We start from the raw sequence: 112263 nt of genomic DNA, 5'->3' as shown, positions 1-112263 counted from the left end.
GTGATCTCGGTGACGGTGCTCGGCGACCTGGACGGCCGCGCCCCGGTGCTGCGGTCCGGGGCGAGGGCGGGCTCGGTGATCGCGGTCGCCGGCGAGCTGGGCCGCTCGGCCGCCGGCCTTTCATTGTTGGGCAAGGGGATCGAAGGCTTCGACACCCTGCGCCGCCGGCATCTGGTCCCGCAGCCGCCCTACGGCCAGGGCGTCGCGGCGGCGGCCGGGGGAGCGCAGGCGATGATCGACGTGTCCGACGGCCTGGTCGCCGACCTGCGGCACGTCGCCGAGGCGTCGGGTGTGGCGATGGATCTGTCGACGGCGGCGCTGGGCGCGGACCACGACGCACTGACGGCCGCCGCCGCCGCCGTGCGCGCCGATCCGTGGGCGTGGGTGCTGGGCGGCGGAGAGGATCATGCCCTGGTGGCGTGCTTCGCAGGGCCCGCGCCCGCCGGATGGCGAATCATCGGACGGGTTCTCGAGGGGAAGGCCGGAGTGCTTGTCGACGGGCAGGAGTGGACCGGCTACGCGGGCTGGCAGTCATATGACGACATATGACGACATATGACGACTAAGGTGATCGATGCCATGGGAGGAGCCCGATGACGGCGAGGCCGTTGACCGAACTCGTCGAACCGGGCTGGGCTGCCGCGCTGCAGCCGGTGGCCGAGCGGATCGCCGAGATGGGCCAGTTCCTGCGGGCCGAGATCGCGGCCGGGCGCAGGTACCTGCCGGCCGGCCCGAACGTGTTGCGCGCCTTCACCTTTCCATTCGACAACGTTCGGGTGCTGATCGTCGGCCAAGACCCGTACCCGACACCGGGACACGCGGTGGGACTGAGCTTTTCGGTGGCCCCCGACGTGCGTCCACTGCCGCGCAGCCTGGCCAACATCTTCGACGAATACGCCGCCGACCTCGGTCATCCGCTGCCCTCGTGCGGCGACCTGACGCCGTGGGCCGGTCGCGGGGTGATGCTGCTGAACAGGGTGCTCACCGTGCGCCCCAGTAATCCGGCGTCACACCGGGGCAAGGGCTGGGAGGTAGTGACCGAGTGCGCGATCCGCGCGCTGGCCGCGCGTTCGCAGCCGATGGTGGCGATCCTGTGGGGACGCGACGCGTCGACACTCAAACCGATTCTGGCCGAAGGCAATTGCGTGGCGATCGAGTCGCCGCACCCGTCGCCGCTGTCGGCTTCTCGGGGGTTCTTCGGGTCGCGTCCGTTCAGCCGCGCCAACGAACTCTTGACGGGCATGGGCGCCGACCCGATCGATTGGCGGCTGCCATGACCGAGATGACGGCGTTGCGGGCGCACCACAGGGGCGGCCCGGAGCAGCTGGTCGTCGAGCGGGCGCCCGTGCCGGCCCCGGCCGCGGGCGAGGTCCTGGTGGCCGTGTATGCGGCCGCCATCACGTTCGACGAGTTGACGTGGGAGGAGACTTGGACCCGGGACGGTGTCAGCCGGACGCCGGTGATCCCCTCGCACGAGTTATCGGGTGTCGTCGCCGAAACAGGGGCGGGCGTGGCGGATTTCACGGCCGGCGACGAGGTGTACGGGCTGATCCCGTTCGACCGCGACGGCGCCGCGGCCGAATTCGTCAGCGTCCCCGCGGCGGACCTGGCCGCCAAGCCGTCATCGGCCTCGCACCCCGTTGCGGCCGCGCTGCCACTGGCCGGCCTGACCGCGTGGCAAGCCCTGGTCGACCACGCCGGCGTGCAACCGGGCGAGTCGGTGTTGGTGCACGGCGGCGCGGGCGGCGTGGGCGGTTTGACGGTTCAGCTGGCCGCCATGCTGGGGGCGCTCGTCACCGCGACCGTGCGCAGCGATGCCGGCGACCTGGTCCGCGGATACGGGGCCGCCCGGGTCATCGATGTCCGCACCGAGGCGTTCGACGACGCGGTCTACGACGTCGTGATCGACACCGTCGGCGGGGCGACGCTGGACCGGTCGTTCCCGGTGGTCCGGCGCGGTGGGCGGCTGGTCACCCTGTCGGCCCCGCCGCCGGCGGGCCGGGCCGACGAATACGGCATCACGGCAACGTTTTTCATCGTCACGCCGAACCGGGGGCAGTTGATGGAGCTCGCTGCGCTGGTTGACGGCGGTCGGTTGCGGGTCGACATCGCCGAGATCTTCCCGCTGGAGAAGGGCCGCGAGGCATTCGAAAGCGGTGGGCGCCCCGGCCATCGCCCCGGCAAGACGGTCATCGTCGTCCGCGACTAGGCCGGTTCCTGTCTCCAGAGTCGCGGCCGCTCTGTAATCCCTTGTGTCACGTAATCCCTTGTGCCACTTTCGTTTCACTGGTCACAACGCGGACGTTTTTGTCGGTGGGGGTTTCTAGGGTTTGGGGTATGGGTGCGAGCAGTCGTGACGAGATCGTCGAGGTTATCGACGCGCTCGACGACGACGCGGACCGCCTGTGCGGCTTGTCTTTTGATGTCCTCACCACCCCGGAGCGGCTGCGCGCCTTGGAGCGGGTCGAACGCGTGGCCCGCATGCTGCGCGCCCCGCAACATGCGTTGATCAACCAGCTCGACGCCCAGGCCGGCCCCGAAGAGTTGGGCGGTTCGCTGCGCATTGGGCTGGCCGACCGGTTGCGGATCACCAAGGCCGAGGCCGCCCGCCGCATCGAGGAAGCCGCCGACCTGGGCGAGCGCCGGGCGCTGACCGGTGAGCCGCTGGCACCGCAGTTGAGTGCGACCGCGGCCGGTCAACGCGCGGGTCTGATCGGTGATGGGCACGTCAAGGTGATCCGCGGCTTCCTGGCTCATCTGCCGGTTGAGGTCGACGCGTTCACCCGCCAAGCCGCCGAAGCCGACCTGGCCGGCAAGGCCGCCGGGTATCGCCCCGACGAATTGGCCACCTACGCAAAGCGGCTCATGGATTGGCTGCACCCCGACGGGGACTTCAGCGACGCCGAGCGGGCCCGCAAGCGTGGAATCGTCCTTGGCCAGCAGGAATTCGACGGCATGTCGCGCCTGAGTGGCTTGGTGACCCCCGAACTACGGGCCGCGATCGAGGCCATGATGGCCAAGCTGGCCGCGCCCGGGGTGTGCAACCCCGACGACGAAACGCCGGTGGTCGATGAGACACCGGATGAGGACGCGGTGCGCCGTGACACCCGCAGCACCGCCCAGCGCAATCACGACGCCTTCCTGGCCGGACTGCGCGGCCTGCTCGCCTCCGAAAAACTGGGTTCACACAACGGCCTGCCGGTCTCGATCGTGGTCACCACCACGTTGCAGGACTTGGAGGCCGCGGCCGGTAAGGCGTTGACCGCCGGCGGCACGCTGGTGCCGATGTCGGACGTGATCCGCTGGGCGGGCCACGCTCACCATTACTTGGCGATCTTCGACAGGGGCAGGTCGCTGGCGCTGCATCACACCAAACGGTTCGCCTCGCCCGCCCAGCGAATCATGTTGTACGCCAAGGACCGCGGCTGCACGAAACCCGGCTGCGACGCCCCGGCCTACCACAGCCAGGTCCACCACGTCCGCGGATGGCAAGCCACCCGCCGCACCGACATCGACGACCTCACCCTGGCGTGCGGCCCCGACAACCGACTCGCCGAACAGGGCTGGACCACCCGCACCAACGCCCGCGGCGAAACCGAATGGCTGCCGCCACCGCACCTGGACCGCGGACAACCCCGCACCAACAGCTACCACCACCCCGAACGATTCCTCCGCGACACCGACGACGACGAACCCGTTTGACGTAACGACCCATTTCGCCCGGCCTACGCCGCGCTCGCGATCGCCGCTGGGGCAGATGGGGGCGACCCGCCTCGCCCGGCTTCGCCGCGCTCGCGATCGCCGCTGGGGCAGATGGGGGCGACCGCCTCGCCCGGCTTCGCCGCGCTCGCGATCGCCCCCAGCGGCCCTGACAACATGGAGCCATGTACGACCTCGAAGACACCATCCGCCAGCGGCATTCGACACGGCTCTTTCTGCCTGACCCGGTGCCGCGCCACCTGGTGGAGGAATCGCTGGAACTGGCCATGCGCGCGCCGTCGAATTCCAACGTGCAGCCATGGCACGTGGTGTTCGTCTCGGGTGCGGCGCGCGACCGGTTGGTCGCCGCCATGCTGGAAAGGGCGCGCTCCGAGCCACCCAAGGTGCCGCAGCTGCCCGTCGAGTTCGCCCATTTCCGCAGCGATACCGGCGCACACGTCTACGGTGCGATGGGCATTGCCCGCCACGACACCGAGGCGCGGCGCATCGCCGTGCTGCGCAACTGGGAGTTCTTCCGCGCACCGCTGGGCGGCATCGTGTGCATGAACCGAGACCTCGGCTACGCCGACAGTATGGGCGTCGGCATGTTCCTGCAGACGCTGGTGCTGGCCCTGACCGCGCGGGGATTGGGCACCTGCGTGCAGGTGGCGATCGCCGGCTATCCCGACGTCGTGCGCGAGCAGCTGAACATCCCGCCGGAGCTGAACATCCTGTGCGGCCTGGCGATCGGCTACTCCGATCCCGATTTCCCCGCCAACAACCTGCACATCGGGCGCGACCCGGTGGGCCGGCACGCCGTCTTCCTCGACGAGTGAACTGACGAGTGAACTTACGCACCCTCGAAATTGACGTCCTTGGTGACGGACTTCCATTCCTCGATCGACGACGAGAGCGCGGCGAGCTTGTCGCGCATGGCCTTCAGCACGTCGCGGCCCAGCAGCAGCCGCAGCGGTGGCTCCTCGAGCGTGGTCACCATCAGTACCGCGGCGGCGACCTTCTTCGGATCGCCGGGGAGGTGATCGGCGAACTGCTTGATCAAATCCTTGCGCGCCGCCACGTCGACGTAATCGGCTATCGGCGTGCCGGTTTCTTTCATCGACCGTGTCGCCCAGTCGGTGCGGAAGGCGCCCGGTTCGATGGCGGTCACCTTGATGCCCAACGGCCGCACCTCGGCGGCGAGCGCCTCGGTGATCGCCTCCAGCGCGAACTTCGTCGACGAGTAATATGCGTTGGGCGGATTGGCGACCAGGCCGGTCATCGATGACATGTTGATGATGTGCCCGGAGCCGCGGGCACGCATGGCCGGCAACACCGCCTTGATCATGTTGACAGCGCCAAAGTAGTTGACCTCGAACAGCTTCCGAACCTCGGCGTCCTCGCCCTCCTCCACGGCGGACAGGTAGCCGTGACCGGCGTTGTTGACCAGGACGTCGACGCCGCCGAACGCCGCCTCGGCCGCCGACACCGCCGCCGCGATCTGCTCGGGGTCCGTCACGTCGAGCGCGACGGCCACGGCGCGATCGCCGAACTCGTCGACGACGTCGCGCACCGCTTCGGCCCGCCGCGCGGTCACCACCGCGTCGTGGCCCGCTTCCAGTGCCGCACGGGCGATTTCGCGACCAAAGCCCGTGGAGCATCCGGTGATCAGCCAGCGCGCCACCTCAGGCCGCCCCCTCCGGCAGGCGCCGCAGATACGCGGCCCGGCGCTCGGCGAGTTCGGCTGCCCTCTGCTGCCGACCCACCGGCGGCAGGTGCGGCACCTCGGCGTCGAGCCGGTCCAGCTTGACCACCCGCCCGTGCGCGCCCAGATCTTCGCGGGGACCCGCCTCGCCGAATTCCGCCATCCGCAGCGTCAGGATGCCCTCGCGTAGCCCATCGGAGTCGATCCAGTTGGCCACGCCCGGATCGGTAGGGGAGATCACATAGGTGTAGCCGCCGTCCTCGTTGGCCACCGATTGCGCCTTGTTCAGGCTGCCGGTGCGGTCGAGGATGTCCAGCGTGGTGCCCCAGGTGTTGCTCAGTGGCACCGTGAAGTACTCGGCGCCACCGTCGTTGAGGTCCACCACGAACGCCTCGTCGGGGGCGAGATCGAAGCGGCCCATGACGTAAACCTGGTTGCGCATCGCGCCGGCCTTGTCGGCCGACCAGGCCAGGTCGAAGTGGTTGGCCGGCATCTTGTACACGCCGTGGCTGAGCTTGCCGGTGAAGTTGGCGAAGTAATCCATCATCGCCGCGGTGGCCTCGGCCTGTTCGTCGAGCGTGCGCGCGGGGGTCACCAGCGGGCCGCCGAGCCGTTGCACCTCAAGGTGATTGGGGTCGTCGCGGGCCCAGTCCAGCAGTACGTCGCGGATGTAGAACTCGTGCGCCGCGGGGGAGGTCTGCACGTGGTTGGGCCGTCCGCCGGCGGGGTCGGCGTCCACCGTGATGGTGAAGCAGCCGTCGGAGTCGACCCGCATGGTGCGGCCGTTGAGCACGCCGACGGTGCCCATGTGGGCATCCCACAACGTGAAGTAGTTCTCCGTCATCCGGTGCTCGCCCACCCGGCCGTGGATCTCGTAGCGCTCGTCGCCGGAGATCGGGATCACCCGGTACACGCTGTCGGGATTGTCGATGCCCCACCGTGATCCGGGGATGCGCCGGCCCTCGACGCGGTGCGCCAGCCGGGTGATGCAGCTGACCTTCGGCCGCAGCTTGTCCTGGTTGGACGACCACACCGCCGCCGAGAACATCACCTCGGCGAACGCCTCCTCGAACCGCTCCCGCATCGCCTTCGACGCCTTGGCCCGGCCCAGCCAGGTCTCGCCCACCCTCTGATAGGCGGCCTTGACGGTGGGATGCTCGATCAGGTCGAGTGCGGCCAGCTCCTGTTCGTGCTGGGATTTGGTCGCGACGGGGTGATCAGGCATGCGCTGCTCCTCGGCCACGCGCTCAGAACTTCAAATGCCGGCTGACGTCGCCGACCTGGTCGACGAACATGGTGCGGCTGTCGAATCGCCAGACGCCGTCCACCCGCGCAAAGGTGTCCTTGTAGTGCCCGGTCACGATCACCTGCAGCGGAAGGTCGGGGGTGGCCTGGGTGACGCAATAGTAGGACGTGCTGCGGGCGGTCCCGTCGGCCTCGTCGATGTACAGCTGCACGTTGGTCGTGTTGTGTTTGGTCTTCGGGGTGCCGTCGGAGTAGATGCGCGTCGCCATCTCGTACATCTCGCGCACCCGGGCGGACCCGGCGAACACCGTCTCCGGTGGACCGTTCTCCACCCCGCAGATGCGCCCGTGTTCGAAGAGCCGGGCCACGCCGTCCAGGTCGCCTCCATCGAGAAGCTCGGCGTAGGTGTAGATCAGGTTGGTGATTTCTCGCGCGCTGTCACTCATGTGGAACCACCTGTCGAGCCGTCTCCTCCGCGTCCGCGAACAATGGTGGCAGAACCGGCCCAATTTACATAGAACCGACCATTACTCTTGATCGCCGTGACGTTACCTTGGACCCCGAGCCGGCTCGGCGACCTGACCGGCAAACGAATCATTGTGACCGGAGCGACCAACGGCGTCGGGCTGGGCACCGCCCGCGCCCTGACGAAAGCCGGTGCGCACGTGATCCTGGCGGTGCGCAACACCGAGTTGGGCGAGCAACGCGCGGCCGAAATGGGCGGATCGACCGAAGTGGCCCGGGTCGACCTCGCCGACCAGTCCTCGGTGCGGGCGTTCGCCTCGTCGATCGACGGCGACATCGACATCCTGATCAACAACGCCGGCGCGCTGACCGAGCGCCGCACCGACACGGTGGACGGATTCGAGAAGACACTGGGCACCAACCTGCTCGGGCCGTTCGCGCTGACCAATCTGCTGCTGCCCAAAGTGCGGACCCAGATCATCAACGTCGGCTCCGACGCGCACCGCTCGGCGCAGCTGCGCCTCGACGACCTGCACCTGCGCCGGCACAAGTGGACGCGGCTGGGCGCCTACGCGCAATCGAAGCTCGCGGTCATGCTCTGGGGCCTGGAGCTGGACCGCAGGTTGCGTGCCGCCGGATCCGCGGTCGACACCCAACTCACCCACCCGGGCTGGGTGGCCTCGAACCTGTCGCAGCTCGGCGACTCGCCGATGATGTCGGTGGCCCACAAAGTGGTCAAGGTGGTGGCCGACCGGTTGGCCAACGACATCGACGAAGGCGCGGCGCCCACGCTGTACTGCATCAGCGAACCGCTGCCCCCGGGCAGCTACGTCGGGGTCACCGGCAGGTTCGGCCTGCGCGGCGGACCGGTGCTGATCGGCCGATCGCCGGTTGCCTGCGACTACGACACGGCCGCCCGCCTGGTGGCCTTCGCCGAGCAAGAGACCGGCACGAAGCTGGAGGTGTAGTCATGGGTGAACTCGACAACAAGGTCGCCGTCATCACCGGTGCGGCGCGCGGCCAGGGCCGCAGTCACGCGGTGGCCTTCGCCGAACAGGGCGCCGACATCATCGCGGTGGACATCTGCGCCGATATCGACGCGATCCCTTACCCGCTGGGCAGCAAATCGGATCTCGACGAGACCGCGCGGCTGGTCGAAGCCACGGGCCGCAAGGTGGCGCCCGTCGTCGCCGACGTTCGCGACCTGGCGCAACTGGAGGCCGCGGTGCAAAGCGGGATCGACGACCTCGGGGAGGTGGACATCGTCGTCGCCAACGCGGGGGTGGTGGCGATCGGTGACCCGGAAGCCCATTCCGAGCCCGTGTTCAACACGATCGTCGATACCAACCTCAAGGGCGTGTGGCACACGTTGCTGGCGACGGTGCCCTCGATCATTCGCAAGGGCCGAGGCGGGTCGATCGTGCTGGTCAGCTCCTCGCAGGGGCTGACGGGCCGGGGCGGCGACGGCAGTGCGGCGATGTTCGCCTACGCCGCGTCCAAGCACGGGGTGGTGGGGTTGATGCGGTCAGCGGCCAATGCCTATGCGCCACACAAGATCCGGGTCAACTCGGTGCACCCCAGCGGCGTCATGACGCCGATGATCCTCAACGACTTCGTCGTCAACCGGATGCTGGAGAACCCCAACCCGGCCGTCTCGCAGATGCTGCTGCCCGACGTGCCGCTGGTCGAAGCGCAAGACGTGACGGAAGCGGTGCTGTGGCTGGTCGGTCCGCGCGCCCGCTACGTGACGGGCGTGTCGATACCCGTCGACGCCGGGCACATCGTGATGTAAGCCGTGATGTAGCCGGTGATGTAGCCGCGATGTAGCTGCGGACTAGGCCCGGACTAGCCCCTGGCGACCTTGCCGGCCTTGATGCAGGAGGTGCAGGCGTTGAGGCGCTGCTTGTTGCCGCCCGGGCGGGTGACAACGTGCACGGTTTGGACGTTGGGGTCCCACCGGCGGCTGGTGCGGCGGTGGGAGTGCGACACCGACTTGCCGAAGCCGGGGCCTTTCCCGCAGATGTCGCACACAGCGGCCATTGTTCAAGCTCCTCAAATCTCGGGGGTCCGGCTCGGCGGTCTCACACGTGGCCGGGACATCCCGGGTTGACCCGGGCCCAACCAGGATACCGATTGTCGTGGCAACCACCAAAACGATCAGCACCTTTGTCGTCGCGCCTGGCTAGGCTCAATGGGCCGGGCGGCCCCGCGAGCGGGTGGTGGTCACGGGCAGTCGTCCGCCGAGTCGCCGAGCTACGCTGGCGCCCACCGGGGGCTGGGCACCGGCAGGCACCGGAGGAGGTGGATCACACTGGGACCGTCGGAGCGTCGACTGGACGCGACCACCTTGCGGGACTGGGCGCACACCGCCGTCAGCGACCTCATCACCCACATCGACGAGATCAACCGGCTCAACGTCTTCCCGGTTGCCGATTCCGACACCGGGGCCAACATGCTGTTCACCATGCGTTCGGCGCTGGCCGAGGCCAGCGCCGGCCTCGGTTCCGAGGGCGGTTCGGCCTGCGTCGCCAAGGCCGCCGCAGCCATGTCCGCGGGCGCCCTGAACGGCGCCCGCGGCAACTCCGGCGTGATCTTGTCGCAGATCCTGCGCGGCATCGCCGACACCACCGCCGTCGCGGCCGCCGATTCCGGCGGCGAGCTGTCCCACATCGACGCGGCCCTGCTCGGGGCGTCGCTGCGTCGCGGTGTTGACCTGGTCATCACGTCGATGGGCGGGGAGGAGATCCCCGGGACCATCGTCTCGGTGCTGCGCGCCGCCGCCGACGCCGTCGCGGAGTGCGCCCAGGCCGGGGACGACCTCCCCTCGGCGATCGTCGCCGCCGGTGACGCGGCGGTCGTGGCGCTGGAGAAGACGCCCGAACAGCTCGACGTGCTGGCCGACGCCGGGGCCGTGGACGCGGGCGGGCGCGGCCTGCTGGTGCTGCTGGACGCCCTGCGCACCGCCGTCATCGGACAGGCGCCCGCCCGAACCGTGTACGAGCTGTCGCCGCGCGCGCCGCAGCCGCAGGGCGCCGCGGAACGCCCCGCGCCGCAATTCGAAGTGATGTACCGGCTGGAGGGCTGCGATCCGGCCGCCGCCGACGCGCTGCGTGACCGGCTCGGCGAGCTGGGCGACTCCGTGGGTATCGCCGCCGCCACCTCGTCGGCGCAGCGCGCGTACTCGGTGCACGTGCACACCGACGACGCCGGCGCCGCGGTCGAGGCGGGGCTGGCCGCGGGACGGCTGAGCCGCATCGTGATTTCGGCGTTGAGCTCCGGCGCCACCGGGCTGCCGGCGGGCGGCTGGACGCGGGAACGCGCGGTGCTCGCCGTCGTCGACGGGGAGGGTGCCGCCGAGCTGTTCGGCGGGGAAGGCGCCTGCGTGCTGCAGTGCGATCCGGCCGCGGGCGACCCGGTCACCAACATCAGCGCCCACCAGCTGATGCGGGCGGTGGTCGACACCGGTGCCGCGCAGGTGATGGTCCTGCCCAACGGGTACGTGCCGGCCGAGGAACTGGTGGCCGGGTGCACGGCGGCCATCGGCTGGGGCATCGATGTGGTCCCGATCCCGACGGGATCGATGGTGCAGGGGCTGGCCGCGCTGGCCGTGCACGAAAACGACCGGCAGGCGGTGGACGACGGCTACACCATGGCGCGCGCCGCGGGCGCGGCCCGGCACGGCTCGGTGCGCGTCGCGACTGAGAGCGCGCTGACCTGGGCGGGCCGCTGCCAGCCGGGCGACGGCCTGGGCATCGCGGGGGATGAGGTGCTGATCGTCGCCGCCGACGCGACCGCGGCGGCGATCGGTCTGCTCGACCTGCTGCTGGCCTCCGGCGGCGACCTGGTGACGGTGCTGGTGGGCGCGGGCATCGAAACCGACGATGCGGCCGCGGCCCTGGGCGACACCCTGGAAGAACACATGCACGATCACCACCCGGGGACCGAGCTGGTCACCTACCGGACCGGCCACCGCGGTGACGCGCTGTTGATCGGGGTCGAGTAGCCGTGGCGTCGCTGCGCGACCGGCTGGACTTCGTGGTGGGCGCGAAGGCCGCCGACCAGCTCGACGAGGAGCTGGGCATCCGTACCGTCGACGATCTGCTGCGCCACTATCCGCGCAGCTACACCGAGGGCGCGACCCGCTGGGACGCCGACCACCAGCGCCCGCCGGCCGGCGAGCACATCACCATCGTCGACACGATCGCCGAGACCAAGACCTGGCCGATGAAGAAGACCCCGAAGAAGGATTGCCACCGCATCACCCTCGGCTCCGGCCGCAACAAGGTGACCGCGACCTTCTTCAACGCCAATTACCTGAAGAAGGACCTGACCAAGGGCACCAAGGTGATGCTTTCCGGGGAGGTCGGGTTCTTCAAGGACGTCATGCAGCTGACCCATCCGGCGTTCCTCATCCTCGACTCCCCGGACGGCAAGAACCGGGGCACCAGTTCGCTGAAGAACATCGCCATCGCCTCGCAGGCCACCACCGGCGAACTGCAGATGGCGGCGTTCGAGCGGGCGTTCTTCCCGATCTATCCGGCCACCACCAAGGTGCAGAGCTGGGACATCTTCCGGTGCGTGCGCCAGGTGCTCGACGTCCTGGATCCGGTGGATGACCCGTTGCCCGCCGATCTGCGCGACCGGCACCACCTGGTCTCCGAGGATCGCGCGTTGCGCGACATTCATCTGGCCGAGGACGAGTCGGCGCGCACGCGGGCCCGGGAGCGCCTGACCTTCGACGAGGCCGTCGGGTTGCAGTGGGCGCTGGTCGCCCGGCGGCACAGCGAGCTGTCGGAATCGGGGCCGCCGGCGCCGCCGCGCTCCGACGGTCTGTCCGCGGAACTGCTGGGGCGGTTGCCGTTCGAACTGACCGCGGGACAACGCGAAGTGCTCGACGTGTTCGCCAGGGAGCTGTCGGCGACCCGGCCGATGAACCGCTTGCTGCAGGGCGAGGTCGGGTCCGGGAAGACCATCATCGCGGTGCTGGCAATGCTGCAGCTGGTCGACGCCGGTTACCAGTGCGCGCTGCTGGCGCCCACCGAAGTCCTTGCCGCCCAACATCTTCGGTCGATCACCGACGTGCTGGGCCCGTTGGCGATGGCGGGTCAGCTGGGTGGTGCGGACAGTGAAGGCGGGGTGGCCACCCGGGTCGCGCTGCTCACCGGTTCGATGACCGCGGCGCAGAAGAAGCAGGTCCGTGACGAGGTGGCGAGCGGTCAGGCCGGGATCGTCGTCGGCACCCATGCGCTGTTGCAGGACGCGGTGGAGTTCCACAACCTGGGCATGGTGGTGGTCGACGAGCAACACCGGTTCGGCGTCGAACAGCGAGATCAGTTGCGGGCCAAGGCCCGTCCCGGTGTCACGCCGCACCTGCTGGTGATGACGGCCACGCCGATACCGCGCACGGTCGCGCTGACCGTCTACGGCGATCTGGAAACCTCGACGCTGCGCGAGCTTCCGCGCGGACGCCAGCCCATCACCAGCAACGTCATCTTTGTCAAGGACAAGCCGGCCTGGCTCGAGCGGGCCTGGCGGCGCATCACCGAAGAGGTCGCCGCCGGCCGCCAGGCCTACGTGGTGGCGCCCCGGATCGACGAGACGGACGACCCGGACAAGCAGGAGCAGAACGCCAAACCGTCGGAAACCGCCGTGGGACTCTACGAACGGTTGCGGTCGGGCGAGTTGTCCGGCCTGCGGCTTGGGCTGATGCACGGTCGGTTGTCCGCCGACGCGAAGGACGCGGCGATGGCGGCGTTTCGGGCCGGTGAGATCGATGTGCTGGTGTGCACCACCGTCATCGAGGTGGGCGTGGACGTCCCCAATGCCACCGTGATGCTGGTGATGGACGCCGACCGCTTCGGCATCAGCCAACTCCATCAGCTGCGGGGCCGCATCGGCCGCGGCCAACATCCCAGCCTGTGCCTGCTCGCCAGCTGGGTCTCACCGCAGTCGCCGGCGGGCAAGCGGCTCTCCGCCGTCGCCTCGACCTTGGACGGGTTCGCGCTCGCCGACCTGGACCTCAAGGAGCGCCGCGAGGGAGACGTCCTGGGCCGCAACCAGTCCGGTCGCGCCATCAATCTGCGGCTGCTGTCGTTGGCCGATCACCGCGACGTCATCGAGGCGGCGCGCGACTTCTGCGTCCGAACGTACGCCGACAACCCGACAAGCCCCGAATTGGCTTTGCTGGCAGCACCTTTCGTCAACACCGACCGGATCGAATACCTGGACAAGTCATGAACCGCAAGGTGTTGCTGTGGTTGTGCGCGGTCGCGGCCCTGGCGCTGGTGGTGGCCTACCAGACGGTCGGATCCTCGGCGGCCAGGCACGCGGACGAATACGCGGCGCGCGCCGACGTCCCGACGGTGCAGCCGGGCACCGATGTGCTCGCGGGTATCGCGGTGCTGCCGCTGCGGGCGCACCGGTATGACTACCGCAGGGCCGCGTTCGGCGACGCGTGGACCGACGACAACGACGCCCCGATGGGGCACAACGGTTGCGACACCCGCGACGACATCCTCAACCGCGACCTCGTCGACAAGACGTTCGTGTCGACCAAGCGATGCCCGGACGCGGTGGCCACCGGCACCCTGCACGATCCGTACACCAACAAGACCATCGCCTTTGCGCGCGGCGCCAAGGTCGGCGAGGCGGTGCAGATCGACCACATCGTCCCGCTCGCCTACGCCTGGGACATGGGCGCCTACACCTGGCCCGCCGACGAGCGGCTGCGGTTCGCCAACGATCCGGCCAACCTGCTGGCCGTCGACGGGCAGGCCAATCAGGACAAGGGCGACGCGGCGCCCGCGCAATGGATGCCGCCGAACGCCGCGTTCGCCTGTCAATACGCCATGCAGTTCATCGCGGTGCTGCGCGGTTACGCGCTACCGGTGGACCAGCCGTCGACGGGGGTTTTGCGTCAGGCGGCGGCCACCTGCCCGGCGGGCTGACTCAGGCGCCCTCGAAGGTGTTGGGGTCCGGGCGCAACCTGGTGCCGTCGTTGAGCCCGTTGATCGCGTCCATGTGCTCGGCGGCCAACTCGAAGTCGAACACGTCGAGATTCCCGGCGATGTGCTCGGGCTTGGCCGACCGGAAGACCACCGCGTTGCCCAGCTGCAGGTTCCACCGCAGCAGCACCTGTGCGGGAGTCTTGCCGTACTCGCCGGCGACCGAGGTCAGCGTCGGGTTGTCCATCAGCTTCCCCAGCGCCAACGGCGTGTAGGCCTGGGTGACGACGTTGTGCTCGGCGTCGGCTTTGCGGATCTCGGCCTGATTGAGCAGCGGGTGCAGTTCGACCTGGTTGACCGCCGGCGTGACGAAGGTCAGGTCGATGATGTCGGTGACATGCACTTCGGTGAAGTTCGAGACGCCGATCGAACGGGCCAGCCCGTCCCCGCGGCACTGGATCAGCCCGCCGAACGAATTCACGTACTCACCCCGTGACGGCACGGGCCAGTGAATCAGGTACAGGTCGAGGTAATCCAGGCCGAGGCGCTCCAGGCTCTCCTTGCACGCCTCGATGGATCGCAGGAATCCGTGGTCGGCGCTGGCCAGTTTGGTGGTGACGAACAGTTCCGCGCGGGGAATTCCGGAGGCCGCGATGGCGCGGCCGACAGCCGCTTCGTTGCCGTAGGCGGCGGCGGTGTCGATCAGCCGGCAGCCCATCTCCAGCGCAGCCGAGACCGCGCGTTCGGTCTCGTCCTCCGATAAGTCCGCGACACCGAGGCCAAGCACCGGCATCGTGTTTTCGTCATTAAGCGCTACAGAGGGCACGGCAGCGCCCGACTCGCCAGCCAATGTCATTCACCTGCCTGTGAAATTGAAGGGTCGTGGGGCCAACCTGATGCCGTCATCGAGCGAGGAGATCGACATTGCATCGGCGCCGAGTTGAAGGCGCTGAGTTCGAAAATCGAACACGTCGAAGCTGCTCGCAATCCGTTAGGCGGTTCGGCTAGGGGATCACGATATTACCGGCCTGGAAAATACCACCTCATCTACGGCGCGGCGGGGCGCGGTGATATCCGCCCCTGGTCCGCATTTCACAAATTCCGCACCACGTAGAGTTGGTCACACGGCGCACCGGAACCGGTAATCGGCCTGCCGGTAGGCGCGCAGCCCAGGCACGAGCCGCGCCCGCTCGGTGGCCGCCGGGGCCGAAGACGTTCAACCGAGGGAGTGTCCATGACCAAGAGCGTGCCCGCGCCCGACCTTCACCTCGGTGTGAAACACCCGCCCATGCGCCTGGCCAGTCGCATGCAGGGCGCCGTATCCACGATCGGTGTCAAGGTCATTCCGTGGATCCCGACACCCGCCAAGCGCGCGCTGTTCGGGGGCCGCTCGGTGACCATCGACGGCAACACGCTGGATCCGACGCTTCAGCTGATGCTCTCCGGTCTGCGGGCCGTCGGAATCGACGGCCTGGTCGTCGACGACGACCCGGCTGCATCGCGCGCTCAGATGCGCCAGCTGTCGCTCGAACTTCCCGGCCCGCAGATCCACGTCGACGTCGATGACCTGTCGTTGCCCGGGCAGGCCGGTGACATCCCCGCGCGCCATTACCGTCCCGCCAACGGGGCGTCGGCGCCGCTGCTGGTCTTCTATCACGGCGGCGGATGGTCGATCGGCGACTTGGACTCCTACGACGCGCTGTGCCGGTTGACGTGCCGCGATGCAGGCATCCACGTGCTGTCGATCGACTACCGCCTGGCCCCCGAGCATCCGGCCCCGGCCGCGGTCGAGGACGCGTACGCCGCCTTCCGGTGGGCGCACGACCACGCCGAGGAGCTCGGCGCCGCGCCCGGCCGGGTCGCCGTCGGCGGCGACAGCGCGGGCGGCAACCTGGCCGCCGTCGTCTGCCAGCTGGCACGCGACGAGGGCGCGCCCGCCCCCGTGCTGCAGTGGCTGATCTACCCACGCACCGACTTCACCACGCAGACCCGCTCGCTGAGCCTGTTCGCCCGCGGGTTCTTGCTGACCAAGCGCGACATCGATTGGTTCGAGTCGCAATACCTGCGCCGTTCGAGCATCGACCGGGCGGATCCACGGGTATCGCCGCTGCTGGCCGAGTCGTTGGCCGGGCTCGCCCCGGCGCTGATCGCGGTCGCGGGTTTCGATCCGCTGCGCGACGAAGGCGAGAGCTATGCGGCGGGCCTGCAGGCCGCCGGAACCCCGGTCGATCTGCGGTGCATGGGTTCGTTGACGCACGGCTTCGCCAACCTGTTCCAGCTCGGCGGCGGCAGCGCCGCCGCGACCACCGAGCTGATTTCGGCTCTGCGTGCCCACCTGAGCCGAGTCTGACCTGTCGCGCGGTCGGCGCCGGTAACCTAGAGGCGCCCACGAACGAGTGACGCCCACCGACGAATGACAACCCGAGTACCGAAGGATCACGCAGACTGTGGCCGACAAATCCAAACGCCCCCCGCGCTTTGACATGAAGGCCGCCGACGGTAAATCGGGCCGACTCTTTCAAATCGGCGGGACCGCCGTCGTCGTCATCTTCCTGGTCGCGCTGGTCTCCTACATCGTGGTCACCCACCACAAGAAGACGGCCGCCATCGGCGGGGGCGACACGGTTCGCGTGACGTCGAGCAAACTGGTCACCCAGCCCGGTACCAGCAACCCCAAGGCCGTGGTCACGTTCTACGAGGACTTTCTGTGCCCGGCCTGCGGCAACTTCGAGCGCACGTTCGGTCCGACGGTGTCCAGGCTCATCGACGTCGGCGCCATTGCGGCGGACTACTCCATGGTGGCCATCCTCGACAACGCCAGGAACCAGAACTACCCCTCGCGGGCGGGCGCCGCGGCGCTCTGCGTGGCCGACGAGTCCCTCGACGCGTTCCGGCGGTTCCACACCGCGCTGTACACCACCGACCTGCAGCCCAGCGAACGCGGCACCAGCTTCCCGGACAACGCCCGGTTGATCGAGCTGGCCCGGGAGGCCGGCGTCGTCGGCAAGGTGCCCGACTGCATCAACAGCGGAAAGTACATCGCGAAGGTCACCGCTGAGGCGTCCGCCGCCAAGATCAACGCCACGCCGACCATCAAGATCAACGGCGACGACTACGACCCGTCGACACCCGACGCCCTGGTGGCCAAGATCAAGAGCATCGTGGGCGACGTGCCGGGCATCGACGGCGCCGTGGCCCCCGCGGCCGCGTGACCACACCGGTGTCAGCCGAAACCGGCGACCTGACACCGCAATCGCGTCCCGAAGCAGGCGTACCGGCGCCCAGCGCGTGGTGGGTGCTGATCGCCGGCGTGATCGGCCTGGCTGCCTCCGCGACGCTGACGGTGGAGAAGATCGACCTCCTGCTCAACCCGGCGTATGTGCCGTCGTGCAACTTCAACCCGATCCTGTCGTGCGGCTCGGTGATGGTCACCCCGCAGGCGTCGGTGCTGGGATTCCCCAACCCGCTGCTGGGCCTGGTGGCGTTCACCGTGGTGGTCGTGACCGGGCTGCTCGCCGTGACGAAAGTCCGTTTGCCGCAATGGTATTGGATAGGACAGACGATCGGCCTGGTGATCGGCGCGGTGTTCGTGCACTGGTTGATTTACCAGAGCCTGTACAAGATCGGCGCGTTGTGCCCGTACTGCATGGTCGTCTGGGCGGCCACCATCACGCTGCTGGTGGTCGTCGCGTCGATCGCCTGCCGTCCCGCGCTGCAACGCCGGGACCACGGTGTGGCGGCGGTGCTGTACCAATGGCGCTGGTCCGTCACCGCGCTGTGGTTCACTGCCGTGTTCCTGCTGATCATGGCGCGGTTCTGGGACTATTGGTCGACGCTGCTGTAAGTGTTGGCAGGTGACCCGGATCATCGGCGGCGCGGCGGGGGGCCGGCGGATCACCGTGCCGCCGCGGGGAACCAGACCCACCACCGATCGGGTGCGCGAGTCGCTCTTCAACATCCTGACCGCGCGCCATGACCTGACCGGCGCCGCGGTGCTGGACCTCTATGCCGGTTCGGGCGCACTGGGATTGGAGGCGTTGTCACGCGGTGCCGCCTCGGCGTTGTTCGTGGAATCGGATCAGCGCAGCGCGTCGGTCATCGCACGCAACATCGACGCCCTGGGCTTGGCAGGTGCGGCGGTGCGCCGCGGCGCGGTCGCAACCGTTTTGGCGGCCGGGACCGCGAGGCCGGTCGACCTCGTCCTGGCCGACCCGCCCTACGACGTCGAGTCCGCCGAGGTCGAAGCCATGCTGGCCGCCTTGGTCACGCATGGTTGGGTGGCTGCCGGAACCGTGGCGGTGGTGGAGCGCGCGGCGACCGGCGCGCCGTTGACCTGGCCGGCAGGCTGGTCCGTGTCGCCGCCCCGGGTGTACGGCGACACCCGGCTGGAGATGGCCGAACGACTCTGAGGCGGGCGTGTACCGTCTTTCGTCATGAGTGGCGCGGTATGCCCGGGGTCGTTCGATCCAGTGACGTTGGGCCACATCGACGTCTTCGAGCGGGCGTCGGCCCAGTTCGACGAGGTGGTGGTGGCGATCCTGACCAATCCCGCGAAGAAGGGCATGTTCGACCTCGACGAGCGGATCGCGATGATCACCGAGTCGACGACGCATCTGCCCAACCTTCGCGTCGAGGCCGGCCAGGGCCTGGTGGTCGACTTCGTCAGGTCGCAAGGCATGACCGCCATCGTCAAGGGGCTGCGCACCGGCACCGACTTTGAGTACGAGCTGCAGATGGCGCAGATGAACAAGCACATCGCCGGTGTCGACACGTTTTTCGTCGCGACGACACCGCGGTACTCGTTCGTGTCGTCGTCGTTGGCCAAAGAGGTTGCCATACTTGGCGGCGACGTCTCGGAGTTACTGCCCGAGCCGGTCAACCGCCGGCTGCGCGAGAAGCTCGCCCGCTCCTAAAGCTTTGTGCCACAACTGATGCCAGCGGCTACGGCTCGTCATCGTCGTCGTCGTCTCGTAGGAGTTTTCCTCCGGTGGTGTAGGGGCTCGGACCCCTCTGTGGTTGCGACCCTTGACCGGGTGGCGCCGCGCTAAATGTCTGGTGTGTCTCCAGCGTGGCTTGCAATTTGTTGGCACGGCCGAAGAACGCGTGACAGAGCAGCCATGACGGCGGGAGCGTGAACCTGAGCAAGAAAAGCGGATCGACGCTTGTGTTCGCCGAGTCGTCGCTGGGGACGGATGCGCGCCGGGCGTGCCGCAAATGGCAACCTGTTCACCATTCATTGTCGCTAGCGTGAACGGCGTGCCCAGACTGTGAGGCCGCTGTAAACGCCTGAGTAGCTTTCGTTTCCGCACCCGCTGCCCGCGCCGCCGCGTACTATTTCCGCGCATGAACATCAGTGCTGACGGTTGGGCACCCGGTGAGTTTTATGTCATCAGCTAGACGACGCGGCAGTTCGAGCGATGACGGCGCCGTGATCGCCTTCTTGGTCGGGGTCGCGGTGGTCATGCTGGCAATCGCATGGCCGTGGTTTCTCGGAACATATCTGGCCGTTAAGTTCGGAGCCGCTGACCCGTCACCAGCGCGCACAATCACCGGTTGGGTGTTTGAGGCGGCATATCTCGCGTTCTTGGCGTCTATTCCCTTCTATCTTTCGGCCAAGCGGTCAGCAGCCCAGAAGCTTGCTTTAGCCCAAGCAGCTGAACAGGAGAGGATCGCTGCGAAAACCCGGGCAGAAGCTGCCGAACGCGCTGCTGCACAGGCCCAGCTCGCCGCGAAAGCCCGTGCAGAAGCTGCCGAACGGGAGGCATTGGCTGCAAAGGCCTGGCAACGCGAGCGGTGGGCCGACGACGTCAACCTAACCGGTGACGATCTTGTGCGCGTACTAGCCGTCGATGGCATTACGGCACAAGTGGAGGTCGAAAATGCGCACATTGAGGCTCAGGTTCGTGCCCTCAGTAACCTTCTGGCAGGCGGACTAAAGAACTTGCCGTCGATAGCCGGCGGGATAGACGTACCAGCCGGCTATCGCGAAGGTGATCCAAACGGCGTCACCGTTTGGATCAAATCCATCCTGACGACAATGCAACCCCAGCTGCCAGAAGGATTCGACACGAACGCCAAACTCGCATACTCACCTGAATCGCGTCAGCTGGTCGTCGAGTACGAATTTCCGACAGCGAAAGTAGTGCCGACAGCCAAAGCCTACCGGTACGTACGAAGCACCGATCGGCTACGGCCGACGGTCCGACCGGCCGCGCAAGTGAAGTCTCTCTACTCGGGCGCGATAGCACAACTAACCCTGCTGTGCCTAGCCAACATTTTTGCGTGCGATACCAAGCAGCACATCGACGTCGTAGCCTTCAATGGCGTTGTGGAAACGATAGATCCGCGCACAGGAAAACCGACTCGGCCGTGCTTGATCACGGTCCGGACGACCAGAGACACCTTCGTTGAGATCGATCTCGACCGGGTTGACCCCGTGGCCTGCCTGAAGTACCTAAACGCCGGAATCTCCAGGAGCCCCACAGAGTTGGCGCCCGTACGTCCCGTGCTTGAGTTCTCAATGGTGGACCCGCGATTCATCGCCGAAATCGACACTCTCGGCGAGCTAGACGACCGTCCCAATCTTATGGAACTCACGCCGCAACAGTTCGAGTCGCTCATCCAAAACCTGTTCGAAAAGATCGGCTTGGACACCAGGCAGACGCGACCCTCCCGCGACGGCGGCGTCGACTGCGTTGCCTACAACACCGACCCTATCTTGGGTGGCAAAGTCGTGATCCAAGCAAAGCGTTACAAACACACCGTCGGTGTCTCGGCCGTCCGCGACCTCTTTGGCACACTCCAGAACGAGGGCGCCTCCAAGGGAATACTCATCACGACAAGTGGATACGGAAAAGCATCCTTCGATTTCGCTCAGGGCAAGCCGATCGAGTTGTTCGACGGAACCCACCTCCTGTACCTACTTGAAACCCATGCGGGCATTAAAGCTCGGATCGAGCCGCCAGACGACTGGCAAGATCCGGTACCGGACTCGGGCGAGTCGGCGGACTGGCATTAGTCGATGTTGGCGTGGTAGTCGCCGCGACACTGGGGCGACGACGGGATGGATTAGCCCGCAATTCCCCCAAAAGCATCAAGCATCTTCACGATTCGTGGCAGTCATATGCGCCGTCGTTGATGTGCTGGTTGGCAAGTCGATCAGAGCGTGAGGCTGCCTCAGTTGCCTAATGGCACTCGTGCGTGTGCTCATGTCCCCCGTCGGGGGAGTCGGGGGAGCCGCCCATCATCCGCGCCATCGGGATTCCGCCCGTCGTGACGAACCGGACGACCAAAATGGCGGCGACGACGAGGAAGGCGATATTGAGCCAGGTGGTGTAGTTCCACGAAATCGTCGCCTCCATGACGGTGGCGTTGCGCTGATTCGGAATGAGATTCGTTGCGCCGAAGATCAATTCGACTAGATAGCCCGCGGCGACCATCGCGGCGTAGAACGTGCCCAGCAGCGTCAGCATCATCTTGGTGCCGTAGTACTTGCGGTAGATGTTCAGGATCGGCACGATCAGCAGGTCGGCGTAGATGAACGCGATGACCCCGCCGAAACTGATGCCCCCGTTCCACAGCACCGCGGCGAGCGGAACGTTGCCGATCGAGCAGACGAACGACACGATGGCCACGATCGGTCCCACCAGGGGCCCCCAGATCGCCGACCAGCCGGGGTGGTCGGCCAAAAAGAAGACCTGCCAGAACTTTTCGGGCACCCACGCCGCGATGGCCCCCGCGATCAACAAGCCCAGCACGAGGTCGCGCAGGATCGCCAACCACTCCATTGCGAACACGTGGGAGACGGAGGTGAAACCCTCCGCGGAAAACAGCCGGCGAGCGAACGAGCCCTGTGTCTTGATGGACATGTCCATGGCGGCATGGCCTTCCATGGAGCCGGCGATCCCGCGGTCGGCCTGCTCGCGGGCGGCGTCGATGAGGCGCGAGCGCACGAACAGCCGGAACAAGACGGCGAGCACCACGATCATCAGCGGTCCGCCGACGAACTCCGCGGCGGTGAACTGCCAACCCATCAGCAGGGCCAAGATGATGCCCAGTTCCACCACCAGGTTGGTGGAACCGATCTCGAACGCCATGGCGGCGACGAAGCTGGCGCCCTTGCGAAAGAGCGACCGGGCCAACGCCACGGCGGCGTACGAACACGACGACGATGCCGCGCCGAGTCCGGCGGCCAGTGCCAGGGTGCGTGGCCGGTCGTCGCCGAGCAGGGCCACGATGGTCGAGCGTCGCACCACCGCCTGCACCACCGCCGACAGGGCAAATCCCAAGATCAGCGCCCACAGGATTTCCCACGTCATCGATCCCGCCACCGCCAAGGCGTGTCCGACCGCTGCTAGCACGAGTGCTCGACCCCTTTCGGTTGGCTCGGGCTCCCAACATATACCCCACAGGGGTATCTGACAAACCGGGCAAAGCGTTCTGGCCAGGGCGGAGAGCCGCCCTGATCCCTAGAATGGCCGCAACAGGCGCAACCAGTGAAATGTCCGACACACCGGCCTCGCCACCGCTGTCACAGAGGCAACACCAGGCACACTGGTAACAACACGTTTGCTGAAGCCAGGAGGATATGGCCGTGTACCGGGTCTTTGAAGCGCTCGACGAGCTGAGCGCCATCGTTGAAGAAGCACGCGGCGTTCCGATGACGGCCGGCTGCGTGGTGCCACGGGGCGACGTACTGGAACTGATCGACGACATCAAGGATGCGATCCCCGGCGAGCTGGACGACGCCCAGGACGTGCTCGACGCGCGTGACTCGATGTTGCAGGACGCCAAGTCGCACGCCGAATCGATGGTTTCCTCGGCGACCACCGAATCGGACTCCATGCTCAACCACGCCCGCGCGGAGGCGGACCGGCTCCTGTCCGACGCAAAAGCGCAGGCCGACCGCATGGTCAGCGAGGCGCGCCAGCACAGCGAGCGGATGGTCGGCGAGGCGCGCGAGGAGGCGATGCGCATCGCCACGGCCGCGAAGCGGGACTACGAGGCCAGTGTCAGCCGCGCCCAGGCCGAGGCCGACCGGCTGCTCGAGAACGGCAACATCTCCTACGAGAAGGCCGTGCAAGAGGGCATCAAGGAACAGCAGCGCCTGGTGTCGCAGAACAGCGTGGTGGAGGCGGCGAACGCCGAGGCCACCCGTCTGATCGACTCGGCGCACGCCGAGGCGGACCGGCTGCGCGGCGAATGCGACATCTACGTCGACAACAAGCTGGCCGAGTTCGAGGAATTCCTCAACGGCACGCTGCGCTCGGTCGGCCGCGGTCGTCACCAGCTCCGGACGGCGGCCGGCACGCACGACTACGCGGTGCGCTAAGCCTCAGCCGGGCGGCCGCGCCCTGGAATTATGCGGCTCGCACCGTAGGATTTGTGCTATGACGCGGCAGCACAGCACCACCTCGCAACGCCGTCTGAGCTCGCCGTTGACGGTTGACATCACCCGGCTCGGGCGTCGCCCCGGGGCGATGGTCACCCTGCGGAAGACCGTGCCGAGCCCGTCGCGCATCGGGCTGGACATGATCGCGATCGAGGCCGGCGCCCCGTTGGAGCTGGACCTGCAAGTTCAGTCGGTCTCCGAGGGCGTGCTGGTGACGGGCACGGTTGACGCGCCCAGCGTCGGCGAGTGCTCGCGTTGCCTGACCCCGGTCAAGGGTCACGTGCAGGTCCAGCTGACCGAACTGTTCGCCTACCCCGACAGCACGACGGAGGCGACCACCGAGGAAGACGAGGTCGGACACATCGTCGACGACGCTTTCGACCTCGAGCAGTCGATCGTCGACGCCGTCGGGCTCGAGCTACCGTTCTCGCCCGTGTGCACCCCCGACTGCCCGGGTCTGTGCCCCGAATGCGGCGTTGCCCTCGCCGCCGAGCCCGGACACCACCACGACCGCATCGACCCGCGGTGGACGAAACTGGCCGGCATGTTTCCCGAGCCCGACCCGCCGCGGGGTGAGCAGTGACCTCGCGGCAGGACCTGCTCGACGCGCTGGGCGTCGGGCTGCCCGAGGAGTTGCTCTCGCTGGCGTTGACGCATCGCAGCTACGCCTACGAGAACGGCGGGCTGCCGACCAACGAACGTCTGGAATTCCTCGGCGACGCCGTGCTGGGCCTGACCATCACCGACGAGCTCTACCACCGCCACCCCGACCGCTCCGAGGGGGATCTGGCCAAGCTGCGGGCCAGCGTCGTCAACACCCAGGCGCTGGCCGACGTCGCGCGCAAGCTGTGCCCGGACGGCCTGGGCGTGCACCTGTTTCTCGGGCGCGGAGAGGCCAACACCGGCGGCGCCGACAAGTCGAGCATCCTGGCCGACGGGATGGAATCGCTGCTGGGCGCCATTTATCTGCACCACGGGATCGACACCGCGCGCGAGGTGATCCTGCGGTTGTTCGGCGCGCTCCTCGACGCCGCGCCGACGCTGGGGGCCGGGCTCGACTGGAAGACCAGCCTGCAGGAGCTGACCGCGGCGCGGGGCATGGGCGCGCCCTCCTACGTCGTCACCTCCACCGGTCCCGACCACGACAAGGAGTTCACCGCCGTCGTGGTCGTGATGGACACCGAATACGGGTCCGGTGTGGGCCGCTCCAAGAAGGAAGCCGAGCAGAAAGCCGCGGCGGCAACCTGGAAAACGCTGGAAGCGCTCGACACGGCGGGGAAAACGTCCGTCTAGATGCGCGAATAGGTCGATGGCGATGACCCGCCGCGCCCGGCTTCGCCGCGCTTGCGATCATCGCTAGATGCCCGAGCTACCCGAAGTCGAGGTGGTCCGCCGTGGGCTGCAGGCCCGCGTCGTGGGCAAGACGATCAAGGCCGTGCGGGTGCACCACCCGCGAGCCGTGCGACGGCACGAGGCCGGGCCCGCCGACCTCACCGCCCGGCTGCTCGATGCCCGGATCACCGGCACCGACCGGCGCGGGAAGTACCTGTGGCTGCTGCTCGACGGTGCGGACGACCCTGACACGGCACTGGTCGTGCACCTCGGCATGAGCGGCCAGATGCTGGTGGGGGAGGTGCCGCGCACCGACCACGTGCGCATCTCCGCGCTGCTCGACGACGGGACCGTGCTGAGCTTCGCCGATCAGCGCACCTTCGGCGGGTGGATGCTCGCCGATCTGGTGAGCGTGGACGGCAGCGTGGTGCCCGCGCCAGTCGCGCACCTCGCGCGCGACCCGCTGGACCCGCTCTTCGACCGCGAAGCCGTCGTGAACGTCCTGCGGCGCAAGCATTCCGAGATCAAGCGGCAGTTGCTCGACCAGACCGTGGTTTCGGGCATCGGCAACATCTACGCCGACGAGGCGCTGTGGCGGGCCAAGGTCAATGGCGCCCGGATCGCCGCGACGCTGGGCCGCGGCCGGCTGGGCGCCATCCTGGATGCCGCGGCAGACGTGATGCGCGACGCGCTGGCGCAGGGCGGGACCTCGTTCGACTCGCTGTACATCAACGTCAACGGCGAATCGGGCTACTTCGACCGGTCGCTGGACGCCTACGGCCGCGAAGGCGAGAACTGCCGGCGCTGCGGGGCGGTGATGCGCAGGGAGAAGTTCATGAACCGGTCGTCGTTCTACTGCCCGAAATGTCAGCCGCGCCCGCGACTTTGACCGTGCGATCGGGGCTTTTGCGCGTGCGTCGACGGTCGCGACACGCCGGGCGGTGTCGCCGGGGAAGCACGCTCGACGCGGCACACGGGAGGTCGCGAACGTTTCGGAGAAAGGTGAGGTTATCCTCACCTAGCATCGTTATCCTGGGTGCATGGTGAACCTTCGGCGTCGGGGCTACTAATGCGGGATTCAGTTCGGGTGTCGGATTCTCCGACGGTGCTCGCCCAGCTCACGCCGGGCCAGCGGGCAACGATCGTGGGTGTGGCGCCGGCGGCGCCGCCCGTGGTGGCGGGCCGGCTGCGGCAACTGGGATTCCGGCCGGCATCCCACGTCGAGGTGATTCGACGCGCCCCCATGGGCGACCCGACCATCTACCGCGTTCAAGACACCGAGCTGTGCTTGCGCCGGCGCGAAGCGTGCCTGATCGAAGTCGACGCGGGAAGCGGCTCATGACGTCCTGCCACGAGGAGGGCGGCACCGCGCTCGCGGTCGTGGGCGTGGCGCGCGTGGCGCTGGTGGGCAGCCCCAACGCGGGCAAGACCTCCGTCTTCAACCACCTCACCGGCCTGCGCGCCAAGACCGGCAACTACCCGGGCGTCACCGTCGGGCGCAGGGTGGGCATCACCAAGGTCGACGACGTCGAGATCGCCGTCGAGGATCTGCCGGGCACCTACAGCCTGCAGCCGATCAGCCCGGACGAACAAGTCGTAGCCGACCTGCTGGCCGGCAAGATCGCCGACGCCGATCGACCCGACGCGATCGTGTTGGTGGCCGACGCCACCACGCTGCACCGCTCGATCACCCTCGTCGCACAGGTGCTGCGGCTTGACGTGCCGTGCCTGTTGGCACTGACCATGACCGACGAATTGACCGCGCGCGGGGGCACCGTCGCCGTCGAAGCCTTGTCGACGGCGTTGGGGATTCCGGTGGTCCCCGTGATCGCGCACCGCGGCGCGGGGATCGACACCCTGCGCGCCCGGCTGGCGTCCTTCGACCGGTGGCAACGGCCCCCGATCCTGCCCCCATCTCACGACGATGCCATCGACGCCTGGGGTAAATCGGTGCTCGCCGCGGCCGGATACGTTGCGCCACAACCGGATCGGCGCACCCGGGGAATCGATGCGATCGTGCTCCATCCCCTGTGGGGCACCATCATCTTCTTCGCGGTGATGTTCTGCTTCTTTCAAGTCGTCTTCACCGTCGCCGCGCCACTGCAGGACCGGGTGAGTCAGGGGCTGGGCTGGCTCGGCGTACTGGTGAGCGACCACGTCGGCAACTACGTGGTGCGCGGACTGCTCGGCCAGGGACTCATCGGCGGCGTGGGAACGGTATTGCAGTTCATCCCGCAGATTGTGTTGCTGTTCTTGTTGATCGCGTTGCTGGAGAACGTCGGTTACATGGCGCGGGCCGCGTTCTTGATGGATCGGGTGATGGCCGCGACGGGATTGGAGGGTCGTGCGTTCGTCGCGATGCTCTCCTCTTTCGCGTGCGCGATCCCGGGGATCATGGCCACCCGGACGCTGCCGTCGTCGCGCGACCGGATCGCGACCATCATCACGGCGCCGCTGATGACGTGCTCGGCGCGGCTCCCGGTGTTCACCTTGCTGGTGGGGCTTTTGGTTTCACCGCAGACCCAGTGGTGGGGGCTGAGCGCGCAGGGCATCGCGATGTTCTTGCTGTATCTGTGCGGCGGCACCTCGGCCCTGATCGCCGCGTCGCTGTTCAAGTCGACAATTCTGCGCAGCGACCTGCTGCCCTTCACGATGGAGCTTCCGCCGTACCGCTTCCCCTCGCCCAGGACCGTGCTCATCACGATGTGGGATTCGGCCAAAGTGTTCTTGCGCAAGGCCGGAACCATCATCCTGGGCACGTCCGTGGTGCTGTGGGTGCTGCTCAATCTGCCCGCGCGGCAAGCCGAAACCGCACACATGTCGCCGACGGAGACCACCGCCTACGTGATGGACCACAGCTACGCCGCCGACGTCGGGAAGGCGATCGGACCGGTATTCAAGCCGCTGGGGTTCGATTGGCACATCAACGTCGCGCTGCTCGGGTCCTTCTCGGCGCGTGAGGTTTTCGTGTCGACCCTAGGGCAGGTCTCGGCGGCGACGAACCCCGAGGATCCGCACGAGGCCCTGGTCGCCATGACAGACGACGACGGCCACAAGGTGTTCACCTCGTCGACCATCATCGCGCTGATGGCGTACTTCATCTTCGCGCTGCAATGCATGTCCACCGTCGCGGTGATGCGCCGCGAGACCAACTCGTGGCGGTGGCCCGCCTTCGCCTGGTCCTACATGTTCGTCCTGGCCTGGACGATGGCCTTTGCCGCGCGATCGATCGCGATAGCGGTGGGCGCATGATCCCGATCCACGCCACGGCCACCGCGGACCCTCAGCAGCTGCGCTGGGTGGTGCCGCCCGACCGGTTGCCGGCGCGCGGCACCGTTCGGCAGGCCCCGGGCGGGCTGGGCGCCCTGCTGGACAGCGGGACGATCGCAGAGATTCTGGTGGATTCCGGCGGCATCCTGATCACGGCCGGCGCGGGTGGCAGCTGGCGCGAGTTGGGAGACGACGTTCGCGAGGCGCTCTGCGAAGCGCTGGTGGCCCCGCAGGACTGGGTGGTCGACGAATCGTCCGCCCCCGGCCTGGAAAGCCCAGAAAGCCCAGAAAGCCTGGAAAGCATTGCCGCGGAACTGCTCGCGGGCCCCGTCGGCGCGCTCGCTGCCTCGCACGGCGGGTCGATCGAGCTTGTCTCGGTGGCCGGCCGCACCGTGACCGTGCGAATGATGGGTGCCTGCGACGGGTGTCCGGCCGCGTCGTCCACGTTGCGCGACGTCTTCGAGCGCGAACTGCGGCGGCGGTCCGGTGATGACGTGGTGGTGTCGTGCGAAAGCGATTCGTCCGCAATCTCATTGGGTAAGAAGCTGCTGTCGCTGATAGTCCGTTGAGGGCGCGGCGGGCGCATCGGTCATCGAGTGTGCGCTCAGGGCTTCGGGTGTGCGTTCGGGGCGGCGACACGCCGGGCGGCGCCACCCAGGACGCACGCTCGATTCGGGCTTACGGGGCAGTCAATCGAAGATGTCCCGCCGCGAAATCCCCGCGGGTAAGGCGGGGGCGACGAACCATTCGCGGGGAAAGAGCAGGCCGAACGCCTGGGGCGGTAGCCGGAGCAGGGGTGCGTACATGCGCGCGCCCACGCTGGATTCGCCGATCTGCGAGCGGTGGGCGGCGAACGCGTCACGCTTCTGGCGGGCGAATCCGAAGACGTCGATGCGGTGGGTGATGCTCGCCCGGGGCGCGTACGCGGTGCGGGCGACGTCCGGCTCGTACGGCGCCGGGAGCCGCAACATGCGGGCGAGATGGCCGACGCGGACCAGTAATTCGCGCGGCATGGTCGCCTCCAGCACCCGCGGTGTCCCCGCGAGTTCGGCGCCCCGCTTGCCGACGTGGTGCACCTGGACGTGATCGCGGTGGCCGTACCCGCCGTTGGGCTGGTAGCTGAGCAGCAGGTCGGCGCCTTCCTCGCCGAGTATCGCCGCGAGTTGCTGCGCGGCCTCCTCGACGTTCGCCCGCCCGAAACGGACCCGCCCCGGCGGGTCCGGGTAGAACAGCGGGCCGTAGCCGCTGTCGGCGTAGCCGAGACATTCGACCCGATCGACTCCCAAAATGTCTGCGCTCGAATGCAATTCGCCCAGCCGGAAGTCGCGTTCGTCGTTGTGCACCCGTCCGTCGGTCGCGGTGACGACGACGACGCGATGCCCGCCCGCCGCCGCACGTGCGAGCGTGCCGCCGGTGAGGATCACCTCGTCGTCCGGGTGGGCGTGGAATGCGACCACGGTGGCCATGAAACGCAGTATGCCCGCGGCGTGGGGCACGCGCCGCCCGGTAAAAAGTAGGGCATGACCGAACTATGGGTGGAGCGCACGGGGTCGCGCCGGTACACCGGACACAGCTCGCGCGGTGCGCAGGTGCTCGTCGGCTCGGAGGACGCCGAGGGTGTGTTCACCCCCGGCGAGCTGCTCAAGATCGCGCTCGCTGCGTGCAGCGGGATGTCCAGCGATCAGCCGCTCGCCCGCAGGCTCGGCGACGACTACAAGGCCGTGGTGAGGGTGTCCGGGGACGCCGACCGCGAAAACGAGGTCTATCCGCTGCTGGAAGAGACGCTCGAGCTCGACCTGTCCGCCCTGTCCGCGGAGGACAAAGAGCGGCTGCTGGTGGTCGTCGGCCGGGCGATCGACCTGGTCTGCACCGTCGGGCGCACGCTCAAAGGCGGCACGCAGATCGATTTCAAGGTCGCCGATGTCGGATCCTGACGTCAGGCTTACCGCCTGGGTGCGCGGGGAGGTCCAGGGCGTCGGCTTTCGCTGGTGGACGCGATCCCGGGCGCTCGAGCTAGGGCTTACCGGATACGCGGCCAACCAGGCCGACGGCCGCGTGCTGGTGGTCGCCCAGGGGCCGCGCGCGGCCGGCGAGAAGCTGCTGACCCTGCTCAAGGGGGGCGAGTTCTGGCCGCCGCGGCCGGGCCGCGTCGACAACGTGATCGCGGACTGGTCAGCGCCGCAGGAGCGGTTCGACGGCTTCGTCGAGCGCTGACGCGGCCCCACACCCCATCCCCCCGTGACTGATGTGGCCACTGTGACCAGTGCGCCGCAGCGTGTTCGGCGTGGACATTTCGGCCCGGGCGACACCCCGCGGTGAGGCTGGCACGGGCGATTTGAGCGGTAGTCTGGCTCGCCGTGTACCTCAAGAGTCTGACGCTGAAGGGCTTCAAGTCCTTCGCATCGCCGACGACTCTGCGTTTCGAGCCGGGCATCACCGCCGTCGTCGGGCCCAACGGCTCGGGAAAATCCAACGTCGTCGACGCCCTCGCGTGGGTCATGGGGGAGCAGGGAGCAAAGACCCTGCGTGGCGGCAAGATGGAAGACGTCATCTTCGCCGGCACCTCCTCGCGGGCCCCGCTCGGTCGCGCCGAGGTCACCGTCACCATCGACAACTCCGACAACGCGCTGCCCATCGAATACTCCGAGGTCTCGATCACCCGCCGCATGTTCCGCGACGGCGCCAGCGAGTACGAGATCAACGGCGCCAGTTGCCGATTGATGGACGTGCAAGAGCTGCTGAGCGACTCCGGGATCGGCCGCGAGATGCACGTCATCGTCGGGCAGGGCAAGCTCGACGAGATCCTGCAGTCGCGCCCCGAGGACCGTCGCGCCTTCATCGAAGAGGCCGCCGGCGTGCTCAAGCACCGCAAGCGCAAGGAGAAGGCCCTCCGCAAACTCGACGCGATGTCGGCGAACCTCGCCCGGCTGACCGACCTGACCACCGAGCTGCGCCGCCAGCTCAAGCCGCTGGGCCGCCAGGCCGAGGTGGCCCGCCGCGCCCAGACCATCCAGGCCGACCTGCGCGACGCCCGGCTGCGGCTGGCCGCCGACGACCTGGTCAACCGGCAGGTCGAACGGGACGCCATCTTCGAAGCCGAGGCCGCCATCCGCCGCGAGCACGACGAGGCCGCCACCCGGCTGGCCGTGGCGTCGGAGGAGCTCACCGCGCACGAGGCGGCCGTGGCCGAACTCACCGCCCGCGCCGAATCGGTCCAGCACACCTGGTTTGGGCTGTCCGCGCTGGCCGAACGGGTGGCCGCCACGGTGCGCATCGCCAGCGAACGCGCCCAGCACCTCGACACGGACCCGGCGCCGCCCAGCGACCCCGCCCCCGAGGCGCTGGAGGCCGAGGCCGAGCGGGTCGCGGTTGCCGAGCAGCAATTGCTGGCCGAGCTGGCCGAGGCGCGCACCCGCCTGGAAGCCGCCCGCGCCGAACTCGGCGAGCGCGAGCGCGAGGCCGCCGAGGCGGACCGGGCCCACCTGGCCGCGGTGCGGGCCGAGGCGGACCGGCGCGAGGGCCTGGCGCGGCTGGCCGGTCAGGTGGAGACCATGCGGGCACGCGTCGAATCGATCGACGACAGTGTCGCGCGGCTGTCCGAACGCATCGAACAGGCCGCCGCCCGGGCGCAGCAGTCCAAAGCCGAATTCGAAACCGTGCAGGGCCGCGTCGGTGAGCTCGACCAGGGCGAGGTGGGGCTCGACGAGCACCACGAACGGACCGTGGCCGCGCTGCGGTCAGCCGACGAACGCGTCGCCGAACTGCAGGCCGCCGAACGCGACGCCGAGCGCCGGGTGGCGTCGCTGCGGGCCCGCATCGACGCGCTCTCGGTCGGGCTGGAACGCAAGGATGGTGCGGCCTGGCTCACCGAAAACCATGCTGGCGCAGGGCTTTTCGGCCCGGTCGCCAAGCTGGTCAAGGTCCGCTCCGGTTACGAGGCGGCGCTGGCCGCGGTGCTGGGTTCGGCGGCCGACGCGCTGGCTGCCGAGAGCCTCGGCGCGGCCCGGTCCGCGGTCGCCGCGCTCAAACAGGCCGACGGCGGGCGCGCGGCGCTGGTGCTCGGCGACTGGCCCGCCGACGACCCCGCGTCGCGTGACGCGCTGCCCGGCTCCGCGCTGTGGGCGCTGGACCTGATCGAGGTGCCCGCGCGCCTGCGCGGCGCCATCACGGCGATGCTCTCCGGCGTCGCGGTGGTCGACGACCTGGACCAGGCGCTCGAACTGGTGGCGGGCCGCCCGCGGTTGCGCGCGGTCACCCGTGACGGCGACCTGGTGGGCGCCGGCTGGGTCAGCGGAGGCTCCGACCGCAAGCTGTCCACGCTGGAGGTGACGTCGGAAATCGACAAGGCGGGCAACGAGCTGGCCGCCGCGGAATCGCAGGTCGCCCAGCTGACCGCGGCGCTCTCCGGGGCGCTGACCGAACAGGCTGCCCGCCAGGACTCCGCCGAGCAGGCGCTGGCCGCGCTCAACGAATCCGACACCGCGATCTCGGCGATGTACGAGCAGCTCGGCCGGCTCGGGCAGGAAGCCCGCACCGCCGACGACGAGTGGAACAGGTTGCTGCGGCAGCGCGAGGAGCTCGAAGCGGGCCGCACGCAGACGGTCGAGGAAGTCACGCAGCTGGAAACCCGGCTGCGCAACGCGCAAGAGACCCAGCACGTGCATGCCGAAGAGCCCAACCACGCGGAGGTCCGGCAGCGGATCGCCGCCGCCGCCGAAGGCGCCCGCAGTGCCGAGGTGGAGGCCCGGCTGGCGGTGCGCACCGCCGAGGAGCGGGCCAACGCCGTACGCGGGCGCGCGGATTCCCTGCGCCGCGCCGCGGCCGCGGAGCGCGAGGCGCGGCTGCGGGCCCAGCAGGCGCGTGAGGCGCGGCTGCGCGCGGCCGCCGTCGCCGCGGCGGTTGCCGACGCCGGACGGCTGCTGGCCCAGCGGCTCGACGGGGTGGTGCGGGCGGCGTCGAAGATCCGCGACACCCTGGCGGCCGAACGCCAGCAGCGCACGACGGCGATGGCGGCGGTGCGCGACGAGGTCAACGCGTTGAGCGCACGGGTGTCCACCCTCACCGACTCGCTGCACCGCGACGAGGTGGCCAACGCGCAGGCGGCGATGCGCATCGAGCAGCTCGAACAGATGGTGCTGGAGCAGTTCGGCATGGCCCCCGCCGACCTGATCGCCGAGTACGGGCCCGACGTGGCCCTGCCGCCCACCGAACTCGAGATGGCCGAATTCGAGCAGGCCCGCGAACGCGGTGAGCAGGTCGTCGCGCCCGCCCCGATGCCGTACGACCGCGCCACCCAGGAGCGGCGGGCCAAACGCGCCGAGCGGGAGCTCGCCGAGCTGGGCCGGGTCAACCCGCTGGCGCTGGAGGAGTTCGCCGCGCTGGAGGAGCGCTACAACTTCCTGTCCACCCAGCTCGAGGACGTCAAGGCGGCGCGCAAGGACCTGCTGGACGTCGTCGCCGACGTCGACGCCCGCATCCTGCAGGTGTTCAGCGACGCCTTCGTCGACGTCGAACGCGAATTCCGGGAAGTCTTCACCGTGCTGTTCCCCGGCGGCGAGGGCCGGCTGCGGCTGACGAATCCGGACGACATGCTCACCACCGGCATCGAGGTCGAGGCGCGGCCGCCGGGCAAGAAGGTCACTCGGCTGTCCTTGCTGTCCGGCGGTGAGAAGGCGCTGACGGCGGTGGCGATGCTGGTGGCGATCTTCCGGGCGCGCCCGTCGCCCTTCTACATCATGGACGAGGTCGAGGCGGCGCTCGACGACACCAACCTGCGCCGCCTGATCAGCCTCTTCGAGCTGCTGCGGGCCCGCTCGCAGCTGCTTATCATCACGCACCAGAAACCGACGATGGAGGTCGCCGACGCGCTGTATGGCGTGACCATGCAGGGCGACGGCATCACCGCGGTCATCTCACAGCGGATGCGCGGACAGCAGGTGGAGCAGCTCGTCTCGCAGTCGTAACACCCGCGCCGGGGGGCCGGCATCCCGCGGCTGAAACAATGTCAGCGTGTCGCAAGGTCTTTGGATCGCCATCGCGGTCATAGCCGTCCTGGTTGTCGTCGCCGCGCTGGTCTTGGGCCTGGTGCGATACCGCCGCCGGCGGATCAGCTTCGCCACCAAGCCCGAGCCCGGCGCGATCGACCGGTCGGGCGGCTACACCGCGTCGTCGGGCATCACGTTCAGTCAGACCGCGAGAGCCGATCTGGGGGCCGACCGGCTCGACACCACCGGGCTGCCCGCGGTGGGCGACGACGCCACCATCCCGCGTGACGCGCCGCGGCGCACCATCTCCGAGGTCGAACTCCCCGAACCGGAGACCCCGGAAACTGTGACCCCGCCGCCACCGGTCGCGCCCCCCGAGCCGCCGGCGGCCCCAGAAGCCGCCGCGGTCCCGGAAGCTCCGACGGTTCCCGAGGCCCCGGAGATCGAGGCCATCGCGCCGCCCGAAGGCCGGTTGGAGCGGCTGCGCGGCCGGCTGGCCAGGTCGCAGAACGCGCTGGGACGCAGCGTGCTGGGCCTCATCGGCGGCGGCGACCTCGACGAGGATGCCTGGCAGGACGTCGAGGACACCCTGCTGGTCGCCGACCTGGGCCCGGTCGTCACCGAGTCGGTGATGTCGGCGCTGCGCAGCCGCCTGGCCGGCAGCGCCGTGCGCACCGAGGCCGACGCGAAGGCCGTCCTGCGCGACGTGCTGATCCGCGAGCTGCACCCCGAGATGGACCGCTCGATTCGCGCCCTGCCGCACGCCGATCACCCGTCGGTGCTGCTGGTGGTCGGGGTCAACGGCACCGGAAAGACGACCACGGTCGGCAAACTGGCGCGGGTGCTGGTGGCCGACGGGCGTCGCGTCGTGCTCGGCGCCGCCGACACCTTCCGCGCCGCCGCCGCCGATCAGCTGCAGACCTGGGCGTCGCGGGTGGGCGCGGAGGTGGTGCGCGGACCCGAGGGCGCCGACCCGGCGTCGGTGGCGTTCGACGCCGTCGACAAGGGCATCGCCTCGGGCGCCGACGTGGTGCTCATCGACACCGCCGGGCGGCTGCACACCAAGGTCGGGCTGATGGACGAGCTCGACAAGGTTAAGCGCGTGGTAACACGCCGCGCCGCGGTCGACGAGGTGCTGCTGGTGCTCGACGCCACCATCGGACAGAACGGGCTGGCCCAGGCGCGGGTGTTCGCCGAGGTCGTCGAGATCACCGGCGCCGTGCTGACCAAGTTGGACGGTACGGCCAAGGGCGGCATCGTATTCCGCGTTCAACAGGAACTCGGCGTGCCGGTGAAACTGGTCGGGCTCGGGGAAGGTCCCGACGACCTGGCGCCGTTCGAGCCGGCCGCCTTCGTCGACGCCCTGCTCGGCTGAAAGCTCTTACACGGCGAGCGCGACGTTAATCCGGGCGAAACACGCCCGCTCCACCGCCGAAACAACCATTGCGCAAGGTTCTGGATCAGGTCACAGGCGTCGCCTGACGGCCATTCATGTCCGACCGGAGGTGAGCGAGTGGCATTCCCGCAATTGGGCCAACCCGATACCGGCGATACCGCCTGGATGTTGGCGAGTTCCGCGCTAGTGCTGTTGATGACGCCGGGTCTTGCGTTCTTCTACGGCGGCATGGTGCGCACCAGAAGCGTGCTCAACATGATCATGATGAGCATCAGCGCGATGGGCGTGGTCACCGTGCTGTGGGTGCTCTACGGCTACTCGATGTCGTTCGGCGACGACCGGGGCGGCGTCGTGGGCAATCCGACCGACTACTGGGGCCTGGCGAAGCTGATCGGCGGCAACGCCGTCAAGGCCGACCCGAGCAAGGGCGTCACGCAGGTCGACATCCCGCTGGCCGGCACCATGCCCGCCACCGTGTTCGTGGCCTTCCAGCTGATGTTCGCGATCATCACCGTCGCGCTGATCTCGGGCGCGGTCGCCGACCGGCTCAAGTTCACCGCGTGGCTGGTGTTCGCCGGGCTGTGGGCGACGCTGGTCTACTTCCCGGTCGCGCACTGGGTGTTCGCCGCCGACGGCTTCGCATCCGAGCACGGCGGGTGGATCAACAACAAGCTGCACGCCATCGACTTCGCCGGTGGGACAGCGGTCCATATCAACTCCGGTGTGGCGGGCCTGGCCCTGGCGATCGTCCTCGGCAAGCGCCGCGGCTGGCCCACGACGCTGTTCCGCCCGCACAACCTGCCGTTCGTGATGCTCGGCGCCGGTCTGCTGTGGTTCGGCTGGTTCGGGTTCAACGCCGGTTCGGCGACCAGCTCCAACGGTTCGGCCGGTACCACGTTCATGACCACCACCATCGCGACCGCCACGGCCATGCTGGCCTGGCTGCTCACCGAGCGCATCCGCGACGGCAAGCCCACGACGCTGGGAGCGGCGTCGGGCATCGTCGCCGGACTGGTGGCGATCACCCCGTCCTGCTCGTCGGTCAACGTGCTGGGCGCCCTGGTGGTCGGCGCGGTGGCCGGGGTGGTGTGCGCGCTGGCCGTCGGACTGAAGTTCAAGTTCGGCTACGACGACTCGCTCGACGTGGTCGGGGTGCACATGATCGGTGGTCTGACGGGCACCCTGCTCGTGGGTCTGCTCGCCGCACCCGAGTCGCCGGCGATCAACGGCGTGGTCGGGGTGTCGAAGGGATTGTTCTACGGCGGCGGCTGGGCCCAGCTGGAACGGCAGGCCGTCGGCGCCTTCGCGGTACTGTTCTACTCCGGCATCGTCACGCTGATCTTGGCCTTGATCCTGAAGTACACGATCGGCTTGCGCGTCCCCGCCGAGGAGGAATCAACCGGCATCGACGAGTCCGAGCACGCGGAGAGCGCGTACGATTTCGGGACGATCGGTGGGCAAGGGTCCGTTCTCCCGGCGGCGCGGATTCCGTTGGATGAGCGCAACGGCCTGGAGGAGGACCGAGTGGGCGACAAGGTGGAGGCAGAGCAGGCATGAAGCTAGTCACCGCAATAGTGAAGCCGTTCACCCTCGATGACGTGAAGACCAGCCTCGAGGACGCGGGCGTCCTCGGGATGACGGTCAGCGAAATCCAGGGATACGGGCGGCAGAAGGGCCACACCGAGGTGTACCGGGGCGCTGAGTACTCGGTGGATTTCGTGCCGAAGGTGCGAATCGAGGTCGTGGTCGACGATTCCATCGTGGACAAGGTCGTGGACAGCATCGTCCGGGCGGCGCGCACCGGCAAGATCGGTGACGGCAAGGTCTGGGTCACCCCCGTGGAAACCATTGTGCGGGTGCGCACGGGTGAACGCGGAACAGATGCCCTCTGAGGCCACCCGCGCATTGACGAACCGGGCCGGACGGGCCGGGAGGGTATGACAAACCCACCCGGCCCGTCCGGGTCATCTGAAGCAGAAGCTCAAAGCGCCGGCGGCGCAAGCGATCTGGCTGCCGCCCGACGCCAGCTGCTGTCAGACGGCCGCGAGCTCGGCGCGGCGGAACTGCGCAAAGCGTGGCTGGATCTGCACGAATCCTGGCTGGTGGCCAAGGCCGGCGAGATCGGCATCACCGATGACAGCGGTTTCGCGATCGTCGGCGTGGGCGGTCTGGGCCGCCGCGAGCTGCTGCCGTACTCCGATCTTGACCTGATGTTGTTGCACGACAACAAGTCTGACGACGTGCTGCAGCGGGTCGCCGACGGGCTGTGGTACCCGCTGTGGGACGCCAACGTCCGGCTCGACCACAGCGTGCGCACGGTGTCGGGGGCCCTCGGCGTCGCCAACAGCGACATGGTGGCCGCGCTGGGCATGCTGGATGCCCGGCACATCGCCGGGGACCAGCGGCTGTCGGCCGAACTCATCGACGGGGCGCGACGCCAGTGGCGCAGCGCGATCCGATCCCGCATGGACGAGCTCGTCGCGATGACCTATGAACGCTGGCAACGGTGTTGGCGCATCGCGCAACGGGCCGAGCCGGACCTGAAGTCGGGGCGTGGCGGCCTGCGCGACGTCCAGCTGCTCGACGCGCTGGGCGTCGCGCAGCTCATCGACCGCCACGGGATGGGCCATCCCGACGCGCCGGGCGGCTCGCTGGATGCCGCGTACCTCACGCTGCTCGACGTCCGCACCGAACTGCACCGGGTGTCCAAACGCGGACTCGACCAACTGCTGGCGCAGTTCGCCGACGAGGTCAGCGCCGCGCTGGGCGTCGGGGACCGATTCGCTCTGTCCCGCATGCTGTCCAGCGTCAGCCGCACCATCGCCTACCACGCCGAGACCGGCTTGCGGACCGCGCAGAACGCGCTGCCCCGGCGCGGCCTCACCGCCCTGGTGCGGCGCCCGAGACGCCGGCCACTGGACGAGGGAGTGGTCGAGTACGACGGCGAGGTGGTCCTCGCCCGCGATGCCCAACCCCAGACCGATGCCGGGTTGGTGCTGCGCGTGGCCGCCGCGTCGGCCGACACGGGCCTGCCGATCGGCGCCGGGACCCTCAAACGGCTGGCCGACAGCGTCCCCGACCTGCCGTCGCCGTGGCCGCGGGAGGCGCTGGACGACCTGCTGGTGGTGCTCCTGGCGGGTCCCACGACGGTGAACACGATCGAGTCGCTGGACCGCACCGGGCTGTGGGGCCGCCTCTTCCCCGAATGGGACGCGGTCCGCGACCTGCCGCCGCGCGACGTCTCGCACAAGTGGACCGTCGACCGTCACATCGTCGAAACCGCCGTCAACGCGGCCCCTCTCACCACGCGCGTGGCGCGCTCGGACCTGCTCGCGCTCGGCGCGCTGCTGCACGACATCGGCAAGGGGCGCGGCACGGACCACTGTGTGCTGGGCGCGGAATTGGTGGTCCCGATCGCGAACAGGCTGGGGTTGTCGGCGCAGGACACCGACACGCTCGCGGGCATGGTCCGCCACCACCTGCTGCTGCCGATCACCGCCACCCGAAGCGACCTCAACGACCCGAAGACCATCGAGTCCGTCGCCGCGGCCCTGCACGGCGACCCGCACCTGCTCGAGCTGCTGCACGCCCTGGCAGAGGCGGACTCGAAGGCGACCGGGCCGGGGGTGTGGAGCGACTGGAAGGCCTCGTTGATCGAGGACCTGGTCCGCCGCTGCCGGCTGGTGATGGCCGGAGAGCCGCTTCCGGAGGCCGAACCCATTGCGCCGCATTATGTTTCGTTGGCCGCCGACCGCGGGGTGCACGTGGAGATCAAACCCGGCGACCGCGAGCGCCTGACCGCGGTGATGCTCGCGCCGGACCAGCGGGGGCTGGTGTCGAAAGCCGCCGCGGTGCTGGCGTTGAACTCGCTGCGCATCCATTCGGCGTTGGCCAACATCCACGAGGGCGTCGCGATCGTCGAGTTCGTCGTGTCGCCGGTGTTCGGCTCCCCGCCCGAATCCGGCCTGCTGCGTCAGCAATTCAACGGCGCCCTGGCCGGCGACCTCGACGTCCTGGGCACGCTGGAGAGGCGCGACAACGACGCCGTCAGCGCCGCAACCGCGCGGGCCGGCGAGATCCAGGCCGGGGTGCCCGTCACCCGCTCGACCGCTCCGCCGCGCATCCTGTGGCTGGACGCGGCGACCGCGGGCCAGTTGATCTTCGAGGTCCGCGCCATGGATCGCCTGGGCCTGCTCGCGCTGCTGACGAATGCGCTGGAACGTGCGGACGCGGACATCGCGTGGGCCAAGGTCAACACGTTCGGCTCCACGGCGGCCGACGTCTTCTGCGTGACGGTGCCGGCGAACGCCGAGCACCGGGCGCGGGCCGCGATCGAGCAGAACCTCCTGGCCGTGCTGGGCGGCCCCGCGGTCGAAGTGCTCGAGGAGCCCGTCGGCGACTAGTTCTATAACCAGTCGGCTTCTACAACTAGTCGGCTCAGGAGTGCTCGACGTTGAGCTGCCGCAACGCTTCGATGCGGGCCTGGATCTGCTCGCGGGTGGCGGCGGCGATCGGCGGTCCCCCGCAGCGGCGGCGAAGTTCGCTGTGGATCCAGCCGTGCGGCTTGCCGGTGCGGTGGTGGGTGGCCGACACGAGGGTGTTGAGCTCGCGGCGCAGCTCGCGCAGCTGGCCGTGCATCGACGGCGCCGCCGACACCGGGGCCGGCACCCCCTGCGCGGCCCGTCGCTGCAGCTGCTCGTCTTGGCGGCGGTGCAGCAGCGCTCGCATCTGCTCGGCATCGAGCAGGCCCGGGATGCCGAGGTAGTCGGCCTCCTCGTCGCTTCCGGCGGGGGCCGCGGTGCCGAACGACGACCCGTCGAAGATGACCTGATCCAGCTCCGCGTCGGCGCCCAGCGAGGTGAAGCCGTTGTCGACCTCGGTCTTCTCGGTTTGCGTCCGGACGGCGGGGTCACCGTCGAGGGGATCCTCGTCCGGGCGGTGCGGCTCCCCGAGCACGTGGTTGCGCTGGGCCTCCAGCTCGCTGGCGAGCTGCAGCAGGTTGGGCACCGAGGGCAGGAAGATGCTCGCGGTCTCGCCGGGCCGGCGGGACCGCACGAACCGGCCGATGGCCTGCGCGAAGAACAGGGGAGTCGAGGCGCTGGTGGCGTAGATGCCGACGGCGAGCCGGGGCACGTCGACGCCTTCGGAGACCATGCGCACCGCGACCAGCCACCGGCTGGTGCTCGCGGCGAATTCACTGATGCGCTCGGACGATCCGGGATCGTCGGACAGCACCACCGTCGGCGCCTCGCCGGTCAGCGTGGTCAACAGGGCCGCGTAGGCGCGGGCCGCGGTGCGGTCGGAGGCGATGATCATGCCGCCGGCGTCCGGCACGTGCTCGCGCTTCTGGCGCAGCCGCTGGTCGGCGGCCGCAATCACCGCGGGCATCCATTCGCCGGCGGGGTCGAGCGCGGTGCGCCAGGCTCGCGCCGTCTGCTCGCTGGTCAGCGGCTCGCCCAGCCGCGCGGCGTGTTCCTCGCCGGCGCTGTCTCGCCAGCGCGCCTCCCCGGAGTAGGCCAGGAACACCACCGGCCGGACCACCCCGTCGGCGAGGGCCTCGGCGTAGCCGTAGGTGTGGTCGGCCCGCGACCGGCGCACCCCGTCCGCGCCCGCCTCGTAGTCCACGAACGGGATGGGGCTGTCGTCGCTGCGGAACGGCGTGCCCGTCAGGGCGAGCCGGCGGGTGGCGTCGCCGAAGGCCTCGCGGATGGCGTCGCCCCAGGTCTTGGCGTCGCCGCCGTGGTGGATCTCGTCGAACACCACCAGGGTCTTGCGCTGCTCGGTGCGCACCCGGTGCAGAGTCGGGTGCGCCGCGACCTGCGCGTAGGTGACCATCACGCCGTGGTACTCGCCCGACGTGCGGGCGCTGGTGTTGGAGAACCTCGGGTCCAGGGCGATGCCGTGCCGCGCCGCGGCCTGGGCCCACTGCACCTTGAGGTGCTCGGTGGGCACCACGACCGTGATCTGCTCGACGGCGCGCTGGCTCAGCAGTTCGGCGGCGACCCGTAGGGCGAACGTCGTCTTCCCCGATCCGGGGGTGGCCACCGCCAGGAAATCGCGCGGCTGGCCGGCCAGGTATTTGACCAACGCCCGGCGCTGCCAGCCGCGCAGCGCCCTGCCGCCGCCGTCGACGGAGGTCTCCGTGCGATCGGCCGGTTGCACGGACATTTCCCCCCGTAGTTGCAGTTGTCGACGCGGACGGCCCGGTTAAGTGGCGGACGTGAAATCTAGCACGCCAACGCTTTTCGGCGCAGTAACGACTCGAGCGTGGTTAGCGCGGTTCGGCCGCCAGGTCATGGGTCTCCAGCCACGCATGGATGCGTTCGGCGACGTCAGCCCAAGCCGGCTCGAGCATCATGTTGTGGCCCATCGAGAAGAATTCCGGTTCGGTGCGGTAGGCGCGCGCGGTGGCGCGCACGTCGCCGACGCTGACGAAGCCGTCGTACTCGGCGCCCAGCACCATGATCGGCGTGCTCACCCGTCGGGTTCTCACGCGGCGGACCATCGGGTCGGTCATGGCGGCACGCACGCTTTCGGCCCCGGCGCGCCGCATGCAGGATTCGACGACGGCCTCGGGCGTGTCGGCGCAGAAGAGGTACTCGCGGGTGAGCGCCGGGGTGGCGAGGAACCTCAGCAGCGTGCGGTCGCTCCAGGCTTCCAACGTCATCGACGGCCGGCGGCGCCACACGCGCACCGCCAACCTCAGCACGCCCTGCGGCGGCACGGATCCCACCAGCACCGCCGCCGGGGCGCGGCGCTCTTCGAGGTAGCGCTGGATCACGAAGCCGCCCAGGGAATGGCCTATGAGGACAGGGTGGCGCGCCGGCGCGCCGCCCAGCCCGTCGGCCACCGAGCGGACGTCCTCGATGTAGTCGGCGATGGAGACCTTGTGCAGCGGCTTCGCCGTCGGGCTGGCGCCGTGGCCGCGCAGGCTCACCGCGACCGCGCGGTACCCGGCGTCGGCGAAGAAGTCCAGGAAGTGCTCCCAACACCACGCCCCGTGCCAGCCGCCGTGCACGAAGAGCAGCGGGACGGGATGGTCCCGGCTGCAGGACCCCTTGTCGATCACCTCGAGCATGGGCTGGCCCCTTCGGCGGCGTCTTGGTTCGCTCGACCATTCAAACTCGCTCGCCGTCTCGCCGAGACTGAAACCACGCACACGTTTGCCGGCGTGTCGTCTGCGTAGTTGCAATGTCGCGGTCGATGGGCGGCGCCGAGCCGGCCAAGGCGGTGGGCCACTAGGCCTGATGGGTGGTACCTGCCGCGCCCGGCTTCGCCGCGCTTGCAGTACCACTAGGCCTGATGGGTGGTACCTGCCGCGCCCGGCTTCGCCGCGCTTGCAGTACCACTAGGCTGGCGGGGTGTTTGAATCGCTGTCCGACCGGTTGACCGGTGCACTTCAGGGGCTACGCGGCAAGGGTCGTCTGACCGACGCCGACATCGACGCCACCACCCGCGAGATCCGGCTGGCGCTGCTGGAAGCCGACGTCTCGTTGCCCGTGGTGCGGGCGTTCGTCACCCGGATCAAGGACCGCGCCAAGGGCGCCGAGGTCTCGGGTGCCCTCAACCCGGCGCAGCAGGTCGTCAAGATCGTCAACGAAGAACTGATCGGCATCCTGGGCGGCGAGACCCGCCAGCTGGCGTTCGCCAAGACACCGCCGACCGTGGTGATGCTCGCCGGCCTGCAGGGGTCCGGTAAGACCTCGCTGGCCGGCAAGCTGGCCGCGTGGCTGCGCGGCCAGGGGCACACCCCGCTGCTGGTGGCGTGCGACCTGCAGCGGCCGGCCGCCGTGAACCAGCTGCAAGTCGTCGGCGAGCGTGCCGGGGTCCCGGTCTTCGCGCCCCATCCCGGCGAGTCGCCCGAATCGGGACCCGGCGACCCGGTCGCGGTCGCGGCGGCGGGGCTCGCGGAGGCCCGGGCCAAGCACCACGACGTCGTCATCGTCGACACCGCCGGCCGGCTGGGCATCGACGACGAGCTGATGGCGCAGGCCGCGGCCATCCGGGACGCGGTCAACCCCGACGAGGTCCTGTTCGTGCTGGACGCGATGATCGGCCAGGACGCCGTGACCACCGCGGAGGCCTTCCGCGAGGGCGTCGGCTTCACCGGGGTGGTGCTGACCAAGCTCGACGGCGACGCCCGCGGTGGCGCGGCGTTGTCGGTGCGCGAGGTGACCGGCGTGCCAATCCTTTTCGCCTCCACCGGCGAGAAGCTCGAGGACTTCGACGTCTTCCACCCCGACCGGATGGCCAGCCGCATCCTGGGCATGGGCGACGTGCTGAGCCTGATCGAGCAGGCCGAGCAGGTCTTCGACGCCGAGCAGGCCGAGGCCGCCGCGGCCAAGATCGGCACCGGCGAGCTGACGCTGGAGGACTTCCTGGAGCAGATGCTCGCCATCCGCAAGATGGGCCCGATCGGCAACCTGCTGGGCATGCTGCCCGGGGCCGGACAGATGAAGGACGCCCTGGCCCAGGTTGACGACAAGCAACTCGACCGCCTGCAGGCCATCATCCGCGGCATGACACCCGAAGAGCGGGCCGACCCGAAGATCATCAACGCGTCGCGGCGGCTGCGCATCGCCAACGGCTCGGGCGTGACCGTGTCGGAGGTGAACCAGCTGGTCGACCGCTTCTTCGAGGCCCGCAAGATGATGTCGTCGATGCTCGGCGGCATGGGCATCCCGGGCATGGGCCGCAAGTCCGCCACCCGAAAGGCCAAGGGCGCCAAGGGCAAGAAGGGCAAGAAGGGTGGGCGGGGTCCCACGCCGCCCAAGGTTCGCAACCCCCTCGGCGCCGGGATGCCGGGCATGCCGGCCGGGTTCCCCGACCTGTCGCACATGCCCGAGGGCCTCAACGAGCTACCGCCCGGGCTGGCGGATTTCGACCTGTCCAAGCTCAAGTTCCCAGGCAAGAACTAGCCGCGCCGTGCGCATGCACGTGCGAGGTGTCGGGCTGCCGGACGAGAGCCCAACCGAGCTGTGGATCGTCGACGGGCGCATCAGCACCGAGCCCGTCACCGGGGCCGACACCGTCTTTGGCTCGTCTGGGTTTCAAGGCTGGATCCTGCCCGGACTGGTCGACGCGCACTGCCACGTCGGCCTCGGCGAGCACGGCGAGATCCCGCTCGACGAGGCGGTCACGCAGGCCGAGACCGAGCGTGACGTCGGGGCGCTGCTGCTGCGTGATTGCGGCTCACCGACCGACACCCGCAGCCTCGACGACCGCGACGACCTGCCGCGCATCATCCGCGCCGGAAAACATCTGGCCAGGCCCAAGCGCTATGCGGCCGGCTTCTCGCGTGAGCTCGAAGACGAGTGGCAGTTGCCCGAGGCGGTCGCGGAGGAGGCGCGCCGCGGGGACGGCTGGATCAAGCTGGTCGGTGACTGGATCGATCGCAGCGTCGGCGATCTCGCCCCGCTGTGGTCCGACGACGTGCTCAAGGCCGCAATCGAGACCGCACACGCCCACGGCGCGCGGGTCACCGCGCACGTCTTCAGTGAGGACGCGCTGCCCGGGTTGATCAACGCCGGCATCGACTGCATCGAACACGGCACCGGTCTCACCGACGACACCATCGCGCTGATGGTCGAGCGCGGAACGGTCTTGGTCCCCACGCTGGTCAACATCGTGGAGAACTTCCCCGGCATCGCCGACGCCGCCGCCGCGAAGTATCCGACCTACGCCGCCCACATGCGCGACCTGCACGCCCGCGGCCTGTCGCGGATCGCCGCCGCCCGCGAGGCGGGCGTGCCGATCTACGCCGGCAGTGACGCCGGCACCATGGTCGCGCCCGGGCGTATCGCCGATGAGGTCGAGGCGCTCAAGGGCATCGGGATGAGCCCGGCCGAGGCATTGGGCGCGGCGTGCTGGGACGCCCGCCGCTGGCTGGGCCGACCCGGCCTGGATCACGGCGCGTCCGCCGACCTGCTGTGTTACGCGCGGGACCCGCGGTCGGGCCCGGACGTGCTAGGCCGTCCGGACCTGGTGATATTGCGCGGCAAGGCGTTTCACTCGCCGGCGTAGGCCGGCACTCGCCCGACGGGTGGACACACCGGGCAGAAAAGATTGCGAGTGCTTGCTATCTATGTTACGGTCCGTGTCACCGCGAGGACCTGGAGGCAAGAGTGGCGTACGACGTGATCATCCGCGACGGGCTGTGGTTCGACGGCACCGGCGGAGCACCGCAGACCCGCACGCTGGGCATCCGCGACGGCGTGGTGGCCACGGTGTCGGACGGGCCGCTGGACGAGGCGGGCTGCCCCGACGTGATCGACGCGGCCGGCAAGTGGATCCTGCCCGGCTTCATCGACGTGCACACCCACTACGACGCCGAGGTGCTGCTGGACCCGGGCCTGCGGGAGTCCGTGCGCCACGGCGTGACCACGGTGCTGCTGGGCAACTGCTCGTTGTCCACGGTCTACGCCAACGCCGAGGACGCCGCCGACCTCTTCAGCCGGGTCGAGGCCGTACCGCGCGAATACGTCTACGGCGCCCTGCAAGACAAGACGTGGTCGGGCCCGGCGGAATACATCAAGGCGATCGACGCCCTGCCGCTCGGGCCGAACATCGGCTCGCTGCTCGGTCATTCGGACCTGCGGGCCGCCGTGCTGGGGCTCGACCGGTCCACCGACGCCGCCGTCGCGCCCACCGACGCCGAACTGGAGAAGATGGCGGACCTGCTCGACGACGCCCTGGAAGCCGGGATGCTCGGCATGTCGGGCATGGACGCGGCCATCGACAAGCTCGACGGTGAGCGCTTCCGGTCGCGGGCGCTGCCGTCCACCTTCGCGACCTGGCGCGAGCGGCGCAGGCTGATCAAGGTGCTGCGCAAGCGCGGGCGGCTGCTGCAGAGCGCCCCCAACGTGGCGAAGCCGTCGACCGGGATGCTGTTCTTCCTGGCCAGCAGCCGGATCCTCAACCGCGGCAAGGGTGTTCGGATGAGCATGCTGGTATCGGCCGACGCCAAGTCGATGCCGTTGTCGGTGTACGTGTTCGGCCCGGGGACGCGGCTGCTGAACAAGCTGCTGGGCGCCAGCGTGCGGTTCCAGCATCTGCCGGTGCCCTTCGAGTTGTACTCCGATGGGATCGACCTCCCGGTGTTCGAGGAGTTCGGCGCCGGAACGGCCGCCCTGCACCTACGGGATCAGTTGGAGCGCAACGAGTTACTGGCGGACAAGGAATACCGCCGCAAGTTCCGGCGCGAGTTCGACCGCGTCAAGCTCGGACCGTCGTTGTGGCACCGCGACTTCCACGACGCGGTCATCGTCGAATGCCCCGACGAGTCGTTGATCGGCAAGAGCTTCGGCGCCATCGCCGACGAGCGCAAGCTGCACCCGCTCGACGCGTTCCTCGACGTGCTCGTCGAAAACGGTGAGCGCAACGTGCGGTGGACGACCGTCGTCGCCAACCACCGCCCCAAGCTGCTCGACGCACTCGCCAACGAGGGCAGCGTGCACATGGGCTTCTCGGATGCCGGTGCGCACCTGCGCAACATGGCTTTCTACAACTTCCCGGTCAAGCTGCTCAAGCGGGTTCGGGATGCCCAGCGGGCCGGCGCGCCGTTCATGTCCACCGAGCGGGCGGTGTACCGGCTGACCGGCGAGCTGGGGGAGTGGTTCGGCGTCGACGCCGGCACGCTGCGCCAGGGCGACCGCGCGGACTTCGTGGTGATCGACCCGGCCGGCCTCAACGAAACGGTCGAGGGCTACCACGAGGACGAGGTGCCGTTCTACGGCGGCCTGCGGCGCATGGTGAATCGCAACGACGACGCGGTCGTCGCGACCGGTGTGGGCGGCGCGGTCGTCTTCCGTGCGGGCCGGTTCCGTGAGGGCTACGGCCAAACCGTCAAATCGGGCCGCTACCTGCGCGCCGGCCAGCGGCACCGCGGCCGGAGCCCGCTGACGATCGGGGCCTGACATGGCGAGAACCCAGCAGCAGCGCCGCGAGGAGACCGTGGGCCGGCTCCTCGACGCCTGCATCGACACCATCATCGAGGTCGGCTACGCCCGGGCGTCCGCGGCGGTGATCACCAAGCGCGCGGGGGTCTCCGTCGGCGCCCTGTTCCGGCACTTCGAGACCATGGGCGACTTCATGGCGGCCACGGCGTCGGAGGTGCTGCGTCGCCAGCTCGAGACCTTCACCAAGCGGGTCGCCGAGATCCCGCCCGATCGGCCGGCGCTGGAGGCCGCCCTGGCGATCCTGCGCGACCTGACCACCGCGCCCAGCAACGCCGTGCTGTACGAACTGCTGGTCGCCGCCCGCACCGACGAAAAGCTCAGGGCCACCTTGCAACACGAGTTGCGGCAGTACTCCACGAAAATCCACGACGCCGCCCGTGCGCTGCCCGGCGCCGAGGGCTTCCCTGAGGAGACGTTCCCGGTGCTGGTCTCGGTGCTGACCAATGTCTTCGACGGGGCCGCGGTGGTGGAGGGGGTGCTGCCGCAGCCGCACATCGCCGAGCAGCGGATCCCGATGCTGATGACGCTGCTGTCCGCGGCGGCGCCGGACGCGGGCCGACCGGAATAGCTACAGCGAGCCGACGCTGGACTGGGGGCTTTGCGCGAATCCCCAGTCGAACAACGTCGCCGCCTGGTCCCAGTAGGTCGGTCCGCCCTCTTTGATCAGCCCGTACATCATCGCGATGACCAGCCGACGGCCACCGCGGGCAGCGGCCCCGACGAAGGTCTTGCGGGCCGCGTTGGTGAACCCGGTCTTGCCGCCGATCGCGCCGGGGTAGCGCTGCAACAGCTCGTCCTGGTTGGTGATGAGGTGATCGCCGTTATCGCCGGGGAACATCGCCGACGGCTCAGCGGTGATCTGGGCGAACACCGGGTTGGCCATCGCGGCGCGGAAGATGACCGCCAGGTCGTGCGCGGTCGAGGACCCCGATCCGCCGGGCCCGTCCAGGCCGGACGGTGTCGCGGCGTGGGTGCTGGTCGCGCCCAGCGATGCGGCCTTGGCGTTCATCTTGGCGACCGTGGCGTCGGCGCCGCCCAGCATGTGCGCCAGCGTGTTGGCGGCGTCGTTACCCGAGACCAGCAGCAGGCCGTCGAGGAGCTGGCGCGCGGTGTAGGTGCGGCCCGGCTTGATGCCGACGCAGTTGCATTCCACCTGGGTGTCGGCGGCGTCCGCGACGACGGTCGAGTCCAGGCTCACCGAGTCGAGGACCACCTGGGCCAGCAACGTCTTGATGGTGCTCGCCGGCGGGTGGGCCACGTTCTGGTCGCGGCCGGCCAGCACCTGACCGCTGTCGAGGTCGGCCACGATCCAGGTCTGCGCCGGACCGTCCGGGATCGGTACCGAGCCCACCGGCTGCATGCTGTCGGCCCAGGACGCGGGGGCGGCGGCGCCGCACGCCCCGACCGCGAGCAGGGCCGCGACGCCGACCCTGAGGGCCATGACCTTGCGCATGGGTCGAAAGTCTAACTACCTGTCCTGTTCGGCGACGATTTTCGTCTACTGTCCGATGCATGTTGAGCCTGGCCGAGATTTCCGACCGCTTAGAGATCCAGCAACTTCTCGTGGACTATTCCACTGCCATTGACCAGCGCCGATTCGACGACCTCGACAAGGTGTTCACCGACGACGCGTACATCGACTACACCGCGCTCGGGGGCATCGAGGGCCACTATCCCGAGGTCAAGAAGTGGCTGTCGGAGGTGCTGCCGAACTTTCCGGTGTACGCGCACATGCTGGGCAACTTCTCGGTGCGTATCGACGGCGACACGGCGTCGTCGCGGGTGATCTGCTTCAACCCGATGGTGCTCGGTGGCGACAAGGATCAGGTGTTGTTCTGCGGGCTCTGGTACGACGACGAGTTCGTGCGCACGCCGCAGGGTTGGCGGATGACCCGGCGGGTGGAGACCAAGGTCTTCCAGAAGGTGATGTAGCGCGGCGGACCGCCGCGGCTGTCGCCGAGATTGCCACCGGGGTTGCGCCTCGGCCCCCGAACACGACCATGACGGCAATCTGGGCGCGAGCGCCGCGATTTCTGGCGTGGCGGCCTGTTCTGGCACAATGGGCGGCTGTCCGCCGAGCGATCACGCATCGCTTCGTGGTCACACACGCGAGGCAAAACCGGATCCGGGCATCCCGCCCGCATCGCTGAATTGCAGCGTGACACATACAGGAGAATCCGCTCAACCATGGCTGTGAAGATCAAGCTCACCCGCCTCGGCAAGATCCGCAATCCCCAGTACCGCATCGCCGTCGCCGACGCGCGGACCCGCCGCGAAGGCCGCTCCATCGAGGTCATCGGCCGCTACCACCCGAAGGAAGAGCCGAGCCTCATCGAGATCAACTCCGAGCGCGCCCAGTACTGGCTGTCCGTCGGTGCCCAGCCCACCGAGCCCGTCCTCAAGCTGCTGAAGATCACCGGCGACTGGCAGAAGTTCAAGGGCCTGCCCGGCGCCGAGGGCTCCCTGAAGGTCGCCCCGCCCAAGCCCAGCAAGCTCGAGCTGTTCAACGCCGCGCTGGCCGAGGCCGAGGGCGGTCCCACCACCGAGGCCGCCAAGCCCAAGAAGAAGGCTTCAACTTCAGGGGCGAAGAAGGCCGCCAAGGCCGCCGAGCCGGAGGCCGCCGCTGAGCCGGAGGCCGCCGCCGAGGCCGCGCCCGCGGAGACGACTGCCGAGGGCGGCGAGCCGGCCGCGCCGAGCACCGAGAGCTGACCGCGGCGATGAGTACGGTCGTCGTTGACGCGGTGGAGCATCTGGTCCGCGGAATTGTCGACAACCCCGACGATGTCCGGGTGGACATGGTGACCAGCCGCCGTGGCCGAACTGTCGAGGTGCACGTCCACCCCGACGACCTGGGCAAGGTGATCGGCCGCGGCGGGCGCACCGCGACCGCCCTGCGCACCCTGGTCGCCGGCATCGGTGGCCGCGGCATCCGCGTCGACGTGGTGGACACCGACCAGTAGCCGGGAATGGAACTCCGTTGGAGTTGACCGTCGGGCGCGTCGCGAAAGCGCACGGGATCGGCGGCGAGCTCGTCGTCGAGGTCCGCACCGACGACCCCGACTCCCGGTTCGCGCCGGGTAACACCTTGCGCGGCAAGGCATCCCGCGGTGGCGCGGAACGCGACTTCGTCGTGGAGAGCGTGCGCGAACACGGTGGGCGGCTGCTGGTGCGATTGGCCGGGGTGACCGACCGTGACGCCGCCGACGCCCTGCGCGGCACCCTGTTCGTCGTCGACTCCGCCGACCTGCCCCCGATCGACGAGCCGGACACCTACTACGACCACCAGCTCGAAGGGCTGCGCGTGCGGACAGTGACGGGCCAGGATGTCGGCGTCGTCGCCGAGGTGTTGCACACGGCGGCCGGGGAGCTGCTGGCGGTGCGCCGGGGCGACGGCGGCGAGGTGCTGGTGCCGTTCGTCGGCGCGATCGTCACGTCGGTGTCGCTCGACGATCACGTCGTGGAGATCGATCCCCCCGAGGGCCTGCTGGACCTGGCATGAGGATCGACGTCGTCACCATCTTCCCGGCCTTCTTGGATCCGTTACGGCAATCCTTGCCCGGCAAGGCGATTCAGTCCGGCCTGGTCGACCTGCGGGTGCACGACCTGCGCCGGTGGACACACGACGTGCACCGCTCCGTCGACGACGCACCCTATGGCGGTGGCCCCGGGATGGTGATGAAGGCGCCGGTGTGGGGCGAGGCGCTGGACGAAATCTGTTCGGAGCAAACCGTTTTGGTCGTCCCCACGCCCGCCGGTGCGTTGTTCACCCAGGCGGACGCGCAGCGTTGGAGTGCCGAGGAGCACCTGGTGTTCGCGTGCGGCCGCTACGAGGGCATCGACCAGCGGGTCATCGACGACGCCGCCCGGCGGATGCGGGTCGAGGAGGTCTCGATCGGCGACTACGTCCTGCCGGGTGGCGAGTCGGCGGCCGTGGTGATGATCGAAGCCGTGGTGCGCCTGCTCGAAGGGGTGCTCGGCAACCCGGCGTCGCACCTGCAGGATTCGCACTCGCCGGCCCTGGACCGGCTGCTGGAGGGGCCCAGCTATACCCGGCCGCCGAGCTGGCGCGGGCTCGATGTTCCCGAGGTGCTGTTGTCCGGCGACCACGCGCGCGTCGCCGCATGGCGCCGGGAGGTCTCACTGCAGCGCACCCGTGAACGGCGCCCGGAGCTGCTGGACTCGCCCGGACTAGAGCCCGGCGACGACTAGAGCCCGCGCCGCAGCGGATCGATGCGGCCCTCGGGAAATATCGTCTTGACCGCACGGGTGATGGTCTCGCGGGCGGTGGCGTCGTCGGAGGGCTGCAAAGACTGCACCACCATGATGTAGCGACGGTCCGCGCCGATCACCCCCGTCGACAGGTGCATCCAGTCGCTGCCGATGCAGCACATCCAGCCCTGCTTGACCGCCACCGGTTCGGCATACAGCCCGTCGGGGATGCCGAAGCGCTGCGGGTAACCGTCGAGCCCATTCGGGGTGGACTGCGCCAGGTCGTCGACGATGACCTTCGCCTTGTCGGCCGGCAGCCCGCCCGATCCGTCGAGCAGCATCTCGTAGTAGCGGATCAGGTCGGTCATCGAGCTCATCGTGTTCCACCAGCGTCCGTCGCTGGGCGGGGTCGTCGAGGTGAGCCCGTAGCGGGCCGCGACCGCGGCGACGATGGCGTTCTCGCCGCCCTGGGCCCAGAACCTCTCGGCCGCGCCGTCGTCGGACGACTGCAACATGATGTCCAGCGCCTGCCGGTCGTCCGCGCTCAGCGCGGCCTTGCCCTGGGATTCGTGCAGCAGCAGGTCGTCGGCGATGAACAGCTTGGCCACCGACGCGGTGCCGATGACCTGGCTGTTGCCGGTGGAGACCAGTTCGTGGGTCTTGCGGTCGAGGATCGCCACCGACAGCGCGGCTCCGCCGGCGGCGGCCTCGTCGGTGGCCCGCTGCACCCGCGCCTGCAGGCCCACGGGGCCCGCGGCGGTCGGTTGCTGTTCGGGTTGGGTGGGCTTGGCCGCCTCGAGCATCAGCTCGGCCACCTGCGGGGGAGGTTGGCGCAGTCCGCGGTCGGGGGTGACGTACACCGGGAAGTTGTATGCCTTGGCCTGGACCTTCGCCTCGCATCCGGCGGCCACCACCAACGCCACCGCCGCGGTGGCGGTGAGCAGAAACAGCGGCCGAACGCGCATTCCTCTCCTCCGGTGTTCCCAAGCTGCTCGAACGCGGGCCCGAATCGCGCGGTCAGCGCGTTCCAGCCCAGCTCATATGTACCATTCACCAGCCCTTTCGGCTCGCTGCGAACCGCGTCCGGTCCTGTGATTTTCTCCGCACGCGTCCCGTCTGGCACAATTGACCAGTTGTCTCCAGCGGTTGCAGGCCGGCCGGGCCGCTTCCCGCCTGCTGCGAGATACGCGCAAGTTGCCCAAAACCATCGGCTTGGCGACCGCTCACCCTCGCGGTGAGGGCTGTTGCCGCAGGCCGCGACCGCAAGGAAGTGTCTTCTTACGATGAACCGCCTGGACTTCGTCGACCAAGCGTCGCTGCGCGACGACATCCCGGTTTTCGGCCCGGGCGACACCATCAACGTGCACGTCAAGGTCATCGAGGGCGCCAAGGAGCGTATCCAGGTGTTCAAGGGCGTGGTGATCCGCCGGCAGGGCGGCGGCATCCGCGAAACCTTCACCGTGCGCAAGGAGAGCTACGGCGTCGGCGTCGAGCGGACCTTCCCGGTGCATTCCCCGAACATCGACCACATCGAGGTGGTGACCCGTGGCGATGTCCGCCGCGCGAAGCTCTACTACCTGCGTGAGCTTCGCGGCAAGAAGGCCAAGATCAAGGAAAAGCGCTGAGCCGGGGCGGCCGGGCGGCAGTTCCGGTCGGTTTACAGCGTCACAATCTGCGCTGGCTACTCTGATCTCGTGACCGATCCCACGGACTCATCTGAGCCCCAGTCCGCCCAGTCAGAGCCGAAGGTCTCCACCCGCATCCCGGACACGCCCGAAGGCGAGTCGTCGAAGGACGCCGAACCGCTCCCCGAGCCGGGGGAGGCGACCGAGGACGGCGCGCCGGAGCGCGCCAAGCGATCCACTTTGCGGGAATTCGCGCTCCTGGCGGTGATCGCGGTGGGGCTCTACTACGTCATGTTGACGTTCGTTGCCCGGCCCTACCTGATCCCGTCGGAATCGATGGAGCCGACGCTGCACGGGTGCGCCGGCTGCGTAGGCGACCGGATCATGGTCGACAAGGTCAGCTATCGCTTCGGCGCACCGCGGCCGGGCGATGTCATCGTCTTCAAGGGACCGCCCTCCTGGAACCTCGGGTACAAGTCGATCCGGTCCAACAACACCGTCCTGCGCTGGGCGCAGGACGCGCTGTCCTTCATCGGCTTCGTGCCTCCCGACGAGAACGACTTGGTCAAGCGGGTCATCGCGGTCGGTGGGCAGACGGTGCAGTGCCGGGCGGACACCGGTCTGACGGTCGACGGCAAGCCGCTCAAGGAGCCCTACCTGGACCCGGCCACCATGATGGCCGACCCCGCGGTCTACCCGTGCCTGGGCAGCGAGTTCGGGCCGGTCACCGTCCCGCAGGGGCGGCTGTGGGTGATGGGTGACAACAGGACGCACTCCGCGGATTCGCGTGCCCACTGCACCAGCGTCCCGGCTGAGGCGCTCAAAGGGGTGTTGTGCACGGGCGATCCGACGTCGGGAACGGTTCCCGTGTCCAACGTGATCGGCAAGGCGAGGTTCATCGTGTGGCCGCCGGGACGATGGGGTGGCGTGTCTTCGGTGAACCCGCAGCAACATCAGTAGCCATGGCGCGACCATGACCCGGACGTGGCCGCCGCGGACGGTGATCCGCAAGTCGTCCGGATTGCGCACCCTGGAGTCCGCCCTGTACCGCAGCGGTCTGGGGCCGGTGGCCGGCGTGGACGAAGTCGGCCGCGGCGCCTGCGCGGGCCCACTGGTGGTGGCGGCCTGCGTGCTCGGGCAGGGGCGGTTGGAAAGCCTTGCCGCGCTTGATGACTCGAAGAAGCTCACCGAGAGCGCCCGGGAGAAGCTGTTCCCGTTGATCCGGCGTTGCGCGCTGGCCTACCACGTGGTGTTCATCCCGCCGGCCGAAGTCGACCGGCGCGGCGTGCACGTCGCCAACATCGAAGGCATGCGCCGCGCCGTGGCCGGCCTGTCGCTGCGGCCCGGGTATGTGCTCAGCGACGGATTCCGGGTGCCCGGCCTGCCGGTGCCGTCGCTGCCGGTGATCGGCGGCGACGCGGTGGCGGCGTGCATCGCCGCGGCCAGCGTGCTGGCGAAGGTGAGCCGGGACCGGCTGATGGTGGCCATGGACGCCGAGCACCCGGGGTACGGCTTCGCCGAGCACAAGGGCTACGGCACACCGGCGCACAGCGCGGCCCTCACCCGGCTGGGTCCCTGCCCCGAACATCGCCATTCGTTCATCAATGTGCGGCGGGTGGCCCTAGGGTCAGAGACGGCGGGCGGCCGCGTGGTGGCGGAATGCGGGCCGGACCCTCGCCCGCGCGCGGCGAATATCGGTGAGGAAAGATGGGTCGAAGATTCCCCGGGCGGATCGCCGGGGAAGTGTTTCTCCGAGAAGGACGTCTGAGCAGATGAGTGCCGAGGATCTCGAAAAGTACGAAACCGAGATGGAGCTCTCGCTGTACCGCGAATACAAGGACATCGTCGGCCAGTTCAGCTACGTGGTGGAAACCGAACGGCGCTTCTACCTGGCCAACAGCGTGGAGATGGTGCCCCGCAACGCCGACGGCGAGGTGTACTTCGAGCTGCGACTGTCCGACGCCTGGGTGTGGGACATGTACCGTCCGGCGCGGTTCGTCAAACAGGTCCGGGTGGTGACGTTCAAGGACGTCAACATCGAAGAGGTGGAAAAGCCCGAGCTACGGCTGCCGGAATAGCCGGCGCTAGCCGTCGCCCGCCGCCTGCTTGTCCTCCGGGGCCGGCAGTTCGCCGCGGCGGTCGATGACCTCCCGCGCCACATCGGCCAGCTTGATGTTCAATGCCTGGGAATGGCGCCGCAGCAGGTCGAACGCCTCCTCCTCGGTCATGTCGTGGAGCAGCATCAACATGCCGACCGCCTTACCGATCTCCCGGTTGCTCAGCAGCCCCCGGCGCAGGCTGGTGGCGTCCTCACCCTTGGCGACCGCGTTGATGGCCACGCTGGCGAACGCGGCCAGCAGCGCCCCGCGTCCGGCCGACTCGGCGTCGAACACGTTGGCAGTGTCGCTGAAGAGGTTGAGCGCGGCGCCCTTGCGCTTGTCCATCAGCAGCCGGAAGCCCATCGCCCCGCGCACCGGGGTCTCGGCCACCAGGACCTTCGCGAGCTTGGGCCACAGCGACGGCGTGGTGAGGTCCGGATCGATCTGGGGCGTCTCCTCCTCGATGGCGTCGATGCAGGGTCCGTCCCCCGAACGTCGTTCCAGCTCGTCGACGTGCTGCGCCAACCGGTCGCTCGCGCCCACCGTGACGTAGCGGTCGCCCTCGCGCACCAACAGGCTGGCGTGGTCACACCCGGGGACGACCAGGGTGGCGGCGACGCAGATGGCCGCATACATCTGGCCGGCGTCGGAGCCCTGGTAGATGATCTCGGCCAGCGCGGCGAAAACGGTACCCGGGTCGGCCTTCTCACCGCCGGGCGTCGAGCCGCCGTCGGCCGTCGATTCGTCCCCCATGTTGTGCCTCATTTCCTGCGCAGTCGGCAGTATGACCCCGCGCCTGATCGCCGTAGATTATCGGTCCTCGGCGCGAGCCTCACACGATGTTCGGTGCGATTGCACCGAAATCCACGCGCCCCGGGCTGCCGGCCACGGGCCGGCGAAAACATTTGCTGACAATACGGGTACCCGCGCGTCCTGCGCTCACAAATGGCGGCACCCCGCGCCGTTCCCGGGGTGATGTTTCCCACCCGTGGTTTCGCCGGGCCCCGGCCGGGCAAGAGCCTTGGGATGGGAATTACGGTCGCGGTGACCGGGCCGACCGGCGAGATCGGCATGTCGGCCGTGACGGCGCTGGAGCGCGAACCCGCCGTGGACGCCATCGTCGGGATGGCGCGCCGGCCGTTCGACCCGTCGTCGCGCGGCTGGCTGAAGACCAGCTATCAGCAGGGCGACATCCTGGATCGCGATGCCGTCGACGCCCTGGTGGCACAGGCCGACGTGGTGATCCACCTGGCTTTCATCATCATGGGTTCGCGGGAAGAGAGCGCCCGCATCAACCTGCAGGGCACCCGCAACGTCTTCGAGGCGACCGTGGCCAGCGAGCGGACGCGCCGCCTGGTGTACACCTCGTCGGTGGCGGCCTACGGCTACCACGCCGACAACCCCGACCCGCTCACCGAAGACGTCCCGGCGCGAGGCTCCGACGAGCACTACTACTCCGCGCAGAAGGCGGCGTGCGAGGCGCTGCTCGGTGAGATCACGAAGGACTCGCCGCTCGAGGTGTTCGTGCTGCGGCCGTGCATCGTCGCGGGGCCCAACGCCACCGTCCTGGCCGACGCGATGCCGTGGAACCAGCTGCCCGGCCCGATGCGCGCCGTGGTCAAGGCGGTGCCGATCCTGAAGCCGGTCGTGCCGGATCCCGGCATTCCCTTGCAGCTGGTGCACCACGACGACGTCGCGAGCGCGATCGCGCTGGCGGCCACCGCCCCGGCGCCGCCCGGCGCCTACAACATCGCCGGTGACGGTGTGGTGACGGTCGGCGACGTGGCCCGGGCCCTGGGTGGCCGTCCTGTGCGGGTGCCGGCGGTCGCCGCCTCCGCCGCGTCGGCGGCGCTGTCGCGGGTCCCGCTGGTCCCGTCGATGCTGGAGTGGCTGCACACCGCGCGCACGTCGATGGTCATGGACACCACCAAAGCGCGCACCCAGCTCGGCTGGCGGCCGCTGCACTCGTCGGCGGAAACCCTGGCGGCGCTGGCTTCGGCGGTGTGACGTCGACCAGGGTAGCTTTGGCTGCGTGATGTCCCCGCGTTGCGCCGCGCGCCCGGCTGGCGGTGAAATCGCCCAGTGCGGCACGTAACCGCACGCCGGCGGGTCAAGCACCTCTCCGCCGGTAAAGCGATCACCCGGCCGGAGACGCTCGTCGTCGAGGAGCCGCTGGAGATCCGGGTGAACGGCGCCGCGGTCACCGTGACGATGCGCACGCCCGGCGCGGATTTCGAACTGGCCCAAGGCTTTCTGCTGACCGAGGGGATCATCGCCGGCCGCGACGACGTGCAGACCATCCGGTACTGCGGCGGCGCCGTCGACGGCGCGAACACCTACAACGTCCTCGACGTGACGCTGGCCGCCGGCGTCCCCGCGCCCACCCTCGACGTCACCCGCAACTTCTACACCACCTCGTCGTGCGGGGTGTGCGGAAAGGCGTCGCTGGACGCGGTGCGGTTGGTCGGCCGCTTCGCGCCCGGCGCGGATCCCGCCACCGTCGCGGCGGCGACGCTCAAGGCGATGCCACCCCAACTGCGTTCGGCGCAAAAGGTTTTCGACAGCACCGGGGGGCTGCACGCCGCCGCGCTGTTCGGCGTCGACGGCACCATGCTGGTGGTGCGCGAGGACGTGGGCAGGCACAATGCGGTCGACAAGGTCATCGGCTGGGCGCTGGAACACCGACGGGTCCCGCTGGCGGGCTCGGTGCTCCTGGTCAGTGGTCGGGCCTCCTTCGAGCTGACGCAGAAGGCCGTGCTGGCCGGGATTCCGGTGCTCGCCGCGGTGTCCGCGCCGTCGTCGCTGGCGGTCTCGTTGGCCGAGGAGTCCGGGATCACTTTGGTGGCGTTCCTGCGCGAGGACTCGATGAACGTCTACACCCGAGCGGATCGAATCAGCTAGTCGTTTCCCGCCGGCTGTGGATGAACGCGGCACTGGGGATAACCGGTCGCCCGGCCGGGCCCGCCGGCGCCGCCGCGGCCGGCCTTGTCGTGGCCGTTGCGCACAGTTGCCCCATGACGACCGAAACGACGATGACCCGGGTCCAGCTCGGGGCGATGGGTGAGGCGCTGGCGGTGGACCATCTGACGAAGATGGGATTGCGCGTGCTGCACCGCAACTGGCGCTGCCGCTACGGCGAACTCGACGTCGTGGCCTGCGACGAGGCCGCCCGCACGGTGGTGTTCGTCGAGGTGAAAACCCGTACCGGCGACGGCTACGGCGGGCTTCCGTACGCGGTCACCGAGCGTAAGGTGCGCAGGCTGCGCCGGCTGGCCGGGCTGTGGCTGGCCGCCCAGGACACCCGCTGGGCCGGGCTTCGCATCGACGTGATCCAGGTGCGGATCGGGCGCCGCCGCACCCCGGAAATCACCCACCTGCAAGGGATCGGCTGATGGCGCTGGGGCGCGCCTTCTCGGTCGCCGTGCGCGGGGTGGACGGGCAGATCGTGGAGATCGAGGCCGACATCACCTCCGGTCTGCCGGGCGTGCACCTGGTGGGTCTGCCCGACGCCGCCCTGCAGGAGTCCCGGGACCGGGTGCGGGCGGCGGTGGCCAATTGCGGCAACAGCTGGCCGATGGCGCGGCTCACGCTGGCGCTCTCCCCGGCGACGCTGCCGAAGATGGGCTCGGTCTACGACATCGCCTTGGCCGCGGCCGTCCTGTCGGCGCAGCGTAAGAACCCGTGGGAGCGCCTGGAGAAGACGGTGCTTCTGGGTGAGCTGTCGCTGGATGGCCGCGTCCGCCCGGTGCGCGGCGTGCTGCCGGCGGTGCTGGCCGCCAAACGCGACGGCTGGCCGGTCGTCGTCGTCCCGGTGGACAATCTGGCCGAGGCCAGCCTGGTTGACGGCATCGAGGTCTGGGGCGTGCGCACGCTGGGGCAGTTGCAGAAGTGGCTCGGCGCGTCGGCCGCTTTGGAGGAAAGGATCACCGCGACGGCCACCGCGCCGGAACTCTCGGTGGATCTCGCTGAGGTGGTCGGGCAGACGCAGGCGCGCTTCGCGGTGGAGGTGGCCGCCGCCGGGGCGCACCACCTCATGCTCACCGGCCCGCCGGGCGTCGGGAAAACGATGCTTGCCCAACGACTTCCGGGCCTGCTTCCGCCGCTGTCGGAGAGCGAGTCACTGGAGGTCACCGCGATCCACTCGGTGGCCGGCCTGCTGTCGGGGGACACGCCGCTGATCACCATCCCGCCGTTCGTGGCGCCACATCACAGCTCCAGCGTGGCGGCGCTCGTCGGCGGCGGCTCCGGCATGGCGCGCCCGGGCGCCGTGAGCCGCGCGCACCGCGGCGTGCTTTTCCTCGACGAATGCGCGGAGATCAGCGTGCGTGCGCTGGAGGCGTTGCGAACCCCGTTGGAGGACGGGGAGATTCGTCTCGCCCGCCGCGACGGGGTGGCGTGTTACCCGGCGCGGTTCCAGCTGGTGATGGCGGCCAACCTGTGCCCATGCGCGCCCGCCGACCCGCAGGACTGCATCTGTGCGGCCGCGGTCAAGCGCCGCTACCTGGGGAAGTTGTCCGGGCCCCTGCTCGACCGGGTCGACCTGCGGGTGCAGATGCATGCGGTGCGGGCAGGCGCCTTCTCGGGCGTCCAGGCCGAGTCGACGGCACAGGTGCGGCAGCGGGTGGCGCAGGCCCGTGCGGCGGCGGCCCAGCGCTGGCGACCGTACGGGTTCCGCACCAACGCCGAGGTGAGCGGGGCGCTGCTGCGCCGAAAGTTCCGTCCCGGCAACACCACCATGGCCCCACTGCAGAAGGCGCTGGACCTGGGGCTGCTCAGCATCCGGGGCCTGGACCGCACCCTGCGAGTCGCGTGGAGCCTGACCGACCTCGCCGGCGGGGTGTCGCCGGGACCCGAGGAGGTCGCGGCCGCGCTCAGCTTCCGGCAGTCGGGGGCGGCGCGATGAGCGCCGGATCACCAGTACGCCCTGGTCAGCCAGTCGTTGTGCCCGCCCCGGACTACGATCGCCGCGGTCACCAGGATGGCGAACGCCCGGGCGAACTGCGCCATCGCGCGACCGCCTTCGCCGCGGTGTTCCATATCGCGCAACGCCACGGACGCCAGCGCGCCGCTCAGGATCGGAATGGGCAACCCGCACCAGCTGACCAGGCTCAGGGCGAACGCCGCGATCGCCCAGGGGTTGACGGGCCGGGCGGGCGCGGCGAGCCGGGTCGGCTGGCAGATGATCACGGTTCCCTCCGTTCGTTGCCGGCTGAGCGATGGCGAATGGGGTTCGACGACAACACGTTCGCGCATGCGGCTAAACGGATCCTTGGCGAATGCTTGGAACTGCGAACACGGCCATGCTGACCGCTATCGACGATCCCGTGCTGCGCGCTTGGGCATACCTGTCCCGGGTGGCCGAGCCGCCGTGCGCCCAGCTCACCGCCCTGGTGCGGTCCGTCGGCCCGGTGGAGGCCGCCGACCGGGTGCGCCGCGGCCTGGTGGACGACGAGCTGGCGCGACACACCGAGGCGAGGCGCGAAATCGACTGCGCCGCGGCCGACCTCGAGCTCCTCGCCAACCGTGGCGGACGCCTGATCACCCCCGACGATGACGAGTGGCCGCTGCTGGCATTCGCGGCGTTCGGGGGCGCTTCGGTCAAGGCGCGCGGCGGGACGCCGATGGTGCTGTGGGCGCAGGGCCCCAGCCGGCTCGACGAGGTGGCGCATCGCGCGGCAGCCGTGGTGGGGACTCGGGCCGCGACGGCATACGGCGAGCAGGTGGCCGACGACTTGGCCGTCGGGCTGGCGCAACGTGAGGTCGCCGTCGTCTCCGGCGGCGCGTACGGCATCGACGGCGCGGCGCACCGCGCGGCGCTCAACGCCGACGGGATCACCGTGGCCGTCCTCGCCGGCGGGCTGGACGTCCCCTATCCGAGCGGTCACTCGGCGTTACTGCATCGCATCGGCCAGCACGGGCTGCTGTTCACCGAGTACCCGCCCGGTGTCCGGCCGGCTCGCCACCGATTCCTGACCCGCAACCGCCTGGTGGCCGCCGTCGCCGGCGCCGCGGTGGTGGTGGAAGCCGGGCTGCGCAGCGGCGCGGCGAACACCGCCGCCTGGGCGCGGGCGCTGGGACGCGCGGTGGCCGCCGTGCCCGGGCCGGTGACCTCGTCGGCGTCGGCCGGGTGCCACGCGCTGCTGCGCGGCGGGGCCGAGCTGGTGACCCGGGCCGACCACGTCGTCGAGCTCATCGGCCGCATCGGTGAGTTGGCGGCCGACGAACCACGCCCCGCTACCGCGCTCGACGGGCTCGGCGACGCCGAGCGCCGGGTTTACGAGGCGCTGCCGGGCCGCGGCGCGGCCACCGTCGAGCAGCTCGCGGTCGCGTCGGGGCTGGCACCCGAGCGCGTGCTGGGGCCGCTGGCGATCCTGGAGCTGGCCGGGCTGGTGCAGCGCCAGGACGGTCGATGGCGCCTTGTCCGGGCCGCCGGCGGTCAAGCTGCGCCGACAACGCGGCTCGTATAGTCGACCGGGGGCCGGGTCTGGACGGGAGGACAAGTGGCGGGTCGACCTCTGCAACGCTTCGAGGTTGTCGATACGAAAGAACTCACACCGCACATGGTCGCGGTGGTACTGAGGGGCGTGGATTTCGACGCCTTCGTGCCCAGCAAATTCACCGACTCCTACGTCAAGTTGGTGTTCGTCTCCGATGACGTCGACGTCGCGGAACTGCCCCAGCCGTTGACGCTGGACAGCTTCGCCGAGCTGCCCCCGGAGAAGAGGCCGTCGGTCCGGACCATGACGGTCCGCCACGTCGACGTGGCGGCCCGCGAGATCACCCTGAACATCGTCACCCACGGCGAGCACGGGATCGCCGGCCAGTGGGCGGCCGCCGCCGAGCCCGGCCAGCGGATCTTCTTGATGGGTCCCGGTGGGGCCTACACGCCCGACCCGGCCGCCGACTGGCACCTGCTGGCCGGCGACGAATCCGCGCTGCCCGCGATCGCCGCGGCGCTGGAAGCGTTGCCCCCCAACGCCGTCGGCAAGGCGTTCATCGAGGTGGCGGGCCAGGAAGACGAGATCCCGCTAACCGCGCCGGAGGGCGTCGAGGTGCACTGGGTGTATCGCGGTGGCCGCGCCGACCTGGTTCCCGAGGACCGCGCCGGCGACCACGCCCCGCTGATCGAGGCGGTCACCACCACTCCGTGGCTGCCCGGCCAGGTGCACGTCTTCATCCACGGCGAGGCCCAAAGCGTCATGCACAACCTGCGGCCCTACATCCGCAAGGAGCGCGGCGTGGACGCCAGGTGGGCGTCGTCCATCTCGGGTTACTGGCGGCGCGGCCGCACCGAAGAGACGTTCCGGCAATGGAAGAGGGAACTGTCCGAGGCGGAGGCCGGGGCCTCGTAGCGGGTTCGTCGGCCCGGCTGCCGGCTGGCATCCTCTTATCCCATGGCGCACTTCGGCGATTACCAGAACGAGATCTACTTCAAGGGCCTGGGTGGGGTGGCGCCCGCGCTGCCGATGGCCTTCGCGGAGCTCGAGGCCCGGGCCGAGCGGGCCATGTCGCCGTCGGTGTGGTCCTATGTCACCGGCGGAGCCGGCGACGAGCGCACCCAGCGGGCCAATCGCGAGGCGTTCGACCGCTGGGGTTTGATGCCCCGTATGTTCGTCGGCGCCGCCGAGCGTGACCTGTCGGTAGAGATGTTCGGCCTGACCCTGCCGTCGCCGGTGTTCATGGCCCCGATCGGCGTCATCGGCATCTGTGCTCAAGATGGCCACGGCGACCTGGCCACCGCGCGCGCCGCAGCGGCCACGGCTGTCCCGATGGTCGTTTCCACCCTGACCGCCGACCCGTTGGAAGACGTCGCCGCACAATTCGGCGACACCCCCGGGTTTTTTCAGCTGTACACGCCGAAGAATCGTGAGCTCGCCGCCAGCCTTGTTCAGCGGGCCGAGGCCGCCGGTTACAAGGGCATCATCGTCACTCTGGACACCTGGATCCCCGGCTGGCGTCCGCGCGACCTCAGCACGGCGAACTTTCCGCAGTTGCGCGGGCTGTGCCTGAGCAACTACACCAGCGACCCGGTCTTTCGCGCCGGCCTGCAGCGCCCGCCCGAGGAGGACCCGCAAGCCACTGTGCTGCAGTGGGTCACGACGTTCGGCAATCCGTTGACGTGGGACGACCTGCCGTGGCTGCGATCGCTGACCAAGCTGCCGCTCATCATCAAGGGCATCTGCCATCCCGACGACGCCCGGCGCGCCAGGGACGGTGGCGTCGACGGCATCTACTGCTCGACGCACGGCGGCCGGCAGGCCAACGGCGGACTGCCCGCTCTCGATTGCCTGCCGGGGGTGGTGGAGGCGGCCGACGGCCTCCCGGTGCTGTTCGATTCGGGCATCCGCAACGGCGCCGACATCGTCAAGGCGCTGGCGCTAGGCGCGACCGCGGTGGGCGTCGGTCGTCCGTACGCCTACGGTCTGGCACTGGGCGGCGTTGACGGCATTGTGCACGTGCTGCGTTCGCTGCTGGCTGAAGCCGACCTGATCATGGCCGTCGACGGCTATCCGACGCTGAAAGATCTCACCCCGGACACGCTTCGGCGCGTCGACTGAACCAGGTCCCCGGCTCCTGCGAACGTTGCAGGCGTGGAGGCCATCCTCGAGGAGTTCGACGAGTACCTGGCGCTGCAGTGCGGCCGTTCGGCGCACACCCGTCGGGCCTACCTCGGCGACCTGCGCTCGCTGCTGACGTTCCTCGAGAGCCGCGGCGCCGCGCTCGACACGTTGAGCCTGCCGCTCTTGCGCTCCTGGTTGTCGTCCACGGCCGCGGCCGGTGCGGCGCGCACGACGCTGGCGCGTCGCACCTCGGCGGTCAAGGCGTTCACCGCATGGGCCGCGCGGCGCGGCCTGCTGGCCGGGGACCCCGCCGCCCGACTCCAGGTGCCCAAGGCGCATCGCACCCTGCCGGCGGTGCTGCGCCAGGACCAGGCGCTCGACGCCATGGCCGCCGCGAAATCCGGTGCCCAGCAAGGGGATCCGATGGCGTTGCGGGACCGGCTGATCGTCGAGATGTTGTATGCCACCGGAATCCGGGTGAGCGAGCTGTGCGGCCTGGACGTCGACGACGTGGACACCGGACATCGGGTGATCCGCGTGCTGGGCAAGGGCAACAAGCAGCGCACCGTGCCCTTCGGGATGCCGGCCGCCGAGGCGCTGCGCGCCTGGCTGCACGACGGACGGCCCACGCTGGTGACCGCGGAGTCGGGCCCCGCGCTGCTGCTGGGTGCGCGCGGGCGGCGCCTCGACGTGCGCCAGGCCCGCACCGTCGTGCACCAGACGGTCGCCGCGGTGGACGGTGCGCCCGACATGGGGCCGCACGGGCTGCGGCACAGCGCGGCGACGCACCTGCTCGAAGGCGGGGCCGACCTGCGGGTGGTGCAGGAGCTGCTCGGCCATTCCAGCCTGGCGACCACCCAGCTCTACACCCACGTCGCCGTCTCCCGATTGCGCGCGGTGCATGATCAGGCGCACCCGCGGGCGTGAGGGTCTGCATTGACGGCGTCGGGTGTGCGTTGACGGCGCAAAATCCGGGAAATTCGCGCCCTGGACGCACACGCAAAGCCCTGGACGCACACGCGAAGCCGCGAAGCGCCCTCATCCGTCCAGCGGTTTGAGCCGGATCGGAGTCGACTTCACCAGGCCCAGCGGATCGACATAGTGGGCGCCGGACGCCGGACCCCACATCGCACCCCAATGCAGACATGCCGCGGCCCGGCAACCGGCATGCCCGGCCTCCAACGAGCCGATCACCGTCTGGGCCGTCACCGCCTGACCCGCCCGCACCGCGGCCCGGACCGGCTCGTAGCTGGTGTGCAACCCGCCCGGGTGGGCCAGCGACACCACAGGCCGTCCCGCCAGCTGCCCGGCGAACACCACGGTGGCGCCGCCCGCCGCATACACGGGCTGGCCGGGGGCGCCGGGCAGGTCCACCCCGCGATGTCCGGGCTTCCAATCCGGTGACGGGGCGTCGAAGCCCCGGCCCACGGCCGGGGCCGGGGGCGGGCGCAACGGCCAGTCCAGGCGCGCGTCGCCCGCGGCGGGGGGCGCCGCGATAAGCGCCGTCAGCCACACAAAAAGCCCCCAGCCCCGTCGCACCCGCTCAGTTCACTCCCCCGCCGGCGCCCGCACCACTCAGGCCCGCCGATGCTGTGCAAAACCACCTGCTGAGTCGGTGTAAACTGCTGGTCGCAGCTCGTCCGCGGGCTGACTTCGCGCGTCCGCCCGCGTCTCCCGTTCCACTAGGAGTTCGCACCGCGTGCCGGGCGGTCCCTTAACTGGGTCCGGCATCGCAGCAGGCGCCAGGGCCCGGCTTCACCCGATGCCGGGCGACAACCGACACAAGTAAGGCGCAACCATGGCCGTCGTAACCATGAAGCAGCTGCTCGACAGCGGCACTCACTTCGGGCACCAGACCCGTCGCTGGAACCCCAAGATGAAGCGGTTCATCTTCACCGACCGCAACGGCATCTACATCATCGACCTGCAGCAGACGCTGACCTTCATCGACAAGGCGTACGAGTTCGTCAAGGAAACCGTCGCCCACGGCGGCACGGTGCTGTTCGTCGGGACCAAGAAGCAGGCCCAGGAATCGGTCGCCGCCGAGGCCACCCGCGTCGGCATGCCGTATGTGAACCAGCGCTGGCTGGGCGGCATGCTCACCAACTTCTCCACCGTGCACAAGCGGCTGCAGCGCCTCAAGGAGCTCGAGGCGATGGAGCAGACCGGTGGCTTCGAGGGTCGCACCAAGAAGGAAATCTTGATGCTGACCCGGGAGAAGAACAAGCTGGAGCGAAGCCTGGGCGGTATCCGCGACATGGCCAAGGTGCCGTCGGCGATCTGGGTGGTCGACACCAACAAGGAGCACATCGCCGTCGGCGAGGCCCGCAAGCTGGGCATCCCGGTCATCGCGATCCTGGACACCAACTGCGACCCCGACGAGGTCGACTACCCGATCCCCGGCAACGACGACGCGATTCGCTCGGCCGCGCTGCTGACCAAGGTGATCGCCTCCGCGGTCGCCGAGGGCCTGCAGGCGCGCGCCGGAGTCGGCCGCGGCGACGGCAAGCCCGAGGCGGAAGCCGCCGAGCCGCTGCCCGAATGGGAGCAGGAACTGCTGGCCTCCGCCGCTGCCAGCGCCCCCACCGATGCTGCTGCGGGCGCGCCCGAATCCACACCCACGGAAGGCTGATATGGCCAACTTCACCGCCGCCGACGTCAAGAAGCTTCGGGAGCTCACCGGCGCCGGCATGCTGGACTGCAAGAACGCGCTGGCCGAGAGCGATGGCGACTTCGACAAGGCGGTCGAGGCGCTGCGCATCAAGGGCGCCAAGGACGTGGGCAAGCGTGCCGAGCGCGCCACGGCCGAGGGTCTGGTCGCGGCCAAGGGCGGCGCGCTGATCGAGCTGAACTCCGAGACCGACTTCGTCGCCAAGAACGCCGAGTTCCAGGCCCTGGCCGACCAGGTCATCGACGCCGCGCTGGCCGCGAAGGCCGCCGACGTCGAGACGCTCAAGGCGGCTCCTATTTCTTCGGGATCGGCGACTAAGACCGTCGAGCAGGCCATCGCCGACCTGTCGGCCAAGATCGGCGAGAAGCTCGAGTTGCGGCGCGTGCAGTACTTCGACGGCAACGTCGAGGCCTACCTGCACAAGCGCGCCGCCGACCTGCCCCCGGCAGTCGGCGTGCTGGTGGAGTTCAGCGGCGAAAACAAAGACGCGGCCCACACGGTCGCGCTCCAGATCGCCGCGCTCAAGGCGCGCTTCCTCTCGCGCGACGACGTCCCCGAAGACGTCGTGGCCAGCGAGCGCCGCATCGCCGAGGAAACGGCCAAGGCCGAGGGCAAGCCGGAGCAGGCGCTGCCCAAGATCGTCGAGGGCCGGCTGAACGGATTCTTCAAGGACGCGGTGCTGCTGGAGCAGCCGTCGGTGTCCGACAGCAAGAAGACGGTCAAGGCGCTGCTCGACGAGGCCGGTGTCACGGTGACGCGCTTCGTTCGCTTCGAGGTGGGCCAGGCTTAACCCGCGGGCACGCGCGCGTTAGCGTCTGGTGCTATGCGACACGTGCACGCGTTCGGCGACGACGCCCTCGGTGATCTGGACGCGGTGGGCCTCGCCCACGCCATCCAGGCCGGGTGGGTGAGCAGGGCGGAGGTCGTCGAGGCCGCCATCGCCCGCACCGAGGCCGTCGATCCGATCCTCAACGGCCTGGCGTATGCGGCGTTCCAGCAGGCGCGAACCGCCCCGGCGGCGAGCGGCTTCTTTGACGGCGTCCCGACGTTCCTCAAGGACAACGTCGACATCGCCGGCCAGCCGACGATGCACGGCACCGACGCGTGGACGCCTTGGAATGCCGCCTCCGACGGCGAATTCACCCGGCTGTTCCTGGCCACCGGGCTGGCCCCCGTGGGCAAGACGCAGCTGTCGGAATTCGGATTCAGCGCGTCGGCCGAGCACCCACGGCTGGGGCCGGTCCGCAACCCGTGGAACACCGACTACAGCGCCGGCGCTTCCTCGTCGGGCTCGGGTGCGTTCGTTGCCGCCGGCGTGGTGCCCATCGCCCACGCCAACGACGGCGGCGGCTCTATCCGCATCCCCGCCGCCTGCAACGGGCTCGTCGGGCTGAAGCCCTCGCGCGGGCGGCTGCCGCTGGACGCCCACCTGCGCCGGATGCCGGTGGGCATCGTCGCCAACGGTGTGGTGACCCGGTCGGTGCGTGACACCGCGGCGCTCTACCGGGAGGCCGAACGCATCTGGCGCAACCCGAAACTGGCGTCCGTCGGGGACGTCACCGGGCCCGGCAGACGGCGGCTGCGGATCGCCGTGCTGACCCGGTCGGTGCAACGCGACTGCAGCCCCCAGGTACGCGAGCTGACGCTGAAGTCCGCCGGCCTTCTCGAGGAGTTGGGGCACCGTGTCGAATACCTCGATGAGCCCCCGGTGCCGGCCAGCTTCGTCGACGATTTCGTCCTCTACTGGGGATTTCTCGCGCTGGCCCAGGTGCGCAGCGGCCGGCACATGTTCGGCAAGACGTTCGACCGCGGGCGGTTGGACAGCCTGACGCTCGGTCTGGAGCGACACACCGGCCGCAACATCCACCGACTGCCTCTGGCCATCATGCGCCTGCGCCGAATCCGTAGGCGTACCGCGCAATTCTTCGGCACCTACGACGTCGTGCTGACCCCGACGCTCGCCGACGAGACGCCCCGCATCGGCTATCTGGCACCCACCGACTACCACCAGGTCATCGAGCGGCTGATCGACTGGGTGTCGTTCACCCCGCTGCAGAACGTCACCGGCGAGCCGGCGATCTCACTTCCGTTGGCGCAGTCCGACGACGGCATGCCGGTCGGCATGATGTTCTCGGCCGACGTCGGGCAGGAGGCGCTGCTGCTCGAGCTGGCCTACGAACTGGAAGAGGCCCGGCCCTGGGCCCGCATCCAGACGGCTTAGTTGCCGCTCAGTCGGACCCGAGCTTGTCGAGCATCCGCTTGAACTCGCGCTGCTGAGGCTCGGTCAGCTTCGCCAGGATGCGGGCATCGGCGTTCCGCACCGCGCCTTCCGCGCGCTTCAGCAGGGCCCGGCCCTGCCCGGTCAGCGTGGCGGGTAGGGCGCGGCCGCTGGACACCGATGTCGGACGCGCCACGGCGCCAATGTCTTCCAGCTTGCGCAGCACGGTGTTCATCGCCTGCGGGGTGACCCCAGCCTGCCGGGACAGCTCGGCGCTCGACGTCCCGGGAAACATCGAAAGCATGCGCAGGCAGACGAATTCGGGCAGCGTCAGACCGAGCGGGCCCAACACCGCGGACACCTCCGGTCGCAGCAGGCTCGCCACCCGATAGAGCAGGTAACCGAGCGGGGCGTCTTCGGCGAGGACCATGTCAACGATATTGACATATTTCGGCCGTCTGGACGTCGATTCGCGGCGCGAAGTCGGGATTGCTGGCCGGTCAAGGGGGTACCCGAGCAGCGGCGGCACCCGCTCGCACGGGCTTATCAGGAGGTTTTCATGCCGAAGACGGCGAAAGGCGGCAAGCCGAAGAAGGACGAACTGCCGAGCACCTTGCAGCGTTCCGGCGCCAAAGCGCAACGCACATTTGCGAAGACGCACGATGCGGCCGCCGAGGAATACGGCAGCGAAGAGCGCGCCCACCGGGTGGCGTACTCCGCCCTCAAGCACAGTTTCGAAAAGGTCGGCGACCATTGGGAGGCCAAGGACGCGAAGGGGCCGTCCGACGAGCGCGCCACCAGCGGCGGCCCGCGAGCCTCCGGGGCGACCGCCGAGGGCGTGGACGCCAACGCGAGCAAGAAACACCTGCTCGACGTGGCCCGGCGACTCGACGTCCGGGGCCGCTCGACGATGAGCAAGCCGGAGTTGGTCGACGCGATCGTCAAACACAACCGGCGGGTCCGCGGCCGCTGAGAAACGCGCCCGGCGGCCGCGCCGATGTGACCGAGACAGCACCCCCCGGCGCCGTTTAGACACGTGGCCACCGGGCATCCCGCCAGCCATGGTTGCGTCCACCACCCCTAGTCAGCTGCGCCAGTGCCTCAACGATGTGGACTTTCCGGCGAACAAGCAGGACCTGCTCGAGGCCGCCGGTCGCAATGGCTGCAACGAGAACACGATCCGCGCCCTGCGGGGCATTCCGACCGAGACCTACAACAACGCCGCCCAGGTCGCCGCGTCGGTCACCATCGCCGACGAACACGACGTCCGGGACGGCGACCAGGCCGCGGCGCGCCGCTCCCACACCAAACCCGGGCTCGCCGAGAACGGCAAGGACATCCCCGTCCAGAGCCCGATCGTCGACGAGCTGGGCGAGAACCGGGGTTCCTGACTCCGGCGCGTCACACGCTGACGGCCGAGCCGTCGAACCACCAGTGCCAGCGGGCATTTCGACCCGAGTTCGGCCCACCGATGCCGTGAGTGACCTTCGGCCCGGTCCGAGGGTCCCTAGACCCTAGCCGCCGATGGTGCGCGGTGCTCGAATTCCCTGAAGGGGGTCGGGTTTCGCGATGGAGGGCAGGGGTCATGAAGGGCATGGTTGCGGCGACTTTGGCCGGGCTCGCGGTCGGCGCGACAGCGGCGGCCCTGGCCGTGGGCACCCTGGTGACGACGGCACTCGATCGACCCGACGACGCCGACGGCCGTGCGGCGACGGCCGATACCGAATTCTTGTGCGCTGACAGGCCAATCTCCTTGCCGGACAATCCCTTAGCCCCCGCCGACAACGTCCCGACGGCCGGATGCCAGGGCGGATGGTCGCCGTGGGGCGGCGGCACCTACTGCGATGGCAACCCGTATCCCGACGGCAGCTACGACCACTGCGTCAGCGTCTCCGTGTTGGGGTGGGGCGGCACCCAGTGCTACCGCGTCTGCCCGCCGGATCCCGCCAACCCGGCGGTCCCGCTCGGCTGGACGCCCGGCATGGTGTGCCCGTTCCGCCCGTAACCGCGGTGCCCGAGGGGCCCACAGAACCGGCCGCGGCAAAACCCATGTGCTTTCTCTTTCGTGTTCGAAGGTCCGTCATGCATTGCTGCGAGCAAACGGTTCTAGGATTCGTGCGGCGGCGGCCCGGCAGTCGGGATGTCGGCGTCGTCGTCGGCAGGCGGCTCGGGGTCGCGCCATTCCTCGGCGCGACTGGACCGATTTCCGCGCAGCGTGCCGTCCAGCTTGTGTTCGAGTTCGTCATCCTCGCGCGGACTGTGCTTGGAGCTTTCCGCGTTCCGTCGACGGCCCCTTTCGTACCGGTCTGGCGGGTCTGGCTCCGACTACCCCCAGAACGGGCGCTAATCGCGCTGCCGGGGCCCACCGTGGGGTCCGCATATCACTGATACGGCGTGAATGGCGATACAGATGTTAAGAGCTGATGCGAAAGATGCTGTCCAGCAAAAAAATCCATTTCGGCAGGCAAGCGGCACCTATTCCGGAATTTAGGCACGCGAACACGTTTAGAGCGGATGACAAATGGCTATGGCCCGCTTATGTGCGTATTGCCCTTTCGAGGGGCGATTGTTCGACACGAAAGGAATGGACAATGAAGGTCACCAAGACGGCCGTGAAGACAGCCGCCGCTGCCGGGGGGATAGCGGCGGCGGGCATTTTCGCCGCGGTGCCGGCTTCGGCCGCGCCGCCGCCCAACATTCAGGGTTTCGGCACCAGCGAAAAACTCGTCGACGGGCCGCTGATCACGGACTACACGGTCAGCAACCTGCAGCCGAGCAACGCCGCGATTCCGGGCTACACGCCCAAGGGGACGCTCTACCAGGCGGACATCACCGCCCGGTCGGACGGTGGAGTCGTGACCCCGATGGTCAACGACTTCATCGCCCGCGGTCCCAATGGTCAGAACTACCGGGTGATCGACAAGGTTGGGGTCCCGAACGGCCTTAACCCGGCGCCGATCCCGCAGGGCAACGAGTCGACCGGAACGCTGTACTTCGACGTGACGGGCGCGCCGCCGAACGGCGTCGTCTACAACGACGGAATGCAAGACATTCTGATCTGGACCTCGAACGTGCAGGGTGGCGCGGCGCCTGGCGCCCCGAACGCCAGCCCGGCACCGGGCGCTCCGCCCAGCCCGGCCCCCGCCCACACGTAGTCCGGCTTGCGGAAATCTCCCCGCGTCGCGTGCGACGCGGGGAGTTCCGTTTTTCTGGCGGCGGTGCATCGTGCGCGCATGAATCGGGTACCCGGCACCCATGAGTAACCCGGATCACAGGCCAGCCGAAATACGCGACCAGGCGCAGGTCCATGCCGAGCAGGCGCGGGCGACGATGGAGGAGCGGCGCAGCGACCAGGGCGGCGGATTGAGCGGTTGGGTCGCCGAGCGCGCCGGCAGGTGGGATCTCAGCGGGCAGGACGAGACCACCCTGCAACGCCAGAAGTACCTCTGGAATGTCTTGGTGGACTACTGGTTTCGCATGGAGATCGACGGCTGGGAGAACGTTCCGGCGCCGCCGGCACTGCTGGTCGGCATCCACTCCGGCGCTCCGTTCGTCTGGGATGCCTGGACCGTCGGTCTGCAGTGGTGGCGTCGTTTCGGTCAGGAACGCCCGCTACACGGCACGGCGCATGACGCGTTGATGGCGATTCCGGTGATCGGACGGTACTTCCGGTCCATGGGGGTGCTTCCGGCCGCGCCGGACGCCATCGCCACCGCCCTGGCCGAGGGGCGTGATGTTGCGCTGTGGCCCGGCGGCGAAGTGGACTCGCTGCGCCCGTGGATCGAGCGCGACCAAGCCAACCTGGCGGGCCGAAAAGGGTTCGTGAAGATGGCGATTCGGGCGGGCGTTCCCGTCGTGCCGATCGCCACGGTGGGCGGCGCCGACGCGATGCCCGTGCTGATCCGCGGTGACAAGCTGTCAAAGGCCTTGCAGCTCGACCGCCTGCTGCGCCTCAAAGTGTTCCCCTTGGCGATCTCACTGCCGTGGGGGATCGCGCCCGCGGCGCTGCCGCAGCTTCCGCTGCCGGCCAAGATCAGGACCCGGTTCATGCCGCCCGTGGAACTCGACCACGATCCCGCACGCGCGGAGGACGAAGCCTACGTCGACCGCAAGTACCGTGAGATCCAGGACTCCATCCAGCAGGGCATGGACGCGCTCGCCCGCAAGCGCGCCTTCCCGCTATTCGGCTGACGAAAGAATCAGTGCGGCAAGGTGTTCGAGGCGGAGGTCGCCGTCGCCCACATCACCGTCGGTTCGCTGACAATCCATTCCGGATGCGGTGGGGTTGCCGCCATGTAGCCCACGCCTCGGACGGTGTCGATCATCGACTGGTGCCGAGGACCGAGCTTGGCGCGCAGTCGGCGGACGTGGACGTCGACCGAGCGGACGCGGCCGTTGCTGTCGTAGCCCCACGCCTCGTGCATCAGGCGGGTCCGCGTGAAAGGCCGACCGGCGTGCTGTACAAGGAAACTCAGCAGTTTGAACTCGGTCAGCGTCAAACCCAGGTCTCTGCCCTCCAGTGACCCGGTGAAGCCGGTCGGGTGCAAAAGCAGGGCGCCGAATCTCAGGCTGCCGTCGATTGCGTTGCGCCGCTGCGTAATCGCGCGCCGCAGCCGTTCCTGCAGCTCGTTGGCGTCGGCGCCGGACGGCATGACGTCGTCAACGACCCCGTCACCGTCCCAGTCGCCGTCGACCGTCACTGCGCCGGTCCGCTCCACCAGGGCCACCACCGCGGTGGCGGGGGCCTCGGTGGTCAGCCGACGGCACGCCTCCCGGGCGGCCGCGAGGTCGCCACGCGCGTCGACAATTGCGACGTCGCCGGGATCGGCCGGCGCATCGCGGTCACCGGTCAGTGGCGCGCGTCTCTTGATTCGCGCGAACGACGGCAGGGGCGGCAGCGCCCCGTCGAAGTCGTCCGCGTCGGTCAGCAATAGAACGTCCAACCAACATCTCCCGAACTTCGCGTGGGTGTGTTCCCCCCCGCCGTAGGCATCCCGCAGGGAGATGTCTGCCAGCGCAGCGCTGATTACCCGCTCGTCGCGAAATTAAGCAAAATGTCTCGAGGAGATTGCCGACCGCGCCGGCCTGGCTAACTCGGCGCGCCCCTCGTCGCCGGAAAAAGTCGATGGGTCCGGTCCGTTTGCACAGACCGGACCCATCCTTCCAGCAAGCTACTGATTGGCCTTCTGGCGCTGCTCAGCGGCCTCGGCGCCGCCGCGCGCCGCCTCGGCCTCGGCTTCCTTCTTCGCCGCGTCTCGCTGTGCTTCCGCCTTGTCCTGCTGGGCCTGGCCCTCGCGGGTCAGGTCGTCACGGCCGATCACCGCACCAGCGGCTTCCTTGGCCTTGCCCTTGACGTCTTCGACGACGCCCTTGACAGCTTCAGCAGGTCCCGAGTTGTTGTCCGCCATGGATCAGTTCCTCCTCATAGGCGTACCTTGAGCGATCGCTCAATGCCGATCGCCGAGGCGACCGGTCCGGTCAACGGCGGGTTGGCCCTTATTCTCAAGACCGTGAATTCCCACCGCGTTGGTGCGGATTCCCCCTGTCGGCCATCGCTCAAACATTCGCCGGCCGAGGGCGGCGGGGCGGGCCGACGGCCGGCCGGACCTGGGTCGATCTGCTCGAAAAGCCGTCCGCATCGCCAACTCTGCGCATAATGCACCCCACCGGCGCCCCGTTGTGCTGCGATGAGGCAGGATGTGAAATGCCGTTCCGGATGTGCTCACCCCGGGATGGCACTCTCATGCGAGGAGCCTGATGACGGAGTCCAGCGAGCCCCCAGCCGCCGGCGCGGCGGCTCCGAAGGAAAACATGGCACCGGAGAACGGATCGGCCGCCGGGCAACCGCGAACCCGGCCCAAGTACTCCCGGGTGTTGCTCAAGCTTGGCGGCGAGATGTTCGGCGGTGGCCAGGTCGGTCTGGACCCCGATGTCGTGGCGCGGGTGGCCCGCCAGATAGCCGAGGTGGTTCGCGACGGCGTCCAGGTCGCCGTCGTGATCGGTGGCGGCAACTTCTTCCGCGGCGCGCAGCTGCAGCAGCGCGGCATGGAACGCACCCGTTCGGACTATATGGGCATGCTCGGCACGGTCATGAACAGCCTTGCGCTGCAGGACTTCCTGGAGAAGGAAGGCATCGTGACCCGGGTGCAGACCGCGATCACCATGGGCCAGGTCGCCGAGCCCTACCTGCCGCTGCGTGCCGTACGGCACCTGGAGAAGGGGCGGGTGGTGATTTTCGGGGCCGGCATGGGGCTGCCGTACTTTTCCACCGACACCACGGCCGCGCAGCGGGCGCTGGAGATCGGCGCGGAGGTGGTCTTGATGGCCAAGGCGGTCGACGGGGTGTTTTCCGCGGATCCCCGGCAGAACCCGCACGCCGAGCTCATCGCCGCGATCAGCCACCGCGAGGTCATCGACCGAGGCCTGCGAGTAGCCGATGCCACCGCGTTCAGCCTCTGCATGGACAATGGCATGCCGATCCTGGTGTTCAACCTGCTGACCAATGGCAATATCGCCCGCGCGGTCGCCGGTGAGAAAATCGGGACACTGGTCACCACCTGAGGGGAAGAGCGAAGATGATCCGCGCTGGCGACGACGCACAACGCAGTGATGAACAGGAGCGGGCGCAATGATTGACGAGGCTCTCTTCGACGCCGAAGAGAAGATGGAGAAGGCCGTAGCGGTGGCCCGTGACGACTTGTCAACCATTCGGACCGGCCGCGCCAACCCCGGCATGTTCTCCCGGATCGTCATCGACTACTACGGCGCCACCACCCCGATCACGCAGCTGGCCAGCATCAACGTGCCGGAGGCGCGGCTCGTCGTCATCAAGCCCTACGAGGCCAGTCAGCTCGGCGCGATCGAAACGGCGATTCGCAACTCCGACCTGGGCGTCAACCCCACCAACGACGGCACCCTCATCCGGGTGGCGGTGCCACAACTCACCGAGGAGCGACGGCGGGAGCTGGTCAAACAGGCCAAGGGCAAGGGGGAAGACGCCAAGGTGTCGGTGCGCAACATCCGCCGCAAAGCGATGGAGGAGTTGCATCGCATCCGCAAGGACGGCGAGGCCGGCGAGGACGAGGTCGGCCGGGCGGAGAAAGACCTGGACAAGTCCACCCACCAGTACATCACCCAGATCGAAGACCTGGTCAAGCACAAAGAAGGCGAGCTGCTGGAGGTCTAGCGGCCGCCCAGCAGCTGAGTTCACCCAGGTCCGTGGCTAATACCGGCGCAGCCAGCCCGCCCGACGAGCCGCCGCGTGAGGCCACCAAGGCCACGCAGGCGGCCAAGAAGACGTCCCGTGCGGGACGTGACCTGCGCGCCGCCATCGCGGTGGGCGCGGGGATCGGCGGCGTGTTGATCGTGACGCTGGTGTACGCGCCGCGCTACTGGGTTCCCATCGTCGCGCTCGCGATCTTCGTCGCCACCATTGAGGTGGCGCGGCGGCTGGGCGAGGCCGGGTACGTCATCCCGCTCATCCCGTTGCTGATCGGCGGCCAGGTCACCGTCTGGCTGACGTGGCCCTATCATGCCGCAGGCGCCCTGGCCGGGTTCGGCGCCACCGTGGTGGTCTGCAACGTGTGGCGGCTGTTCATGCAGGACAACAGCAAGCGGCCCGAGCCGTTCGCCGGTTCGCCTTCGGCGAATTATCTGCGCGACGCGTCGGCGACCGTGTTCCTGGCCGCGTGGGTACCGCTGTTCGCCTCGTTCGGCGCCATGCTGGTCTACCCGCAGGACGGCGCGGGCCGGGTGTTTTGCCTGATGGTCACCGTCGTCGCCTCCGATGTGGGCGGCTATGCCGTGGGCGTCCTGCTTGGCAAGCACCCGATGGTTCCCGCGATCAGCCCGAAGAAGTCCTGGGAGGGTTTCGCCGGCTCGCTCTTTTTCGGGATCACCGCGGCGATCCTGACGGCCACCTTCCTGGCCGGCAAACCGCCCTGGATCGGCGCGCTGCTGGGCGTCGTCCTGGTGCTCACCTGCACGCTCGGCGACCTGGTCGAATCCCAGATCAAGCGCGACCTGGGCATCAAGGACATGGGCCGCCTGCTGCCCGGCCACGGGGGTCTGATGGACCGGCTCGACGGCGTGCTGCCCTCGGCGGTCGCGGCGTGGACGGTGCTGACGCTCGTTCACTGAGAAGGGCCGATACTGGACTGGTCATGGTCCAACAACTGGTTTTCACCGAACCCCGCCCCGCCAGGCCGCCGCGGCACCTGGCCGACTTGGACGCGGAAGGCCGCGCGGCGGCCGTCGCTGAGCTGGGCCTGCCGGCGTTCCGCGCCAAGCAGCTCGCGCATCAGTACTACGGCCGCCTGATCGCCGACCCGCGCGAGATGACCGACCTCCCGGCCGCCGTGCGGGACCGGGTCGCCGAAGCGATGTTCCCGCGCCTGCTCACCTCGGCCGCCGAAGTCACCTGTGACGCCGGGCAGACCCGAAAGACGTTGTGGCGCGGCACCGATGGGACGACGTTCGAGTCGGTGCTGATGCGCTACCCGCAGCGCAACACCGTGTGCATCTCGTCGCAGGCCGGCTGTGGCATGGCCTGCCCGTTCTGCGCGACGGGGCAGGGCGGACTGACCCGTAACCTGTCGACCGCGGAGATCCTCGAACAAGTGCGTTCGGCCGCGGTCGCCCTGCGGGATGACTTCGGCGATCGGCTGTCCAACATCGTGTTCATGGGCATGGGGGAGCCGCTGGCCAACTACGCCAGGGTGGTGGCCGCGGTGCGTCGCATCACCGAGCCGCCGCCGCACGGCTTCGGCATCTCCGCGCGCTCGGTCACCGTGTCGACCGTCGGGCTGGCTCCGGCCATCCGCAAACTGGCCGACGAGCGGCTCGGGGTGACGCTGGCGCTGTCGCTGCACGCGCCGGACGACGAACTGCGCGACACGCTGGTGCCGGTCAACAACCGGTGGAAGATCGCCGAGGCGCTCGACGCCGCCCGCTACTACGCCGACGTCACCGGTCGCCGGGTGTCGGTGGAGTACGCGTTGATCCGCGACGTCAACGACCAGCCGTGGCGGGCCGATCTGCTCGGCAAGCGCCTGCACCGGGCGCTCGGCCCGCTCGTGCACGTCAACCTGATCCCGCTGAACCCGACCCCGGGCAGTGAGTGGGACGCCAGCCCCAAGCCGGTAGAGCGAGAGTTCGTCCGGCGGGTCCGGGCGCAAGGGGTTTCGTGCACCGTCCGGGACACGCGCGGGCGGGAGATCAGCGCCGCGTGCGGACAGCTGGCCGCCGACGGCGGGTAGCTGGAGCGCAGGCGATCAGGCAGCCGCGTGCGGACAGCTGGGGGCTGACGGCGGGTAGCTGGAGCGCAGGCGATCAGGCAACCGCGTGCGGACAGCTGGCCGCCGACGGCGGGTAGCGCCTACCTGATCCAGCCGCGCCGGCGGCCCCACAGGTCGCGGACCAGAGCGGCGAGCACCAGCGCGGCGAACCCGATGAGGAACCAGTTCTCGACGTGGCCGACGTGGTTGCCGCGCAGCATCGCCAGCAGGAATCCGAAGATCACCAGACCGGTGATGTGCCAGGTGCGGTGATTGATCCTGCTCCAACCCCACGCCGCCGACGGCACCTCGACGGTGTCGACGCCGGTGAACTGTTCCACCTCGGTACTGGCCACGGTGAATCCCTTTCGTGATCGGCTGGTAGGAGAGATTCTGGCACACCCGCCGCGGCACCGAGCGGGCACAATGAGTGAGTGACTAACGCGACATCCGACGGCCGCCTGCGGGTGCTGGTGCTGGGCAGCACCGGTTCCATCGGCACTCAGGCGCTGGAGGTGATAGCGGCCCACCCGGACCGTTTCGAGGTGGTCGGCCTGGCCGCGGGGGGTGCGAACCTGGACACGCTGCTACGCCAGCGCGCCGACACCGGGGTCACCAACATCGCCGTCGCCGACGAACGCGCGGCGCAGATCGCCGACGTCCCGTACCGCGGTCCCGACGCGGTGACCCGCCTGGTCGAGGACACCGAGGCCGACGTCGTGCTCAACGCGCTGGTGGGCGCGCTGGGCCTGCGCCCGACGCTGGCCGCGCTGGAATCGGGCGCCCGGCTGGCGCTGGCCAACAAGGAGTCGCTGGTCGCCGGTGGTCCGCTGGTGTTGCGCGCGGCGCGCCCGGGCCAGATCGTGCCCGTCGACTCCGAACACTCCGCGCTGGCCCAGTGCCTGCGCGGCGGTGCCCCCGAGGAAGTGGCCAAGCTGGTGCTGACCGCCTCCGGCGGCCCGTTTCGCCGCTGGACCGCCGCGCAGCTCGAGAGTGTCACCCCGGAGCAGGCCGGCGCCCACCCGACCTGGTCGATGGGGCCGATGAACACGCTGAACTCGGCCTCGCTGGTCAACAAGGGGCTCGAACTGATCGAAACGCACCTGCTGTTCGGCATCGCGTATGACCGCATCGAGGTCGTCGTGCATCCGCAGTCGATTGTTCACTCGATGGTCACGTTCGTGGACGGCTCGACCATCGCCCAGGCCAGCCCGCCGGACATGAAGCTGCCCATCTCGCTGGCCCTGGGTTGGCCGAACCGAGTTCCCGGGGTGGCCGCGTCCTGCGACTTCAGCACCGCGTCCAGCTGGGAATTCGAACCGCTGGACAGTGAGGTTTTCCCCGCCGTCGAGCTGGCCCGGTATGCCGGCCAGACCGGCGGCTGTATGACCGCCGTGTACAACGCGGCCAACGAAGAAGCGGCCGCGGCGTTCCTTGAGGGCCGGGTGGGATTCCCCGTCATCGTGAAAACCATCGCCGAGGTGCTGCACGCCGCAGACCAATGGGCGCTTTCACCCGCTAACGTGGATGAGGTACTGGACGCGCAGCGCTGGGCTAGGGAGAAGGCCAGACGCCGAATCGATCGAGTCGCGCACGCACGGCCCACCGAGGCTTCCGTCAACGCCTCCGGAATGGTGTGAGAAAGGTCCCGCAGCGGAGATGATGTTCGTTATCGGCATTGTGCTGTTCGCCCTCGCCATCCTGGTGTCGGTGGCCCTGCACGAGTGCGGTCACATGTGGGTCGCTCGTGCCACCGGCATGAAGGTGCGCCGCTATTTCGTCGGGTTCGGGCCCACGCTGTGGTCGACGCGCCGCGGCGAGACCGAGTACGGCCTCAAGGCCGTGCCGCTGGGCGGCTTCTGCGACATCGCCGGGATGACCTCGGTCGAGGAGCTGGCTCCCGACGAAACCGACCGCGCGATGTACAAGCAGGACGTGTGGAAGCGCGTCGCGGTGCTGTTCGCCGGTCCGGCCATGAACTTCGTCATCTGCCTGGTGCTGATCTATGGCATCGCATTGGTCTGGGGCCTGCCCAACCTGCACCCGCCGACCAAGGCGGTGATTGGCGAAACCGCTTGTGTCGCGCCGGAAGTCGCCCCGGGGAAGATCGCGGACTGCGCCGGTCCCGGTCCCGCGGCGCTGGCCGGAATCCGCGCGGGCGACGTCGTGGTCAAGGTCGGCGACACCCCCGTGTCCACGTTCGAGGACATGGCCGCCGCGGTCCGCAAGCTGCACGGCACCGTTCCGGTCGTCGTCGAGCGCGGGGGCAAGACGATCACCACCTACGTCGACGTCACGCCCACCCAGCGTTTCCTGACCAACGGGCAGGGCGGTCAGGCGGCGCCCTCGACCGTCGGCGCCATCGGCGTCGCCGCCGTCAAGCTGGCGCCCGCGCACTACGGCGTGCTCTCCGCGGTGCCGGCCACGTTCGCGTTCACCGCCGACCTCACCCGCGAGGTGGGCAAGGCGCTGGTCACCATCCCGACCAAGGTGGGCGCGCTGGTGCACGCCATCGGCGGTGGGCAGCGCGATCCGCAGACCCCGATGAGCGTGGTCGGCGCCAGCATCATCGGCGGCGACACCGTCGACCACGGGCTGTGGGTCGCGTTCTGGTTCTTCCTGGCCCAGCTGAACCTCATCCTGGGCGCGATCAACCTGGTCCCGCTGCTGCCCTTCGACGGCGGCCACATCGCCATCGCGGTGTTCGAGAAGATCCGCAACCTGATCCGGTCGGCGCGCGGCATGGTCGCGGCCGCGCCGGTGAATTACCTCAAGCTGATGCCCGCCACCTACGTCGTGCTGGTGTTCGTGGTCGGCTACATGCTGCTGACCGTGACCGCTGATCTGGTCAATCCGATCAGGCTCTTCCAGTAAGTGAGAGAAGGCAGAAAGTGACCATTGGCCTGGGCATGCCTGACGCTCCGGCGCCCACGCTCGCCCCCCGGCGCAAGACGCGCCAACTCATGGTCCGCGACGTCGGGGTGGGCAGCGACTATCCGATTTCCGTGCAGTCGATGTGCACCACCAAGACCCACGACGTCAACGCGACGCTGCAGCAGATCGCGGAGCTGACCGCCGCCGGCTGCGACATCGTGCGGGTGGCCTGCCCGCGCCAGGAGGACGCCGACGCGCTGGCCGCGATCGCCAAGAAGAGCCAGATCCCGGTGATCGCCGACATCCACTTCCAGCCGAAGTACATCTTCGCCGCCATCGACGCGGGGTGTGCGGCGGTGCGGGTGAACCCCGGCAACATCAAGGAATTCGACGGCCGGGTCGGCGAGGTCGCCAAGGCCGCCGCGGCGGCCGGCATCCCGATCCGCATCGGCGTCAACGCGGGCTCGCTGGACAAGCGCTTCATGGAGAAGTACGGCAAGGCCACCCCCGAGGCGCTGGTGGAGTCCGCGCTGTGGGAGGCCTCGCTGTTCGAGGAGCACGGCTTCGGCGACATCAAGATCAGCGTCAAGCACAACGACCCCGTCGTGATGGTCGCCGCCTACGAGCAGCTGGCCGCCCAGTGCGACTACCCGCTGCACCTCGGCGTCACCGAGGCCGGCCCGGCCTTCCAGGGCACCATCAAGTCCGCGGTCGCGTTCGGCGCCCTGCTGTCGCGCGGCATCGGCGACACCATCCGGGTGTCGCTGTCCGCGCCGCCGGTGGAAGAGGTCAAGGTCGGCATCCAGATCCTCGAGTCGCTGAACCTGCGTCCGCGCGGGTTGGAGATCGTCTCCTGCCCGTCGTGCGGTCGCGCGCAGGTCGACGTCTACACCCTGGCCAACGAGGTCACCGCCGGCCTGGACGGCCTCGACGTGCCGCTGCGGGTCGCGGTGATGGGGTGCGTGGTGAACGGCCCGGGCGAGGCGCGCGAGGCCGACCTGGGCGTGGCGTCGGGAAATGGCAAGGGGCAGATCTTCGTTCGCGGCGAAGTGATCAAGACGGTGCCGGAATCCCAGATCGTCGAGACGCTGATCGAGGAGGCCCAGCGATTGGCGGCCGCAATGGCCACCGAGACGGGCGCCGATCACGGTCCTGACACAACATCCAGCGGTTCGCCGATCGTGACCGTAAGCTGATGGGGGCCGGATTCCTCGTGCCGGTCCTTTAGTTCGCAGCACAGAGAGTTCCGCCAGATGTCGGCTCCGCCCCTGTTCCGCCTTGTCGGTGAGCGACGGGTGTCCGTGGTGCGCGACGCCGCCGCCGTCTGGCGGGTGTTCGACGAGGATCCGGTCGGGTCGTGCATGGTCGCGTCCCGGGTGGCCGACCACGGCATCGACCCGAACTCCATCGGCGGCGAACTGTGGACCCTGCGTGGCGCGGAGGAATCGCTATGCTTCGCCGGCGCCAACCTGATCCCGCTTCGCGGCACACCCGCGGACATGGACGCCTTCGCCGACGAGGCGATGAGCGGAACGCGCCGCTGTTCCTCGCTGGTCGGCAGGGCGGACCTGGTGATGCGGATGTGGGAGCGGCTCGAGTCGGCGTGGGGCCCGGCCCGCGACGTGCGCGACAGCCAGCCGCTGCTGGCGCTGTCCAGGCATCCCGACTGCGACATCGACCCCGGCGTGCGCCAGGTCCGGCCGGACGAGCTGGACGCCTATCTGGTGGCCGCGGTGGACATGTTCATCGGCGAGGTGGGCGTCGACCCCCGCATCGGTGACGGCGGTCGCGGGTACCGGCGGCGGGTGGCGAGCCTGATCGCGGCCGGCCGCGCCTGGGCCCGCTTCGAGCACGGCCAGGTCGTCTTCAAGGCCGAGGTGGGTTCGCAGTCGCCGGGCGTCGGCCAGATCCAAGGGGTCTGGGTGCACCCGGAGTGGCGGGGCCTGGGCCTGGGCACCGCAGGCACCGCGACGGTGGCCGCCGTGGTCGTCGGCAGCGGGCGTACCGCCAGCCTGTACGTGAACAGCTTCAACACGGTCGCGCGCGCGGCCTACGCTCGTGTCGGCTTCGCCGAGGTGGGCACCTTCGCGACGGTCTTGCTGGACTAGGTCGGCCTGCCGCCGAACGCCCGGCTGGCCGGGCGCTGGGCGGCGAACGCCCGGCTGGCCGGGCGTTCGGGAGATCCCGCGCGTGCATAACGATCGCGTCTCGGTGTGTCGACACCGAGCCAACAGCCGGCCTTCATAACATCTGTACCAATGGTCACAAAAACCCCACTGGTCATCGCGACGGCCGGATTGCTCCTCGCGGCCGCCGCCCTGTCCGGGTGCACGCCGCGGCCCGACGGCCCGGGGCCGGCGGCCGAGAAGTTCTTCGGTGCTCTGGCCATCGGCGACACCGCCACGGCCGCGCAACTCAGCGACAACCCCAACGAGGCCCGCGAGGCGCTCAACGCGGCGTGGGCGGGCCTGCAGGCCAGTCACCTCGACACGCAGATCCTCAACGCCAAGTACGCCGAGGACACCGGAACGATCGGCTACCGCTTCACCTGGCGCCTGCCCAAGAACCGCACCTGGACCTACGACGGCCAGCTGAAGATGGCGCGCGACGAGGGGCGCTGGGAGGTCCGTTGGACCACCACCGACCTGCACCCCAAACTGGGCGAGCACCAGACATTCGCGCTGCGGGCCGACGCCCCGCGGCGCGCTTCGGTCAACGAGCTCGGGGGCAGCGACGTGCTGGTGCCCGGCTACCTGTACCACTACACGTTGGACGCCACCCAGGCCGGATCCGGGGCCGCCCTGATCGGGACGGCGCACGCGATCGTCGACGTCCTGCGTCCCTTCAACGGCGCGCTGAACGACCCGCAATTGCTCGCCGAGCAGGCCAGCTCCGCGACGCAACAGGTGGACCTGGTGACGCTGCACCCAGACGACAACGACAAGGTCTTCCCGGCGATCGGCCGGCTGCCCGGTGTCGTGGTCACGCCCCAGCCCGAGATGTTGCCCACCGACCCGCATTTCGCGTCGGCCGTCATGTCCGAGGTGAAGAAGGCCGTGGTCGACCAGCTCGACGGCGAGGCGGGCTGGCGGGTGGTCAGCGTCAACCAGAACGGTGTCGAGGTCGAAGTCCTGCACGAGGTGCCGGGATCGCCGGCGCCGTCGATCTCGATCACGCTCGACCGGGTGGTGCAGAACGCCGCCCAGCGCGCGGTGGACACCCGCGGCGGCAAGGCGATGATGGTCGTGATCAAGCCGTCGACGGGGGAGATCCTGGCGATCGCCCAGAACGGGGGCGCCGACGCCGACGGCCTGGTGGCCACCACCGGCCTGTTCCCGCCAGGGTCGACGTTCAAGATGGTGACCGCGGGCGCGGCCGTCGACCGCGACATGGCCACCCCCAACACGATGCTGGGCTGCCCGGGCCATCTGGACATCGGGCACCGCACCATCCCCAACTACGGGGGTTTCGACCTCGGCGTGGTGCCGATGTCCCGGGCGTTCGCCAGTTCCTGCAACACCACCTTCGCCGAGCTGAGCAGCCGGATGCCGCCCCGGGGCCTGACGCAGGCCGCCAGCCGGTACGGGATCGGGCTGGACTATCAGGTGGACGGCATCACCACGGTGACCGGGTCGGTGCCGCCGACGGTGGACCTCGCCGAGCGCACCGAGGACGGCTTCGGCCAGGGCAAGGTGCTGGCCAGCCCGTTCGGCATGGCCCTGGTGGCGGCGACCGTTGCCGCAGGCAAGACCCCGACGCCGCAGCTCATCGCGGGCCGGCCCACCGCGGTTCAGGGCGACACCACGCCGATCAGCCCCAAGATGGTCGACGCGCTGCGGCCCATGATGCGGCTGGTGGTGACCAATGGGACCGCCAAGGAGATCGCCGGCTGCGGCGCGGTCTACGGGAAGACGGGTGAGGCCGAGTTCCCGGGCGGATCGCATTCCTGGTTCGCCGGATACCGCGGCGACCTGGCGTTCGCGTCGCTGATCGTCGGGGGCGGCAGCTCGGAATACGCGGTTCGGATGACCAAGGTGATGTTCGAGTCGCTGCCGCCGGACTTCCTGGCCTGACGCCGCTCGCAAGCGCGGCGTCTGCGCCGGGCGCAGCGGGGCGGCGCCATCGAGCCTGACGCCGCTCGCAAGCGCGGCGTCTGCGCCGGGCGCAGCGGGGCGGCGCCATCTGGCCTGACGCGGTCCCCGGGGCCGCTTCGGCGGTAAATTGCGAGCATGACGGATACCGGCGGCGACATGGTCGCGTTGCGGGTCTCGGACGCCGACCGCAACGGCACGATGCGGCGGCTGCACAACGTCGTCGCGCTGGGCCTGATCGATATCGACGAGTTCGAGCAGCGCTCGTCGCAGGTGTCCTACGCGCGCACCCGGGGAGAGCTCGACGGGCTGGTCGGCGACCTGCCCGGTCCCGGCGCCATCGTCACGTCCGCGGCCGACCGGGTCGAGTTGCGCGGCTGGGCCGGCTCACTCAAACGGCACGGGGAGTGGACGGTGCCGACCCGCCTGGCGCTGGTCCGGCGGCTGGGATCGATCGAACTCGACCTCACCAGGGCCCGGTTTGCCGGCCCGGTGGTGGTCATCGAACTCGACATGCGATTCGGCTCAGTGGAGATCCGGCTGCCCGACGGCGCCAGCGCGTCGATCGACGACGTCCAGGTCTACGTGGGCAGCGCCCGCGACCGCCGCAAGGACGCGCCGGGCGAAGGGCGACCGCACGTCGTGCTGACGGGGCGGGTGGTGTGCGGCTCGGTGACCATCCGGGGACCGCGTCGCTCGTTGCTGCGCGGCCGCTTCGGCCGAGCCGGCGTCGCGCGGCGTGATTAAGCTGGTCGGCATGCCCGCCCGCACCGCGCTTTCCCCCGGAGAGTTGTCCCCGACTCTGCCGGTGCCCAGCCGCATCCCCCGTCCGGAATACGCCTGGAAGGCAGGCGTGCGCGAGGGCAGCGAGCCGTGGGTGCAGACCCCCGAGGTGATCGAGAAGATGCGGGTCGCCGGCCGAATCGCGGCCGGCGCGCTGCAGGAGGCCGGCAAAGCGGTGGCGCCCGGGGTGACGACCGACGAACTGGACCGGATCGCCCACGAGTACATGATCGACCACGGCGCCTACCCGTCCACCCTGGGCTACAAGGGCTTTCCGAAGTCGTGCTGCACGTCGCTCAACGAGGTGATCTGCCACGGGATCCCCGACTCGACGGTGATCGAGGACGGCGACATCGTCAACATCGACGTGACCGCCTACATCGACGGGGTGCACGGCGACACCAACGCGACCTTCCTCGCCGGCGACGTCGCCGAGGAACACCGGCTGCTGGTCGAGCGGACCCGGGAGGCGACGATGCGCGCGATCAACGCCGTCAAGCCGGGGCGGGCGCTGTCGGTCGTCGGCCGCGTCATCGAGGCCTACGCGAATCGGTTCGGCTACAACGTCGTTCGCGACTTCACCGGTCACGGCATCGGGACCACCTTCCACAACGGCCTGGTCGTGCTGCACTACGACCAGCCCTCGGTCACGACGGTCATGCAGCCGGGCATGACGTTCACCATCGAACCGATGATCAACCTCGGCGGCCTGGACTACGAGATCTGGGACGACGGCTGGACGGTGGTCACCAAGGACCGCAAGTGGACGGCGCAGTTCGAGCACACCCTGCTGGTGACCGACACCGGCGTCGAAATCCTCACCTCGATATAAGCGGCCGTGGACCCTTGAGCGGGGCGCTGCTGGTCGCCGGCACCAGCTCCGACGCCGGGAAATCGGTGGTGGTCGCGGGCTTGTGCCGGCTGTTGGCCCGCCGCGGCGTTCGGGTGGCGCCGTTCAAGGCGCAGAACATGTCCAACAATTCCGTGGTCACCGTCGAGGGCGGCGAGATCGGCCGGGCCCAGGCGCTGCAGGCGCGGGCGGCGGGGCTGGAGCCCAGCGTGCGGTTCAACCCGATCCTGGTCAAACCGGGCAGCGACCGGACGTCGCAGCTGGTGATCCGGGGAAGGGTCGCGGATTCGGTTACCGCGGCAAGCTATGTGAAGCATCGCGACCGCCTCGCGCGGATCGTCGCAGACGAATTGTCCAGCCTGCGCGAAGAATTCGACGCGGTCATCTGTGAGGGCGCCGGCTCGCCGGCCGAAATCAACCTGCGGGCAACTGATTTGGCCAACATGGGCCTGGCCAGGGCGGCGAACCTGCCGGTGATCCTGGTCGGTGACATCGACCGCGGCGGGCTGCTCGCGCACCTGTTCGGGACGGTCGCGGTCCTCGAGCCCGGCGACCAGGAGCTGATCGCGGGCTTCGTCGTCAACAAATTCCGCGGGGATCCCGCGCTGCTGGAGCCCGGGCTGCGCCAGCTGCAGGAAATAACCGGCCGCCCGACCTACGGGGTGCTGCCCTACGCCGACGAGCTCTGGCTGGACGCCGAGGACTCGCTGTCGGTGGTGGCGCACCGCGTCGTCGGCACCCCGGCGCCGCCGCACGGACGCGAGTGGCTGCGGGTGGCCGCGATCCGGCTGCCGCGGATCTCCAACTCGACCGACGTCGAGGCGCTGGCCTGCGAACCCGGCGTCCTGGTGCGCTGGAGCACCGACCCGGCCGACCTGGCCGACACCGACCTGATCGTGATCCCCGGGAGCAAGTCCACCGTCGCCGACCTCGCCTGGCTGCGCGACCGCGGCCTGGCCGACGCGATCACCGGGCACGCCGCAACCGGCAAGCCGGTGCTGGGCATCTGCGGGGGCTTCCAAATGCTGTGCCGGCGTATCGACGACACCGTGGAATCGCGGGCGGGCGAGGTCGCCGGGCTGGGGCTGTTGGACGCCGACATCGCCTTCGGCGAGGCCAAGATTCTGCGCCGGTGGCCGCCGCCGCTCGCCGGCTACGAGATCCATCATGGCCGGGTGACGCGGTCCGCCGAACAGAGCTGGTTCGGCGCGGACGGCGGGCGCGACGGCGAGCCGTGCGGCTTCGTGCGGGGGGCGGTCTTCGGGACCCACTGGCACGGCCTGCTCGACAACGACGACTTCCGCCGCGGGTGGCTCACCCGCGTCGCGGCCGCGGCCGGCCGCGACGGGTTCGTCGTCGCCCACACCGACGTCGCCGCGCGACGCGACGCCCAGGTGGACACCGTCTCCGATTTGCTGGCCGCCCATCTCGATATCGACGCGGTTCTCGGCCTGCTCGACGGTCCGCCGCCGCGCCGACCGCATATCGCAACTCAATTGCGGCCGTAGGGCATTCACGGGTATGTGCGGGCACGGGAACCGAATTTGCGGCGACGCAGAACCCGTTGGGCGCGCATGGAATTCGACAAATCCTCGCGCGCGCAGGCCGATCGGTTGTAGCGTGCGTAGATGCCCTCCATGATGACCACGCTCGACGGGTTCCCCGTCCCGGTCGCGGTGGCTGGTCCCGAGCAGGGCGTCGTGGTGGTCATCCTGGGGGACGAGGAACGCGCACCCGCCGCGTACGACGCGGTATGCGAGCGTCTGCACACGGCATCGCTTCGCACGGTCGTCATCGGTCTCGACCCGCGGCTGACCCCGAAGTCGGTGGTCGGCATTCTCGACGCGCTGGGGATCGGGTGGGCCGTGGTGGTGGGCGACCGCGCCGGCGGCGACCTGGCCTGGGAGTTGGCGGCGACGAAGCTGGGCCGGTTCGTCGGCCTGGTGGTGATCGACCGCGGGCACCCGCGGGCGGCCGATCGCGACGGGGTCGTGCGCGACGATCACTGCCCGCCCGTGGAGATCGGCACCACGGTCCTGTTCAGCTCCCCGGCCGCGCGGGCGGTGGCGCGCGCCAGCCAGCAGTACGTCTACGCCGAATACCGCGTGGTGCATCTGGGCAGGCGCACGGTGCAGGAGTCGACCGCACAGTTGGCCGCCGAGATCGTGCTGCGCACCAGCACCTGGTGATCCCCGGCTTGGTGCACGGAACCCCCACTGGCGCAAGCGGATTACCGGTGCTCGCGTGCGTCGTCCGCCGCGATCGGCGGTGATGACCCCCGGGCGGTAACGTGTCGGGCGGGGCGCGGGAATTGACGGCGGTCATCGATCGGCGGTCATCGATCGGAAGGGATGCGCGATGGTGCACGCCTCTCGGCGCCCGGTGGTGGGCCTGACCTCGTACCTGGAGCGGGTGCAGACCGGGATCTGGGACATGCCCGCGGGCTACCTGCCGGCCGATTACTTCCAGGGGATCGTCCTGGCCGGCGGGGCCGCGGTGTTGCTACCACCGCAACCGGCGGAACCGGAGACGGTGGGCGCGGTCCTCGACAGCCTGCACGCGCTGGTGATCACCGGCGGCTACGATCTGGACCCCGCCGCCTATGGCCAGCAACCGCATGCGGCCACCGATGAGCCGCGCGCCGCCCGCGACGCCTGGGAGCTCGCGCTGCTGCGCGGCGCGCTGGATCGGGGCCTGCCGGTGCTGGGCATCTGCCGCGGCGCGCAGGTGCTCAACGTCGCTCTCGGCGGCACCCTGCACCAGCACCTGCCCGACGTGATCGGTCACGACGGGCATCGGGCGGGCCAAGGGGTGTTCACCCGGTTGCCGGTGCGCACCGCCGCGGGCAGCCGGCTGGCGGCGCTGGTGGGCGAGTCCACCGATGCGGCCTGCTACCACCATCAGGCGATCGACGAAGTCGGTGCGGGCCTGGTGGTCAGCGCCTGGGATCCCGACGGCGTGGTGGAGGCGCTGGAGTTGCCCGGCGACGGGTTTGTGCTTGCGGTGCAATGGCATCCGGAACAGTCCCTGGACGACTTGCGCCTCTTCGCCGCCGTGGTGGACGCCGCGCGATCGTACGCGGGCTGACCCGGCGCTAGGCGACCGTGCCGCGGTAGACGGCCATCGGCGTGGCGGCCGCCGCCCAGGCCCGGGGCACCGACAGCGCCCCGACCGACGCCCCGCCGCCGGCGCGCACGGTGGTTGCCGGGCGGCGGCCACCACGCCGGTCGGGCAGCAGGCACCGCAGTGCCGCCGCCTTGTTGAGTGAATTCAGGTTGGCGATCGCGACACCCGACGGCGCCGTTAGCGAGCTGAGCTTGGACAGGGGGCAGGTCGCCGACGCCAGGGAGACGTCGAACGTGGCCAGCGGTGATTCCGACAGCGCCCGCAGGGCGGCGGGGGCGGTGAAGATCAGCTGCCTGCCGGCCGACAGCATCTCCGGCGCGGACTTCAGCGCCCAGGTGCCGTCGCCCGCGCCGTCGGGCGGGGCGGTGAACGGCGTGAGGACCGCGGCTTGCGCCGAAGCCTCGGCGTAGGCGTACATGGCCCCGGCGTCCCGGGCCCACATTCGCTCGTACTCGGCCTCGGTGTCGGCGATCACCGGGCCGGCCAGTCCCAGCGCGTCGGCCAGGGCCAGCGAGCCGCGCAGCGCGCGGTTGGCCGCGATCACCGACGGTGGCACCGTAGCCGCCACAGCCGTTTCGGCGGCCCGCGCCGCCGCCGCGGCCTGGGTGGCCGCCTGCTCGGCCCGTATCGCGGTGGCGTTCAGCCAATCGATGTAGGGCGCCGCGCCGTCGGGAGCGGCCGTCGGGCCCTCCCATCCGGCCAGCAGCTTCGAGGTGACCGCCCGGTAGTCCGCGACCGCGGTGTGCAGCCGGGTGGCCAGGCGGGCCCAGGCCGTCGCGGCTTCCTGCATCGGCTGCGGGCCGGGGCCGTCATGCATTTGCCTGGAGATGATTTCGGGCGGGAGCGTCGTGAAGTTCATGGTTGTCTCTGCCTAACGACGGCGGTATGGGCCCGTTGGGGCCGTTGCGAGCACAGTGGACTCTTCTGTTGGGACGTAGGCCGAAGGGTTACGGCCTCACCGCACCCGCGGCGGTGCAACGACGGCGGCCGCCGCGGGCGACTGATCCCTCAGCAACGGGCGATGCAGAGCCGCGTCAACAGGTCCCGGTCACGGGGAACCGCCCGGGGATCACGGGAGGGTGGGCCGGACAACCGAAATGCCGCGGCCGCGAACGAATCCGGCAACGGCGAGCCGATCGACGGGAGTGACGAGCGCTCCCACGTCGGCGGCCGGTCCCGCGTCATCCACGCGTTCTTGATGGTCTTGTGATGTGCCGGCGTGGAGCCGGACGAAAAGCGCGGCGCGACAGGGTTGACGCGGTCCGCCCGCGCCGGCGCCGTGTTCGCGCCGGCCTGCACGGTCTGCTGGTGCTGCCCCGCAGCCTGCGGAAGCCCCACACCGGCCACCGCGGTCCCACACGACGCCCAGCCCGCGGTGACCGCGCCGAACAGTCCGAGCGCCACAACGATCGCGATGGCTGACCGCCAACGCGAAACCCGACGGGTGCCTCCGACTGTCACAGTGGCCCGAACCTACAACGCGAGGCTTGGACGACAAGGCAAGCCAGCTGTGAAAACGATCAAAGTCCGGTGTGTGTCAACGGTCACCGCTTTGCCGGTCGCGCTACGCGGCAGGGGATTTGAACGCGATGAGCGGGATGGCCATTTCGACGGGTGTCGCCGCGCCGTGAAAGCCGATGAGCCGGGCCGTTTCCGGCGGTTCGTGCCCGGTGGCCAGGATGGCGGCATCGCCGGTGCAGACGGCGACGACGTCGCCGATCCGCGCCAGATGTACCGGGCTGACCGGCCCGAACATTCCGGTGGCCACGGCCTGCTCGCGGCTGTAGACGTGCGCCCTGCCCTCGAGTACCTCACTCCAGGCGGCCTGAACGTCAGCCGCGGCGCCCGGCTCGGTGTGCAGGTAGCGCACCCGCGGTTCGCCCGCGACCACGCGGACTCCCGCGGCCAGCCGCGCGTCGGCGGCAAGGTCGACACGGGCGTCCGGCGGCACGTTGAAACCGCCGTGGTCGGCCGTCACCAGCAGCGCCGCCCTCGGGGGCAGCGTCTCGACCAGCCGGGTCAGCAGCGCGTCCACCTTGGCCGCCGCCTCGTGCCACTGGCCGGAGCCGACGCCGAACGCGTGCGCCGCGGTGTCCAGGGCGGCGGTGTACCCGTAGACCAGACCCGGCGCCGCGTGCAGCTCGTCTGCCACTGTCTGCGCGTTGTCGTCCGTTGGCTGGACCGGGCGGAATTCCGCGCCGCGATACGCCGCGTCGGTCAGCCCGCTGCCCAGGAACGCGGCCGGCAACACGGCGCGCGCCCTCACACCGGCCTGGTTCAGCCGCCCGAACCAGGTCGGCAGCGGCTGCCACTGGGTGTGTGGCGGATCGTCGCGCCACAGGATGTGATTGAGCACCCGGTCGGTGCCGGGAACGTTGAGCGTGAAGCCCAGGATCCCGTGTTCGCCGGGCTGCGCCCCGGTGCCCAGGGAAACCAGGCTCGTCGGCGTGGTCGACGGGAAGGTGCAGGCGAGCTCCGTGAGGCGCCCCGTTTGCCCGGCGAGCACCGCGGCGAGCAACGGGGCGCTGCCGGCGAGGTCGCCGAGCAGGTGCCAGCCCATCCCGTCCACCAGCACAACCGCGACGCGATCGAGCTCAGCGGTTCCGCCGAGCCAGTCGGCCACGCCCAGCCGGTCGACGGCGCCCGGCGCGCCGAGCAGTGCGGCGACGGCGGGCAGCACGTCGCGCAGGGAACCGGGCATCGGGCCAGTCTGGCACGAAATTAGACATGCGCCAGTCGGCGGCTCGTCAGGCGCAGCTGGCGATCGGTCCCGTCGGCCAGCGCACCGACCTGCCGCGGCGACAGCCGGCCGCACAGCCGCCCCCAGTGCAGGGCGATCTCGTCGCCGGCGGCCACGTCGGGAACCGCGCTATACCCATCGGTCCAGACGTCGAACACGCCGCAGGACGGTTCGGACAGCGCCAGCGCCTCGCCGTCGAAGGCCAGCGTGCGGCGCAGCACCTCGATCCGGTCATGGTCGCGTGAGACCACCGTCCCCCAGGTGATGCGGCAGTTGTCGAGCACCTGCAGGGGGTGCTGGTCCATGCCGCGACCCAGGAACCGCGTCCACGGGTACACGCCGAACACGTGGAAGCAGTGATTGGCGGCGGCCTCGCGGGCCAGGTCCGGCGTCAGGTGTGACCAGTAGCGGCCCGCCTGCGGGCCGATGATTCCCAGCAACGCCTCGAAGAAGTCCCGCGGGTCCAGGTCGGCGCCCACGCCGCCGCCCAGCCAGTACGCCTCGACGAGGCGATGATCCAGCGGGTCGGCGATGCCGGTCAGCGCCGACAGCACCCGCAGGTACGGCCACGCCCCGGAGAACCGCGTCGCGGCCGCGCGCACCTCGTCGGCCGAGCCGTCGCGCAGGGTGGCGCCCAGCGGGGGACCGCAGTAGCCCAGCGCGTTGGGCGCATAGGCGTAGCGCGCGAACATCTCCACACCGCGCTGCGAGCCGCTGGGGTCACCGGTCAAGCGCGCCCCACCAGCTTGATGGCGTCACGGTGCATGCGCCCGAAGTTGTAGTAGGCGGCGCAGGCGCCCTCGGGGGACACCATGCAGGTGCCGATCGGGGTCTCCGGGGTGCACGCGGTGCCGAAAACCTTGCACTCCCAAGGCTTGAGCACGCCCTTGAGCACCTCGCCGCACTGACATGCCTTGGGGTCGGCCACACGCACCCCCGGCATCGAGAACCGCAGCTCCGCGTCGAACTCCGCGAAGTCGTCGTGCAGCCGCAGCGCACTCTGGGAGATGAAGCCCAGGCCGCGCCATTCGAAGTGGGGGCGCAGGGCAAACACTTTGCCCATCAACGCCAGGGCGGCCGGATTGCCGCGCTCGGGCACCACCCGCTTGTACTGGTTCTCCACCTCGCAGCGACCCTCGCGGATCTGGGTGAGCAGCATCGCGACCGCGGCCAAAATGTCGAGTGGCTCGAAACCGGCCACTACCAACGGCTTTCGGTACACCTCCGGCACGAACCGATAGGGCCGGTTGCCCACCACCGTCGAGACGTGCCCGGGGCCGATGAACCCCGAGAGCCGCAGGTCCGGAGACTCCAGGATGGCTTTGATCGGCGGCACGATCATCACGTGGTTGCAGAACACGCTGAAGTTGGTCAGCCCCTGCTCGCGCGCCCGGACCAGTGTCACCGCCGTCGACGGCGCGGTGGTCTCGAAACCGATGGCGAAGAACACCACGTGCTTGTCGGGGTTGTCGAGCGCGATCTTCAGCGCGTCCAGCGGGGAGTAGACGAACCGGACGTCGGCCCCGCGCGCCTTGGCGTCCAGCAGGCTGCCTTTCGACCCGGGCACCCGCATCATGTCGCCGAAGCAGGTGAAGATCACGTCGGGCTGGCCCGCCAGCCACATCGCGTCGTCGATGCGGCCCATCGGGATCACGCAGACCGGACACCCGGGGCCGTGCACCAGTTCGACGTTGTCGGGCAGCAGGTGTTCGATGCCGTGCCGGTAGATGGTGTGCGTGTGCCCGCCGCATACCTCCATGAACTTGAACTGCTCCCCGCCGGGGGAGTCGGTGCCGGCCAGGCGCCCGATGGCGCCCAGCAGCCTGCGCGCCGCGGCCGGGTCACGGAACTCGTCAACGAATTTCATTGTGCGCCTTCCTAGATGATGGCCCGATTCCTCCTCGGTCCGTTACCGGACCGCATCGTCGTCGGACTAGATGATGGCCGACGAGTCGAAAGCCTGGATCTCGGTGTCGTAGGCGTCGCCGAGTTTCTTGACGGCGGCCAGGGTGAGCAGCGCCTCGGTCTCGTCGATCTTGGCCATCGCGAACCCGACGTGCACCAGGACCCAGTCGTCCGGCTCAGGCATGTCGTCCTCGAGCAGCCGGACGCTGATGGTGCGCTGCACGCCGCTGACGTCGACCTTCGCCAAATAGTTGGCGGGATCGGTGATCTCGACGATCCGGCCCGGAATCCCAAGACACATATCCGGTATCTCCTTTCAGCAAAGGTCAGCAGATCCGGGGCAGCGGGTCACCGACCAGCATGTCGACGATCCGCGTTCCACCGAATCCCGTTCGCAGCACCACGCTTTCGGCCGGTTCGGTGACGATTTCCCCGACCTCGGCAGCATCGGCACCCAGCGGATGCGACCGCAGCGCGCCAAGCCCGGCCGTCGCCTCCTCGGGCGCGACGACGGCGACGAACTTGCCCTCGTTGGCGACGTAGAGCGGGTCGATGCCGAGCAGCTCGCACGCGCCGTTCACCATGGGCGCCACCGGAAGTCGCTCCTCTTCGAGCAGCACCCCCAGGCCGCAGGCCTGGGCCAGTTCGTTGCAGACCGTGCCCACCCCGCCCCTCGTCGCGTCGCGCATCCAGCGGGTCGACGGCGCGGCCGCCATCAACAGCTCCACCAGCGGGCTGACCGAAGCGGTGTCCGAAGCGATGTCGGCCTCGATGGCCAGGTCGCCCCGCGCCAGCATCACCGCCATGCCGTGATCGCCCATCGATCCCGACAACAGCAGCTTGTCCCCGGGCCGCACCGCCGCCGCGGACAGCGCGCGTCCCGCGGGGATGACGCCGGTCCCGGCGGTGGTGACGAACACCCCGTCGACGGCGCCCTTGGGCACCACCTTGGTGTCGCCGGTGACGATCCGCACGCCGGCTTCGGCGGCCGCCGCCGCCATGTCGGCGACGATCTCCTTCAACTCGGCGATGGGGAAGCCCTCTTCGAGCACGAACGCCGCGGAGATCCACGAGGGCACGGCACCGGCCATTGCGAGGTCGTTGCAGGTGCCGTGCACGGCGAGCGAGCCGATGGAACCGCCGGGAAAGCGCCTGGGCTGCACCACGAACGAATCGGTCGACATCGCCACGCGCTCGCCGCCCGGTAGCGGCAGTACCGCGCTGTCACCGAGCGATTCCAGCAGCGGGTTGCGAAACGCCTCCACGAAGACCGCGTCCACCAGCGCCGCCGAGGCCTTGCCCCCGGCCCCGTGCGCCAGCGTCACGTGGTCGTCGAGCAGGCGCGGGCGGCGCCTGCGGAACGATTCGATCCGCTCGATCACCTCACCCTCGGCGAACCGCGGCCCCGACGAAAGGTAATCACCCACCGGCTTGTTCATGCCGCCCCCAGACCCTGCTCGCCGCCCAGCTGTTGGTGCACGCTCAGCCACAGCTGATAGCCCAGCAGCGCCTGCGATTCCTGTATCCGGTGCACGCTTTGCGAGCGAACGACGAAGCAGGCGTCCACATTCGGGTTGTTCGCGAACGCGCCACCGTCATAGCCGGCGAATCCGATGGTGTACAGGCCGCGTTGGCGGGCCTCGGCCAGCGCGGCGAGCAGGTTGGGTGAGCCGCCGCTGGTGGACATGGCGATCGCGATGTCACCGCCGGCGGCGCGGGCGATCAGCTGTCGGGCGAACACCAATTCGAATCCGACGTCGTTGCCCAGGGCGGTCAGGATGGCCTGGTCGGTGGTCAACGGCCACGCGGGCAGGGATTTTTCGGGCTTGCCGACCGGCGGCCGGGCGAACAGCCTCGCCAGGGTGGTGGAATCCGTGCAGCTGCCGCCGTTTCCGAAGGTGAACATGCGTCCGCCCGCCGCGAAGCGGCGCGCCACTTCCGCGGCGGCCTGACCCAGCAGTGCGGCGTTGGCCTGCAGCGTCGAGCGCCGCAGCGCCAGGCTCTCGGCCGCCTTAGCCTGCGCGGACGCGGCCAGGTCGGCCAGCAGCGACCCGGCATCGTCTTCCTGCGCGTCGATGAACGGGTACAGGAAGTTGGTCGGTTCGTCGCGGTGTTCCGGGCTCATCGGGCGCCCTCCTCGTCTTCCAGTCTGCCGATCGCCATGCCCGCGTGCACCAGAATGAGGTCCCCGGCGGCCACCGGGTCGATCAGCGTGGTCACCACGTTCTCGGTGCCACGCGCGGTGCGGACCGTGGCGTGCCCGTCGGCCGACGCCGTCACCGCCTCTGCCGTGCGTCCCTCGTCGCTGCAGGTGACGCAAACCGACTCGGAGCACTCGGGTTTGAGCAGGCCGGGGTGCTCGAAACACACGTGGGTCAGTTCCCACAGCAGGTGATAGAACAGCACGAAACCGCCCGTCGCGGGTACGCGCGGGTCGGGGTCGTCCAGCCACAGCACGTGATCGGCCGTGCCCGGCGCGGGGCGTGCGCCGCTGCCGATCCAGATCGTGGTGGCGCCCCATGCGGGGGCGCGCCGCATCACCGAGCGGACCTGCGCGTCGTCCGCGCCGGACACCGCGACCACGATGTCACCCGGCCGCACGGACACCCGGACCAGATCCACCAGGTCGGGTCCGGTCAGCGCCACCGCGGGCAGGGCCCGCTTGCCCATGATCACCGGGTGGACGAACTCGACCGCGATGTGCTGCGCATGCGGCTCCCACGACGGCGCGATGGACCACATGGTGGCGCCGGCGGCGAAGCGCTTGGCGAGCGTGAACGCGGTGCCGGCCAGGTCCTCGGCCAATTCGGCGCCCAGGCCGCGATCGATGGCTGTGGTGGTCATGAGTCGGCCCCCCTCGACGCGGTCAGCATGGAGATCGCGGCCTGACCCAGCGCGAGCCCGCCGTCGTTCGGCGGCACCGTTCGGTGGGTCAGCACCTCGAATCCCGCCCGCTGCAACCGCTGACGACATGCGTTCAGCAACAACACGTTCTGGAATACCCCTCCGGTGAGGCCCACCAGCCGGGTGGGCCCGGCGACCTGGGCGACCACCTTGGCGACGGCGTCCGCGACGGCCTCGTGGAACGCCGCGGCCAGCACCGCAGCTGGTGCGCCGGCGTAGAGCGCCGACACCAGCGTCTGCACCATGGGGGCGGGGTCGATCACCCCGTCGGCGCGCACCATGAGCGGCAGCGACGGCCCGGCCTTGCCGGCGGCCGACTCCGCCAGCGCCTCCAGCTCGATGGCGGCCTGGCCTTCGTAGTCGATGCGGTGGCGCACCCCGAGCAGCGAGGCGACCGCGTCGAACAGGCGGCCCATGCTCGAACACGGCACGCAGCCCGTCCCCGTCTCCAATTGGGCACGGGTGGCGCGCAATTCGTCGCTGGTCGCCGCCGCGACGGGGGCCAGGTCGGCGGTCCAGTCGATGCCGGCCGACCACAGCTGCGACAACGCCATCCGCCACGGGTTTCGGACCGCCGCGTCACCGCCGGGCAGTGGCACCGCCAGCAGGTGGCCGGCCCGGACGAATCGGTGGCTGTCGCCGCCGAGCCGGAGAATCTCACCGCCCCACACGCTCTGGTCGCATCCGTAACCGGTGCCGTCGAAGGAGACCCCGATGACCGGTTCGCCGATGCGTCCGTGCTCGGCCAGCAGCGACACGACGTGCGCGTGATGGTGCTGAACCAGGTCCAGCGGCCGGCCGTCCGCGTGGCGCTCCGCCCAGCTTCGGGTGTGGTACCCCGGATGCAGGTCGGCGGCCAATCGGGCGGGCTCGCCGCGTATTTCGTTGAGCTGGTGCACCGCCCGCTCGAATGCGCGCAGCGTCTCCCAGGTGGACATGTCACCGATGTGCCCCGACAGGTAGGCGCGCGCGCCGTCGGTGAGGCAGAACGTGTTCTTCACCCCCCCGCCGACTGCCAGCCCCGGCGGGCCCGCCACGTTCAGGTCTATCGGCAGCGGGGCGTACCCGCGGGACCGGCGGATCGGCAGCTCGGCGTCGCGCCCGCCGTCTTTGATGATGCGCACCACCGAGTCGTCGCACGGGACGTGGATCGGGCGGTCGTGGTCCAGGACCGCGTCGCAGAGCGCCGGAAGCCGTTGTGCGGCATCGTCATCGGTGAAGCAGATCGGCTCGTCGGATCGGTTGGCGCTGGTGAGCACCAGCGCGGCGGGGGGCTCTCCGACCGCGCCGGGGACGGGCGCCAGCAGCAGGTGATGGATGGGGGAGTACGGCAGCATCAGGCCGAGCAACGGGCTGCCGGGCGCGACGCCGTGGGCGACCGGCGCGGTGTCCTCACCGGGCCGGCGTCGCAGCAGCACGATCGGGCGGGCGGGACTCAGCAGCGCCGCGGCCTCGGTGTCGTCGACGTGGGCGTAGCGGCGCGCCACCTTGAGGTCGCGGACCAGCATGGCGAACGGCTTGGCGCCGCGGGCCTTTCGGGTGCGCAGCACGTCGACCGCCGCACCGTCGCTGACGCTGCATGCCAGGTGGTAGCCGCCGACGCCCTTGATGGCGACCACCGCGCCCGTGGCGAGCGCGCGCTGGGTGGCCGCCAGCGCGGTGTCCGCCCCGTCGATCCGCCCGGCCGCCGAGGAGAACCACAGGGACGGCCCGCAGTCGGGGCAGGCGATCGGCTGCGCGTGGAACCGGCGATCCGCCGGGTTGTGGTATTCGGCGGCGCAGCGTTCACACATGTCGAACCCCGACATGGTGGTGGCCGGGCGATCGTAGGGCAGTTCGCGGATGATGGTGAACCTCGGTCCGCAGTTGGTGCAGGTGACGAAGGGGTGGCGGTAGCGGCGGTCGCGCGGGTCGAAGAGCTCGGCGACGCAGTCGTCGCACACCGCGATGTCGGGCGGGATCGGTGTCGTGGCGCCGGGGACCGCCCGGCTGTCCACGATCGAGAACCCGCATCCGCAGCCGGCGTCGGCGGAAAGTTCGTCGACGCTGACGTGGCTGATCCGGGCCAGCGGCGGCGCGTCGGCGCGCAGGCGCCGGCCGAATTCGGCCACGCGCGCGGGTTCGCCCTGCACCTCGACGAACACGGCGCCGGAGTCGTTGCCGACGAAGCCGGACAGGCCGAGCTCGGTCGCGATGCGGTGCACGAAGGGCCGGAAGCCAACCCCCTGCACAACACCGGTCACGGTGAAGCGCTGCCGAACCCGGGAAGCGGGGTCATGCCGCAGCAGCAGGGGGGACTGGGTCATGTCAGCCGCCCTCCGGGAAGTCAGTCCCGTCGGCACGGCCCCGCCCCATCAGCTCGAGACCGGCCATCGCCTGCTCGGCGCCCGCGCGGTCGGTCTTTTCGATGGCGAAGCCCATGTGGATGATGATCCAGTCGCCGGGTTTGAATGTCTCTTCCGGCAGCATGCCGACGTTGACCCGCCGCTGCTCGCCGGTGACGTCCACCAACGCGAGCTGCCCTTCGAAGCCGTCCAGCATCCGGATCACTTGACCGGGAATCCCTAAACACATGGCTCAGCGGTCCCTTCGGGGGCGGCGGCCGGGCGCGCGTGCAACGCCGCGACGATCTCCTCGACGGCCCGCGCGGCGCGGGGAACCGCCCTGGCCACGGGCTCGGTGAGGCCGATGCCCTCCTCGACGCTGCCCGCCTCGCATCCGACGACGACGGTGTAGGGCGGGGTGCCGCCCAGTGCCCGCAAGCTGGCGAACACCGCGGCCGGATCCATGCTATGACCGTCGAAACCCGTTGCAGCCGAATCCGATTCATGGTCGGCCTGGAAGACGTGCAACGCTCCGGGGTTGCCGCGGTTGGGCACCGCGTCGATCAGCACCAGAGTGTCCCATTCGTCGAGCAGGTCGTAGGCCAGGTGCATGCCGCTGATGCCGTAGTCGGTGACGCGAACGCTGGGATCGTCCCGCGGGATCTCCGCGTTGCGGATCACCTCCGATCCGAACCCGTCGTCGCCCAGGAAAATGTTGCCGATGCCCGCTACCAGGATGCGCGCTGTCATCTCCGCCGTCCGAGCAAGTTACATCCGCCTCAGCTTGAGGTAGCGGCGGGCATCGGGGATGGATACCACCCCCAGCGCCAGTCCGATCACGAGCACCAACGCGATGATAGCGAGGAATATCCAGCCGAGGATTTCCATCAGAGAACTCCTTTCACGAGTTTGCGGGGCTGCGGTGAGCTTCCAGGGGCTCGATTTCGTCGGGGGAGAAGTAGAGGTAACGGCCGTACCAGTCGTGCAGGTCGGCGGCGGGGTCGTCGTCGACGACGACCGCGACGTGCATGTTGCCCTCGACGTCGGAGTGCACCGAGGTCACGCGGGCGGTCTTGCCGGCGACGAAGATGTCCTGCGCGTCGGCGTTGCGCCGCGGCCGCAGCCGGACCCGGCTGCCGCGCGCCACCCGGGTCCCGTTCACCAGCACCGCATCGATTTCCGGCCGAACGGCGTTGTCGGCCAGCGGATCCCACCAGTCGACGCCCTCGGGGATCTGCGGGACCAGACCCGAGACCGGATCGCGCAGCACGCCGTGCAGGCGCGCCATCGCCTCGGGGGACATGGCGTCACACGCGTCGATGATTCGCGCCGCTCGCGGATCCGTGGCCCGGGCCTGTGCCTTCTCCTCGTCGGTCATGGTCATCACCCGCAGGGTGAGGATCTCGTCGATCTCCGTGCAGTCATACAGGGCGGTGTCGCTCTGTTCGGCGACCTCGGGGTGGTCGTAGAGGATGATCGGCGAGATCAGCAGCAGGTCCCGGGCGCCGGGTGGGCCGGCCAGCACCGGGAAGCAGCGATGCTGGGCGCACCGGGACACCGCGGCGACCGCCGACGGGGGCGGCTCGAGCAGCGAGACGAACTGGCCCTCCTCGAGTTCGGCGATGAGGTGTGTGCCGATCATGGACCGGGCGATCGCGTCGTTCTTGTCCACCGCGGCGTCGCCGACGTTGCTGAGCCGCACCGACACCCGGCACAGGTCGCCGTCCGCCTCGCCGGCGACCGTCAGCACGCCACGTACCTCCCGTCGTTGGCGCACCAGGCGACCGCCCTCGAGGAATTCGATGTCGGTGCCCGCATCCGCCGTCACCGACAGTGTCCACGGCCCGCCGTCCAGCGCGACAGGGCCGAAGGGCCTTTCGCATTCGACCGCCTCGTCCCAGGTGAGCCACGACCCGCCCGCGGTCGTCAGCTGGTCGACGGGCCGGTATTCGCCGGGGGCGACCTCACGCTCGGCCCGGCGGTGCTGCAGCTGCAGGAACCGCACCACCAGGTGCAACTCCCGCGCGCCCTGGACCAGGAACTGCGCCGCCAGGGTGGCGTCCTCGCCCAGGCCCGCGTCCGCGGCCCCGGGCGGTCCCAGAACGCCGAACTGCCAGCGGGATTGGTTCTTGCTCGACGTTCCGCGATACGGATAGAGCAGGTAGCCCTCGTAGAGCACCGCGTCGGCGACGGCGCGGGCCCGGTCCGCGGTCACCGCGCCGTCTCCCGGTCCGCGTCCAGCAGGGAGGTGATCGCGTGGTCGAGATCGAGCAGCCCGTGGGCCGACTTGTAGGCCGCCAGCGCGGCGATCGTCTCGTGGTTCAGCCGCAGCCATCCGGCGTTCGGGTAGTGCTGGGCGATCAGCTGCCGCCAGACCGCGACCGGCATGTCGTAGCGGTCTTCGCAGTCCCACGGGATCTGCTGGACGGAGAACCCGCGGTCGGACCGGACGAAAATCGTTCCGCTGAACAGGAATTGGAGGGCCACGGCGCCGTCACGCAGTGCGTGCAGGTATTTGGCGGCGGTGACCTCGAAGTCGTAGGTGCACTCCAGCGGCAGGGCGACGGTCGTGTTGCCGGTGAAGCCCTGGACCATCGCGGTGCAGTGCTGCCAGAGGAAGGTGCGCTGGGTGCTCGCCCAGCGTTCGCGCGACCCGAACAGGTCCGTCAGGCCGGCCGCCTCGTCGTCGGAGTACGACCGCCGCAGCGGCTCGATGCGGACCTGGCAGCGCAGGGCGATCGCGTGCACCGGGTCCCCGCCGTCAGCGCCGCCGGTGGCCACGGCGACCCGCGCCGTCAGCACCGGCGTGACGGCGTACGGTTCGGGCGCCACGTCAAGGACCGAGAAGTCGATGTCCATCATGGCGGTGTCTTGACTGCGCGGGCCTCGAGGCGGGAGAAGAAGCCGTCGATGAACTCACGGGCCTCCTGCCCCCCGTCGAACCCGCGCCACAGCAGGCGAAGCCGCCCGACGAATTCGTAGCAGGCGTCGATGGGAACGAGATAGCTTTGCGGCGAACCGGATTCGGGGACGCGCACCAGGAGCGCCTCCACGTCGTCCGTCAGCAGGCCCACCCGGGCGTCGGCGCCGCTGAGCGCGTCCCACACGTCGAGGGCGAGCTCGGATTCGCACGCCCCGGCCGGTCCGGGGTAGAAGGCGACGGTGCGCCCCAGGGCCGAGTTGGTGAAGAAGAAAGCGACCCCCACCGGGATTTGCAGTGCCTCCCAGGCGCGCCGGTCCAGCGCGAAGTCGGGGAAGGACAGATACCGGTCGGGCACCGCGCGGTAGCGCAGTTCGGCACGGGAGTCGGTGAACAGCAGGTAGCAGGCGCGGCACACGCACATCAGCTGCCGGTCGGCCACATTGACCACGTGCTGATGCTCGTCGGCGACCGATTCCGAGCACATCTCGCAGCGCTCACCGGCCGGTTCGGGGGCCGGCCGGTTGCTGCGGATCCGGGTGAGGACCTCGTACGGGGTCGTCATGCCGGGGCGCCCATCGCTTGCGCCGGCTCCCGGGCCGGCAACGCCACCGACAGCACGCCGTCGCGGGCCAACAGGGGCAGGGGATCCAGGTGCGCGCCGTTCACGCCGGCCCCGGCATGTACGGCGTCGAAGTCCGTCTGACAGCGGGGGCAACGCAGTTGCGTCCCATACAGTTTCGCACCGGCCAGGGTGGCGTCACATACCGGGCAATGGTCCCGGTACGCGAAAGTCTGATCGCCGACCCGGCACGCCAGCACGGTGGTCGCGTCGACCCGATAGCCCGCCACCTCCCCGGGTGCCAGGTCGGCCAGCTCGGGCGCCGGATGCCAGCTGCCGGACGCGTTGGAATGCACGCGCGCCAGCAGCGATTCGGCCGGGATGACGGTCGTGGTGCCGGGCTCGGCCGTCATCACCTCGATCGAGGAGATCTCGGGGGCCGCGGCGCGCACCGCGTCCTCGACGGCCAACTCCAGCGTCACCGCCGACGACGGACAGCTCTTGCAGCTGCCTTTGAAAGCGAGGAGCACGCCAACACCTTCGGGCCTCTCCGTCACTTCGATCAGGTCCACGTCCCCGCCGTGCGAGCCCAGGTACGGCCGCACCCGGTCGAGCGCGTCGGACACCCGGCGGCGGACGTCGTGCGGGTGCAGGCCATGGATCAAGAGCAGGCTGGCCACCAGGTCGTCGGTGGCCAGCCGCTCGGCCAGGCCGGGGCCTGGACCGTCCTGAGCCAACAGCATGATCCGCTCCAGCCCGGCCCCGTAGAGCCCGACCACCTCGCGGACCAGCTGCCGGGCGCGTTCCTGCGCGGCCGCACCACCCGCCGCGCAGGAATCCAGCAGGGTCTGGATCCGATCGCCCGCTGTGCGCCATTGCGCGTCGTTGTCGCCAAGGGTTTCCGGGCGATCCACCATAGTCACTGCCCGACGGGTGACTGTGTCGGCGTGTGCAGTCTGTCCAGGGTCTTGCCCTTACCCAGATACATGTGCACGCCACAGGGCAGGCACGGGTCGAAGCTGCGCACCGTGCGCATGACGTCGATGCCCTTGAAGTTCTCGCGGCTGTTCTCCTCGAAGATCGGCTGGCCCTGCACCGCGTCCTCGTACGGCCCCGGCGTGCCGTAGCTGTCGCGCGGGTTGGCGTTCCACGGGGTGGGCGGGTACGGGTGGTAGTTGGCGATCTTGCCGTCCCGGATCACCAGGTGGTGGCTGAGCACGCCGCGCACCGCCTCGGTGAATCCGCAGCCGATGGCCTCGTCGGGCACCTCGAAGCGCTCCCACGTCTTGGTGCGGCCGGCCCGGATCTCCTCGAGCGCCTTCTCGGCGAAGTGCAGCGCGCAGGCCGCCGCGTAGGCCTGGAAGTAGGTGCGCGCCCGGTCGCGTTCGATCGTGTTGCTGCCGTACTTGGGTACCTTCCACTCGAACTCGACCGGGCCCTTGAGCGCGGTCTTCGGCAGGCTGATCTTGACGCTGTTGCCGGTGGCCTTGACGTAGCCGATGTCGACCAGCCCGGCCAGCGCGGTCGCCCACAGCCGCGCCAGCGGGCCGCCGCCGGTGTCCAGCGCCAGGTGGTCCTTGCCGTCGAACCAGCGCGGCGACATCACCCAGCTGTACTTGCCGCCGTCCATGTCGCGCTTCTGCGGGTGCGGGTTGGTGTGCTGGTTCCACGGGTGGCGCCGGTCCACCGCGTTGCCCAGCGGATCGGTCTTGACGAACATCTCCTGATCGGTCCAGTCGTCGTAATACGAACTGCCCAAAAGGATCCGGATGCCTAGGTTGATGTCCACCAGCGAGTGGGTGACGAGTTTTCCGTCGACCACCACGCCCGGGGTCACGAACATGGCGTTGCCCCAGCGCTCCATGTCCTTGTATGCGAAGTTGCACACCTCGGGATCCTGGAAGGAGCCCCAGCAGCCGAGCAGGGTGCGGCGCAGCCCGACCTTCTCATACCCGGGCAGCGCCTCGTAGAAGAAGTCGAACAGATCGTCGTGCATCGGCACGACCTTCTTCATGAACTCGACATAGCGCATCAGCCGCGTCATGTAATCGGTCATCAGCTGGATGGTCGCGACCGTGCCGACGCCGCCGGGGTACAGCGTGGAGGGGTGCACGTGGCGACCCTCCATGAGGCAGAACATCTCTCGCGTCCAGCGGCTGACCGCCAGCGCCTCGCGGTAGAACTCGCCGGTGAACGGGTTCAGCGAGCGCATGATGTCGGCGATCGTCCGGTACCCGTGCGCCCCGGCCTGCGGCGCGGGCGTCTTCTCCGCCAGCGAAAGCACGCTCGGGTTGGTCTCGGAGACCATCTTCTCGCAGAAGTCCACGCCTACCAGGTTCTCCTGGAAGATGTTGTGGTCGAACATGTATTCCGCGGCCTCGCCCAGGTTGACGATCCACTCGCCGAGATGCGGCGGCTTGACCCCGTACGCCATGTTCTGCGCGTAGCACGAGCAGGTGGCGTGATTGTCGCCGCAGATGCCGCAGATGCGGCTGGTGATGAAGTGGGCGTCGCGAGGATCCTTGCCCTTCATGAAGATCGAGTAGCCGCGGAAGATCGACGAGGTGCTGTGGCACTCGACGACCTCGCGATTCTCGAAGTCGATCTTGGTGTAGATGCCCAGGCTGCCCACGATCCTGGTGATGGGGTCCCAGGCCATGTCGACCAGTTGGCCGGGTTCGCGGTTGGCGTGGGTGGGCTCCGGAATGATGGTTGTCATCGCGCTACTTCTTCCCGCTGTGGGCCGTTGGGCCTGAGGGCTGGAGATGGTGTGGACGAAGCGCGCCGAGCTGGTAGGCGACCTACCAGGTCCGGCGCGCCCCGGTGGTGAGTTGGTTCCCGCTGTGGCGCCACCGCGGTTCCTTGTCGACGGTGCGCGCGGTGATACCCCGCAAGCTGCGAATCACGGTTCCGTACAGGCCGACCGCGGTGCTGGACAGCTTGCCGCCCGGCGGCTCGTCCATGAACGGCATGAACTTGTCGGGGAAGCCCGGCATGGTGCACCCGATGCAGATGCCGCCGACGTTCGGGCAGCCGCCGACACCGTTGATCCACCCGCGCTTGGGCACGTTGCACTTCACGACCGGACCCCAACAGCCAAGCTTGACAATGCATTTGGGGGACCCGTATTCGGTGGCGAAGTCACCTTGCTCGTAGTAGCCGGCGCGGTCACAGCCCTCGTGGACGGTGTTGCCGAACAACCACTTGGGGCGCAGCGCGTCGTCGAGCGGGATCATCGGTGCCTGGCCGGTCGCCATGTAGAGCAGGTAGGTCAGCGTCTCCGACAGGTTGTCCGGGTGGATCGGGCAGCCGGGGACGCAGACGATCGGGATGCCGGCCTTGCTCTTCCAGTCCCAGCCGAGGTAGTCGGGGACGCCCATTGCCCCGGTCGGATTGCCGGCCATCGCGTGGATGCCGCCGTAGGTGGCGCACGTCCCGACCGCGACGATCGCGGTGGCCTTGGGCGCCAGCCGGTCGAGCCACTCGCTGGTGGTCATCGGCTGGCCGGTGGCCGGGTCGTTGCCGAACCCGCACCAGTAGCCCTCGTCCTTGATCTTCTCGTTGGGAATGGACCCCTCGACGACCAGCACGAAGGGCTCGAGCTCACCGCGGTCGGCTTTGAAGAACCAGGAGAGGAAGTCGTCCGCCCCCCCGCTGGGTCCGCATTCGAAATCGATGAGTGGCCAGTGCACGGCGACCTTCGGCAGTCCCGGCAGAGCGCCCAGGGCGATCTCCTCGACTGTGGGTTGGGTGGCGGCAGTCAACGCCACCGAATCGCCGTCACAACTGAGCCCCGCATTGATCCATAGAACGTGGATCAGCGTTTCTTCCGCTTTGACTGCTGCTTCTGTTGGCATGCTGCAGCTTTCCGGGACCGGGCTGAGGCCCCTGCGCCGCCGGAGTCGACCGTCGGCCCACTTGCGCAGCGCTATTTTTTGGGTCTACTCCTCACCGCCGGGCGTGTCAACGGTTCTGGGGGACCAAGTAGTTAGACAAGCGTTGCAAGCTGTTTCGTGCCGCCGGGCCGGGAGTCGGCGGGCGTGGCGGCCGGCGTCATGCAAAACCGTTGCAAGACGGACCGTTAGGCCGACGGCTCCCCGGCGAAGCGTCGCAGCCAGCCGAACCACGCGGCCATCCCGGCCCCGGTGCGCGCGCTGAGCGGCAGGATGGTCGCCGCCGCGTTGACCATGCGCACGTGCTCGATGTAGGTGTCGACATCGGCATCGAGGTAGGGGACCAGGTCAATCTTGTTGAGCAGCACCACATCCACCGACCGGAACATGACCGGGTACTTCAGCGGCTTGTCCTCGCCCTCGGTCACGGAGTACACCATGGCCTTGGCGTGCTCGCCGACGTCGAACTCCGCCGGGCAGACCAGGTTGCCGACGTTCTCGATGATCACCAGGTCCAGCGCCGCAAGGTCCAGGCCCGGCAGGGCGCGGTTCACCATCGGCGCGTCCAGATGGCACTCGCCGCCAAAACCGTTGCTGGTGTTGAGCAGTGACACCTGGGCGCCGCGGCCGCTGAGCTTGGCCGCGTCCAGGTCGGTGGCGATGTCGCCTTCGATCACCCCGATGGCGAGCTCGCCGGCGAGCTCGTCGAGCGTCGCCTGCAGGACGGTCGTCTTGCCCGATCCCGGCGAGCTCATCAGGTTCAGCGTGCGCACCCCGTTGCTCTCGAACGCCGCCCGGTTGGCGTCGGCGAGCAGGTCGTTCTCCGCGAAGATCGCCTCCAGCACGTCGACGCGCTGCTTGCCGGTCCGGTACTGGCCGTGATCGCCGTGCCGGTGGTCAGGGTCGTCGTGCTCGTGGGTGTGCACGGTTCCGTCGTCGTGCCGATGAAATCTTCCCATGGTTAAACCCGTTCGCAGCGTTCACTTTTCACGACACGTCCAGCGACGTCACCAAGAATTCGTTGCCCCGCAACACCTCGACGTCGGAGCTGTCGCACTGCGGACACCAGATCGACCAGGCCGACGTGATCTCCGATTGGCGGCCGCATGCGCGGCAGCGGACCTCGGCGCCGACGCACTCGAGTTCCAGCTCGGCCTCCGGCATGTCCTCGGCGTCTCGCACCAGCGTCCAGCAGAACGACAACGATTCGGGCACCACCTGGCGCAGTGCGCCGATCCGCACGCGCACCACGTCGACGTGCCGGCCGTCGGCATGCGTCTTGACCACACCGGCGATCGCCTCACACAGCGACAGCTCGTGCACCGGCGATCACCGGCGTCCAGCGAGGGTCATGAGCACTGTTCTACACCCGGACGGCCCGGCCGCGCAGCGGTGTCAGGAGGACGTCCACTTCTGCTCGAGGCGGCCGTAACGCCAGACCAGCAGCGCCACCGCCCAGGTGACGACGAACGTGCCCACGACGAAGTAGCCGACGACGTTGAGGTCCAGCCCGCCGATCCAGCTCCAGAACGGGCCGCGCCAGCCGAACTGCTCTTGCAGCAGGGTGAGGAGTTCGACGCTGCCGATCAGCAGCGCGACCACCACTGACAGGGCGGTGATGGTGATGTTGTAGTAGATCTTGCGCACCGGGTTGGAAAAGGCCCAGCCGTAGGCGAAGTTCATGAACGAGCCGTCGACGGTGTCCAGCAGGCACATGCCGGCGGTAAACAACACGGGCAGGCACAGGATGGCGTACCAGGGCAACCCGGCGGCCGCGCTGGTGCCCGCCAGAACCAGCAGCGCGATCTCGGTGGCGGTGTCGAAGCCGAGCCCGAAGAGCAGCCCGACGGGGTAGGAGTGCCACGACCGGGTGATCGACTTGGTGAACCGGCCGAGGATCCGGTTCATCAGGCCCCGGTTGTCCAGCTGCCGTTCCAGCTCCGCTCCGTCGGTGGCCGGGTCGTAGTCGCCGCGGCGCAGCCGGGCGAACACCCGCAGGATGCCGACGAGCACGACGACGTTGAGCAGGGCGATCGCATACAGGAACACGCCGGAGACGCCGGTGCCGATCAGCCCCGTGTAGTGATGCAGGTTCGACGAGTCGTCCCGGACCGGTCCGACGACGGTCTTGACCCCCGACGCCAGCAGGACCGCCAGCCCGAAGACCACCGTGGAATGGCCCAGCGAGAAGAAGAATCCGACGGCCAGGGGGCGCTGCCCGTCGTTCATCAGTTTGCGGGTGGTGTTGTCGATGGCCGCGATGTGGTCGGCGTCGAACGCGTGCCGCATGCCCAGGGCGTAGGCCGTCAGCCCGATGCCGACACCAAATGCCTTGCCGCCGAGGCTGAATTGTGCGGGCGCAACCAAGGCCACCAGGGTGAACCAGCCGACCACGTGGAGCCCGACGATGACCGTCAGCATGGCGGCGAGCCGCCACCACTCCGCCGGGCTCAGGGCGCTGCGAAGCCGGTTCGTCCATGACGGGCGCCGGTCGAGCTCGGTACTGGTCACCGGGGTCCTTCCAGCATCGGGAGGGGAGCAACCGGCACGACTGTATGTGCCGGTTTGCGCCACGGTCAACTACATGCAAGTGGGTCGCAGGAATCGCCATGGCCGGTACGCGGGCCCAATTCGGCGGAAAACTGGCGCGCCCAGGGCGGCGGCGCGACACTGAACGGGTGACGCCCCAGCCGTCAGCATTGGATCCCTCCGTCACCGCCCGGATCGGCGACCTGCTGCGCGCCAGGGGGCTGCGGCGGATGTCGTCGCGGATCCAGGTGCTGGCCGTACTCGAGCCGGTGGACGGGCACCTGCCGGTGGCGGAGATCCACAAGCAGGTGCAGGCCTGCCTGCCGCACGGCGCGCACGCACCCGACGTGGCCACCATCTACCGCACGGTGACCACCCTGGTCGGGCAGGGGGTGTTGCACGCGCTGACGCTGGACGGCGGCGTCACGACCTACGGGATGGCCACCGCGCCGCACCACCACGCCGTGTGCACCGAATGCGGCTCGATCATCGAGGTGCCCGCCCGGCAGCTCAGTTCGGCGTTGGAACACGCGATGGCGGGCAGTTCCTTCGCGCTGTCCGAAGCCGCGGGCCTGACGCTGCACGGCCTGTGCCCCCGGTGCCAGCGGCGCTGACCCGCGGCGCCCGGCTACGCCGCGCTTGCGATCGCACTGGTCCGATGGTGGCGACCCGCGGCGCCCGGCTACGCCGCGCTTGCGATCGCCCTGGTCCGATGGTGGCGACCCGCGGCGCCCGGCTACGCCGCGCTTGCGATCGCACTGGTCCGATGGTGGCGACCCGCGGCGCCCGGCTACGCCGCGCTTGCGATCGCCACTAGCCCAGATCCAGTAGCGCGTTCTCGACAACCTCCGGCAGCGCCGGATGAATCCAGTACTGTCCGCGGGCCATCTGCGGGGCGGTCAGCCCGAAACTCATGGCCTGGATCAGCGGCTGGATGATCGACGACGCCTGTGGGCCCATGATGTGCGCCCCCAGCAGCCGGCCGGTGTCCCGATCGGCGATGAGCTTGACTATCCCGGTGGTGTCCTCCATCGCCCACCCGTAGGCCACATCGCCGTAGTCGTGTATCGCGACGGAGATATCGAATCCCTTTGCGATGGACTGGTTTTCGGTCAGGCCGACGGTCGCCACCTGCGGATCGGTGAACACAGCCGACGGCACGTAGCGGTGATCGGTCATCACCATCGACCCGGTGTCGTCCCAGTCGCAGTGCAGGTTGTGTTGCACGACGCGGGCCTCGTGGTTGGCGACGTGCTTGAGCTGGTACGGCGAGGAGACGTCGCCGAGGGCGAAGACGCCACGCGCCGAGGTTCGCTGGTATTCGTCGACCAGCACCCGGCCGTCCTCGACGTCGACGCCCGCCTGTTCGGCGTCGAGCAGGTCGGCGTTGGATACCCGGCCGGTGGCGACCAGCAGCAGGTCGGCGTTCAGCGTGGACCCGTCGTCGAGCCGCAGCGAGACGCCCGAGCCGTTGTCGGTGCCCCCGATGACGTTGCGGTGGGTGCGCAGCTCCCATTTGGACGCGGCCATACGGGTGAAGCGTTTGCACAGGGTGTCGTCACAGTGCCGCAGCATGGAGCCGCCACGGATCACCAGCGTGACGTGGACGCCGAGGGCGGAGAAGACGTGGGCGAATTCGGCGGCGACGAAGCCACTTCCGACGATCACGAGGTGCTCGGGCAGCTCGGGGATCCGCATGATCGTGTCGCTGGTGTGATAGGCGACGCCGCAGTCGGCGATCGCGGGCGGAATCACCGGGCGCGACCCAGCCGCGATCACCACCTGCTCTGCGGTGAATTCGTCACCGGCATCGGTGCGCAACAGGTAGCGACCGTCGGACTGAACCGGTCCGAACCGGGTGTGCTGGCTGTACAGGTCGACGTTGGGTGATGCGCGGCGGTAGTCCTCCCCGCTCATCGAGATCGGATCGATCCGGCCGAAGACGCGCGAGACGATGTCGTCCCAGCGCACCCGGTCGATGTGTGCGTCGATCCCGTAGCGCGCGGCGTCGCGGATCGTCGTGGCGACCTCGGCGGCGTAGACGAACATCTTGGTCGGGATGCACCCGACGTTGAGGCAGGTCCCGCCGAACGTGCCGTGCTCGCACAGCGCCGCGCGCCTGGCCAGCAAGCGATCGTCGAGAAGCATGTTGCCCGAACCGGTTCCGATGATCGCGATGTCGTACGTCTCCACCCGTCAGCTCTTCCTCGATGAGGGCGAGGCGTCCGTGCGTTCGGCGTCGAGGTAGTCGTCGAGCCAGAGGTCCAGCTGGCGATAGGCCGCCTGCCGGGGCTGCGGCAGCGACAGGAAGACGTCGTGTTTGGCGTCGCCGATGGGAACGATGGTGCTGTGATTCCCGATGCAGCCGGCCCGCCTGGCGATCTGGGTGACGTCGAGCACCGCGTCGCCGCACTGCATGGACGTCGCGTCGCTGGTCTCTCGCACGGTGTGATCCGAGCGCAGGATCAGGTTGGGCACCCCGACGTCGAGCCCGCGGTGCAACCGGGCGTGGCCGCGGCGGATGGCGTTGAGCCAGCCGAGCGTGATGGGGAAGCCGCCCAATGGTTTCCACTGCAGGTCGTAGTCGAACTCGCCGTGGTAGTCGCGGTGCAGGGTGGTGCCGTAACCGCCCTCGGTGGGTGTGCGGACCACCCCCTTGGAGCGCACCCGCGACAGGCCGGCGATCAGCGCCGAGGTGACCGGCAGCCGCAGGACCGCC

114 protein-coding genes and 1 pseudogene (2 of these 115 only partly in view) are annotated in these 112263 nt (G+C 69.4%); 74 read left to right on the top strand and 41 right to left on the bottom strand.

Annotated features, from left to right (window positions below; genetic code table 11):
• The 5 genes from C1737_RS11020 to C1737_RS11000 all read left to right on the top strand — a co-directional run.
• On the top strand, positions 1-549 hold the 3' portion of the coding sequence (locus tag C1737_RS11020; RefSeq protein ID WP_102418203.1) for a thiamine-phosphate kinase. Its footprint begins 417 nt before the window's first position; only the last 549 of its 966 coding nucleotides appear in the window; the start codon falls outside the window, past its left edge; the stop codon is at positions 547-549.
• A 44-nt stretch (positions 550-593) separates the two neighbouring features.
• Entirely contained in the window at positions 594-1277 is a 684-nt protein-coding gene (locus tag C1737_RS11015) for a uracil-DNA glycosylase (protein WP_067918877.1), read from the top strand.
• Between the two features lie 5 nt (positions 1278-1282).
• A complete protein-coding gene (locus C1737_RS11010) occupies positions 1283-2209 on the top strand; it encodes an NADP-dependent oxidoreductase (protein WP_102419893.1) in 927 nt (308 codons plus the stop codon).
• A gap of 128 nt (positions 2210-2337) precedes the next feature.
• A complete protein-coding gene (locus C1737_RS11005) occupies positions 2338-3702 on the top strand; it encodes an HNH endonuclease signature motif containing protein (protein ID WP_102418201.1) in 1365 nt (454 codons plus the stop codon).
• A gap of 182 nt (positions 3703-3884) precedes the next feature.
• Complete coding sequence (locus tag C1737_RS11000) at positions 3885-4535, top strand: nitroreductase (RefSeq protein ID WP_102418199.1); 651 nt, start codon at positions 3885-3887, stop codon at positions 4533-4535.
• 14 nt (positions 4536-4549) lie between these two features.
• On the opposite strand, the gene C1737_RS10995 is transcribed toward C1737_RS11000, so the two are convergent.
• From C1737_RS10995 to C1737_RS10985, 3 genes are read right to left on the bottom strand one after another with little or no spacing between them, the layout of a single operon-like run.
• Positions 4550-5380, bottom strand: a complete 831-nt coding sequence (locus tag C1737_RS10995) for an oxidoreductase (protein WP_102418196.1) — start codon at positions 5378-5380, stop codon at positions 4550-4552.
• 1 nt (position 5381) lies between these two features.
• Positions 5382-6626 (bottom strand): hypothetical protein, encoded by a 1245-nt coding sequence (locus C1737_RS10990; RefSeq protein WP_102419892.1) that lies wholly within the window; start codon positions 6624-6626, stop codon positions 5382-5384.
• 22 nt (positions 6627-6648) lie between these two features.
• Positions 6649-7092: a nuclear transport factor 2 family protein gene (locus C1737_RS10985; protein ID WP_067921926.1), complete on the bottom strand. Its 444-nt coding sequence runs from the start codon at positions 7090-7092 to the stop codon at positions 6649-6651.
• Positions 7093-7188: 96 nt separating this feature from the next.
• Here C1737_RS10985 and C1737_RS10980 point away from each other — a divergent pair, with 96 nt between their 5' ends.
• Entirely contained in the window at positions 7189-8079 is an 891-nt protein-coding gene (locus C1737_RS10980; RefSeq protein ID WP_102419891.1) for an SDR family NAD(P)-dependent oxidoreductase, read from the top strand.
• A gap of 2 nt (positions 8080-8081) precedes the next feature.
• Complete coding sequence (locus C1737_RS10975) at positions 8082-8903, top strand: mycofactocin-coupled SDR family oxidoreductase (protein ID WP_102418194.1); 822 nt, start codon at positions 8082-8084, stop codon at positions 8901-8903.
• A gap of 53 nt (positions 8904-8956) precedes the next feature.
• Here C1737_RS10975 and rpmB read toward each other — a convergent pair whose 3' ends face one another.
• On the bottom strand, positions 8957-9151 hold the full coding sequence (gene rpmB, locus C1737_RS10970; protein WP_067921921.1) for a 50S ribosomal protein L28: 195 nt from the start codon (positions 9149-9151) through the stop codon (positions 8957-8959).
• A 271-nt stretch (positions 9152-9422) separates the two neighbouring features.
• On the opposite strand from rpmB, the gene C1737_RS10965 reads away from it, so the two are divergent.
• Genes C1737_RS10965 through C1737_RS10955 form a run of 3 tightly spaced genes read left to right on the top strand, consistent with a single transcriptional unit; the run spans position 9423 to position 14058 of the window.
• The gene (locus C1737_RS10965; RefSeq protein ID WP_102419890.1) at positions 9423-11114 is read left to right on the top strand and encodes a DAK2 domain-containing protein; all 1692 of its coding nucleotides are present in this window, start codon (positions 9423-9425) and stop codon (positions 11112-11114) included.
• Between the two features lie 2 nt (positions 11115-11116).
• A complete protein-coding gene (gene recG, locus C1737_RS10960; protein ID WP_102418191.1) occupies positions 11117-13348 on the top strand; it encodes an ATP-dependent DNA helicase RecG in 2232 nt (743 codons plus the stop codon).
• Positions 13345-14058 (top strand): HNH endonuclease family protein, encoded by a 714-nt coding sequence (locus tag C1737_RS10955; protein WP_067921918.1) that lies wholly within the window; start codon positions 13345-13347, stop codon positions 14056-14058. The genes recG and C1737_RS10955 overlap by 4 nt, the downstream gene beginning before the upstream one ends.
• 1 nt (position 14059) lies before the next feature.
• On the opposite strand, the gene C1737_RS10950 is transcribed toward C1737_RS10955, so the two are convergent.
• A complete protein-coding gene (locus tag C1737_RS10950; RefSeq protein WP_197509178.1) occupies positions 14060-14905 on the bottom strand; it encodes an aldo/keto reductase in 846 nt (281 codons plus the stop codon).
• A 384-nt stretch (positions 14906-15289) separates the two neighbouring features.
• On the opposite strand from C1737_RS10950, the gene C1737_RS10940 reads away from it, so the two are divergent.
• The 6 genes from C1737_RS10940 (at position 15290) to C1737_RS10915 (ending at position 21073) form a co-directional block, all read left to right on the top strand.
• Positions 15290-16405 (top strand): alpha/beta hydrolase, encoded by a 1116-nt coding sequence (locus C1737_RS10940; protein ID WP_102418189.1) that lies wholly within the window; start codon positions 15290-15292, stop codon positions 16403-16405.
• A 97-nt stretch (positions 16406-16502) separates the two neighbouring features.
• A complete protein-coding gene (locus C1737_RS10935) occupies positions 16503-17267 on the top strand; it encodes a DsbA family protein (RefSeq protein ID WP_102418187.1) in 765 nt (254 codons plus the stop codon).
• On the top strand, positions 17264-17899 hold the full coding sequence (locus C1737_RS10930; protein WP_067921908.1) for a vitamin K epoxide reductase family protein: 636 nt from the start codon (positions 17264-17266) through the stop codon (positions 17897-17899). The genes C1737_RS10935 and C1737_RS10930 overlap by 4 nt, the downstream gene beginning before the upstream one ends.
• Before the next feature lie 10 nt (positions 17900-17909).
• Complete coding sequence (gene rsmD / locus C1737_RS10925; protein ID WP_102418185.1) at positions 17910-18464, top strand: 16S rRNA (guanine(966)-N(2))-methyltransferase RsmD; 555 nt, start codon at positions 17910-17912, stop codon at positions 18462-18464.
• Between the two features lie 24 nt (positions 18465-18488).
• A complete protein-coding gene (gene coaD, locus C1737_RS10920; RefSeq protein WP_068051578.1) occupies positions 18489-18968 on the top strand; it encodes a pantetheine-phosphate adenylyltransferase in 480 nt (159 codons plus the stop codon).
• Positions 18969-19483: 515 nt separating this feature from the next.
• Entirely contained in the window at positions 19484-21073 is a 1590-nt protein-coding gene (locus tag C1737_RS10915; RefSeq protein WP_158243962.1) for a restriction endonuclease, read from the top strand.
• Positions 21074-21239: 166 nt separating this feature from the next.
• On the opposite strand, the gene C1737_RS10910 is transcribed toward C1737_RS10915, so the two are convergent.
• Complete coding sequence (locus C1737_RS10910) at positions 21240-22457, bottom strand: permease (RefSeq protein ID WP_369807557.1); 1218 nt, start codon at positions 22455-22457, stop codon at positions 21240-21242.
• A 191-nt stretch (positions 22458-22648) separates the two neighbouring features.
• Here C1737_RS10910 and sepIVA point away from each other — a divergent pair, with 191 nt between their 5' ends.
• The 7 genes from sepIVA (at position 22649) to C1737_RS10875 (ending at position 28617) form a co-directional block, all read left to right on the top strand.
• On the top strand, positions 22649-23386 hold the full coding sequence (gene sepIVA, locus C1737_RS10905) for a cell division protein SepIVA (RefSeq protein ID WP_067927889.1): 738 nt from the start codon (positions 22649-22651) through the stop codon (positions 23384-23386).
• Between the two features lie 58 nt (positions 23387-23444).
• Positions 23445-24029 (top strand): DUF177 domain-containing protein, encoded by a 585-nt coding sequence (locus C1737_RS10900; RefSeq protein ID WP_197509450.1) that lies wholly within the window; start codon positions 23445-23447, stop codon positions 24027-24029.
• On the top strand, positions 24026-24739 hold the full coding sequence (rnc, locus tag C1737_RS10895) for a ribonuclease III (protein WP_102418178.1): 714 nt from the start codon (positions 24026-24028) through the stop codon (positions 24737-24739). The genes C1737_RS10900 and rnc overlap by 4 nt, the downstream gene beginning before the upstream one ends.
• Before the next feature lie 67 nt (positions 24740-24806).
• Positions 24807-25667 (top strand): DNA-formamidopyrimidine glycosylase, encoded by an 861-nt coding sequence (mutM, locus tag C1737_RS10890; RefSeq protein ID WP_102418175.1) that lies wholly within the window; start codon positions 24807-24809, stop codon positions 25665-25667.
• A 180-nt stretch (positions 25668-25847) separates the two neighbouring features.
• Entirely contained in the window at positions 25848-26120 is a 273-nt protein-coding gene (locus tag C1737_RS10885) for a FeoA family protein (protein WP_233214732.1), read from the top strand.
• On the top strand, positions 26117-28030 hold the full coding sequence (locus C1737_RS10880; RefSeq protein ID WP_102418172.1) for a ferrous iron transporter B: 1914 nt from the start codon (positions 26117-26119) through the stop codon (positions 28028-28030). Before C1737_RS10885 ends, C1737_RS10880 begins: the two co-directional genes overlap by 4 nt.
• A complete protein-coding gene (locus tag C1737_RS10875; RefSeq protein ID WP_068096423.1) occupies positions 28027-28617 on the top strand; it encodes a NifU family protein in 591 nt (196 codons plus the stop codon). Before C1737_RS10880 ends, C1737_RS10875 begins: the two co-directional genes overlap by 4 nt.
• 120 nt (positions 28618-28737) lie before the next feature.
• Here C1737_RS10875 and C1737_RS10870 read toward each other — a convergent pair whose 3' ends face one another.
• A complete protein-coding gene (locus tag C1737_RS10870; RefSeq protein ID WP_102419888.1) occupies positions 28738-29514 on the bottom strand; it encodes a PIG-L deacetylase family protein in 777 nt (258 codons plus the stop codon).
• A gap of 54 nt (positions 29515-29568) precedes the next feature.
• On the opposite strand from C1737_RS10870, the gene C1737_RS10865 reads away from it, so the two are divergent.
• The 7 genes from C1737_RS10865 to C1737_RS10835 all read left to right on the top strand — a co-directional run bounded on the left by C1737_RS10865 (position 29569) and on the right by C1737_RS10835 (position 39831).
• Positions 29569-29982 (top strand): OsmC family protein, encoded by a 414-nt coding sequence (locus C1737_RS10865; protein ID WP_068096430.1) that lies wholly within the window; start codon positions 29569-29571, stop codon positions 29980-29982.
• Complete coding sequence (locus C1737_RS10860; RefSeq protein ID WP_067927866.1) at positions 29969-30262, top strand: acylphosphatase; 294 nt, start codon at positions 29969-29971, stop codon at positions 30260-30262. Before C1737_RS10865 ends, C1737_RS10860 begins: the two co-directional genes overlap by 14 nt.
• 143 nt (positions 30263-30405) lie before the next feature.
• A complete protein-coding gene (gene smc / locus C1737_RS10855) occupies positions 30406-34011 on the top strand; it encodes a chromosome segregation protein SMC (RefSeq protein WP_102418170.1) in 3606 nt (1201 codons plus the stop codon).
• Between the two features lie 46 nt (positions 34012-34057).
• Positions 34058-35407, top strand: coding sequence for a signal recognition particle-docking protein FtsY (gene ftsY, locus C1737_RS10850; RefSeq protein WP_102418167.1), 1350 nt, complete (start codon positions 34058-34060; stop codon positions 35405-35407).
• A 186-nt stretch (positions 35408-35593) separates the two neighbouring features.
• Complete coding sequence (locus C1737_RS10845) at positions 35594-36985, top strand: ammonium transporter (RefSeq protein WP_067920395.1); 1392 nt, start codon at positions 35594-35596, stop codon at positions 36983-36985.
• The gene (gene glnB / locus C1737_RS10840) at positions 36982-37320 is read left to right on the top strand and encodes a nitrogen regulatory protein P-II (RefSeq protein WP_066952569.1); all 339 of its coding nucleotides are present in this window, start codon (positions 36982-36984) and stop codon (positions 37318-37320) included. Before C1737_RS10845 ends, glnB begins: the two co-directional genes overlap by 4 nt.
• Before the next feature lie 45 nt (positions 37321-37365).
• Positions 37366-39831: a [protein-PII] uridylyltransferase gene (locus C1737_RS10835; protein WP_082972951.1), complete on the top strand. Its 2466-nt coding sequence runs from the start codon at positions 37366-37368 to the stop codon at positions 39829-39831.
• A 34-nt stretch (positions 39832-39865) separates the two neighbouring features.
• Here C1737_RS10835 and C1737_RS10830 read toward each other — a convergent pair whose 3' ends face one another.
• Together C1737_RS10830 and C1737_RS10825 are read right to left on the bottom strand one after the other, a co-directional pair.
• Positions 39866-41596: a DEAD/DEAH box helicase gene (locus tag C1737_RS10830; protein WP_102418165.1), complete on the bottom strand. Its 1731-nt coding sequence runs from the start codon at positions 41594-41596 to the stop codon at positions 39866-39868.
• A gap of 103 nt (positions 41597-41699) precedes the next feature.
• Positions 41700-42506: an alpha/beta hydrolase gene (locus C1737_RS10825; protein WP_102418163.1), complete on the bottom strand. Its 807-nt coding sequence runs from the start codon at positions 42504-42506 to the stop codon at positions 41700-41702.
• A gap of 283 nt (positions 42507-42789) precedes the next feature.
• Here C1737_RS10825 and ffh point away from each other — a divergent pair, with 283 nt between their 5' ends.
• The 4 genes from ffh to C1737_RS10805 are packed head-to-tail and all read left to right on the top strand — an operon-like array spanning position 42790 to position 47953.
• Entirely contained in the window at positions 42790-44346 is a 1557-nt protein-coding gene (gene ffh / locus C1737_RS10820; protein ID WP_067920386.1) for a signal recognition particle protein, read from the top strand.
• Between the two features lie 13 nt (positions 44347-44359).
• Complete coding sequence (locus C1737_RS10815; protein ID WP_102418161.1) at positions 44360-45451, top strand: amidohydrolase family protein; 1092 nt, start codon at positions 44360-44362, stop codon at positions 45449-45451.
• Between the two features lie 41 nt (positions 45452-45492).
• Positions 45493-47343: an amidohydrolase family protein gene (locus tag C1737_RS10810; protein ID WP_102419887.1), complete on the top strand. Its 1851-nt coding sequence runs from the start codon at positions 45493-45495 to the stop codon at positions 47341-47343.
• A 1-nt stretch (position 47344) separates the two neighbouring features.
• Entirely contained in the window at positions 47345-47953 is a 609-nt protein-coding gene (locus C1737_RS10805; RefSeq protein ID WP_067928323.1) for a TetR/AcrR family transcriptional regulator, read from the top strand.
• Here C1737_RS10805 and C1737_RS10800 read toward each other — a convergent pair whose 3' ends face one another.
• The gene (locus C1737_RS10800; protein ID WP_369807522.1) at positions 47954-48838 is read right to left on the bottom strand and encodes a D-alanyl-D-alanine carboxypeptidase family protein; all 885 of its coding nucleotides are present in this window, start codon (positions 48836-48838) and stop codon (positions 47954-47956) included.
• A gap of 59 nt (positions 48839-48897) precedes the next feature.
• Here C1737_RS10800 and C1737_RS10795 point away from each other — a divergent pair, with 59 nt between their 5' ends.
• The 5 genes from C1737_RS10795 (at position 48898) to trmD (ending at position 51594) form a co-directional block, all read left to right on the top strand.
• Positions 48898-49317 (top strand): nuclear transport factor 2 family protein, encoded by a 420-nt coding sequence (locus tag C1737_RS10795; protein WP_067918970.1) that lies wholly within the window; start codon positions 48898-48900, stop codon positions 49315-49317.
• Between the two features lie 255 nt (positions 49318-49572).
• Entirely contained in the window at positions 49573-50094 is a 522-nt protein-coding gene (gene rpsP, locus C1737_RS10790; protein WP_067918969.1) for a 30S ribosomal protein S16, read from the top strand.
• An 8-nt stretch (positions 50095-50102) separates the two neighbouring features.
• Complete coding sequence (locus C1737_RS10785; protein WP_003878715.1) at positions 50103-50345, top strand: RNA-binding protein; 243 nt, start codon at positions 50103-50105, stop codon at positions 50343-50345.
• A 17-nt stretch (positions 50346-50362) separates the two neighbouring features.
• A complete protein-coding gene (gene rimM / locus C1737_RS10780; protein WP_102418159.1) occupies positions 50363-50884 on the top strand; it encodes a ribosome maturation factor RimM in 522 nt (173 codons plus the stop codon).
• Positions 50881-51594 carry a tRNA (guanosine(37)-N1)-methyltransferase TrmD gene (gene trmD / locus C1737_RS10775; RefSeq protein ID WP_102418157.1) on the top strand — a complete coding sequence of 238 codons (714 nt, stop codon included), beginning with the start codon at positions 50881-50883 and terminating at the stop codon, positions 51592-51594. Before rimM ends, trmD begins: the two co-directional genes overlap by 4 nt.
• Here the strand turns inward: trmD and C1737_RS10770 are convergent.
• Positions 51591-52559 (bottom strand): hypothetical protein, encoded by a 969-nt coding sequence (locus C1737_RS10770; protein ID WP_102418154.1) that lies wholly within the window; start codon positions 52557-52559, stop codon positions 51591-51593. The two genes, trmD and C1737_RS10770, sit on opposite strands and share 4 nt — an antisense overlap.
• Before the next feature lie 318 nt (positions 52560-52877).
• On the opposite strand from C1737_RS10770, the gene rplS reads away from it, so the two are divergent.
• From rplS to C1737_RS10750, 4 genes are all read left to right on the top strand, one after another.
• Entirely contained in the window at positions 52878-53219 is a 342-nt protein-coding gene (gene rplS, locus C1737_RS10765) for a 50S ribosomal protein L19 (RefSeq protein WP_007775353.1), read from the top strand.
• A gap of 69 nt (positions 53220-53288) precedes the next feature.
• Positions 53289-54179 carry a signal peptidase I gene (lepB, locus tag C1737_RS10760; protein ID WP_067918965.1) on the top strand — a complete coding sequence of 297 codons (891 nt, stop codon included), beginning with the start codon at positions 53289-53291 and terminating at the stop codon, positions 54177-54179.
• Positions 54180-54192: 13 nt separating this feature from the next.
• Positions 54193-54987 (top strand): ribonuclease HII, encoded by a 795-nt coding sequence (locus C1737_RS10755; RefSeq protein WP_233214731.1) that lies wholly within the window; start codon positions 54193-54195, stop codon positions 54985-54987.
• A 4-nt stretch (positions 54988-54991) separates the two neighbouring features.
• The gene (locus C1737_RS10750) at positions 54992-55297 is read left to right on the top strand and encodes a DUF2469 domain-containing protein (RefSeq protein ID WP_007171389.1); all 306 of its coding nucleotides are present in this window, start codon (positions 54992-54994) and stop codon (positions 55295-55297) included.
• A 6-nt stretch (positions 55298-55303) separates the two neighbouring features.
• On the opposite strand, the gene C1737_RS10745 is transcribed toward C1737_RS10750, so the two are convergent.
• Positions 55304-56071: a GAF and ANTAR domain-containing protein gene (locus C1737_RS10745; protein WP_067918974.1), complete on the bottom strand. Its 768-nt coding sequence runs from the start codon at positions 56069-56071 to the stop codon at positions 55304-55306.
• A 273-nt stretch (positions 56072-56344) separates the two neighbouring features.
• Here C1737_RS10745 and C1737_RS10740 point away from each other — a divergent pair, with 273 nt between their 5' ends.
• The 4 genes from C1737_RS10740 (at position 56345) to C1737_RS10725 (ending at position 60221) form a co-directional block, all read left to right on the top strand.
• Entirely contained in the window at positions 56345-57325 is a 981-nt protein-coding gene (locus tag C1737_RS10740) for an NAD-dependent epimerase/dehydratase family protein (RefSeq protein ID WP_068096449.1), read from the top strand.
• A gap of 75 nt (positions 57326-57400) precedes the next feature.
• The gene (gene fdhD / locus C1737_RS10735; RefSeq protein WP_102418151.1) at positions 57401-58219 is read left to right on the top strand and encodes a formate dehydrogenase accessory sulfurtransferase FdhD; all 819 of its coding nucleotides are present in this window, start codon (positions 57401-57403) and stop codon (positions 58217-58219) included.
• Positions 58220-58332: 113 nt separating this feature from the next.
• Positions 58333-58710, top strand: a complete 378-nt coding sequence (locus C1737_RS10730) for a YraN family protein (RefSeq protein ID WP_067918973.1) — start codon at positions 58333-58335, stop codon at positions 58708-58710.
• The gene (locus tag C1737_RS10725) at positions 58710-60221 is read left to right on the top strand and encodes a YifB family Mg chelatase-like AAA ATPase (RefSeq protein WP_102418148.1); all 1512 of its coding nucleotides are present in this window, start codon (positions 58710-58712) and stop codon (positions 60219-60221) included. Before C1737_RS10730 ends, C1737_RS10725 begins: the two co-directional genes overlap by 1 nt.
• An 8-nt stretch (positions 60222-60229) precedes the next feature.
• Here the strand turns inward: C1737_RS10725 and C1737_RS10720 are convergent, their stop codons facing one another.
• Positions 60230-60571: a DUF4190 domain-containing protein gene (locus tag C1737_RS10720; RefSeq protein ID WP_231980411.1), complete on the bottom strand. Its 342-nt coding sequence runs from the start codon at positions 60569-60571 to the stop codon at positions 60230-60232.
• A gap of 47 nt (positions 60572-60618) precedes the next feature.
• Between C1737_RS10720 and dprA the strand changes: the two genes are divergently transcribed.
• Genes dprA through C1737_RS10700 form a run of 4 tightly spaced genes read left to right on the top strand, consistent with a single transcriptional unit; the run spans position 60619 to position 64806 of the window.
• Positions 60619-61785: a DNA-processing protein DprA gene (gene dprA, locus C1737_RS10715; RefSeq protein WP_067918960.1), complete on the top strand. Its 1167-nt coding sequence runs from the start codon at positions 60619-60621 to the stop codon at positions 61783-61785.
• A gap of 33 nt (positions 61786-61818) precedes the next feature.
• Positions 61819-62670: a siderophore-interacting protein gene (locus C1737_RS10710; RefSeq protein WP_068096460.1), complete on the top strand. Its 852-nt coding sequence runs from the start codon at positions 61819-61821 to the stop codon at positions 62668-62670.
• A gap of 42 nt (positions 62671-62712) precedes the next feature.
• Positions 62713-63876 carry a lactate 2-monooxygenase gene (locus tag C1737_RS10705; RefSeq protein ID WP_102418146.1) on the top strand — a complete coding sequence of 388 codons (1164 nt, stop codon included), beginning with the start codon at positions 62713-62715 and terminating at the stop codon, positions 63874-63876.
• Between the two features lie 33 nt (positions 63877-63909).
• Positions 63910-64806 carry a tyrosine recombinase XerC gene (locus C1737_RS10700; RefSeq protein WP_068096465.1) on the top strand — a complete coding sequence of 299 codons (897 nt, stop codon included), beginning with the start codon at positions 63910-63912 and terminating at the stop codon, positions 64804-64806.
• 120 nt (positions 64807-64926) lie between these two features.
• Here the strand turns inward: C1737_RS10700 and C1737_RS10695 are convergent.
• Positions 64927-65418 (bottom strand): annotated as a pseudogene (locus C1737_RS10695) (M23 family metallopeptidase); the annotation flags it as partial.
• Positions 65419-65677: 259 nt separating this feature from the next.
• Between C1737_RS10695 and rpsB the strand changes: the two are divergent.
• Genes rpsB through C1737_RS10675 form a run of 3 tightly spaced genes read left to right on the top strand, consistent with a single transcriptional unit; the run spans position 65678 to position 68771 of the window.
• Positions 65678-66511, top strand: coding sequence for a 30S ribosomal protein S2 (rpsB, locus tag C1737_RS10685; protein ID WP_067918955.1), 834 nt, complete (start codon positions 65678-65680; stop codon positions 66509-66511).
• Position 66512: 1 nt separating this feature from the next.
• Positions 66513-67340 carry a translation elongation factor Ts gene (tsf, locus tag C1737_RS10680; protein WP_102418141.1) on the top strand — a complete coding sequence of 276 codons (828 nt, stop codon included), beginning with the start codon at positions 66513-66515 and terminating at the stop codon, positions 67338-67340.
• Positions 67341-67373: 33 nt separating this feature from the next.
• Positions 67374-68771, top strand: coding sequence for an amidase (locus C1737_RS10675; protein WP_102418138.1), 1398 nt, complete (start codon positions 67374-67376; stop codon positions 68769-68771).
• A gap of 7 nt (positions 68772-68778) precedes the next feature.
• Here C1737_RS10675 and C1737_RS10670 read toward each other — a convergent pair whose 3' ends face one another.
• Entirely contained in the window at positions 68779-69198 is a 420-nt protein-coding gene (locus tag C1737_RS10670; protein WP_067918952.1) for a MarR family winged helix-turn-helix transcriptional regulator, read from the bottom strand.
• A gap of 129 nt (positions 69199-69327) precedes the next feature.
• Here C1737_RS10670 and C1737_RS10665 point away from each other — a divergent pair, with 129 nt between their 5' ends.
• The 5 genes from C1737_RS10665 to C1737_RS10645 all read left to right on the top strand — a co-directional run bounded on the left by C1737_RS10665 (position 69328) and on the right by C1737_RS10645 (position 72959).
• Positions 69328-69741, top strand: a complete 414-nt coding sequence (locus tag C1737_RS10665; protein WP_067921056.1) for a ChaB family protein — start codon at positions 69328-69330, stop codon at positions 69739-69741.
• Positions 69742-69829: 88 nt separating this feature from the next.
• Positions 69830-70159: a DUF2795 domain-containing protein gene (locus tag C1737_RS10660; protein WP_102418136.1), complete on the top strand. Its 330-nt coding sequence runs from the start codon at positions 69830-69832 to the stop codon at positions 70157-70159.
• A gap of 194 nt (positions 70160-70353) precedes the next feature.
• The gene (locus C1737_RS10655; RefSeq protein ID WP_067921051.1) at positions 70354-70773 is read left to right on the top strand and encodes a hypothetical protein; all 420 of its coding nucleotides are present in this window, start codon (positions 70354-70356) and stop codon (positions 70771-70773) included.
• A 586-nt stretch (positions 70774-71359) separates the two neighbouring features.
• Positions 71360-71923 carry an MPT63 family protein gene (locus tag C1737_RS10650; protein ID WP_068099259.1) on the top strand — a complete coding sequence of 188 codons (564 nt, stop codon included), beginning with the start codon at positions 71360-71362 and terminating at the stop codon, positions 71921-71923.
• 100 nt (positions 71924-72023) lie between these two features.
• Positions 72024-72959, top strand: a complete 936-nt coding sequence (locus C1737_RS10645; RefSeq protein ID WP_102418133.1) for a lysophospholipid acyltransferase family protein — start codon at positions 72024-72026, stop codon at positions 72957-72959.
• Positions 72960-72967: 8 nt separating this feature from the next.
• Here the strand turns inward: C1737_RS10645 and C1737_RS10640 are convergent, their stop codons facing one another.
• Positions 72968-73711 carry a winged helix family transcriptional regulator gene (locus C1737_RS10640; RefSeq protein WP_068099257.1) on the bottom strand — a complete coding sequence of 248 codons (744 nt, stop codon included), beginning with the start codon at positions 73709-73711 and terminating at the stop codon, positions 72968-72970.
• Between the two features lie 228 nt (positions 73712-73939).
• On the bottom strand, positions 73940-74176 hold the full coding sequence (locus C1737_RS10635) for a CsbD family protein (RefSeq protein WP_067921042.1): 237 nt from the start codon (positions 74174-74176) through the stop codon (positions 73940-73942).
• Between the two features lie 349 nt (positions 74177-74525).
• Here C1737_RS10635 and pyrH point away from each other — a divergent pair, with 349 nt between their 5' ends.
• The 4 genes from pyrH (at position 74526) to rlmN (ending at position 78025) form a co-directional block, all read left to right on the top strand.
• Positions 74526-75329, top strand: coding sequence for a UMP kinase (gene pyrH / locus C1737_RS10630; protein ID WP_082973179.1), 804 nt, complete (start codon positions 74526-74528; stop codon positions 75327-75329).
• 67 nt (positions 75330-75396) lie between these two features.
• Positions 75397-75954 (top strand): ribosome recycling factor, encoded by a 558-nt coding sequence (gene frr, locus C1737_RS10625; protein WP_067921038.1) that lies wholly within the window; start codon positions 75397-75399, stop codon positions 75952-75954.
• 131 nt (positions 75955-76085) lie between these two features.
• Positions 76086-76907 (top strand): phosphatidate cytidylyltransferase, encoded by an 822-nt coding sequence (locus C1737_RS10620; RefSeq protein ID WP_369804538.1) that lies wholly within the window; start codon positions 76086-76088, stop codon positions 76905-76907.
• A gap of 23 nt (positions 76908-76930) precedes the next feature.
• Entirely contained in the window at positions 76931-78025 is a 1095-nt protein-coding gene (rlmN, locus tag C1737_RS10615) for a 23S rRNA (adenine(2503)-C(2))-methyltransferase RlmN (protein WP_102418131.1), read from the top strand.
• 119 nt (positions 78026-78144) lie between these two features.
• On the opposite strand, the gene C1737_RS10610 is transcribed toward rlmN, so the two are convergent.
• Positions 78145-78399, bottom strand: coding sequence for a DUF2631 domain-containing protein (locus C1737_RS10610; protein ID WP_067921031.1), 255 nt, complete (start codon positions 78397-78399; stop codon positions 78145-78147).
• A gap of 78 nt (positions 78400-78477) precedes the next feature.
• On the opposite strand from C1737_RS10610, the gene dxr reads away from it, so the two are divergent.
• The 10 genes from dxr (at position 78478) to C1737_RS10560 (ending at position 89728) form a co-directional block, all read left to right on the top strand.
• Complete coding sequence (gene dxr, locus C1737_RS10605) at positions 78478-79683, top strand: 1-deoxy-D-xylulose-5-phosphate reductoisomerase (protein WP_102418128.1); 1206 nt, start codon at positions 78478-78480, stop codon at positions 79681-79683.
• A gap of 19 nt (positions 79684-79702) precedes the next feature.
• Complete coding sequence (locus C1737_RS10600) at positions 79703-80917, top strand: RIP metalloprotease (protein ID WP_102418125.1); 1215 nt, start codon at positions 79703-79705, stop codon at positions 80915-80917.
• Positions 80918-80934: 17 nt separating this feature from the next.
• Positions 80935-82113, top strand: a complete 1179-nt coding sequence (ispG, locus tag C1737_RS10595) for a flavodoxin-dependent (E)-4-hydroxy-3-methylbut-2-enyl-diphosphate synthase (RefSeq protein WP_067921026.1) — start codon at positions 80935-80937, stop codon at positions 82111-82113.
• A gap of 57 nt (positions 82114-82170) precedes the next feature.
• Positions 82171-83025, top strand: a complete 855-nt coding sequence (locus C1737_RS10590) for a GNAT family N-acetyltransferase (RefSeq protein WP_067921024.1) — start codon at positions 82171-82173, stop codon at positions 83023-83025.
• Positions 83026-83175: 150 nt separating this feature from the next.
• The gene (locus C1737_RS10585; RefSeq protein WP_102418123.1) at positions 83176-84990 is read left to right on the top strand and encodes a penicillin-binding transpeptidase domain-containing protein; all 1815 of its coding nucleotides are present in this window, start codon (positions 83176-83178) and stop codon (positions 84988-84990) included.
• Between the two features lie 156 nt (positions 84991-85146).
• Positions 85147-85755 (top strand): DUF1707 domain-containing protein, encoded by a 609-nt coding sequence (locus C1737_RS10580; RefSeq protein ID WP_102418121.1) that lies wholly within the window; start codon positions 85147-85149, stop codon positions 85753-85755.
• Between the two features lie 10 nt (positions 85756-85765).
• A complete protein-coding gene (gene map / locus C1737_RS10575) occupies positions 85766-86623 on the top strand; it encodes a type I methionyl aminopeptidase (RefSeq protein WP_067921064.1) in 858 nt (285 codons plus the stop codon).
• A 14-nt stretch (positions 86624-86637) separates the two neighbouring features.
• A complete protein-coding gene (locus tag C1737_RS10570; RefSeq protein ID WP_068099251.1) occupies positions 86638-88149 on the top strand; it encodes a cobyric acid synthase in 1512 nt (503 codons plus the stop codon).
• Positions 88150-88269: 120 nt separating this feature from the next.
• The gene (locus tag C1737_RS10565) at positions 88270-88830 is read left to right on the top strand and encodes an alpha/beta hydrolase (RefSeq protein ID WP_197509161.1); all 561 of its coding nucleotides are present in this window, start codon (positions 88270-88272) and stop codon (positions 88828-88830) included.
• Positions 88831-88999: 169 nt separating this feature from the next.
• Positions 89000-89728: a gamma-glutamyl-gamma-aminobutyrate hydrolase family protein gene (locus C1737_RS10560; protein WP_231980720.1), complete on the top strand. Its 729-nt coding sequence runs from the start codon at positions 89000-89002 to the stop codon at positions 89726-89728.
• 7 nt (positions 89729-89735) lie between these two features.
• Here the strand turns inward: C1737_RS10560 and C1737_RS10555 are convergent, their stop codons facing one another.
• From C1737_RS10555 to C1737_RS10455, 21 genes are all read right to left on the bottom strand, one after another.
• A complete protein-coding gene (locus C1737_RS10555) occupies positions 89736-90626 on the bottom strand; it encodes a PPE family protein (protein ID WP_102418118.1) in 891 nt (296 codons plus the stop codon).
• 149 nt (positions 90627-90775) lie between these two features.
• Positions 90776-91171, bottom strand: coding sequence for a hypothetical protein (locus C1737_RS10550; protein WP_102418116.1), 396 nt, complete (start codon positions 91169-91171; stop codon positions 90776-90778).
• Between the two features lie 160 nt (positions 91172-91331).
• A complete protein-coding gene (locus C1737_RS10545) occupies positions 91332-92468 on the bottom strand; it encodes an alkaline phosphatase family protein (RefSeq protein WP_068097372.1) in 1137 nt (378 codons plus the stop codon).
• 20 nt (positions 92469-92488) lie between these two features.
• A complete protein-coding gene (locus tag C1737_RS10540; protein ID WP_255398410.1) occupies positions 92489-93238 on the bottom strand; it encodes a DUF6390 family protein in 750 nt (249 codons plus the stop codon).
• The gene (gene hypD / locus C1737_RS10535) at positions 93235-94374 is read right to left on the bottom strand and encodes a hydrogenase formation protein HypD (protein ID WP_102418114.1); all 1140 of its coding nucleotides are present in this window, start codon (positions 94372-94374) and stop codon (positions 93235-93237) included. Before hypD ends, C1737_RS10540 begins: the two co-directional genes overlap by 4 nt.
• A gap of 66 nt (positions 94375-94440) precedes the next feature.
• Positions 94441-94713: a HypC/HybG/HupF family hydrogenase formation chaperone gene (locus tag C1737_RS10530; RefSeq protein WP_067921005.1), complete on the bottom strand. Its 273-nt coding sequence runs from the start codon at positions 94711-94713 to the stop codon at positions 94441-94443.
• 25 nt (positions 94714-94738) lie between these two features.
• On the bottom strand, positions 94739-95851 hold the full coding sequence (hypE, locus tag C1737_RS10525; RefSeq protein ID WP_082973003.1) for a hydrogenase expression/formation protein HypE: 1113 nt from the start codon (positions 95849-95851) through the stop codon (positions 94739-94741).
• Positions 95848-96537: an SIS domain-containing protein gene (locus tag C1737_RS10520; protein ID WP_102418113.1), complete on the bottom strand. Its 690-nt coding sequence runs from the start codon at positions 96535-96537 to the stop codon at positions 95848-95850. The genes hypE and C1737_RS10520 overlap by 4 nt, the downstream gene beginning before the upstream one ends.
• Positions 96534-97256, bottom strand: coding sequence for a HypC/HybG/HupF family hydrogenase formation chaperone (locus tag C1737_RS10515; RefSeq protein ID WP_102418110.1), 723 nt, complete (start codon positions 97254-97256; stop codon positions 96534-96536). Before C1737_RS10515 ends, C1737_RS10520 begins: the two co-directional genes overlap by 4 nt.
• Complete coding sequence (hypF, locus tag C1737_RS10510; protein WP_102418107.1) at positions 97253-99622, bottom strand: carbamoyltransferase HypF; 2370 nt, start codon at positions 99620-99622, stop codon at positions 97253-97255. Before hypF ends, C1737_RS10515 begins: the two co-directional genes overlap by 4 nt.
• A gap of 1 nt (position 99623) precedes the next feature.
• Positions 99624-99890: a HypC/HybG/HupF family hydrogenase formation chaperone gene (locus C1737_RS10505; RefSeq protein ID WP_102418105.1), complete on the bottom strand. Its 267-nt coding sequence runs from the start codon at positions 99888-99890 to the stop codon at positions 99624-99626.
• Entirely contained in the window at positions 99881-100390 is a 510-nt protein-coding gene (locus tag C1737_RS10500; RefSeq protein WP_067920994.1) for a hydrogenase maturation protease, read from the bottom strand. Before C1737_RS10500 ends, C1737_RS10505 begins: the two co-directional genes overlap by 10 nt.
• Before the next feature lie 151 nt (positions 100391-100541).
• Positions 100542-101855, bottom strand: coding sequence for a hypothetical protein (locus C1737_RS10495; RefSeq protein WP_102418102.1), 1314 nt, complete (start codon positions 101853-101855; stop codon positions 100542-100544).
• On the bottom strand, positions 101852-102502 hold the full coding sequence (locus tag C1737_RS10490) for a DUF6084 family protein (RefSeq protein ID WP_102418099.1): 651 nt from the start codon (positions 102500-102502) through the stop codon (positions 101852-101854). Before C1737_RS10490 ends, C1737_RS10495 begins: the two co-directional genes overlap by 4 nt.
• Positions 102499-103125, bottom strand: coding sequence for a DUF5947 family protein (locus tag C1737_RS10485; protein WP_067918258.1), 627 nt, complete (start codon positions 103123-103125; stop codon positions 102499-102501). Before C1737_RS10485 ends, C1737_RS10490 begins: the two co-directional genes overlap by 4 nt.
• A complete protein-coding gene (locus C1737_RS10480) occupies positions 103122-104039 on the bottom strand; it encodes a NifU family protein (protein WP_102418097.1) in 918 nt (305 codons plus the stop codon). Before C1737_RS10480 ends, C1737_RS10485 begins: the two co-directional genes overlap by 4 nt.
• Positions 104040-104041: 2 nt before the next feature.
• Positions 104042-105841, bottom strand: a complete 1800-nt coding sequence (locus C1737_RS10475) for a nickel-dependent hydrogenase large subunit (RefSeq protein ID WP_067918259.1) — start codon at positions 105839-105841, stop codon at positions 104042-104044.
• A gap of 82 nt (positions 105842-105923) precedes the next feature.
• The gene (locus C1737_RS10470) at positions 105924-106979 is read right to left on the bottom strand and encodes a hydrogenase expression protein HypE (protein WP_068097394.1); all 1056 of its coding nucleotides are present in this window, start codon (positions 106977-106979) and stop codon (positions 105924-105926) included.
• A gap of 224 nt (positions 106980-107203) precedes the next feature.
• The gene (gene hypB / locus C1737_RS10465; RefSeq protein WP_102418094.1) at positions 107204-107974 is read right to left on the bottom strand and encodes a hydrogenase nickel incorporation protein HypB; all 771 of its coding nucleotides are present in this window, start codon (positions 107972-107974) and stop codon (positions 107204-107206) included.
• 28 nt (positions 107975-108002) lie between these two features.
• Entirely contained in the window at positions 108003-108338 is a 336-nt protein-coding gene (locus tag C1737_RS10460; protein WP_067924901.1) for a hydrogenase maturation nickel metallochaperone HypA, read from the bottom strand.
• 72 nt (positions 108339-108410) lie between these two features.
• On the bottom strand, positions 108411-109526 hold the full coding sequence (locus C1737_RS10455) for a HoxN/HupN/NixA family nickel/cobalt transporter (protein ID WP_102418091.1): 1116 nt from the start codon (positions 109524-109526) through the stop codon (positions 108411-108413).
• 167 nt (positions 109527-109693) lie between these two features.
• Here C1737_RS10455 and C1737_RS10450 point away from each other — a divergent pair, with 167 nt between their 5' ends.
• Positions 109694-110158 (top strand): Fur family transcriptional regulator, encoded by a 465-nt coding sequence (locus tag C1737_RS10450; protein ID WP_102419884.1) that lies wholly within the window; start codon positions 109694-109696, stop codon positions 110156-110158.
• Between the two features lie 199 nt (positions 110159-110357).
• On the opposite strand, the gene mtr is transcribed toward C1737_RS10450, so the two are convergent.
• Entirely contained in the window at positions 110358-111737 is a 1380-nt protein-coding gene (mtr, locus tag C1737_RS10440) for a mycothione reductase (RefSeq protein ID WP_102418088.1), read from the bottom strand.
• 3 nt (positions 111738-111740) lie between these two features.
• Positions 111741-112263 carry the 3' portion of an alpha/beta hydrolase gene (locus tag C1737_RS10435; protein ID WP_067924892.1) on the bottom strand. Its footprint extends 500 nt past the window's final position, so 523 of the gene's 1023 nt are visible here — the last part of the coding sequence; the start codon falls outside the window, past its right edge; its stop codon occupies positions 111741-111743.

It is taken from the genome of Mycobacterium sp. 4858 (assembly GCF_900240975.1).
In the GTDB taxonomy this organism is placed as follows: domain Bacteria; phylum Actinomycetota; class Actinomycetes; order Mycobacteriales; family Mycobacteriaceae; genus Mycobacterium.
Note: the sequence above shows the minus strand (reverse complement) of the source record. Positions and strands in the feature narration are given on the sequence as shown.

What these genes read in the sequence shown, in the direction of transcription:
- C1737_RS11015 (WP_067918877.1), top strand. Translation starts at nt 594, where the DNA reads ATGACGGCGAGGCCGTTGACCGAACTCGTCGAACCGGGCTGGGCTGCC.
- C1737_RS11010 (WP_102419893.1), top strand. Translation starts at nt 1,283, where the DNA reads ATGACGGCGTTGCGGGCGCACCACAGGGGCGGCCCGGAGCAGCTGGTC.
- C1737_RS11005 (WP_102418201.1), top strand. Translation starts at nt 2,338, where the DNA reads ATGGGTGCGAGCAGTCGTGACGAGATCGTCGAGGTTATCGACGCGCTC.
- C1737_RS11000 (WP_102418199.1), top strand. Translation starts at nt 3,885, where the DNA reads ATGTACGACCTCGAAGACACCATCCGCCAGCGGCATTCGACACGGCTC.
- C1737_RS10990 (WP_102419892.1), bottom strand. Translation starts at nt 6,626, where the DNA reads ATGCCTGATCACCCCGTCGCGACCAAATCCCAGCACGAACAGGAGCTG.
- C1737_RS10985 (WP_067921926.1), bottom strand. Translation starts at nt 7,092, where the DNA reads ATGAGTGACAGCGCGCGAGAAATCACCAACCTGATCTACACCTACGCC.
- C1737_RS10975 (WP_102418194.1), top strand. Translation starts at nt 8,082, where the DNA reads ATGGGTGAACTCGACAACAAGGTCGCCGTCATCACCGGTGCGGCGCGC.
- rpmB (WP_067921921.1), bottom strand. Translation starts at nt 9,151, where the DNA reads ATGGCCGCTGTGTGCGACATCTGCGGGAAAGGCCCCGGCTTCGGCAAG.
- C1737_RS10955 (WP_067921918.1), top strand. Translation starts at nt 13,345, where the DNA reads ATGAACCGCAAGGTGTTGCTGTGGTTGTGCGCGGTCGCGGCCCTGGCG.
- C1737_RS10940 (WP_102418189.1), top strand. Translation starts at nt 15,290, where the DNA reads ATGACCAAGAGCGTGCCCGCGCCCGACCTTCACCTCGGTGTGAAACAC.
- coaD (WP_068051578.1), top strand. Translation starts at nt 18,489, where the DNA reads ATGAGTGGCGCGGTATGCCCGGGGTCGTTCGATCCAGTGACGTTGGGC.
- C1737_RS10900 (WP_197509450.1), top strand. Translation starts at nt 23,445, where the DNA reads ATGACGCGGCAGCACAGCACCACCTCGCAACGCCGTCTGAGCTCGCCG.
- mutM (WP_102418175.1), top strand. Translation starts at nt 24,807, where the DNA reads ATGCCCGAGCTACCCGAAGTCGAGGTGGTCCGCCGTGGGCTGCAGGCC.
- C1737_RS10885 (WP_233214732.1), top strand. Translation starts at nt 25,848, where the DNA reads ATGCGGGATTCAGTTCGGGTGTCGGATTCTCCGACGGTGCTCGCCCAG.
- C1737_RS10880 (WP_102418172.1), top strand. Translation starts at nt 26,117, where the DNA reads ATGACGTCCTGCCACGAGGAGGGCGGCACCGCGCTCGCGGTCGTGGGC.
- C1737_RS10875 (WP_068096423.1), top strand. Translation starts at nt 28,027, where the DNA reads ATGATCCCGATCCACGCCACGGCCACCGCGGACCCTCAGCAGCTGCGC.
- C1737_RS10870 (WP_102419888.1), bottom strand. Translation starts at nt 29,514, where the DNA reads ATGGCCACCGTGGTCGCATTCCACGCCCACCCGGACGACGAGGTGATC.
- C1737_RS10865 (WP_068096430.1), top strand. Translation starts at nt 29,569, where the DNA reads ATGACCGAACTATGGGTGGAGCGCACGGGGTCGCGCCGGTACACCGGA.
- C1737_RS10860 (WP_067927866.1), top strand. Translation starts at nt 29,969, where the DNA reads ATGTCGGATCCTGACGTCAGGCTTACCGCCTGGGTGCGCGGGGAGGTC.
- C1737_RS10845 (WP_067920395.1), top strand. Translation starts at nt 35,594, where the DNA reads ATGTTGGCGAGTTCCGCGCTAGTGCTGTTGATGACGCCGGGTCTTGCG.
- glnB (WP_066952569.1), top strand. Translation starts at nt 36,982, where the DNA reads ATGAAGCTAGTCACCGCAATAGTGAAGCCGTTCACCCTCGATGACGTG.
- C1737_RS10835 (WP_082972951.1), top strand. Translation starts at nt 37,366, where the DNA reads ATGACAAACCCACCCGGCCCGTCCGGGTCATCTGAAGCAGAAGCTCAA.
- C1737_RS10830 (WP_102418165.1), bottom strand. Translation starts at nt 41,596, where the DNA reads ATGTCCGTGCAACCGGCCGATCGCACGGAGACCTCCGTCGACGGCGGC.
- C1737_RS10825 (WP_102418163.1), bottom strand. Translation starts at nt 42,506, where the DNA reads ATGCTCGAGGTGATCGACAAGGGGTCCTGCAGCCGGGACCATCCCGTC.
- C1737_RS10815 (WP_102418161.1), top strand. Translation starts at nt 44,360, where the DNA reads ATGCACGTGCGAGGTGTCGGGCTGCCGGACGAGAGCCCAACCGAGCTG.
- C1737_RS10805 (WP_067928323.1), top strand. Translation starts at nt 47,345, where the DNA reads ATGGCGAGAACCCAGCAGCAGCGCCGCGAGGAGACCGTGGGCCGGCTC.
- C1737_RS10800 (WP_369807522.1), bottom strand. Translation starts at nt 48,838, where the DNA reads ATGCGCAAGGTCATGGCCCTCAGGGTCGGCGTCGCGGCCCTGCTCGCG.
- C1737_RS10795 (WP_067918970.1), top strand. Translation starts at nt 48,898, where the DNA reads ATGTTGAGCCTGGCCGAGATTTCCGACCGCTTAGAGATCCAGCAACTT.
- rpsP (WP_067918969.1), top strand. Translation starts at nt 49,573, where the DNA reads ATGGCTGTGAAGATCAAGCTCACCCGCCTCGGCAAGATCCGCAATCCC.
- C1737_RS10785 (WP_003878715.1), top strand. Translation starts at nt 50,103, where the DNA reads ATGAGTACGGTCGTCGTTGACGCGGTGGAGCATCTGGTCCGCGGAATT.
- trmD (WP_102418157.1), top strand. Translation starts at nt 50,881, where the DNA reads ATGAGGATCGACGTCGTCACCATCTTCCCGGCCTTCTTGGATCCGTTA.
- C1737_RS10770 (WP_102418154.1), bottom strand. Translation starts at nt 52,559, where the DNA reads ATGCGCGTTCGGCCGCTGTTTCTGCTCACCGCCACCGCGGCGGTGGCG.
- rplS (WP_007775353.1), top strand. Translation starts at nt 52,878, where the DNA reads ATGAACCGCCTGGACTTCGTCGACCAAGCGTCGCTGCGCGACGACATC.
- C1737_RS10755 (WP_233214731.1), top strand. Translation starts at nt 54,193, where the DNA reads ATGACCCGGACGTGGCCGCCGCGGACGGTGATCCGCAAGTCGTCCGGA.
- C1737_RS10750 (WP_007171389.1), top strand. Translation starts at nt 54,992, where the DNA reads ATGAGTGCCGAGGATCTCGAAAAGTACGAAACCGAGATGGAGCTCTCG.
- C1737_RS10745 (WP_067918974.1), bottom strand. Translation starts at nt 56,071, where the DNA reads ATGGGGGACGAATCGACGGCCGACGGCGGCTCGACGCCCGGCGGTGAG.
- C1737_RS10740 (WP_068096449.1), top strand. Translation starts at nt 56,345, where the DNA reads ATGGGAATTACGGTCGCGGTGACCGGGCCGACCGGCGAGATCGGCATG.
- C1737_RS10730 (WP_067918973.1), top strand. Translation starts at nt 58,333, where the DNA reads ATGACGACCGAAACGACGATGACCCGGGTCCAGCTCGGGGCGATGGGT.
- C1737_RS10725 (WP_102418148.1), top strand. Translation starts at nt 58,710, where the DNA reads ATGGCGCTGGGGCGCGCCTTCTCGGTCGCCGTGCGCGGGGTGGACGGG.
- C1737_RS10720 (WP_231980411.1), bottom strand. Translation starts at nt 60,571, where the DNA reads ATGCGCGAACGTGTTGTCGTCGAACCCCATTCGCCATCGCTCAGCCGG.
- dprA (WP_067918960.1), top strand. Translation starts at nt 60,619, where the DNA reads ATGCTGACCGCTATCGACGATCCCGTGCTGCGCGCTTGGGCATACCTG.
- C1737_RS10705 (WP_102418146.1), top strand. Translation starts at nt 62,713, where the DNA reads ATGGCGCACTTCGGCGATTACCAGAACGAGATCTACTTCAAGGGCCTG.
- rpsB (WP_067918955.1), top strand. Translation starts at nt 65,678, where the DNA reads ATGGCCGTCGTAACCATGAAGCAGCTGCTCGACAGCGGCACTCACTTC.
- tsf (WP_102418141.1), top strand. Translation starts at nt 66,513, where the DNA reads ATGGCCAACTTCACCGCCGCCGACGTCAAGAAGCTTCGGGAGCTCACC.
- C1737_RS10675 (WP_102418138.1), top strand. Translation starts at nt 67,374, where the DNA reads ATGCGACACGTGCACGCGTTCGGCGACGACGCCCTCGGTGATCTGGAC.
- C1737_RS10670 (WP_067918952.1), bottom strand. Translation starts at nt 69,198, where the DNA reads ATGGTCCTCGCCGAAGACGCCCCGCTCGGTTACCTGCTCTATCGGGTG.
- C1737_RS10665 (WP_067921056.1), top strand. Translation starts at nt 69,328, where the DNA reads ATGCCGAAGACGGCGAAAGGCGGCAAGCCGAAGAAGGACGAACTGCCG.
- C1737_RS10660 (WP_102418136.1), top strand. Translation starts at nt 69,830, where the DNA reads ATGGTTGCGTCCACCACCCCTAGTCAGCTGCGCCAGTGCCTCAACGAT.
- C1737_RS10655 (WP_067921051.1), top strand. Translation starts at nt 70,354, where the DNA reads ATGAAGGGCATGGTTGCGGCGACTTTGGCCGGGCTCGCGGTCGGCGCG.
- C1737_RS10650 (WP_068099259.1), top strand. Translation starts at nt 71,360, where the DNA reads ATGAAGGTCACCAAGACGGCCGTGAAGACAGCCGCCGCTGCCGGGGGG.
- C1737_RS10645 (WP_102418133.1), top strand. Translation starts at nt 72,024, where the DNA reads ATGAGTAACCCGGATCACAGGCCAGCCGAAATACGCGACCAGGCGCAG.
- C1737_RS10635 (WP_067921042.1), bottom strand. Translation starts at nt 74,176, where the DNA reads ATGGCGGACAACAACTCGGGACCTGCTGAAGCTGTCAAGGGCGTCGTC.
- pyrH (WP_082973179.1), top strand. Translation starts at nt 74,526, where the DNA reads ATGACGGAGTCCAGCGAGCCCCCAGCCGCCGGCGCGGCGGCTCCGAAG.
- frr (WP_067921038.1), top strand. Translation starts at nt 75,397, where the DNA reads ATGATTGACGAGGCTCTCTTCGACGCCGAAGAGAAGATGGAGAAGGCC.
- rlmN (WP_102418131.1), top strand. Translation starts at nt 76,931, where the DNA reads ATGGTCCAACAACTGGTTTTCACCGAACCCCGCCCCGCCAGGCCGCCG.
- C1737_RS10600 (WP_102418125.1), top strand. Translation starts at nt 79,703, where the DNA reads ATGATGTTCGTTATCGGCATTGTGCTGTTCGCCCTCGCCATCCTGGTG.
- C1737_RS10590 (WP_067921024.1), top strand. Translation starts at nt 82,171, where the DNA reads ATGTCGGCTCCGCCCCTGTTCCGCCTTGTCGGTGAGCGACGGGTGTCC.
- C1737_RS10585 (WP_102418123.1), top strand. Translation starts at nt 83,176, where the DNA reads ATGGTCACAAAAACCCCACTGGTCATCGCGACGGCCGGATTGCTCCTC.
- C1737_RS10580 (WP_102418121.1), top strand. Translation starts at nt 85,147, where the DNA reads ATGACGGATACCGGCGGCGACATGGTCGCGTTGCGGGTCTCGGACGCC.
- map (WP_067921064.1), top strand. Translation starts at nt 85,766, where the DNA reads ATGCCCGCCCGCACCGCGCTTTCCCCCGGAGAGTTGTCCCCGACTCTG.
- C1737_RS10565 (WP_197509161.1), top strand. Translation starts at nt 88,270, where the DNA reads ATGCCCTCCATGATGACCACGCTCGACGGGTTCCCCGTCCCGGTCGCG.
- C1737_RS10560 (WP_231980720.1), top strand. Translation starts at nt 89,000, where the DNA reads ATGGTGCACGCCTCTCGGCGCCCGGTGGTGGGCCTGACCTCGTACCTG.
- C1737_RS10555 (WP_102418118.1), bottom strand. Translation starts at nt 90,626, where the DNA reads ATGAACTTCACGACGCTCCCGCCCGAAATCATCTCCAGGCAAATGCAT.
- C1737_RS10545 (WP_068097372.1), bottom strand. Translation starts at nt 92,468, where the DNA reads ATGCCCGGTTCCCTGCGCGACGTGCTGCCCGCCGTCGCCGCACTGCTC.
- hypD (WP_102418114.1), bottom strand. Translation starts at nt 94,374, where the DNA reads ATGAAATTCGTTGACGAGTTCCGTGACCCGGCCGCGGCGCGCAGGCTG.
- C1737_RS10530 (WP_067921005.1), bottom strand. Translation starts at nt 94,713, where the DNA reads ATGTGTCTTGGGATTCCGGGCCGGATCGTCGAGATCACCGATCCCGCC.
- hypE (WP_082973003.1), bottom strand. Translation starts at nt 95,851, where the DNA reads ATGAACAAGCCGGTGGGTGATTACCTTTCGTCGGGGCCGCGGTTCGCC.
- C1737_RS10520 (WP_102418113.1), bottom strand. Translation starts at nt 96,537, where the DNA reads ATGAGCCCGGAACACCGCGACGAACCGACCAACTTCCTGTACCCGTTC.
- C1737_RS10515 (WP_102418110.1), bottom strand. Translation starts at nt 97,256, where the DNA reads ATGACCACCACAGCCATCGATCGCGGCCTGGGCGCCGAATTGGCCGAG.
- hypF (WP_102418107.1), bottom strand. Translation starts at nt 99,622, where the DNA reads ATGACCCAGTCCCCCCTGCTGCTGCGGCATGACCCCGCTTCCCGGGTT.
- C1737_RS10505 (WP_102418105.1), bottom strand. Translation starts at nt 99,890, where the DNA reads ATGTGTTTAGGGATTCCCGGTCAAGTGATCCGGATGCTGGACGGCTTC.
- C1737_RS10500 (WP_067920994.1), bottom strand. Translation starts at nt 100,390, where the DNA reads ATGACAGCGCGCATCCTGGTAGCGGGCATCGGCAACATTTTCCTGGGC.
- C1737_RS10490 (WP_102418099.1), bottom strand. Translation starts at nt 102,502, where the DNA reads ATGATGGACATCGACTTCTCGGTCCTTGACGTGGCGCCCGAACCGTAC.
- C1737_RS10485 (WP_067918258.1), bottom strand. Translation starts at nt 103,125, where the DNA reads ATGACGACCCCGTACGAGGTCCTCACCCGGATCCGCAGCAACCGGCCG.
- C1737_RS10480 (WP_102418097.1), bottom strand. Translation starts at nt 104,039, where the DNA reads ATGGTGGATCGCCCGGAAACCCTTGGCGACAACGACGCGCAATGGCGC.
- C1737_RS10475 (WP_067918259.1), bottom strand. Translation starts at nt 105,841, where the DNA reads ATGACAACCATCATTCCGGAGCCCACCCACGCCAACCGCGAACCCGGC.
- C1737_RS10470 (WP_068097394.1), bottom strand. Translation starts at nt 106,979, where the DNA reads ATGCCAACAGAAGCAGCAGTCAAAGCGGAAGAAACGCTGATCCACGTT.
- hypB (WP_102418094.1), bottom strand. Translation starts at nt 107,974, where the DNA reads ATGGGAAGATTTCATCGGCACGACGACGGAACCGTGCACACCCACGAG.